This window comes from Streptomyces sp. Je 1-332 (assembly GCF_040730185.1).
In the GTDB taxonomy this organism is placed as follows: Bacteria; Actinomycetota; Actinomycetes; order Streptomycetales; family Streptomycetaceae; genus Streptomyces.
Map to the genome: position 1 here is coordinate 2,708,233 of NZ_CP160402.1, position 115,343 is coordinate 2,823,575.

The 115,343-nt window shown below is 70.7% G+C and carries 86 protein-coding genes, 3 tRNA genes and 2 pseudogenes (1 of these 91 running past the window's edge); 43 read left to right on the top strand and 48 right to left on the bottom strand.

Annotation, left to right across the window (positions count from 1 at the left end):
- Positions 1-107 precede the first annotated feature (107 nt).
- A pseudogene (locus tag ABXJ52_RS12520) lies at positions 108-1,033 on the top strand (rod shape-determining protein).
- A gap of 203 nt (positions 1,034-1,236) precedes the next feature.
- On the opposite strand, the gene ABXJ52_RS12525 reads toward ABXJ52_RS12520, so the two are convergent.
- On the bottom strand, positions 1,237-2,400 hold the full coding sequence (locus ABXJ52_RS12525; protein WP_367041872.1) for a histidine kinase: 1,164 nt from the start codon (positions 2,398-2,400) through the stop codon (positions 1,237-1,239).
- A 121-nt stretch (positions 2,401-2,521) separates the two neighbouring features.
- Here ABXJ52_RS12525 and ABXJ52_RS12530 point away from each other — a divergent pair, with 121 nt between their 5' ends.
- Positions 2,522-3,217, top strand: coding sequence for a hypothetical protein (locus ABXJ52_RS12530; RefSeq protein ID WP_367041874.1), 696 nt, complete (start codon positions 2,522-2,524; stop codon positions 3,215-3,217).
- A 15-nt stretch (positions 3,218-3,232) separates the two neighbouring features.
- On the opposite strand, the gene ABXJ52_RS12535 is transcribed toward ABXJ52_RS12530, so the two are convergent.
- Entirely contained in the window at positions 3,233-5,857 is a 2,625-nt protein-coding gene (locus tag ABXJ52_RS12535) for a valine--tRNA ligase (RefSeq protein ID WP_367041876.1), read from the bottom strand.
- A 138-nt stretch (positions 5,858-5,995) separates the two neighbouring features.
- On the opposite strand from ABXJ52_RS12535, the gene ABXJ52_RS12540 reads away from it, so the two are divergent.
- Positions 5,996-6,967: a hypothetical protein gene (locus ABXJ52_RS12540; protein WP_367041878.1), complete on the top strand. Its 972-nt coding sequence runs from the start codon at positions 5,996-5,998 to the stop codon at positions 6,965-6,967.
- 116 nt (positions 6,968-7,083) lie between these two features.
- On the top strand, positions 7,084-7,995 hold the full coding sequence (locus tag ABXJ52_RS12545) for a hypothetical protein (RefSeq protein WP_367041880.1): 912 nt from the start codon (positions 7,084-7,086) through the stop codon (positions 7,993-7,995).
- Positions 7,996-8,081: 86 nt separating this feature from the next.
- On the opposite strand, the gene clpX is transcribed toward ABXJ52_RS12545, so the two are convergent.
- The 5 genes from clpX to ABXJ52_RS12570 form a co-directional block, all read right to left on the bottom strand.
- Entirely contained in the window at positions 8,082-9,368 is a 1,287-nt protein-coding gene (gene clpX / locus ABXJ52_RS12550; protein WP_367041882.1) for an ATP-dependent Clp protease ATP-binding subunit ClpX, read from the bottom strand.
- Positions 9,369-9,523: 155 nt separating this feature from the next.
- Positions 9,524-10,204, bottom strand: coding sequence for an ATP-dependent Clp protease proteolytic subunit (locus tag ABXJ52_RS12555; protein WP_367041884.1), 681 nt, complete (start codon positions 10,202-10,204; stop codon positions 9,524-9,526).
- 61 nt (positions 10,205-10,265) lie between these two features.
- Positions 10,266-10,871, bottom strand: coding sequence for an ATP-dependent Clp protease proteolytic subunit (locus ABXJ52_RS12560; protein ID WP_367049010.1), 606 nt, complete (start codon positions 10,869-10,871; stop codon positions 10,266-10,268).
- Positions 10,872-11,280: 409 nt separating this feature from the next.
- Positions 11,281-12,654, bottom strand: coding sequence for a trigger factor (tig, locus tag ABXJ52_RS12565; RefSeq protein ID WP_367041886.1), 1,374 nt, complete (start codon positions 12,652-12,654; stop codon positions 11,281-11,283).
- 125 nt (positions 12,655-12,779) lie between these two features.
- A tRNA-Pro gene (locus ABXJ52_RS12570) sits at positions 12,780-12,856 on the bottom strand.
- 169 nt (positions 12,857-13,025) lie between these two features.
- On the opposite strand from ABXJ52_RS12570, the gene ABXJ52_RS12575 reads away from it, so the two are divergent.
- A tRNA-Gly gene (locus tag ABXJ52_RS12575) sits at positions 13,026-13,096 on the top strand.
- 90 nt (positions 13,097-13,186) lie between these two features.
- On the opposite strand, the gene ABXJ52_RS12580 is transcribed toward ABXJ52_RS12575, so the two are convergent.
- On the bottom strand, positions 13,187-13,381 hold the full coding sequence (locus ABXJ52_RS12580) for a hypothetical protein (protein ID WP_160505028.1): 195 nt from the start codon (positions 13,379-13,381) through the stop codon (positions 13,187-13,189).
- Positions 13,382-14,021: 640 nt separating this feature from the next.
- On the opposite strand from ABXJ52_RS12580, the gene ABXJ52_RS12585 reads away from it, so the two are divergent.
- A complete protein-coding gene (locus ABXJ52_RS12585) occupies positions 14,022-15,284 on the top strand; it encodes an acyltransferase family protein (protein ID WP_367041889.1) in 1,263 nt (420 codons plus the stop codon).
- Here the strand turns inward: ABXJ52_RS12585 and ABXJ52_RS12590 are convergent.
- From ABXJ52_RS12590 to ABXJ52_RS12600, 3 genes are all read right to left on the bottom strand, one after another.
- Positions 15,281-15,742 carry an HD domain-containing protein gene (locus ABXJ52_RS12590; RefSeq protein WP_367041890.1) on the bottom strand — a complete coding sequence of 154 codons (462 nt, stop codon included), beginning with the start codon at positions 15,740-15,742 and terminating at the stop codon, positions 15,281-15,283. The genes ABXJ52_RS12585 and ABXJ52_RS12590 overlap by 4 nt on opposite strands.
- A gap of 188 nt (positions 15,743-15,930) precedes the next feature.
- The gene (locus ABXJ52_RS12595) at positions 15,931-18,396 is read right to left on the bottom strand and encodes an FtsX-like permease family protein (protein WP_367041892.1); all 2,466 of its coding nucleotides are present in this window, start codon (positions 18,394-18,396) and stop codon (positions 15,931-15,933) included.
- Positions 18,397-18,476: 80 nt separating this feature from the next.
- Positions 18,477-19,271 carry an ABC transporter ATP-binding protein gene (locus ABXJ52_RS12600; RefSeq protein ID WP_367041894.1) on the bottom strand — a complete coding sequence of 265 codons (795 nt, stop codon included), beginning with the start codon at positions 19,269-19,271 and terminating at the stop codon, positions 18,477-18,479.
- 314 nt (positions 19,272-19,585) lie between these two features.
- Between ABXJ52_RS12600 and ABXJ52_RS12605 the strand changes: the two genes are divergently transcribed.
- Entirely contained in the window at positions 19,586-20,767 is a 1,182-nt protein-coding gene (locus tag ABXJ52_RS12605; protein WP_367041896.1) for a cation:proton antiporter, read from the top strand.
- On the opposite strand, the gene ABXJ52_RS12610 is transcribed toward ABXJ52_RS12605, so the two are convergent.
- The gene (locus ABXJ52_RS12610) at positions 20,753-21,913 is read right to left on the bottom strand and encodes a PP2C family protein-serine/threonine phosphatase (RefSeq protein WP_367041898.1); all 1,161 of its coding nucleotides are present in this window, start codon (positions 21,911-21,913) and stop codon (positions 20,753-20,755) included. The two genes, ABXJ52_RS12605 and ABXJ52_RS12610, sit on opposite strands and share 15 nt — an antisense overlap.
- Positions 21,914-22,042: 129 nt before the next feature.
- Here ABXJ52_RS12610 and ABXJ52_RS12615 point away from each other — a divergent pair, with 129 nt between their 5' ends.
- Positions 22,043-23,272, top strand: coding sequence for a GNAT family N-acetyltransferase (locus ABXJ52_RS12615; RefSeq protein ID WP_367041900.1), 1,230 nt, complete (start codon positions 22,043-22,045; stop codon positions 23,270-23,272).
- Here the strand turns inward: ABXJ52_RS12615 and ABXJ52_RS12620 are convergent.
- From ABXJ52_RS12620 to ABXJ52_RS12630, 3 genes are all read right to left on the bottom strand, one after another.
- Complete coding sequence (locus ABXJ52_RS12620; protein WP_367041902.1) at positions 23,269-23,499, bottom strand: superinfection immunity protein; 231 nt, start codon at positions 23,497-23,499, stop codon at positions 23,269-23,271. The genes ABXJ52_RS12615 and ABXJ52_RS12620 overlap by 4 nt on opposite strands.
- A gap of 2 nt (positions 23,500-23,501) precedes the next feature.
- Positions 23,502-24,347 carry a DNA-formamidopyrimidine glycosylase family protein gene (locus tag ABXJ52_RS12625; protein WP_367041904.1) on the bottom strand — a complete coding sequence of 282 codons (846 nt, stop codon included), beginning with the start codon at positions 24,345-24,347 and terminating at the stop codon, positions 23,502-23,504.
- Between the two features lie 219 nt (positions 24,348-24,566).
- The gene (locus ABXJ52_RS12630) at positions 24,567-25,052 is read right to left on the bottom strand and encodes a ribose-5-phosphate isomerase (protein WP_367041905.1); all 486 of its coding nucleotides are present in this window, start codon (positions 25,050-25,052) and stop codon (positions 24,567-24,569) included.
- Between the two features lie 174 nt (positions 25,053-25,226).
- Here ABXJ52_RS12630 and ABXJ52_RS12635 point away from each other — a divergent pair, with 174 nt between their 5' ends.
- Positions 25,227-26,699 (top strand): amino acid permease, encoded by a 1,473-nt coding sequence (locus ABXJ52_RS12635; RefSeq protein ID WP_367041907.1) that lies wholly within the window; start codon positions 25,227-25,229, stop codon positions 26,697-26,699.
- Between the two features lie 171 nt (positions 26,700-26,870).
- A complete protein-coding gene (locus tag ABXJ52_RS12640) occupies positions 26,871-28,208 on the top strand; it encodes an FAD-binding oxidoreductase (RefSeq protein ID WP_367041909.1) in 1,338 nt (445 codons plus the stop codon).
- A 7-nt stretch (positions 28,209-28,215) separates the two neighbouring features.
- Here the strand turns inward: ABXJ52_RS12640 and ABXJ52_RS12645 are convergent, their stop codons facing one another.
- Positions 28,216-28,794 (bottom strand): biotin transporter BioY, encoded by a 579-nt coding sequence (locus tag ABXJ52_RS12645; RefSeq protein ID WP_367041911.1) that lies wholly within the window; start codon positions 28,792-28,794, stop codon positions 28,216-28,218.
- Positions 28,795-29,061: 267 nt separating this feature from the next.
- Here ABXJ52_RS12645 and ABXJ52_RS12650 point away from each other — a divergent pair, with 267 nt between their 5' ends.
- From ABXJ52_RS12650 to ABXJ52_RS12660, 3 genes are all read left to right on the top strand, one after another.
- A complete protein-coding gene (locus ABXJ52_RS12650) occupies positions 29,062-30,456 on the top strand; it encodes an amino acid permease (RefSeq protein WP_367041913.1) in 1,395 nt (464 codons plus the stop codon).
- Positions 30,457-30,628: 172 nt separating this feature from the next.
- Complete coding sequence (locus ABXJ52_RS12655) at positions 30,629-32,065, top strand: amino acid permease (RefSeq protein WP_367041915.1); 1,437 nt, start codon at positions 30,629-30,631, stop codon at positions 32,063-32,065.
- Between the two features lie 194 nt (positions 32,066-32,259).
- Positions 32,260-32,910 carry a superoxide dismutase gene (locus ABXJ52_RS12660; protein WP_367041917.1) on the top strand — a complete coding sequence of 217 codons (651 nt, stop codon included), beginning with the start codon at positions 32,260-32,262 and terminating at the stop codon, positions 32,908-32,910.
- 162 nt (positions 32,911-33,072) lie between these two features.
- Here ABXJ52_RS12660 and ABXJ52_RS12665 read toward each other — a convergent pair whose 3' ends face one another.
- On the bottom strand, positions 33,073-33,738 hold the full coding sequence (locus ABXJ52_RS12665; protein ID WP_367041919.1) for a DsbA family protein: 666 nt from the start codon (positions 33,736-33,738) through the stop codon (positions 33,073-33,075).
- 163 nt (positions 33,739-33,901) lie between these two features.
- On the opposite strand from ABXJ52_RS12665, the gene pepN (ABXJ52_RS12670) reads away from it, so the two are divergent.
- A complete protein-coding gene (pepN, locus tag ABXJ52_RS12670) occupies positions 33,902-36,478 on the top strand; it encodes an aminopeptidase N (protein ID WP_367041921.1) in 2,577 nt (858 codons plus the stop codon).
- A 153-nt stretch (positions 36,479-36,631) separates the two neighbouring features.
- Positions 36,632-37,687 (top strand): hypothetical protein, encoded by a 1,056-nt coding sequence (locus tag ABXJ52_RS12675; protein ID WP_367041923.1) that lies wholly within the window; start codon positions 36,632-36,634, stop codon positions 37,685-37,687.
- A 42-nt stretch (positions 37,688-37,729) separates the two neighbouring features.
- Here the strand turns inward: ABXJ52_RS12675 and ABXJ52_RS12680 are convergent, their stop codons facing one another.
- The 4 genes from ABXJ52_RS12680 to ABXJ52_RS12695 all read right to left on the bottom strand — a co-directional run bounded on the left by ABXJ52_RS12680 (position 37,730) and on the right by ABXJ52_RS12695 (position 42,384).
- Positions 37,730-38,893, bottom strand: a complete 1,164-nt coding sequence (locus ABXJ52_RS12680) for a serine hydrolase domain-containing protein (protein WP_367041925.1) — start codon at positions 38,891-38,893, stop codon at positions 37,730-37,732.
- A 91-nt stretch (positions 38,894-38,984) separates the two neighbouring features.
- The gene (locus ABXJ52_RS12685; protein WP_367041927.1) at positions 38,985-40,769 is read right to left on the bottom strand and encodes a TIGR03767 family metallophosphoesterase; all 1,785 of its coding nucleotides are present in this window, start codon (positions 40,767-40,769) and stop codon (positions 38,985-38,987) included.
- Positions 40,770-41,016: 247 nt separating this feature from the next.
- Complete coding sequence (locus ABXJ52_RS12690; protein WP_367041929.1) at positions 41,017-41,472, bottom strand: NUDIX hydrolase; 456 nt, start codon at positions 41,470-41,472, stop codon at positions 41,017-41,019.
- 9 nt (positions 41,473-41,481) lie between these two features.
- Entirely contained in the window at positions 41,482-42,384 is a 903-nt protein-coding gene (locus ABXJ52_RS12695) for a pyridoxamine 5'-phosphate oxidase family protein (protein ID WP_367041930.1), read from the bottom strand.
- A gap of 126 nt (positions 42,385-42,510) precedes the next feature.
- Here ABXJ52_RS12695 and ABXJ52_RS12700 point away from each other — a divergent pair, with 126 nt between their 5' ends.
- Positions 42,511-43,068, top strand: a complete 558-nt coding sequence (locus ABXJ52_RS12700) for a CGNR zinc finger domain-containing protein (RefSeq protein WP_367041932.1) — start codon at positions 42,511-42,513, stop codon at positions 43,066-43,068.
- 156 nt (positions 43,069-43,224) lie between these two features.
- A complete protein-coding gene (locus tag ABXJ52_RS12705) occupies positions 43,225-46,518 on the top strand; it encodes a S8 family serine peptidase (RefSeq protein WP_367041934.1) in 3,294 nt (1,097 codons plus the stop codon).
- Positions 46,519-46,659: 141 nt separating this feature from the next.
- Here the strand turns inward: ABXJ52_RS12705 and ABXJ52_RS12710 are convergent, their stop codons facing one another.
- Genes ABXJ52_RS12710 through ABXJ52_RS12720 form a run of 3 tightly spaced genes read right to left on the bottom strand, consistent with a single transcriptional unit; the run spans position 46,660 to position 48,957 of the window.
- Positions 46,660-47,598, bottom strand: coding sequence for a molybdopterin-dependent oxidoreductase (locus tag ABXJ52_RS12710; RefSeq protein ID WP_367041935.1), 939 nt, complete (start codon positions 47,596-47,598; stop codon positions 46,660-46,662).
- Positions 47,599-47,650: 52 nt separating this feature from the next.
- Positions 47,651-48,409: a hypothetical protein gene (locus ABXJ52_RS12715; RefSeq protein ID WP_367041937.1), complete on the bottom strand. Its 759-nt coding sequence runs from the start codon at positions 48,407-48,409 to the stop codon at positions 47,651-47,653.
- Between the two features lie 2 nt (positions 48,410-48,411).
- Complete coding sequence (locus tag ABXJ52_RS12720) at positions 48,412-48,957, bottom strand: sigma-70 family RNA polymerase sigma factor (protein WP_367041938.1); 546 nt, start codon at positions 48,955-48,957, stop codon at positions 48,412-48,414.
- A gap of 183 nt (positions 48,958-49,140) precedes the next feature.
- Between ABXJ52_RS12720 and ABXJ52_RS12725 the strand changes: the two genes are divergently transcribed.
- Entirely contained in the window at positions 49,141-50,157 is a 1,017-nt protein-coding gene (locus tag ABXJ52_RS12725; protein WP_367041940.1) for an aspartate-semialdehyde dehydrogenase, read from the top strand.
- Positions 50,158-50,323: 166 nt separating this feature from the next.
- On the opposite strand, the gene ABXJ52_RS12730 is transcribed toward ABXJ52_RS12725, so the two are convergent.
- Positions 50,324-51,703 carry a flavin-dependent oxidoreductase gene (locus ABXJ52_RS12730; protein ID WP_367041941.1) on the bottom strand — a complete coding sequence of 460 codons (1,380 nt, stop codon included), beginning with the start codon at positions 51,701-51,703 and terminating at the stop codon, positions 50,324-50,326.
- Between the two features lie 167 nt (positions 51,704-51,870).
- Here ABXJ52_RS12730 and pepN (ABXJ52_RS12735) point away from each other — a divergent pair, with 167 nt between their 5' ends.
- A complete protein-coding gene (gene pepN / locus ABXJ52_RS12735; protein WP_367041943.1) occupies positions 51,871-54,438 on the top strand; it encodes an aminopeptidase N in 2,568 nt (855 codons plus the stop codon).
- A 580-nt stretch (positions 54,439-55,018) separates the two neighbouring features.
- Here the strand turns inward: pepN (ABXJ52_RS12735) and ABXJ52_RS12740 are convergent.
- The 3 genes from ABXJ52_RS12740 to ABXJ52_RS12750 all read right to left on the bottom strand — a co-directional run bounded on the left by ABXJ52_RS12740 (position 55,019) and on the right by ABXJ52_RS12750 (position 58,618).
- On the bottom strand, positions 55,019-55,918 hold the full coding sequence (locus tag ABXJ52_RS12740) for a LysR family transcriptional regulator (RefSeq protein ID WP_367041945.1): 900 nt from the start codon (positions 55,916-55,918) through the stop codon (positions 55,019-55,021).
- Positions 55,919-55,969: 51 nt separating this feature from the next.
- A complete protein-coding gene (locus tag ABXJ52_RS12745; protein WP_367041947.1) occupies positions 55,970-56,857 on the bottom strand; it encodes a DMT family transporter in 888 nt (295 codons plus the stop codon).
- A 291-nt stretch (positions 56,858-57,148) separates the two neighbouring features.
- Complete coding sequence (locus ABXJ52_RS12750) at positions 57,149-58,618, bottom strand: FAD-dependent monooxygenase (protein ID WP_367041949.1); 1,470 nt, start codon at positions 58,616-58,618, stop codon at positions 57,149-57,151.
- A 108-nt stretch (positions 58,619-58,726) separates the two neighbouring features.
- Between ABXJ52_RS12750 and ABXJ52_RS12755 the strand changes: the two genes are divergently transcribed.
- Positions 58,727-59,338, top strand: a complete 612-nt coding sequence (locus tag ABXJ52_RS12755) for a TetR family transcriptional regulator (protein WP_367041951.1) — start codon at positions 58,727-58,729, stop codon at positions 59,336-59,338.
- Between the two features lie 83 nt (positions 59,339-59,421).
- On the opposite strand, the gene ABXJ52_RS12760 is transcribed toward ABXJ52_RS12755, so the two are convergent.
- From ABXJ52_RS12760 to ABXJ52_RS12770, 3 genes are all read right to left on the bottom strand, one after another.
- Complete coding sequence (locus tag ABXJ52_RS12760) at positions 59,422-59,661, bottom strand: hypothetical protein (protein ID WP_363309541.1); 240 nt, start codon at positions 59,659-59,661, stop codon at positions 59,422-59,424.
- 20 nt (positions 59,662-59,681) lie between these two features.
- Positions 59,682-61,886, bottom strand: a complete 2,205-nt coding sequence (gene malQ / locus ABXJ52_RS12765) for a 4-alpha-glucanotransferase (protein WP_367049012.1) — start codon at positions 61,884-61,886, stop codon at positions 59,682-59,684.
- Between the two features lie 93 nt (positions 61,887-61,979).
- Positions 61,980-62,216, bottom strand: coding sequence for a hypothetical protein (locus ABXJ52_RS12770; protein ID WP_367041953.1), 237 nt, complete (start codon positions 62,214-62,216; stop codon positions 61,980-61,982).
- A gap of 397 nt (positions 62,217-62,613) precedes the next feature.
- On the opposite strand from ABXJ52_RS12770, the gene ABXJ52_RS12775 reads away from it, so the two are divergent.
- Positions 62,614-65,598, top strand: a complete 2,985-nt coding sequence (locus ABXJ52_RS12775; RefSeq protein WP_367049014.1) for a beta-N-acetylglucosaminidase domain-containing protein — start codon at positions 62,614-62,616, stop codon at positions 65,596-65,598.
- 68 nt (positions 65,599-65,666) lie between these two features.
- Here the strand turns inward: ABXJ52_RS12775 and ABXJ52_RS12780 are convergent, their stop codons facing one another.
- The gene (locus ABXJ52_RS12780; protein WP_190080400.1) at positions 65,667-66,203 is read right to left on the bottom strand and encodes an HNH endonuclease; all 537 of its coding nucleotides are present in this window, start codon (positions 66,201-66,203) and stop codon (positions 65,667-65,669) included.
- Between the two features lie 272 nt (positions 66,204-66,475).
- On the opposite strand from ABXJ52_RS12780, the gene ABXJ52_RS12785 reads away from it, so the two are divergent.
- The 14 genes from ABXJ52_RS12785 (at position 66,476) to ABXJ52_RS12850 (ending at position 85,434) form a co-directional block, all read left to right on the top strand.
- On the top strand, positions 66,476-67,549 hold the full coding sequence (locus ABXJ52_RS12785) for a mechanosensitive ion channel family protein (protein ID WP_367049016.1): 1,074 nt from the start codon (positions 66,476-66,478) through the stop codon (positions 67,547-67,549).
- A 186-nt stretch (positions 67,550-67,735) separates the two neighbouring features.
- The gene (locus ABXJ52_RS12790; protein WP_367041956.1) at positions 67,736-68,905 is read left to right on the top strand and encodes an ROK family transcriptional regulator; all 1,170 of its coding nucleotides are present in this window, start codon (positions 67,736-67,738) and stop codon (positions 68,903-68,905) included.
- 53 nt (positions 68,906-68,958) lie between these two features.
- Complete coding sequence (locus tag ABXJ52_RS12795; RefSeq protein ID WP_367041958.1) at positions 68,959-70,299, top strand: ABC transporter substrate-binding protein; 1,341 nt, start codon at positions 68,959-68,961, stop codon at positions 70,297-70,299.
- A gap of 15 nt (positions 70,300-70,314) precedes the next feature.
- Complete coding sequence (locus ABXJ52_RS12800; RefSeq protein WP_367041960.1) at positions 70,315-71,250, top strand: sugar ABC transporter permease; 936 nt, start codon at positions 70,315-70,317, stop codon at positions 71,248-71,250.
- 6 nt (positions 71,251-71,256) lie between these two features.
- Positions 71,257-72,165: a carbohydrate ABC transporter permease gene (locus ABXJ52_RS12805; RefSeq protein WP_367041962.1), complete on the top strand. Its 909-nt coding sequence runs from the start codon at positions 71,257-71,259 to the stop codon at positions 72,163-72,165.
- Between the two features lie 8 nt (positions 72,166-72,173).
- Positions 72,174-73,439, top strand: a complete 1,266-nt coding sequence (locus tag ABXJ52_RS12810; protein ID WP_367041963.1) for a 6-phospho-beta-glucosidase — start codon at positions 72,174-72,176, stop codon at positions 73,437-73,439.
- Entirely contained in the window at positions 73,430-74,422 is a 993-nt protein-coding gene (locus tag ABXJ52_RS12815; RefSeq protein ID WP_367041965.1) for a BadF/BadG/BcrA/BcrD ATPase family protein, read from the top strand. The genes ABXJ52_RS12810 and ABXJ52_RS12815 overlap by 10 nt, the downstream gene beginning before the upstream one ends.
- 288 nt (positions 74,423-74,710) lie before the next feature.
- Positions 74,711-76,174, top strand: coding sequence for a hypothetical protein (locus ABXJ52_RS12820; RefSeq protein WP_367049018.1), 1,464 nt, complete (start codon positions 74,711-74,713; stop codon positions 76,172-76,174).
- 17 nt (positions 76,175-76,191) lie between these two features.
- A complete protein-coding gene (locus ABXJ52_RS12825) occupies positions 76,192-77,202 on the top strand; it encodes a glutamate ABC transporter substrate-binding protein (RefSeq protein ID WP_367041967.1) in 1,011 nt (336 codons plus the stop codon).
- A 39-nt stretch (positions 77,203-77,241) separates the two neighbouring features.
- Positions 77,242-78,561, top strand: a complete 1,320-nt coding sequence (locus tag ABXJ52_RS12830; protein ID WP_367041971.1) for a hypothetical protein — start codon at positions 77,242-77,244, stop codon at positions 78,559-78,561.
- Positions 78,558-81,161, top strand: coding sequence for a tetratricopeptide repeat protein (locus ABXJ52_RS12835; RefSeq protein WP_367041974.1), 2,604 nt, complete (start codon positions 78,558-78,560; stop codon positions 81,159-81,161). Before ABXJ52_RS12830 ends, ABXJ52_RS12835 begins: the two co-directional genes overlap by 4 nt.
- A gap of 2 nt (positions 81,162-81,163) precedes the next feature.
- Complete coding sequence (locus tag ABXJ52_RS12840) at positions 81,164-82,594, top strand: protein phosphatase 2C domain-containing protein (RefSeq protein WP_367041977.1); 1,431 nt, start codon at positions 81,164-81,166, stop codon at positions 82,592-82,594.
- Between the two features lie 91 nt (positions 82,595-82,685).
- Complete coding sequence (locus tag ABXJ52_RS12845) at positions 82,686-84,029, top strand: VWA domain-containing protein (RefSeq protein ID WP_367041979.1); 1,344 nt, start codon at positions 82,686-82,688, stop codon at positions 84,027-84,029.
- Between the two features lie 109 nt (positions 84,030-84,138).
- Positions 84,139-85,434: an FHA domain-containing protein gene (locus ABXJ52_RS12850; RefSeq protein ID WP_367041982.1), complete on the top strand. Its 1,296-nt coding sequence runs from the start codon at positions 84,139-84,141 to the stop codon at positions 85,432-85,434.
- Between the two features lie 21 nt (positions 85,435-85,455).
- Here ABXJ52_RS12850 and ABXJ52_RS12855 read toward each other — a convergent pair whose 3' ends face one another.
- Positions 85,456-86,430 carry a methyltransferase domain-containing protein gene (locus ABXJ52_RS12855; protein WP_367041984.1) on the bottom strand — a complete coding sequence of 325 codons (975 nt, stop codon included), beginning with the start codon at positions 86,428-86,430 and terminating at the stop codon, positions 85,456-85,458.
- A 183-nt stretch (positions 86,431-86,613) separates the two neighbouring features.
- Here ABXJ52_RS12855 and ABXJ52_RS12860 point away from each other — a divergent pair, with 183 nt between their 5' ends.
- Positions 86,614-87,027, top strand: a complete 414-nt coding sequence (locus ABXJ52_RS12860) for a globin (protein ID WP_351164534.1) — start codon at positions 86,614-86,616, stop codon at positions 87,025-87,027.
- Between the two features lie 57 nt (positions 87,028-87,084).
- Here the strand turns inward: ABXJ52_RS12860 and ABXJ52_RS12865 are convergent, their stop codons facing one another.
- From ABXJ52_RS12865 to ABXJ52_RS12900, 8 genes are all read right to left on the bottom strand, one after another.
- Positions 87,085-87,771 (bottom strand): hypothetical protein, encoded by a 687-nt coding sequence (locus ABXJ52_RS12865; protein ID WP_367041987.1) that lies wholly within the window; start codon positions 87,769-87,771, stop codon positions 87,085-87,087.
- Positions 87,768-88,208 carry a thioesterase family protein gene (locus ABXJ52_RS12870; protein ID WP_367041989.1) on the bottom strand — a complete coding sequence of 147 codons (441 nt, stop codon included), beginning with the start codon at positions 88,206-88,208 and terminating at the stop codon, positions 87,768-87,770. Before ABXJ52_RS12870 ends, ABXJ52_RS12865 begins: the two co-directional genes overlap by 4 nt.
- 7 nt (positions 88,209-88,215) lie before the next feature.
- Positions 88,216-89,880, bottom strand: a complete 1,665-nt coding sequence (ettA, locus tag ABXJ52_RS12875) for an energy-dependent translational throttle protein EttA (protein WP_367041992.1) — start codon at positions 89,878-89,880, stop codon at positions 88,216-88,218.
- A 225-nt stretch (positions 89,881-90,105) separates the two neighbouring features.
- Positions 90,106-90,726, bottom strand: coding sequence for a hypothetical protein (locus ABXJ52_RS12880; protein ID WP_367041994.1), 621 nt, complete (start codon positions 90,724-90,726; stop codon positions 90,106-90,108).
- A gap of 47 nt (positions 90,727-90,773) precedes the next feature.
- Positions 90,774-92,132: a Cys-Gln thioester bond-forming surface protein gene (locus ABXJ52_RS12885; protein WP_367041996.1), complete on the bottom strand. Its 1,359-nt coding sequence runs from the start codon at positions 92,130-92,132 to the stop codon at positions 90,774-90,776.
- Between the two features lie 406 nt (positions 92,133-92,538).
- Entirely contained in the window at positions 92,539-92,976 is a 438-nt protein-coding gene (locus ABXJ52_RS12890; protein ID WP_367041999.1) for a single-stranded DNA-binding protein, read from the bottom strand.
- Positions 92,977-93,152: 176 nt separating this feature from the next.
- On the bottom strand, positions 93,153-95,213 hold the full coding sequence (locus ABXJ52_RS12895) for a YfjP family GTPase (protein WP_367042000.1): 2,061 nt from the start codon (positions 95,211-95,213) through the stop codon (positions 93,153-93,155).
- A 6-nt stretch (positions 95,214-95,219) separates the two neighbouring features.
- Complete coding sequence (locus tag ABXJ52_RS12900; protein WP_367042002.1) at positions 95,220-96,875, bottom strand: dynamin family protein; 1,656 nt, start codon at positions 96,873-96,875, stop codon at positions 95,220-95,222.
- Positions 96,876-97,182: 307 nt separating this feature from the next.
- Here ABXJ52_RS12900 and ABXJ52_RS12905 point away from each other — a divergent pair.
- A tRNA-Arg gene (locus tag ABXJ52_RS12905) sits at positions 97,183-97,255 on the top strand.
- A 15-nt stretch (positions 97,256-97,270) separates the two neighbouring features.
- On the opposite strand, the gene ABXJ52_RS12910 is transcribed toward ABXJ52_RS12905, so the two are convergent.
- Together ABXJ52_RS12910 and ABXJ52_RS12915 are read right to left on the bottom strand one after the other, a co-directional pair.
- On the bottom strand, positions 97,271-99,220 hold the full coding sequence (locus ABXJ52_RS12910) for an AMP-dependent synthetase/ligase (RefSeq protein WP_367042004.1): 1,950 nt from the start codon (positions 99,218-99,220) through the stop codon (positions 97,271-97,273).
- A gap of 209 nt (positions 99,221-99,429) precedes the next feature.
- Entirely contained in the window at positions 99,430-100,104 is a 675-nt protein-coding gene (locus tag ABXJ52_RS12915) for a TetR/AcrR family transcriptional regulator (RefSeq protein ID WP_367042005.1), read from the bottom strand.
- Positions 100,105-100,173: 69 nt separating this feature from the next.
- On the opposite strand from ABXJ52_RS12915, the gene ABXJ52_RS12920 reads away from it, so the two are divergent.
- The 3 genes from ABXJ52_RS12920 (at position 100,174) to ABXJ52_RS12930 (ending at position 103,862) form a co-directional block, all read left to right on the top strand.
- Positions 100,174-100,671, top strand: a complete 498-nt coding sequence (locus ABXJ52_RS12920; protein ID WP_367042007.1) for an SCP2 sterol-binding domain-containing protein — start codon at positions 100,174-100,176, stop codon at positions 100,669-100,671.
- A gap of 94 nt (positions 100,672-100,765) precedes the next feature.
- Positions 100,766-102,040 carry an acyl-CoA dehydrogenase family protein gene (locus ABXJ52_RS12925; protein ID WP_367042009.1) on the top strand — a complete coding sequence of 425 codons (1,275 nt, stop codon included), beginning with the start codon at positions 100,766-100,768 and terminating at the stop codon, positions 102,038-102,040.
- A gap of 127 nt (positions 102,041-102,167) precedes the next feature.
- Positions 102,168-103,862, top strand: a complete 1,695-nt coding sequence (locus ABXJ52_RS12930) for a hypothetical protein (protein ID WP_367042010.1) — start codon at positions 102,168-102,170, stop codon at positions 103,860-103,862.
- Between the two features lie 55 nt (positions 103,863-103,917).
- Here the strand turns inward: ABXJ52_RS12930 and ABXJ52_RS12935 are convergent, their stop codons facing one another.
- From ABXJ52_RS12935 to ABXJ52_RS12945, 3 genes are all read right to left on the bottom strand, one after another.
- Positions 103,918-105,645, bottom strand: coding sequence for a von Willebrand factor type A domain-containing protein (locus tag ABXJ52_RS12935; RefSeq protein ID WP_367042011.1), 1,728 nt, complete (start codon positions 105,643-105,645; stop codon positions 103,918-103,920).
- 357 nt (positions 105,646-106,002) lie between these two features.
- Positions 106,003-106,782 carry an NAD(P)-binding domain-containing protein gene (locus ABXJ52_RS12940; RefSeq protein WP_367042013.1) on the bottom strand — a complete coding sequence of 260 codons (780 nt, stop codon included), beginning with the start codon at positions 106,780-106,782 and terminating at the stop codon, positions 106,003-106,005.
- 74 nt (positions 106,783-106,856) lie between these two features.
- Entirely contained in the window at positions 106,857-107,873 is a 1,017-nt protein-coding gene (locus tag ABXJ52_RS12945; RefSeq protein ID WP_367042014.1) for an MFS transporter, read from the bottom strand.
- 487 nt (positions 107,874-108,360) lie between these two features.
- Here ABXJ52_RS12945 and ABXJ52_RS12950 point away from each other — a divergent pair.
- Positions 108,361-109,116, top strand: a pseudogene (locus tag ABXJ52_RS12950) (transposase); the annotation flags it as partial.
- A gap of 382 nt (positions 109,117-109,498) precedes the next feature.
- On the opposite strand, the gene ABXJ52_RS12955 reads toward ABXJ52_RS12950, so the two are convergent.
- Positions 109,499-111,427: a GAF domain-containing protein gene (locus tag ABXJ52_RS12955; RefSeq protein ID WP_367042015.1), complete on the bottom strand. Its 1,929-nt coding sequence runs from the start codon at positions 111,425-111,427 to the stop codon at positions 109,499-109,501.
- A gap of 370 nt (positions 111,428-111,797) precedes the next feature.
- Between ABXJ52_RS12955 and ABXJ52_RS12960 the strand changes: the two genes are divergently transcribed.
- Together ABXJ52_RS12960 and pabB are read left to right on the top strand one after the other, a co-directional pair.
- A complete protein-coding gene (locus ABXJ52_RS12960) occupies positions 111,798-112,436 on the top strand; it encodes a class I SAM-dependent methyltransferase (protein WP_367042017.1) in 639 nt (212 codons plus the stop codon).
- A 65-nt stretch (positions 112,437-112,501) separates the two neighbouring features.
- On the top strand, positions 112,502-114,619 hold the full coding sequence (gene pabB, locus ABXJ52_RS12965; protein WP_367042018.1) for an aminodeoxychorismate synthase component I: 2,118 nt from the start codon (positions 112,502-112,504) through the stop codon (positions 114,617-114,619).
- Positions 114,620-114,650: 31 nt separating this feature from the next.
- On the opposite strand, the gene ABXJ52_RS12970 is transcribed toward pabB, so the two are convergent.
- Positions 114,651-115,343 carry the 3' portion of a transaldolase family protein gene (locus tag ABXJ52_RS12970; RefSeq protein WP_367042020.1) on the bottom strand. 255 nt of this gene lie beyond the right edge of the window, so the window shows 693 of its 948 coding nt (coding positions 256-948); its start codon lies beyond the right edge, outside the window; the stop codon is at positions 114,651-114,653.

The following is a 115,343-nucleotide window of genomic DNA, read 5'->3' on the forward strand; positions in this document are numbered from 1 at the left end:
CGGGACCTTGCCCGGGCGCCGCTCGGGCGCTCTCGGGACTTTGGTCCTGCCCGATTCAGGACCTTGGTCCCGCCGATCCGGTCGACCGCCGGGCAAACTTGGCGATCATGGACATAGGTATCGACCTCGGCACAGCGAACACCCTTCTCTACGTCCGCGGCCAGGGGATCGTGCTCAACGAGCCGTCCGTGGTCGCCGTCAAGGAGGGCGCGCGGACCGCCCTCGCCGTCGGCACGGAGGCCAAGGAGACGATCGGCCGGACTCCGGGCTCCATCACCGCGATCCGCCCCCTGCGTGTACGCGGATGGTGCTGTGCGTGCCGAGCGGTGTCACGCCGGTCGAGCGCCGGGCCATCGTGCACGCGGCGCAGCGGGCGGGGGCGCGGGCGGTGCATCTGGTGGAGGAGCCGATGGCGGCGGCGATCGGTGCGGGGCTCCCGGTGTCGGAGCCGCAGGGCTCGATGGTCGTGGACATCGGCGGCGGCACGACGGAGGTCGCGGTGATCTCCCTGGGCGGGATCGTCACGGCGCAGTCGCTGCGGGTGGGCGGGGACCGCCTCGACGAGGCGATCACGAACTTCGTGCGCAAGGAACACGGCCTGCTGATCGGCGAGCGGACCGCCGAGCACATCAAGGTCGCGATCGGCTCGGCGTGGCCGGTGCCGGGTGACGACGCGTTGGAGTTCCGTACGTTCACGGTGCGGGGGCGGGAGAAGGTGCGGGGGCTGCCCAAGACGGTGGAGCTGACGGTGCGTGAGGTGCGGGCGGCGCTGGAGGAACCGGTGGAGGCGGTGATCGCCGCGGTGCGGACCACCCTGGAGGAGTGCCCGCCGGAGCTGTCCGGCGACGTGATGGAGCACGGCATCGTGCTGACGGGCGGGGGCGCGCTACTCCCCGGCCTCGACCTGCGCATGGCTTCGGCCACCGGGATCCCGGTGTTCGTGGCGGAGGATCCGCTGGACAGTGTGGCGATGGGGTGCGGGAAGTGCGTGGAGGACTTTGACGGGCTTGAGCGGGTGATGTCCGCGGCGTAGGCCTGCGGCCGGCGGGGCGGGGCGGTGCGGGTGCGTCTGTGAGTGCGGGGCCGTTCCCGACTGCAGCTAATCGATGGTCGCTGCGGGGTAATCGGGTGGGTGGGCGGGAAAGCTTGTTCGTTCCGGGTCGGATGCGGGGTGAACGGGTGGCGGGTGAGAAGGCCTGTTCGGGCGAGGGCGCTGCGGGGCAAGCGTCGCGGGCCTCAGGCCAAGTCCCCCGCCGGGAGCGTCGCCAGGACCGCGTAAAGCCCCCCGCAGGGGCCCGCCGAGAAGTCGCCGCCCACCGTGTGGACCCGCTCGGCCATCCCCGCCGTGCCGGTCCCGGCGGAGACGGGGGCCGCGGCGGGGCCGGCCGCGGGCAGGGCGTTGCGGACGTGCACGTGCAGGTGACCCCCGGTCACCCGCACCCGTACATCCACCCGCTCCCCCGGCGCATGCTTGGCCGCGTTCGTCAGACACTCCTGCACCACCCGATGCACGGCGGCCTGACGGATCGGCGAGAGGCGGTAGGCGGCGGCGTCGATCAGCATGTCTACCGGCGTACCCGCGCACTCACTGCGCTCGGCCAGCTCAGGAAGCGCGTCGAGACCGGGCGTCGGCGCCCCGTCCACACCCCGCCGCACGATGATCTCGTTCAGCATGCGATGCGCCGACCGCGCCGCCTCGGACAGCTCGTCGAAGCCGTCCGCGAAGGCCCCGCCCGCCGCACGACGGGCAAGCACCTGCGAGCGCACGCTCAGGAGCGTCAGCTCACGGCCGACGAAGTCGTGCACGTCCCGCGCGATACGGGACCGCTCCTGCTGGACCGCGTGCAACGCGTCCGTCTCGGCCCGCTGAGCCTGCAGCGCCCGCACCAGGTCCTGCCGGTTGGCCGCCACGCCGACCCCCGCGGCGAGCACACCGATCGGCACGACCAGGCTGAGGAAGGAGCTCAGGCTGTCCCCGCGGTGCACCGGCCAGCCGGGCAGAGTGAACATCACGTACGCGAAAGCCACGTAACCGAGCACGCCGAACGTACCGGCGAGACGGCCGCGGTATCTGCCGAGGGAGTACAGCGCGAACTGGGCGAGGGTCAGCTCGTGCAGCCAGCCGACGAACACGAGGGCCACCGCGTACGTCACCCAGGGCGCCCCGCGGCGCACCAGCAGGGACGCGGCGCCGAGGGTGAGGACCAGGGCCGCGAGCGGGCCGTTGAGGGAGTTGTCCGCCTCGGCGAGGCCGGGGATGTCCAGGCTCATCAGGGCCAGACAGCTCAGCGCGGTGAGAGCGTCCTGCACCCGGGGCGCACGCGCCCAGCCCCCGGCGAGGCGGCGGCCCGCGGCCGTCGCCTGGCGAATCGCCTGGGGGGCGGCGGGCAGGTCGAGCATGCCGTCCATCATCCAAGGTCTTTCTGCCCGAATCATCGGACTTTCGACCTTTATTTCGTGAAGTGTGACACGTCGGCGTGGCTGTCTCGGAAAGACCGCCTCGCAGGGGTCAAATCACACCATGTGGTATGCCCAGAACCCCGGCCGACGGACCCGCCAGCTCCTCGGCGACGGCGCGGTCCTGCTCTGGACCGCGCTGTGGAGCGCCGCCGCCGTCGTCGCCTACCAGCTGGCCTGTCTGCTCACCCGACCCGCCCCGGAGGCACCGCCCCCGCCCATCGGCGACCCCTCACGCCTGCCCCTGGTCGGTGATCGCGTCGACTCCGCGCTGCGGGCCGCCGCGGACGTCGCCGGAGCCGGGGACCCGGTGACCGTACGCGCCGCGGTGATCGTGGGCGCCGTCGTCGTCTTCCTTGTACCCGTCGGTCTCGTGCTCAGCAGCTGGCTCCCCCGCCGCCTGCGCTGGATCCGGCAGGCAGCCGCCGCCCACGAGCTCGCCGCCAGCGACGACGGCCGTGAACTGCTCGCCCTGCGCGCCCTGCTGCGGCCCCTGGACGAGGTCGCGCGGACCGCGTACGAACTCCCCGACGCCACCGCCGGCAGCCTCGCCGAGGGCTGGCGCGGCGGCGACCCCGTCATCATCGACGCGCTCGCCGAGGCGGAGCTCGTGCGCCTCGGGCTGCACATCCCCGAGCAGGTGTACATCCCCGTACAGGAGACAGGGCACGAACAAATGGGGCACGGACCGACAGGACACGAGAACGGGACAGGGCCCATGGAACCGTCCGGTTCCATGGGCCCTGTCACCACCGCCTGACCAGGCACCGCCTGACTAGGCCTGCGGCAGGCCGTCCAGCTGGGCCTGCAGCCGGCTGATGTCGGCGTCCGCCTTGGTGAGGCGGCCACGGATCTTGTCGACCACGTTGTCCGGCGCCTTCGCGAGGAACGCTTCGTTGCCGAGCTTCGCCGTGGCCTGCGCCTTCTCCTTCTCGGCCGCGGCGAGGTCCTTCGCGAGGCGCTTGCGCTCCGCAGCGACGTCGATCGTGCCCGACAGGTCGAGCGCGACCGTGGCGCCCGAGACCGGCAGCGTCGCGGTGGCCGCGAAGCCGTCGCCCTCCGGCAGGAGGCGCAGGAGCTGGCGGATGGCCGCCTCGTGCGGGGCGAGGGCCGTGCCGTCCAGGGTCAGGCGGGCCGGGACCTTCTGGCCCGGCTGGAGACCCTGGTCGGCGCGGAAGCGGCGGACCTCGGTGATGACCTGCTGAAGGGTTTCGATCTCCTGCTCGGCCCCGCGGTCACGGAAGCCGCTGTCGAACGGCCACTCGGCGATCACGAGGGACTCGCGGCCGGTGAGGGTCGTCCAGAGCGTCTCCGTCACGAACGGGACGATCGGGTGCAGGAGGCGCAGGGTGACGTCCAGGACCTCACCCAGGACCCGGCCAGAGACCTTGGCCGCTTCGCCGCCGCCCATGAACGTGGTCTTGGACAGCTCGACGTACCAGTCGAAGACCTCGTCCCACGCGAAGTGGAAGAGCGCGTCCGACAGCTTGGCGAACTGGTAGTCGTCGTAGAAGGCGTCGACCTCGGCGACCGTCGCGTTCAGCCGGGACAGGATCCAGCGGTCCGTCGCCGACAGCTGCTCGGCGGGCGGGAGTTCGCCCTCGATCGTGGCGCCGTTCATCAGCGCGAAGCGCGTGGCGTTCCAGATCTTGTTGGCGAAGTTCCGCGAGCCCTGGACCCAGTCCTCGCCGATCGGCACGTCGACGCCGGGGTTGGCGCCACGGGCCAGCGTGAAGCGGACGGCGTCCGAGCCGTACTTGTCCATCCAGTCCAGCGGGTTGACCGCGTTGCCGAAGGACTTCGACATCTTCTTGCCGAACTGGTCGCGGACCATGCCGTGCAGCACGATCGTGTGGAACGGCGGGGTGCCGTCCATCGCGTACAGGCCGAACATCATCATCCGGGCGACCCAGAAGAAGAGGATGTCGTAGCCGGTGACCAGAACGGAGTTCGGATAGAACTTCGCCAGGCTCTCGGTCTCCTCGGGCCAGCCGAGCGTGGAGAACGGCCACAGGCCGGACGAGAACCACGTGTCGAGGACGTCGGAGTCCTGCGTCCAGCCCTCGCCGGTGGGCGCCTCGTCGTCGGGTCCGACGCAGACGACCTCGCCGTTCGGCCCGTACCAGACGGGAATCCGGTGGCCCCACCACAGCTGGCGCGAGATGCACCAGTCGTGGAGGTTGTCGACCCAGTCGAAGTAGCGCTTCTCCATCTCCTGCGGGTGGATCTTGACCTTGCCGTCGCGGACCGCGTCGCCGGCGGCCTTCGCGAGCGGGCCGACCTTGACCCACCACTGCATCGACAGGCGCGGCTCGATGGTGGTCTTGCAGCGCGAGCAGTGGCCGACGGAGTGCGTGTACGGGCGCTTCTCGGCGACGATGCGGCCCTCGGCGCGCAGGGCGCCGACGATGGCGGAGCGGGCCTCCAGGCGGTCCAGGCCCTGGAAGGGGCCGGGGACCGTGATGACGGCGTGCTCGTCCATGACCGCGATGTTCGGCAGGTCGTGGCGCTGGCCGATCTCGAAGTCGTTCGGGTCGTGGGCCGGGGTCACCTTGACGCAGCCCGTGCCGAACTCGGGGTCGACGTGCTCGTCCGCGACGACCGGGATCGAGCGGTCGGTCAGCGGCAGCTTGATCAGCTTGCCGACGAGGTGCTTGTACCGCTCGTCGTCCGGGTGGACCGCGATGGCGGTGTCACCGAGCATCGTCTCGGCACGGGTGGTGGCGACGACGAGGGTGTCGTCCCCGTCGCCGTACTTCAGCGAGACGAGCTCGCCGTCGTCGTCCTGGTACTCGACCTCGATGTCGGAGATCGCGGTCAGACAGCGCGGGCACCAGTTGATGATGCGCTCGGCGCGGTAGATCAGCTCGTCGTCGTAGAGCTTCTTGAAGATGGTCTGGACGGACTGCGAGAGGCCCTCGTCCATCGTGAACCGCTCACGGTCCCAGTCGACGCCGTCGCCGAGGCGGCGCATCTGCCCGGAGATCTGGCCGCCGGACTCGCCCTTCCACTTCCAGACGCGCTCGATGAACTCCTCGCGCCCGAGGTCGTGGCGGGACTTGCCCTCCTTGGCGAGCTCGCGCTCCACGACGTTCTGCGTGGCGATGCCCGCGTGGTCCATGCCCGGCTGCCACAGCGTCTCGAAGCCCTGCATGCGCTTGCGGCGCGTGAGGGCGTCGATGAGCGTGTGCTCGAAGGCGTGCCCGAGGTGCAGGGAGCCGGTGACGTTCGGCGGCGGGATGACGACGGTGTACGGGGGCTTCTCGCTCGCCGCGTCGGCGGAGAAGTAGCCGCGTTCCACCCAGCGCTCGTACAGCGTCCCCTCTACCTCGGCCGGCGCGTACTGGGTCGGCAGTTCGGAGGTGGGCGCTGGATTCTGCTGCTGAGTGTTCTCGGTCACCGGGCCAGTTTAGAGGTGTCACGGGCCCGTCCCGAAACCGGATTCTTGAGTAACGGTTGCGGCCGGGAGTCACATGGGGGCTCTGCCTTCGTACAGGATGTCGGGAACACATAAGCATTCGGAGGGGGAACCCACGCGATGAGCTACAACCAGCCTGGCCCGTACGGCGGGCAGCAGCCCCAGCAGCCCGGTCCTTACGGGCAGCAGCCGGGCCAGCCTGGCCCCTACGGGCAGCAGCCGGGTCAGCCTGGCCCCTACGGCCAGCAGCCGCAGGCACCCCAGCCCGGTTACGGCTACCCCCAGCAGGCGCCGCAGGGAATCCCCCCGCAGCAGGGCGGCTACAGCCAGCCGCAGCAGCCGGGTCCGTACGACCACAACCAGCAGGGCCCCTACGGGCAGGTCCCGCCGCCTCCGCCCGCCGGTGGGGGCAGCGGCAAGAAGACCGGCATCATCATCGGCGCGATCGTCGCGCTCGTCGCGATCGGCGGCGGCGTCTGGTGGTTCACGGCGGGCAAGGACGACAGCTCGTCGTCGGCGGGCAACTCGGCGGTCACGGACGACGGTCCGCACAAGCTGGTGATGCCCGAGACGGTCATCTCCGACTACGAGAAGCAGGCCACCTCCGACGGCGGCTTCAACGACGACGACATGGAGCGGGCCGAGAAGGACGGCGTCAAGAACGGCAAGCCCGTCGACGCCGATTACTTGTCGGGCGACAAGAGCAACCCGCTGGCCCAGAAGATGATCAAGTTCATGGGCGTCTACGGCGAGATCAGCGACCCGTCCAAGGTCGTCGACGGCATGTTCGACAAGATGAAGAAGGAGTCGAACAAGGAGGGTGCCTCCACCTCCACCGGCAAGCTGATCGGCAGCCCGAAGAGCTTCGACGCGGACGGCGCGGTCGTCAAGTGCCAGGAGACGGAGGTCGAGGGTGGCGGCTCCGGACCCAAGACGATCCGCATGCCGGTCTGCATCTGGGGCGACAACAGCACGCTCGGCATCGTGATCCCGGTCGACATGGGGAGCGCCGCGACCGGAAAGAGTGCCTCTCTGGATGACGCCGCGGACACCACGACGAAGTTCCGCAAGGAAGTTCGCGTCAAGGCCTGATGTCCTGATGTCCTGACGGCGCACCTGTGCGCACAGCAGCCCCGGTCGCTTCGGCCGGGGCTGCTTCGGTCAGGATGTCGGCATCACATAAGCGCACTCACGGGGGAACCCACGTCATGAGCTACAACCAGCCGGGCCCGTACGGCCAACAGCCCCAGCATCCCGGCCCGTACGGCCAGCAGCCGCAGGCCCCGCAGCCCGGCTACGGCTACCCCCCGCAGGGCGTGCCGCCACAGCAGCCGGGCCCGTACGGCCAGCAGCCCCAAGCCCCGTACGGGCAGCAGCCGCAGGCCCCTTACGGCCAGCAGGGCCCCTACGGGCAGGTTCCGCCTCCCCCGCAGGGCGGCGGCAAGAAGGCCGGGCTCGTCATCGGTGCCGTTGTCGCGATCGCCGCGATAGGCGCCGGCGTGTGGTGGTTCACCGCGGGCAAGGACAGTGGTTCCGTCGCCGACGACGGCAAGACCTACAAGCTGACGGCGCCCGCGTCCGTGCTCGGCGGCGAGTACAAGAAGGACACCTCGGGCGGCAGCGGTGGCGGCATGTCCGCCAGCGACGTGGAGGAGCTGGAGCAGCAGGGCGTCAGCAACCCCAAGGACGTCTTCGCCGCGTACAACTACGGCGAGGGCTCGACCATGAAGTCCCTCAACTACTCCGGCGTGTACGGGGAGATCGACGACCCGGAGAAGGTCGTCGACGCCATGTTGGCCGAGATGGAGAGGAAGTCCACCGAGGAGCCCGGCAGCATCCAGCTCATCGGCGACCCCGAGGAGTTCACCCCGGACGGCTTCGAGAACGGCGTCATGAAGTGCCAGCAGGCCGAGTTCAAGATGGGTGAGACCGGAGCCGGCGACGAGGGCGTCCCGAACAGCTTCAAGACGCCGATGTGCGTCTGGGGCGACCACAGCACGGTGGCGTCCGCGGCCTACTCCGATGTCGCCGCGACCGCGAGCGGCGCGGACATCGAGCTGGAGGACGTCGCGAGCCTGGTGACCAACCTCCGCGACGACGTGCGCGTCGAGGTCAAGTAGGCGGCAGGGGAACGGAAAAGGGGCGCCCGGCGATCGAATCGCCCGGCGCCCCTTTCACGTATGCCCTGAAGCCGTATGCCCTGAAGCTACGCCGACTTCTGCTCGCCCGCGCCCGGGCCCCGCGCGTCGCGCGGCACCAGGGTCGGGTTCACGTTCGAGTGGACGACGTCCGCCGTGATGACCACGCGGGCCACGTCCTTGCGGGACGGGACCTCGTACATCACCGACTGGAGGACTTCCTCCATGATGGCGCGCAGACCACGCGCGCCGGTCTGGCGCAGGATCGCCTGGTCGGCGATGGCCTCGAGGGCCTCACGCTCGAAGTCCAGCTCCACGCCGTCGAGTTCGAACAGGCGTTGGTACTGCTTCACGAGTGCGTTGCGCGGCTCCACAAGGATCTGGAGCAGGGCCTCGCGGTCCAGGTTGTGGACCGAGGTGATCACGGGAAGGCGGCCGATGAACTCCGGGATCATCCCGAACTTCACCAGGTCCTCCGGCATGATGTCCTCGAACCGGTCCTTCTCCTGAAGCTCGCGCTTGGAGTGGATCGTGGCGCCGAAGCCGATGCCCTTGGCGCCCGCCCGCGACTCGATGATCTTCTCGAGGCCGGCGAACGCGCCGCCCACGATGAAGAGCACGTTCGTCGTGTCGATCTGGATGAACTCCTGGTGCGGGTGCTTGCGTCCGCCCTGCGGCGGGACGGAGGCCGTGGTGCCCTCCAGGATCTTGAGCAGGGCCTGCTGGACGCCTTCACCCGAGACATCGCGCGTGATCGAGGGGTTCTCGCTCTTGCGAGCCACCTTGTCGATCTCGTCGATGTAGATGATGCCCGTCTCGGCCTTCTTGACGTCGTAGTCAGCGGCCTGGATGAGCTTCAGGAGGATGTTCTCGACGTCCTCGCCGACATAACCGGCCTCCGTGAGCGCCGTCGCGTCCGCGATGGCGAACGGGACGTTCAGCATGCGCGCGAGCGTCTGCGCGAGCAGCGTCTTGCCGGAGCCGGTCGGGCCGAGCAGCAGGATGTTGGACTTGGCGAGTTCGATCGCGTCGTCACGGCCCTGCGCCCCGCCGGTCTCACCGGCCTGGACCCGCTTGTAGTGGTTGTAGACCGCCACCGAGAGGGCCTTCTTCGCGGGCTCCTGGCCCACGACGTACCCCTCGAGGAATTCGTAGATCTCGCGAGGCTTGGGGAGTTCCTCCCAGTGCACCTCGCTCGTCTCCGCGAGCTCTTCCTCGATGATCTCGTTGCAGAGGTCGATGCACTCATCGCAGATGTACACACCGGGACCTGCGATGAGCTTCTTGACCTGCTTCTGACTCTTCCCGCAGAACGAGCACTTGAGCAGATCGCCGCCGTCACCGATGCGTGCCACGAGGTGCTTCCCCTTCGCCTGGGAGACGCCACGTTCAGCGACTCCTGGTGCCTCTATCTGACGGTACCTTGCCCGGCCCCCCGTTCGGGCCCCCCTTGGCACGGTTCACTTCGAGGTGAACCGTGCCAAGGAACGGCAGATGCTACAGGCCTGCGTCAGACGACCGACGCGTTGTTCATCTTCCGAGTGGAGATGATCTGGTCGATCAGGCCGTACGACAGCGCGTCCTCGGCCGTGAGGATCTTGTCGCGCTCGATGTCGTCGCGGATCTTCTCGATCGGCGTCGTGGAGTGCTTGGCCAGCATCTCCTCGAGCTGCGAGCGCATTCGGAGGATCTCGTTCGCGGCGATCTCCAGGTCGGAGACCTGACCGCGGCCCGTCTCGCTGTAGGGCTGGTGGATCAGCACGCGCGCGTTCGGCAGCGCCATGCGCTTGCCCGGCGTACCGGCCGCGAGGAGCACGGCGGCGGCCGAGGCGGCCTGGCCCATGCAGACCGTCGAAACGTCCGGCTTCACGAACTGGATCGTGTCGTAGATCGCCGTGAGGGCCGTGAACGAGCCGCCGGGGCTGTTGATGTAGATCGAGATGTCACGGTCCGGGTCCATCGACTCCAGGCACAGGAGCTGCGCCATGACGTCGTTGGCGGACGCGTCGTCGATCTGCACGCCGAGGAAGATCACACGCTCCTCGAAGAGCTTCGCGTACGGGTCGTACTCGCGCACGCCCTGCGAGGTGCGCTCGACGAAGCGCGGGATGACGTAGCGGGACTCGGCGCTGGGGCCGGTGTACTCGGCCTGGGCGCCCTCGTAGAGGCCGCTGCCGGGGAAGTTCTTCATCTCTGTAGGTCTCCTGAGGAGCGTGGGCTTGGTCGGCTTCGGAAGGGCTGAGCGGTGAGGCTCAGGCTCCGGTGCCGCCGCCGCCCGGCATGCTGGCCGCGTTGGGCATGATGTCGTCGATGAGGCCGTACTCCTTGGCCTCCTGCGGGTCGAACCAGCGGTCGCGGTCCGAGTCGCGGGTGACCTGCTCGACGGTCTGGCCCGTGTGGAACGCGGTGAGATCAGCCATCTTCTTCTTCGTGAGAAGGAGGCGCTCGGCGTGGATCTTGATGTCCGACGCGGAGCCCGCGAGTCCGGCGGAGGGCTGGTGGATCAGGATCTCGGCGTTCGGCAGCGCGAAGCGCTTGCCGGGGGTGCCGGCGCTGAGCAGGAACTGGCCCATGGAGGCCGCCATGCCCATCGCGATCGTCACCACGTCGTTCTGGATGTACTGCATGGTGTCGTAGATCGCCATGCCGGCCGTGATGGATCCACCAGGGCTGTTGATGTAAAGGAAGATGTCCTTGTCCGGCTCAGCGGCAAGGAGCAGCAGCTGCGCCGTGATCTTGTTGGCGATGTCGTCGTCCACGGCCTGGCCGAGGAAGATGATCCGCTCGTTGAGCAGCCGGTTGTAGACCTGGTCGCCGAGGCCACCACCGATGGAGGGGTCGCCGGCGGCGGAGGGCATCAGATTCGTCACGTATCCACCTGCTCGTCTTACGACGGCGCCGGGCCGTCTCACGTCTTCTTCTGAGGCTTGGGACCCCGCGTGCTCGCCGCTCCGGGGCGGCTTCGGGGACTCCCCTGCCCTCGTATTCATGGACCCTAACGCTCAGCCCCGTCCGGGGAATCCCGCAGAGGCCACTGTTCGCTGTGAGCGCAGGTAGCACACCGCCGGGTGCGGGGCGCCCCGTCAGGGGCGCGGGGAACTGCGCGGCCCGCCCCCGCGCGGTCGCAGACGCGTCTGCCGCGTGCCGTTCGACGGCGAGTGCGGCTTGTGCGTGGTTGCTCGCGCAGTTCCCCGCGCCCCTAAGGGCGCGACAGGCCCCCGGGATCTCGACTCCCGGGGGCCTGTCGTACGTGCGTCAGAGCGAAGCTCAGGCTTCGGTCTTCTCCTCGGCGGCTTCGGAAGCCTGCTCACCCTCGGCGGGAGCCTCTTCCTCGTCGTCGAGGTCCACGACCTCGCCGTTCGTGTCCTTGACCGTCGCGGCCTCCACGACGACCGCGAGGGCCTTGCCGCGGGCGACCTCGCCGACCAGCATCGGGACCTGGCCGCCTTCGACGACGGCCTGGGCGAACTGGTCGGGGGACATGCCGGAGGACTGCGCGCGACGCATGAGGTGCTCGGTGAGCTCCTCCTGGCTGACGTTCAGCTTCTCCTTGTTGACGAGCTCGTCAAGGACGAACTGCGTCTTGATGCCCTTCTCGGCCTGCTCCTTGGTCTCGGCGTCGAACTCTTCCTCGGTCTTGCCCTGGATCTCCAGGTACTTCGCGAGGTCGAGGCCCATCTGGCCGAGCTGGTGGTTCACCAGGTTGTGCTTGCGGGTCTCGATCTCGTCCGCGAGGAGCTTCTCGGGGACGGGGACCTCGACCAGCTCGAGCAGCTTCTCCAGGACGCGCTCCTGGGCCTGCGTCGCCTGGTCGTACTGCTTCATGTTCTCGAGGCGCTTGCGGCTGTCCGCCTTGACCTCGTCCAGGGTGTCGAACTCCGACGCGAGCTGCGCGAAGTCGTCGTCCAGGGCGGGCAGTTCACGGGCGGCGACCTGAGTGACCTTGACGGTCACCTCGGACTCCTTGCCGGCCGCCGAGCCGCCCTTGAGCTCGGAGGTGAAGGTGGCCTCGCCACCGGCCTCCAGGCCCTTGACGGCGTCGTCGATGCCCTCGAGGAGCTCGCCGGAGCCGATCGTGTAGGAGACGCCGGACGCGACGCCGTCCTCCAGGACCTCGCCCTCGACCTTGGCCTCCAGGTCGATCGTCACGACGTCGCCGTCCTCGGCGGCACGCTCGACCGGCGAGGTGGACGCGAAGCGCTCACGGAGCTCCTCGACGGCCTTCTCGACGTCCTCGTCGCTGACCTCGACGGCGTCGACCTCGACCTCGATGCCGGAGTAGTCCGGGATCTCGATCGCGGGACGGATGTCGACCTCAGCGGTGAAGTTGAGGGTCTCGTTGTCCTTCAGCTCGGTGATGTCCACCTCGGGCTGGCCCAGGACGTTGAGCTCGGCCTCGTTCACGGCCTCGGTGTAGAACTTCGGGAGCGCGTCGTTGACGGCCTCTTCGAGGACTGCGCCGCGCCCGAACCGCTGGTCGATGACTCGGGCCGGGATCTTGCCCTTGCGGAAGCCCTTCACCGTGACCTGCTGGTTGATCTTCTTGTAGGCCGCGTCGAGGCTGTCCTTGAGCTCCTCGAAGGGCACCTCAACAGTGAGCCGAACCCGGGTCGGGTTCAGGGTCTCCACGGCGCTCTTCACGGTTCGGTCTCCTTGGGGCTGACTTCTTGGGATTGAGCCCGGCTAGAGACACACGGGCACACAGCTTGCATAGTAACGGCAAGCGGGAGCCGACCCACAATGCGATCTTGTGAGGGAGTTCTTGCTGGTCGGGGTGGCGGGATTTGAACCCACGGCCTTCCGCTCCCAAAGCGGACGCGCTACCAAGCTGCGCCACACCCCGTCGGTGCGACACGTAGGGTACATGCCCGCAGGCAGTGCGGCGCCCGCTTAATCGCGAGTACGTACGGGGTGTGCGGACAGGGCGTCCGACCCGCTACGATGCTTGCCGTGCCGCGGTCGCTGACCAGCAGTGTCCTCGATGCCCTCGATGGCCTGGCGGTGCGAGCTGTGCGGGTGTAGCTCAATGGTAGAGCCCTAGTCTTCCAAACTAGCTACGCGGGTTCGATTCCCGTCACCCGCTCTGTGGCCTCCGGCCCGGTTCCTCGGAACCGGGCCGGAGGCTTTTCTGCGTCCCCGCGAGGCCGCGCCGGCCCCGGCCCGCCCACGCCGGTCAGAAGCTGATCGAGTTGATGGTCTCGGCCACCTCATTGAGGAAGCGATTTATGGAGGGGGCCATTCCGGTTGAGGCGAGGAAGAACCCGAAGAGCACCGCGACGATGGCGGGCCCCGCTTTGATCGATCCCCCACGGATCAGCACGATGAGGATGATCGCCAACAGCAACACCACTGACAGCGAAATGGCCACACTGATCACACCCTAGGTCGGTCTCTCCCCGGCCCGGGGGGTACGACCCCGCACACCCCCGCCAGGACCATCGTGCCACCAACGCGGCTTCCCTATGCGGCCGGTGACACATCGTCGGCCAACGCGACACGCACCCGGCGTGGACGCGGCGCGCGGAGGCGCCCTTGGGGCACATGAACACCGCGCCCCCGCACGGGAATTCGAAGCCCGCGCGTGGTCGCTAATTCGGCTTGATCGTTTCCATTGCCACACAACTCGTTCGCCAGAAATTCGAATTGTTGCGGGCCGCACAGCGGCGGCCCCACAAAGACCCGATCAATCGGACATTCCACCAGAGTCGCCTGCGGGCGTTATGCGGCGTTTAAGGGGGATGAGTTGTGACGTACTGGACATCCGGCTTGATGTATCGAGGGTGCCAGGAGGTCAATCTCTGTGCATCTCCGTGTCAACTTCGATGATTTCCGGGGTACCCGGACCGTATTAGCCCTGATCCGTCTGTGATTGAGCTGACAGCCGAGTTGGGGGTTTTACGAATACACGGGAGCGACGCTAGGGTGCCTCAGATGTTCCACGCTGCCACCATCCCCGCAAGCGCAGTGCGGTCCAGGATCGTCTCACCGAGCTCTTGGTGGGAGGGCCTGTGACGAACTCGGTTCAACCGCACGGCCGCCACCGGGCGCCGCTCCCCCCGGCACATGTGCCGGCGGACGGAGTACCAGGCCCCCGCGCCCCCCAGTCCACCATGGCCGCGACCGTTCCCCACGCCCCGGCCGGCACCACCGCTCGCCCCGCCTCGACGGGCCACTCCGGCTCCACGGGCCACCCCGGTTCCACGGGCAGATCCGCATCCACGGGTCAACCCGCCAAGCAGCGCGACTCGTTCTTCGACAACGCCAAGTACCTGGCGATCGTCCTGGTCGCGATGGCGCACGCCTGGGAGCCGCTGACCGACGGCAGCCGCGCCGCAGAGGCGCTGTACATGACCGTCTACACCTTCCACATGCCGGCGTTCATCCTCATCTCCGGCTACTTCTCGCGCAGCTTCGACATGCGGTCCGACCGCCTCAAGCGCCTGGTGACCGGCATCGCTGTGCCGTACGTCATCTTCGAAGTCGCGTACACCTTCTTCAAGCGCTACGCGGACAACGATCCGACGCAGCCGATCAGTCTGCTCGACCCCTGGTACCTCACCTGGTTCCTGGTCGCGCTCTTCGTCTGGCGTCTGACGACCCCGCTGTGGAAGCTGGTCCGCTGGCCCATTCCGCTCGCGCTCGCCATCGCGGTGCTCGCCACGATCTCCCCGGACATCGGCGACGACCTCGACCTGCAGCGCGTGCTGCAGTTCCTGCCCTTCTTCGTTCTCGGCCTCTTCATGAAGCCCGAGTACTTCCAGCTGGTGCGGCGCCGCGAGGTGCGGCTGCTCTCCATCCCGATCTTCGCGAGCGCGCTGCTCCTCGCGTACTGGGCAGGCCCGCGGATGACGTCGGCCTGGTTCTACCGCCGGGACAGCGCACAGGAGTTGGGTGGGCCGTGGTGGGCCGGTGTCGTGATGACGCTGGCGCTCTTCGGCTGCTCCGCCATCCTGACCGCGTGCTTCTTCGCGTGGGTTCCGCGTCGGAAGATGTGGTTCACGGTGCTCGGCGCGGGGACGCTGTACGGCTACCTGCTGCACGGCTTCCTGGCCAAGGGCTCGCGCTTCTGGGGCTGGTTCGACGACTACGACTGGATGCACACGCCTGCCGGGCAGGTGCTCGTGTCGTTGATCGCCGCGGCTGTGGTGACGCTTCTCTGTACGCCTCCGGTGCAGCGGATGTTCCGCTTCGCCATGGAGCCGAAGATGGAGTGGGCGTTCAAGCGGGATGCCGCGGCGTTGGCCCGGGAGCGGGCCAAGGCTTCCTCCTAGCCCTGCGTCCGGGCGCCCAGTAGGGCGCGCATGTTCGCGTATTTCTCCGTGAGGCGATCACGGGTCGGCCCGTCTAGCTCTGCTAGGCGGGCCGGATCTGCGTTGTGGGCCAGGTCCGCCTCCTTGACGAGGCGGGCGCCGGGGGTTGCGAGGATGCGGGTGGCGTAGGCCTCGGGGGGTTCGTCCGCCCTCTTGGTGAGGGCTCGCACGATGTCCTTCGTACGCTGCGTGAGGGGTGCGTCCCGTAGCCACTCCTCGGTGAGGGCGTTGTCCTCGATGGCGTCGTGCAGCCACGCCGCGGCGATCTGTTCCTGGGATCCGCCTCGGGCCGCGACTCCCTCTGCCACGGCTTGCAGGTGCTCCGTGTAGGGGCGGCCCGCCTTGTCCTTCTGGGTGGCGTGGGCCTGGCGGGCGATTGCTTCTACCTCGGGGAGGGTGAGGTGGGGGCTGGGGTTCATACGGGGATTCTTTCCCCAACCCCGCCCCTTCCCGAAAACTCGCTCGGCGCGAGGGCCCGCTCCTCAAACGCCGGAGGGGCTGAAAGATTCAGCCCCTCCGGCGTTTGAGGAGCGGGGTCTGGGGCGGAGCCCCAGGTAGGTCCGGGGCGCAGGCACGGTTTTCGGGAAGGGGCGGGGTTGGGGAAAATTCAGGCCCTTGACTTCAGCGCCGCCCTCGCAGGCAAGGCCGTCGCCATCAGGCCCAAGGCCAGGGTCGCCGCCACGAAGGAGCCGTAGACCAGCGGTGGGATGTACGGGGACTCGCCCGTCAGGCCGTTCATCATGGGGATCAGTGTCGCCAGCGCGATGGCCGAGCCGATCGCGATGCCCGCGGTCGCGACCAGAAGTGCCTCCCAGCGCACCATCCGCATGACCTGGCGCCGGGTGGAGCCGATGAGGCGCAGCGTGCCCAGCTCGCGGCGGCGGTCGAGGACCGTCATCACCAGGGTGTTCACCGCGGCGATCGCCGCGAAACCGCCGAGTACGGCCGCCATCACCGTGTTCGCCCAGGCGTTGACCGCCCGGTCCGTGGACTGCGCGGTGGCGTAGTCGTCGCGGTCCTGGAGGGTGCCGAAGGCGGTGAGGGCAGTGAGGGTGGACTGCGAGGACTTGCCCCTGGTCCAGATCTCCGCGGAGAAGGGCGAGGTCAGGTGCTCTTTCAGGTCCGGCGCCGGGAGCGTCACCTGGGAGAGGCCCATGCCTCGGTCGTACATGGCGACCACCTTCCGCGTCGCCTTCGTGCCGTCCGGCATGCGCAGGGCCAGGCGCTCGCCCGTCCTCACCTTCGCGGAGTCCGCGAGCTTCGCGTCGATGGCGATCTCGCCCCTGCCGAGCGTCGCCATCGTGCCCGTCCTGACGCCCAGGTCCTGCACCCTGGCCAGGTCGCGGGGGGAGCCGGTGACGCCCTGGGCCGACGCGCTCTCCAACCAGCGGTCGCCGCCCGAGCCCACCGGCACCAGGACGGAGGTCTTGAGCAGGCCCACGGCTGAGGTGACTCCGGGGGCCTGCCCGGCCTTCGCCACACCGGCCGGGCTCGCTCCCGCCCCCGCGGCCGTCACGATGTGGTCCGCGGTGATGCCCTCGCGCTGCTGGTCGGCGGCGACGCGGTCCTCGCTGGTGTGCATGAAGACGAGCGTGGAGGAGAATGCCATCGCCAGGACGATCGGGGTGATCGCCGAGGCCAGCCGCCGGGCGTTCGTACGGGAGTTGGCCGCCGCGAGCGAGGCGGACGCGCCCGCTCCGCGCAGCGGAAGTCCGAACAGGGCCGCGCAGCCCCGGGCGACCAGCGGGCCGAGCAGGGCCACGGCGAGCATGAACAGCATGACGATGCCGAGCGCCACGTTGGCCGCGTCGTCCCCCGTCAGGGATGAGGCGATCCCGGCGAGGACGCAGCCGCCGACGGCCGCCGCGATCCCCAGTGGCGTACGGATCCAGCCGAAGCGCAGGCGTTCCACGGAGGACTCGCTCAGGGCCTGGCCCGGCCTGATGCGGGAGGGACGGCGGGCCGCCAAGTAGCCGGAGACCAGGGCCGTGAGCACGGCGACACCGACCGCCGAGACCAGCGGGATGAACGAGATGGACAGGTCCAGGGCCTCGGGGACCGCTCCCCTGTCCTTGAGCTGGCCGAACCACCAGCGGGCCAGGGCGATGCCGGGCAGCACCCCCACCGCTCCCGCGAGGGGTGCGACGAGCAGGGCCTCCGTGGCAATGGTGCGGCGGATCTGGCGGGGCGTCGTACCGATGGCCCGCAACAGCGCGTACTCCCGGGCGCGTTGGCCGACGGAGAGCGCCACGGTGCCGGCCGCGGTGAACATCGCGACCATGGTGGCGATGCCGCCGAAGGAGCCGCCGAGGCCGGTGAGCATCTCCTGGGCGTAGGCGAGTTCGGAGCCCTCGGCCTCGCTGCGGTCGTCGCCGGTGTGGACGTCCGCCTTGCCGCCGACGGCGTGCGCCACCTGGGACTTGAGGGCGGCGTCCGTGACGCCGTCCTTGGGCAGGACGGCCACGGCGTCGATACGGCCGGGGTGGCCGGAGATCCGTACGGCGTCGGAGTCGGTGAACCAGGCGGTGAGTGCGCCCTGCCCGGCCTTTACGGTGCCGGAGATCCGGAAGGCGCGCGGCCCGTCCGCCGTGGTGAGCGTGGTGCGCTCGCCGACGGACGCGCCGGGCGCGGCGATGACGACCTCGCCGGGGTGCGGGGCGCGGCCCGCGGTCAGTTTCTCGCCGGTGAAGGCGGTCGAGCCCCAGCCGTGCGCGGTGACCTCCTTGCCGTCGGACTGCACCGGGAAGGTGACGTCCGGGACCGCGACGCGCGCTCCGGGGGCCGAACCTGCCTTCGCCACCAGGGAGTTGTCGATCCGGGCGCGGTCGGGCAGCGGCGTGGCCGTGTCGGAGCGGCTCTCACCGCTGCCCGTGACGAAGTGGGCGCGCTGGTCGGCGGCGGCCACCACGGGGGCGCCCGCGTACCGGGCGGGAGGCACCGACGCGCGTGCTCCCGTCTCCAGGAGGATGCCGCAGGCGGACACGATCAGCGCGGCCATCATCAGCGCGACGAACGTACCCACGAAGGCGGCGGGTTTGAAGCGGATGGCGGCACGGGCGAGGCCGTTGGGCATCGGGTTCTCCGGGGTTTGTGGGCGCCCCGAAAGGGGCGCGGGGAACTGCGCGACCAGCCACATCCGGCCGGCGGGTGTACTCAGGCCGCGGCAGCTGCGTGCACCGGAGCCGTCAGGGTCGTCATACGCCCGGCGATCTCGGCCGCGGATGCCCGCTCAAGGCGGTCCACGATCGCGCCGTCGGCGAGGAACAACACCCGGTCCGCGTACGCCGCCGCTGCCGGGTCGTGGGTGACCATGACGACCGTGGCGCCCATGCCGTCGACGGCCGAGCGGAGCAGGGTGAGGATCTCGGCGGCCGTGGTGGTGTCCAGGGCGCCGGTCGGCTCGTCGGCGAAGATCACGTCCGGGTTCGTGACCAGGGCGCGGGCGATGGCGACGCGCTGCTGCTGGCCGCCGGAGAGTTCTCCGGGGCGGCGCTTGTGCTTGTCGGGGCCGAGGCCGACGCGGGCCAGGACATCGGCGGCCCTGCGGCGGTCGGGGCGGTGGCCCGCGAGGCGCATCGGCAGGACGACGTTCTGCTCGACGGTGAGCGAGGGCAGCAGGTTGAAGGCCTGGAAGACGAAGCCGAGGCGGGTGCGGCGCAGCGCGGTCAGCTTGTTCTCGCTCATGGACGTGATCTCCGTGCCGCCCAGGCGCACCGTGCCCTCGCTGGGCCGGTCGAGTCCGGCCGCGCACTGCAGGAAGGTGGACTTGCCGGAGCCCGAAGGGCCCATGACGGCGGTGAAGCTGCCGCGCTCCAGGGCGAGATCGATGCCGCCGAGGGCGTGCACGGCGCCGGATCCCCTGCCGTACCTGCGGCGCACGCCGTGCAGTTCGACGGCCCAGTCGGCGCCGCGGGGTGCCTCGCCGGAGATCGGGGGCGTCGGGGGCATCGGTGGCACCGCCGAACTTCCCTCGCCGGTTCGCCTCTTGCGCCGCAGCCCCATGGCTTCGTCCACCTTCCGTCCGTACGCCCTCATCGATACCTCGAACGTACGGACAGCGGGTGCTGTGGACCATGAGGGTCCCCGGCGGACCAGTGGTGGGGAGAACCCCACCCCCGGTCGCCAAAGGTTGCTCCGTCAATCGTTTGGTAAGCTAACTATTGACGCGTTCTTGACGCGCCCTTTGCCATTCGTATGCGGTGGGTGCGTCGCCGACTACCAGGAGGAACGGGCCCATCGGACACGCAGACACCCTGATAGCCATGGGCGGCGCCTTTCTCGCCGCCGCCGTGCTCGCCCGTCTGGGCGGCCGCATCGGACTCCCCACCATTCCGCTCTTCATCCTGGCCGGGATCCTCCTCGGCCCGCACACTCCCGGCGTGGTCCTGCTCTCCGACCCCCACGACCTGGAGATGCTCTCGGCGCTCGGCCTGGTACTGCTGCTCTTCTACCTGGGCCTCGAGTTCCACATGGACGACCTCAAGACGGGCGGCCGCAAGATGGCCCTCGCCGGAGGGACGTATCTCGCGCTGAACGTCGGCGCGGGCCTCGGCTTCGGATTCGCCCTCGGCTGGGGCACCTCCGAGGCTCTGGTCCTCGCCGGGGTGCTCGGCATCTCGTCGTCGGCGATCGTCACCAAGGTGCTCGTCGACACCGGACGGCTCGGCAATCCGGAGACGAAGCCGATCCTCGGCATCATCGTCGTCGAGGACATCTTCCTGGCGCTCTACCTGGCGGCCCTTCAGCCCGTCCTGTCCGGCGCCGACAGTCTCGCCGCGGCCGTGATGGACGGCGGCAAGGCGTTCGGCTTCCTGCTCCTTCTCGCCCTCGTGGCGCGCTTCGGCACGAAGGTGGTCGGGCGGCTCATGGACACCCGGGACGACGAGCTGCTCGTCATCTCCTTCCTCGGCGCCGCGGTCTTCGTCGCCGGGGTCTCGGAGTGGTTCGGGGTCGCGGACGCGATCGGCGCGTTCATGGTCGGTCTGATGGTGGGCAGTACGGCGTCCGGCGAGCGCGTCCGCAAGCTGGTGCACCCCTTGCGGGACGCCTTCGGGGCGATCTTCTTCTTCGCGTTCGGGCTCTCGATCGACCCCGGCGACCTGCCCGTGGTGCTCTGGCCCGTGCTCGCCGCCGTGGCGCTGACGCTGCTCATGAACGTCCTCGCGGGACTCGGTGCGGCGCGCATCTACGGCTTCGGGTCAGGGCCCGCGGCGAACATCTCCACCACCCTGCTAGCCCGCGGTGAGTTCGCCCTGATCCTGGCGACCATGGCGGCCACCGCGGGCCTGGACGAGCGGCTCTCGCCGTTCATCGCGGGGTACGTGCTGCTGCTCGCGGTGCTGGGGCCGCTGGCGGCGGGACGCGCACAGTGGCTGGCCCGGATCCTGCCGGGCGGGCGCGATCCCGTACGGGAGTCGGAGCCCGAGCTGTCAGGCGCCCGCTGACGGCTCCCGGCAGATCAGGAGCAGCGCCCGGTCGTCGTTGACGTCCTTCGCGACCGCCTCGATCAGATGCCACGCGGCGCCGTGGAAGCCGCCCGCCACATAGCGGTCGGCTTCTCCGGTGAGGCGGTCGATGCCCTCGCTGATGTCGCGGTCGGAGGTCTCGACGAGGCCGTCCGTGAACAGCATCAGGACGTCGCCGGGGCGCAGGGAGCCCTTCACCGGGTCGAACTGCGCCCCGTCGTACACCCCGAGGAGCGGCCCCTCGGCGGCCATCTGCTCCCAGCGGCCGTTGCCCGCGCTGAGCTGGAGGCCCGGCGGGTGGCCCGCGGTGAAGAGTTCGTAGTCGCCGCTCTCCAGGTCCAGGACCAGGTGGATGGAGGTCGCGAAACCCTCGTCCCAGTCCTGGCGCAGGAGGTAGCCGTTGGCGGCGGTCAGGAACGCGTGCGGCGGGAGCGAGCCGAGCAGGCCGCCGAAGGCTCCCGACAGGAGCAGGGCACGGGAGCCCGCGTCCATGCCCTTGCCGGAGACGTCCGTGAGGACGACCTCCAGGGTGCGGCCGCCGTTCGTGCGGGCCGCGACCACGAAGTCGCCGGAGAAGGACTGACCGCCCGCGGGCCGCAGGGCCATCTCGCGGTGCCAGCCGCGGGGCAGCTTCGGCAGTTTGCTCTGTACGCGGATCCGTTCACGCAGGTCGAACAGCATCGTTCCGCCGCCGCGCCACGGCACGCCGACCCGGCTGCGGAACTGCGCGATGATCAGCCCGAAGAATCCGCAGGCCGCGACCACCAGGACCACTCCGGGCGTGACCCGGGACGGCCCTTCCGTGTACGGGCCCAGCTGGATGGACTCCACGATGAGCGCGGCGGCGGCCGTCGCGTACAGGCCGAGCAGGCTGGAGGGCCGGAGCAGCAGACCGCCCGCCACGATGGGCAGGACGAGGGCTGAGGGCGCGAACCAGACGTTGTTGACGATGGTGAAGAACGTGATCACCGGGATCGTGACGAGCAGGCCCGCGAGCGCGATCCAGTCCGAGCCGTCGCCTCTGAAGTAGTCCACCCCGGATTTGCGCAGCCCTATGCGAGCCCGGTGGATCCGCTTCTTCATCCGGGCTGTGAACGTCTCGGCTTCCGCTCGCCTGCCTGCCATTGCTCCCGGACCCTATCCACCGGGCCAGGCACTTCGCACGGGAGGTGCCGGTTGTCCCCCGTCAGGGGCATGCTGTCGGCCCGCGTAAATCCTGTCGCTCCGTCCGCTTCACCCTGGTAGGCATGGCATATGACGACGGAACTGCGGGAGTTGCGCCAGGAAGACTGGGACGAGTACTACGCCGCCTTGGAGCTCGCCTTCGGTGGCGTCGCCGAGGCGAGGGAGGAGAGTGAGCTCTGGAACGCGCTGGTCGAGTTCCACCGCTGCTTCGGCGCCTGGGAGGGCGGGACCTGCGTCGGCACGACGGGAGCGTTCAGCTTCCGCCTCTGCGTGCCGGGCGGCTCCCTGGTGGACGCGGCCGGTGTGACGATGGTCAGCGTCGCGGCGACGCACCGGCGGCGCGGAATCCTGACGTCGATGATGCGGCGCCAGCTCGACGACGTCCGCGCGAAGGGTGAGTTCCTGGCCGTGCTCACGGCCTCCGAACCCGCCATCTACGGCCGGTTCGGGTACGGCACGGCGACGTTCGCCACGAAGGCCGAGATCGACACGTCACGCGTGAGCCTGTCGGTGCCGGCCGGTACGGATGACGTAGGGCTGCGCTACACCAAGCCCGCCGACGTCCACGAGGCGTGCGAGGAGCTGTACGCGCGCCGGGTGAGCGAGCGGCCGGGAATGCTGGCCAGGCAGCCGGGCTGGGAGCGGCTCGGCCTGCTCGACCCGGAGAGCGAGCGGCACGGCGCATCCCCGCTGCAGTGCGTGGTCGCCGAGCGCGACGGGGAGCTCGTGGGGTACGCGCGCTTCCAGGTGAAGCCCGACTGGGACATGGCGGGCCCCAAGGGCACGGTGCGGCTGCGCGATCTGGAGGCCGCCGACCCGGTGGCGTACGCGGCGCTGTGGCGGTTCCTCTTCGGCATCGACCTGACGTCGACGGTCGAGGCGCACAGCCGCCCGACGGACGACGCGGTGTTCCACCTCGTCTCGGACGTGCGGCGTTGCCGGATCCAGGTGCGGGACTCGCTCCACGTACGCCTGGTGGAGGTGGCAGCGGCGCTGGAGGCGCGCGCCTACCGGACGCCGGTGAACCTGGTCCTCGACGTCGAGGACGCCTTCTGCCCCTGGAACGCGGGCCGTTGGCGGCTCACAGGCGACCTGAAGGGCGCGACCTGCGAGCGCACCGAGGACGACGCCGATCTCGCCCTGTCCGTACGGGACTTGGGCTCGGCCTACCTGGGCGGCGTGTCCCTGACGTCACTGGCGGCCGCGGGCCGGGTACGGGAACTGCGGCCGGGCGCCCTGGCCGAGGCGGCAACGGCCTTCGGCTCGGACGTGGCGCCGTGGCTGCCGCACGGGTTCTAGCCGGGGGCTCCGGGCGGGCCCGGCAGCGCTGCCTTGGCCTTGCGGGTGGCCAGATACAGGGCGAGCAGCCAGCCGATGACGGAGACGCCGAGCACGAGGTTGACGACCAGGACGAGCCAGCGGTTGTCGATGCCCCGGTTGAAGGCGATGAGGGACGGCAGGAGGAAGAGCGCCAGGCTGACCAGCGCGAACAGGGTGGCGCCCAGTAGGCCGATGCCGGTGAACATGGTCAGCCGCTCTTTCGTCGGGGCCGGCGTGGCCGGCGGGGCCGCTGGCACTTGGGGCACCAGAAGAGATTGCGGGCGGCGAGATCGGCGGTGCGGATCTCGCCGCCACAGATGTGGCAGGGCATCGTGGCCCTGCGGTACACGTACACCTCGCCGCCGTGGTCGTCCACGCGCGGCGGGCGGCCCATCGCCTCCGGCGTGTGTTCGGGCCTGACGGTGTCGATGCGGTTGAGGCGTACGCCCTCGCGCATCAGGGCGACCAGGTCCTCCCAGATCGCCGTCCACAGGGCTGGGTCGATGTCCTTGCCCGGGGTGTACGGGTCGATGCCGTGCCGGAAGAGGACCTCGGCGCGGTAGACGTTGCCGACGCCCGCGATGACCTTCTGGTCCATGAGGAGGGCGGCGATGGTGGTGCGGCTGCGGGCGATGCGGTGGTAGGCCTTCTCCGGATCGTCCGCCTCCCGGAGGGGGTCGGGGCCGAGGCGGGCGTGTATCGCCTGCTTCTCCTCGTCCGTGATCAGGGCGCAGGTCGTGGGGCCACGGAGGTCGGAGTGGTACGCGTCGTTCAGGAGCCGCAGGCGGACGGTGTCCGTGGGGGGCGGGGCCGGGGACTCGCCGAGGGCGTACTTGCCGAAGAGGCCGAGGTGGATGTGGATCCAGCCGGTGTCCGCGAAGCCGAGGAAGAGGTGCTTGCCGTGGGCTTCGGCGGTGTCCATCTCCTGACCGTCGAGCAGGGCCGCGCTGTCGGAGAACTTGCCCTGGGGGCTGGTGATCTTCAGGGGGCCGCGGCCTTCGAAGCGGGCGCGGTGGTCCTCCGCGAGGCGGTGAATCGTGTGCCCCTCCGGCACGGGGTCCTCCTGGGGTCGGTCAGGGGAGGGATTCTTCCCCAACCCCGCCCCTTCCCGAAAACCGTGCCTGCGCCCCGGGCCTACCTGGGGCTCCGCCCCAGACCCCGTACAAGATGTCCTCAAACGCCGGACGGGCTGGATTTCCAGCCCGTCCGGCGTTTGAGGACGCCCCGGCGCAGCCGGTTCTCGGGAAGGGGCGGGGTGGGGGAGAGAACAGCCCTACTGCTGCGGGTGGCCGGCCGGGATGGCGGGCAGCTCGCCCGTGGTCTCGTACGCCGACAGCATGTCAATGCGACGCGTGTGGCGCTCCTCACCCGAGTACGGCGTCGCCAGGAAGATCTCGACGAACTTCGTCGCCTCTTCCCGCGTGTGCATCCGGCCGCCGATCGACACCACGTTCGCGTCGTTGTGCTCACGCCCGAGCGCGGCCGTCTGCTCGCTCCAGGCGAGGGCGGCCCGCACCCCCTTCACCTTGTTCGCGGCGATCTGCTCGCCGTTGCCGGAGCCCCCGATCACGATGCCGAGGGACTCGGGGTCCGCCGCCGTCTTCTCCGCGGCGCGGAGGCAGAAGGGGGGGTAGTCGTCCTGGGCGTCATAGATGTGGGGCCCGCAGTCGACGGGCTCATGGCCGTGGCTCTTGAGCCACTCGACCAGGTGGTTCTTCAGTTCGTAGCCGGCATGATCCGAGCCGAGGTACACGCGCATGCGACTGAGTGTGGCACGTCACGGGGCGGGTAGCGGCGTCCGGGGGCAGGACCTTGGTCACCAAGGTCTGGGCCATCGGGCCGGAATATCACGATCCGGAGTCAGGACTTCCGTCACGTACACCCCTGAGTTTGAATGCGGGGGCTCGTGACCCGAGAACTTAAGGATTCGTCCATGACCTCGCAACCCTCCCTTGCGAAGGCAGACCGCAACCCCGCCGATCCTGGGGATTCGCAGTCTGGAGACACCGGTGACGGCCTGCAGGCCGGGCTGAAGAACCGCCACCTCTCCATGATCGCCATCGGTGGCGTCATCGGAGCGGGACTCTTCGTCGGCTCCAGCTCCGGCATCGCCGCCGCCGGGCCCGCCATCCTCGTGTCGTACGCCCTCGTCGGCACGATGGTCGTCCTCGTGATGCGGATGCTCGGCGAGATGGCCGCCGCACGGCCCACCTCCGGCTCCTTCTCCACCTACGCGGACCAGGCGCTCGGCCGCTGGGCCGGTTTCTCCATCGGCTGGCTCTACTGGTTCTTCTGGGTCGTCGTGCTCGCGGTGGAGGCCACCGCCGGCGCCGTCATCCTCAACGGATGGATACCGGCCGTCCCGCAGTGGGGCTGGGCGCTGATCGTGATGGTGGTGCTCACCGCGACGAACCTCGTCTCGGTCGGCTCCTACGGTGAGTTCGAGTTCTGGTTCGCCGGGATCAAGGTCGTCGCCATCGGCGGCTTCGTGATCATCGGCCTGCTCGCCGTCTTCGGCGTGCTGCCCGGCTCCGACAACCCCGGCGCCGGATTCACGCACCTCACCGACGCGGGCGGATTCATGCCGCAGGGCGCGGGCGCGATCCTCACGGGTGTGCTGATGGTCGTCTTCTCGTTCATGGGCTCCGAGATCGTCACGCTGGCCGCCGGCGAGTCCGAGGACCCGCAGCGCGCCGTCACGAAGGCCACGAACAGCGTCATCTGGCGTATCGGCGTCTTCTACCTGGGCTCGATCTTCGTCGTCATCACACTCCTTCCGTGGAACGACAAGTCGATCGTCAAGGACGGTTCGTACGTCGCCGCGCTGAACTCGATCGGCATCCCGCACGCCGGCCAGGTCATGAACGTCATCGTCCTGACGGCCGTGCTCTCCTGCCTCAACTCCGGCCTCTACACCGCTTCCCGCATGGCCTTCTCGCTCGGCCAGCGCGGTGACGCGCCGAAGTCCTTCGCGCGCACCAACAAGCGCGGTGTGCCGCAGACCGCGATCCTCGGGTCCGTCGTCTTCGGCTTCGTCGCCGTCTGGTTCAACTACCAGTGGAAGGACACCGTCTTCGACTTCCTGCTGAACTCCTCGGGCGCGGTGGCCCTGTTCGTCTGGCTGATGATCGCGTTCACGCAGCTGCGGATGCGCGGGATCATCCTGCGCGAGCAGCCGGAGAAGCTCGTCGTGAAGATGTGGCTCTTCCCGTACCTGACCTGGGTCACGATCGCGATGATCTCGTTCGTGCTGGTCTACATGCTGACCGACGAGACCGGACGCAAGCAGGTCCTTCTCTCGCTGCTCGCGGCGGCGTTCGTGGTCGTCTTCTCCCTGGTACGCGAGAAGGTGCGGCCCCGCGACGCGGCGGAGTCCGCTGCCGCCACCGACTCGGTGGACGCCTAGCACCTTCCCTCCACCCCCCGACGGTGGCGCGGCCGACGTGCCCGCCACCGTCGGGGGGTGCGCGCGTTCCGGGCGGCCCGTTCGCGAAGGCGGCTGCGAAAACTTGACGGCGGGTGTCAGGTTTTGCCGGGAAGCTCTGGTACGTCAGCAGCACTTCTCGGAGGGATCACCGTGGACTTCACCGCTCAGCGACTCGTGTTCCGGCCCGGCGATGACGGGTACGGCGAGGAGATCGCCGGATTCCAGACCGGTTTCACGCAGCGGCCCGCGATCGTGTTCGGGGCCGTCGGCGCCGACGACGTCGTCGCCGCCGTGTCGTACGCCGCGCAGGCGGTTCTGCCCGTCGGCGTCCAGGCCACCGGGCACGGGCTTCCGGGCTCGTCGGACGGTGGCGTGCTGATCAGCACCCGGCGGATGGACTCCGTCCGGGTCGATGCCGACGCGCGCACGGTCACCGTCGGTGCGGGCGTCCGCTGGGGTCAGGTCATCGAGGCCGCGGCGGCGCACGGGCTCGCCCCGCTGAACGGTTCGGCGCCCGGTGTGGGCGCCGTCTCGTACACGCTGGGGGGCGGACTCGGCATCCTGGCACGGGAGTTCGGGTACGCGGCCGACCACGTCCGGTGGCTCGACGTCGTCACGGCGGACGGCACCCTGCGGCATGTCACGGCTCAGAGCGAGCCCGAGCTCTTCTGGGGGCTGCTGGGCGGCGGCTCGAACCTCGGGGTGGTGACAGCCTTGGAGATCGGTCTCGTGCCGGTGGCGCGGGTCTACGGCGGGGCGATCGACTTCGACGGGCGTGAGGTCGATCCCGGCCGCGTCCTGCGGGCGTACGAGGCGTGGACGCGGACGGTGCCGGAGGGGCTGACCTCGTCGGTGGCGGCCCTCGTCTATCCGGACCTGCCACAGCTGCCGCCCCCTCTGCGGGGCCGCTACCTCGTCACGGTCCGGGTCGCCTGGACGGGCTCCGCGGCGGAGGGCGAACGGCTGGTGGCGCCGCTGCGGGAGATCGGGCCCGCCGTGTCGGACTCGATGCGGGAGATGCCGTACACCGAGAGCCACACGATCCACAGCGACCCCGACTTCCCGCACTCCTACTACGGGGACAGCGTGGTCGTGCAGGAGCTTGACCTGGCGGCGGCGGAAGAACTGTTCGCGCTGACCGGTCCGGCCGCCGAGAAGATGCACGTCGTGCAGATCAACCAGCTGGGCGGGGCCCTCGCGAAGCCCGCGGGCAACGCCGTGCCCCACCGGGGCGCGGGGTGGCTGGTGCGGGTGCTCTCACCCTTTGACGCCACCGAAGCCACGGACCTCGACGCGGTGCGGGCCGTGCAGGCGCGGGCGTTCGGGCTCTTCGCGCCGGACAGCGTCGGGCGGCTGCTCAACTTCGCCTTTGCCGCGGGGGATCGGCCCGACGGTCTGTACGACGCCGGTACGCGGAAGAGGCTCGCCGAGCTGAAGGCCACGTACGACCCGGCGAACCTCTTCAGGCGGAACTACAACGTCAGTTGACGACCGCTCAGCGGTCGAGCAGCTTCCACGCCGTCGGCAGCGCGCCCATCGCGAGCGCGGCCTTGAGGGCGTCGCCGATCAGGAAGGGCGTGAGCCCGGCGGCGACGGCCTGGGTCAGCGACATGCCGGTCGCGGCGGCGAGGTACGGGACGCCGACCGCGTAGATGATCGCCGAGCCGAGCACCATCGTGCCCGCGGTGCGCAGGACCGAGCGGTCGCCGCCGCGGCGGGCGAGGGCGCCGGCCACGGTCGCGGCGAGCAGCATGCCGAGGACGTAGCCCAGGGACGGCGCGGCGACGCCGGAGCCCGCCTCCGCGAACCACGGCATGCCGGCCATGCCCACGAGGGCGTACACCGCGAGGGAGAGGAAGCCGCGGCGGGCGCCGAGGGCGGTGCCGACGAGGAGGGCGGCGAAGGTCTGCCCGGTCACCGGCACGGGGGAGCCGGGGACGGGCACGGCGATCTGAGCCGCTATGCCGGTGAGGGCGGCGCCGCCGATGACGAACGCCGCGTCCTTCGCGCGGGACGCGGGCAGCAGGTCCGCGAGGACCTGGCCGGGACGGGAAGAGACGGCGGCGATGCTCATCGGGACTCCGCGGGTTCTGGGACGGGCAGATGGGACCCCGCGACGCTATCTCAGGCGGGGGCGCGTGGCACCGGCGGTGAGCGACAAGGCACCGGGTGCCCCGGTGGTGGGCTTTGCACAAAGCGATCGGCATACCTCAGCGGAGGGCGTGATGCGCGTCACTGAGGTGGAGGCCGCAGGGGGCCGTTTTGCGCGGGGGGCTCCTGCCCAGGGAGACTGTAGGTTCCCGCCAATTCACTCGTGAGCCCGAGAGCAGCGCTGAGCACCATGCACGACGCACCCCTGCCCATGACGGGCACGGAACCCGGACCGCTCGGCGGCGGGCTGAAGCAGCGCCACCTCACCATGCTCGGGCTCGGCGGCGTCATCGGAGCCGGGCTCTTCGTCGGCTCCGGGGCCGGGATCGCCGTCGCCGGGCCCGGCATCGTCGTCTCGTACCTCATCGCCGGCGCGCTCGCGATGTGCGTGATGCGGATGCTCGGCGAGATGTCGGCCGCGATGCCCGCCTCCGGGTCGTTCTCCGTGCACGCCGAGCGTGCGCTCGGCCGCTGGGCGGGGTTCAGCGTCGGGTGGCTGTACTGGTTCCTGCTGGTCGTCGTGCTCGCCGTGGAGGCGACGGGCGCCGCGCAGATCGCCAACGGCTGGGCGCCGGGCGTGCCGCAGTGGGCCTGGGTGCTCATCTTCATGCTGGTGTTCACCGCGGCCAACCTCGCCGCGGTGAAGAACTTCGGCGAGTTCGAGTTCTGGTTCGCCGCCCTGAAGGTCTTCGCGATCGTCGCGTTCCTGGTCCTCGGGCTGCTCGCGGTCTTCGGCGTGCTGCCGGACACCGACCCCGTGGGCCTCACGAACCTCACCGGGCACGGCGGTTTCCTGCCCAACGGCTGGGAGGGCGTGACGTCCGGGGTGCTCGCCGTCGTCTTCGCCTTCGGCGGCCTCGAGGTCGTGACGATCGCCGCGGCCGAGTCCGACGACCCGGTGCGCTCGGTCTCCCGCGCCGTGCGCAGCGCCGTCTACCGCATCCTCTTCTTCTACGTCGGCTCGATGCTGGTCATCGTGACGGTGCTGCCCTGGACGGCGGAGCAGGCGGGCGTCAGTCCGTATGTGACGGTCCTCGACTCGATCGGCGTGCCGTCCGCGGGCACGATCATGAACATCGTGGTGTTCGTGGCGCTGCTCTCGGCGCTGAACGCCAACCTGTACGGCTCGTCCCGGATGGTCTTCTCGCTGGCCGAGCGCGGCGAGGCCCCGAAGGCGCTCCTGAAGGTGTCGGGCGGCGGGGTGCCGCGCCGTGCCGTCCTCGCGTCGGTGGCCTTCGGCTTCGTCTCCGTCGTACTGAATCTGAAGTGGCCCGACTCGGTCTTCCTCTACATGCTCAACTCGGTCGGCGCGGTGCTCCTCTTCGTGTGGGCGCTGATCGCGGTCTCGCAGCTGCGGCTGCGGCGGCGCATCGAGCGTGAGGCGCCGGAGCGTCTCGTCCTGCGGATGTGGGCGTTCCCGTATCTGACGTGGGCGGCGCTCGCGGCGATGGCGGCCGTGCTCGGTCTGATGCTGACCGACGACGCGGCGCGGCCCCAGCTGCTGTGGTCGGCGGGTGCGACGGGCCTGGTTCTCGTGGTCGCGGGGCTGCGGGAGTGGCGCGGGGCGCGCGGGAACCAAGTGTGAACATCCAGTGCCGACACCTTCACAAAGTGTGAGCGTCGTGTCCGTATAGCGGTCAGGTGTTCCCTGTCAGCGGTGCCGGACTTCAGACTGTGGGCCGCTCGCTCACCCCGCTGTGAGCCGCTCGATCACCCCGCTCAGCTCCCCCGTCTCAGCTACTGAACAGGGCACGCCCATGTCTCGGACGTCCACCCCCAAGGACGCATCACCCGACGAGGCCCCCGAGGCCCCCACGGTCGATTCACCGCTCGTCCACGGCCTGAAGCAGCGGCACCTCTCCATGATCGCCCTCGGTGGCGTCATCGGCGCCGGGCTCTTCGTGGGCTCCGGAGCGGGCATCGCCGCGGCCGGTCCGTCGATCGTCCTCGCCTACGCGATATCCGGCGCGCTCGTCATGCTCGTGATGCGCATGCTGGGCGAGATGTCGGCGGCGAACCCGGCGTCCGGTTCCTTCTCGGTGCACGCCGAGCGGGCGATCGGCCCGTGGGCGGGCTTCACCGCGGGCTGGGGCTTCTGGTTCCTGCTCTGCGTGGCCGTCGGGCTCGAAGGCATCGGCGCCGCGAAGATCATGGTGGGGTGGTTCCCCGAGAGCCCCGAATGGGTCTGGGTCGCGCTCTTCATGCTGGTGTTCTGCGGGGCCAACCTGACGGCCGTGAAGAACTTCGGCGAGTTCGAGTTCTGGTTCGCCGCACTCAAGGTCGGCGCGATCGCGCTCTTCCTCGGCATCGGCGTCCTCGCCATCCTCGGCATCCTGCCCGGCTCGGACGTCTCCGCCCCCGGCACGGCCAACCTCACCGGCGAGGGCGGATTCATGCCGAACGGCACGGACGGCCTGATCATCGGCCTCCTCGCGTCCGTCTTCGCGTACGGCGGTCTGGAGACCGTCACGATCGCGGCGGCGGAGTCCGAGAACCCGGTCCGAAGCGTCGCCAAGGCCGTGCGCACGGCGATGTGGCGCATCGCCCTCTTCTACGTCGGCTCGATGCTCGTCGTCGTCACGCTGCTCCCCTGGGACAACAAGGAAGTCGTCGCGAAGGGCCCGTACGTCGCCACGCTCGACCACCTGGGCATCCCCGGCGCCGGCCAGATCATGAACGTCATCGTCCTGATCGCCCTGCTCTCCGCGATGAACGCCAACATCTACGGCGCGTCGCGCATGTCGTACTCCCTGATCGCGCGCGGCCAGGGCCCCAAGGTGCTCGGCCGCGTCGACAGCGGAGTTCCGCGCCTCGCGGTCCTCGCCTCCTCGGTCTTCGGCTTCGTCTGCGTCCTGCTCAGCTACTGGCGCCCCGACGACGTCTTCCCGTGGCTCCTGAACATGATCGGCGCGATGATCCTGGTCGTCTGGATCTTCATCGCAGTCTCGCAGCTGATCCTGCGCCGCAGGACGGAGCGCGAGGAGCCGCAGAAGCTGGTCGTGAAGATGTGGGCGTACCCGTTCCTGACGTGGATCGCCCTGGCCGCGATGGCGTACATCTTCTACCTGATGACGGAACAGCCCGACACGCGCAAGCAGCTCCTGGCCACGGGCACGCTGACGCTGGTGCTCGCGGTGATCGGATTCGTCCGGCAGAAGACGGCGGAGAAGCGGGCGGCTGTCGCCGCCGAGTAGCAGCAAGCAACGCGAAGAGGGCCCCGAGTCGACCGACTCGGGGCCCTCTCCGCGTTCCCCCTCCCTCTCCCCGCCTCCGGTCCTAGGACGAAGGGCTGATCAACTCCGAGGGGCTCCTGCTGCTAGCCTGCACTTGCATATAGATTGCAATAAGCGTTGCACCACAGCAGAGCAGCAGTCGGAGGGCTCGGATCATGGCCATTTACACGCTTCCAGAACTTCCGTACGACTACGCGGCGCTCGAGCCGGTCATCAATCCCCAGATCGTCGAGCTGCACCACGACAAGCACCACGCGGCGTACGTGAAGGGCGCGAACGACACCCTTGAGCAGCTGGAGGAGGCGCGCGACAAGGAGTCCTGGGGCGCCATCAACGGCCTGGAGAAGAACCTGGCCTTCCACCTCTCCGGCCACATCCTGCACAGCATCTACTGGCACAACATGAACAGCCCGAAGGACGGTGGCGGCGGCGAGCCGCTGGCCGCGGACGGGGTAGGCGACCTCGCGGACGCGATCACCGAGTCCTTCGGCTCCTTCGCCAAGTTCAAGGCCCAGCTGACCAAGGCCTCGGCGACCACGCAGGGTTCGGGCTGGGGTGTGCTCGCCTACGAGCCGCTCAGCAACCGCCTCATCGTCGAGCAGGTCTACGACCACCAGGGCAACGTCGGCCAGGGCTCGACGCCGATCCTGGTCTTCGACGCCTGGGAGCACGCCTTCTACCTGCAGTACAAGAACCAGAAGGTCGACTTCATCGACGCCATGTGGGCCGTCGTCAACTGGCAGGACGTGGCCAAGCGTTACGCGGCCGCGAAGCAGCGCGTGAACAGCCTGCTGCTCGCTCCCTGAGCCTGCCCCCGGAAACGCCCCGCCTCGTGATCGTCTTCTCAACCTTCACCGAGGCAGGCGGATAGACGAAAGCCCCCGTGAGGACATGACTCACGGGGGCCTTTCGGTGTGCGGGGTCCCGGAGGAGGGCGGAGCCCGGGTGTCCCCCGTCCTTCGCCTGGCTCAGTCGAAGATCGGCCCCTGCTTGCGCGTCCGCTTGAGCTCGTAGAAGCCGGGCGTGGACGCGACCAGGAGCGTGCCGTCCCAGAGCCTGGCCGCGGCCTCGCCCTTGGGGGCGGGCGTCACGACCGGGCCGAAGAAGGCGACCTGCTCGCCGTCCGCGCCGGGGACCGCGATGACGGGCGTGCCCACGTCCTGGCCGACCATGTCGATGCCCTCCTTGTGGGAGGCGCGCAGCTGGGTGTCGTACGTGTCCGAGTCCGCGTACTCCGCGAGCTCCTCGGGCAGGCCGACGTCCTTGAGGGCGGAGACGATCGCCTCGCGGGTCGGGCCCTCGCCCTGGTTGTGGAAGCGGGTGCCGAGGGCGGTGTAGAGCTTGCCGGTGTAGTCGTCGCCGTGCTTCTGCTGGGCGGCGATGACCACACGGACCGGGCCCCAGGCCTTCGTCTCCATCATGTCGCGGTACTCCTCGGGCAGCTCGTCGAGCCGGTCCTCGTTCAGTACGGCAAGGCTCATGACATGCCAGCGGACCTCGACATCGCGGACCTTCTCCACCTCGAGCATCCAGCGCGAGGTCATCCAGGCCCAGGGGCACAGCGGGTCGAACCAGAAGTCGACGGGGGTCTTGCCGGGCTTGCCTTGCTTGCCGGACTTGCCGTTCTCGGACATGTCTCTCCCTAGGGAATGCGTGCGCGCTTGGCCAGGGGAACGTCCAAGATCTGTCCGGGCATTCCCCGATACCGCGCGCTGGGGGCACATGCGAGGATCGTAGACATTCGTACAGGTCGTGCGATCCACGACTTACACCTGCGAGTACAAGGGAGTACCGCCCGTGCCCGGTGAGAATCTTTCCCGCGACGAGGCCCAGGAAAGGGCCGCGCTGTTGTCCGTCGACGGGTACGAGGTCTTTCTCGACCTGCGCTCCGCGATCGGCGAGAGCGACCAGGAGCCGCGCACGTTCCGCTCCGTCACCACCCTGCGCTTCCGCTCCGCCGAACCCGGCGCCACGAGCTTCGCCGACCTGATCGCGCCGAGCGTCACCGCGCTCTCCCTCAACGGCAAGGACCTGGACCCCGCCGAGGTCTTCGACGGCACCCGGATCACGCTGGAGGACCTGGCCGCGGAGAACGAGCTGGTGGTGGACGCCCAGTGTGCCTACAGCCGCACCGGCGAGGGCATGCACCGCTTCGTCGACCCGGAGGACGGCGAGGTCTACCTCTACACGCAGTACGAGCCCGCGGACTCCCGGCGTGTCTTCGCCAACTTCGAGCAGCCCGACCTGAAGGCGCCTTTCCGTTTCGAGGTGCGGACCCCGGAGGGGTGGACCGCCTGGTCGAACGGCGCCGGTGAACTGGCCGACGGCGTCTGGAGGTTCGCCGAGACGAAGCCGATCTCGACGTACATCACGGCGGTCGTCGCGGGCCCTTACCACTACGTGACGGACTCCTACAGCCGCACCTTCGACGACGGCACGACGCTGGAGATCCCGCTCGGCGCGATGTGCAGGAAGGGGCTCGCGAAGCACTTCGACGCGGACGACGTCTTCCTGGTCACGAAGCAGGGGCTCGACTTCTTCCACGACAACTTCGACTACCCCTACCCCTTCGGGAAGTACGACCAGGCCTTCGTCCCGGAGTACAACCTGGGCGCGATGGAGAACCCCGGCCTCGTGACCTTCCGGGAGGAGTTCATCTTCCGCGGCAAGGTGACCCAGGCGTCGTACGAGCGCCGGGCCAACGTCATCCTGCACGAGATGGCGCACATGTGGTTCGGCGACCTCGTCACCATGCGCTGGTGGGACGACCTGTGGCTCAAGGAGTCCTTCGCCGACTTCATGGGCGCCTTCTCGATGGTCGAGGCGACGCGCTTCACCAACGGCTGGATCACCTTCGCCAACAACCGCAAGGCGTGGGCCTACCGCGCCGACCAGCTGCCCTCCACGCACCCGGTCACGGCCGACATCCGCGACCTGGAGGACGCCAAGCTCAACTTCGACGGGATCACGTACGCGAAGGGTGCGAGCGTCCTGAAACAGCTCGTCGCCTACGCCGGGCGTGACGCGTTCCTGGAGGGCGCCCGCCGCTACTTCAAGCGGCACGCGTACGGGAACACCCGGCTCGGTGACCTTCTCTCGGTCCTGGAGGAGACCTCGGGGCGCGACATGACCACCTGGTCGCAGGCGTGGCTGCAGACGGCGGGCGTCAACTCCCTGACGCCTCAGGTCCTGCTGAACGCGGAGGGGCGGATCACCGAGCTCTCCGTGATCCAGGAGGCCGCCGAGTCACACCCCGAACTGCGCCCGCACCGGGCGGCGGTGGGACTGTACCGCCGCACGCCCGAAGGCGAGCTGACGCGGTACGCGCGTGCGGAGCTGGACGTCGAGGGGCCGCGCACGGTCGTGACCGAGCTGACCGGCGAGGAGGCTCCCGATCTCGTCCTGGTCAACGACGACGACCTGACGTACTGCAAGATCCGCTTCGACGAGAACTCCCTGGCCACGCTTCGCGCGCACCTCGGTGACATCACCGACCCGCTCGCTCGCGCGCTGTGCTGGACCGCACTGTGGAACCTCACCCGGGACGGGGTCATGCCCGCGCGGGACTTCATCGCTCTCGTGCTGCGCTTCGCGGGGCGTGAGAGCGACATCGGCGTCCTGCAGATGCTGCACACCTGGGCGGACTCGGCCCTCACCTTCTACGCGGCCCCCGAGTGGCGCGACGAGGGCGGGCGCGCGCTCGCCGAGGGCGCGCTGCGGGAGCTGCGGATCGCGGAGCCCGGCAGCCAGAACCAGCTGACGTGGGCGCGGTTCTTCGCCGCGGTGGCGTCGTCGGACGCCGATCTCCAGCTGCTGCAGGGGCTCCTCGAAGGCACCGCGAAGATCGACGGCCTGGACGTCGACCAGGAGCTGCGCTGGTCCTTCCTCGGTCCGCTGGCGGCGCACGGTCTCGCCGACGAGGGGGTGCTCGCCGCCGAGCTGGTCCGTGACGACACCGCTTCGGGCAAGCGGCACCAGGTGCGGTGCCTCGCCGCGCGGCCGTCCGAGGCGGTCAAGGCGCAGGCGTGGGCCTCCGTGGTCGAGTCGGACTCCCTGTCCAACGCGCTGGTGGGGGCGACGATCGCGGGGTTCGCGCAGCCGTCGCAGCGGGAGCTGACCGCTCCGTACGCGCCCCGGTACTTCGCCGCCATCGAGCGGGTGTGGGCCGAGCGGTCCATCCAGATCGGGATGGACGTGGTGAGGGGTCTCTTCCCCATCCTCCAGGGCGACCAGGAGACGCTGGACGCGGCGGACCTGTGGCTCGACTCGCACGCGTCGGCCGCGCCCGCCCTGCGGCGGCTCGTGCTGGAGGCCCGGGACGACCTCGCCCGGTCGCTCCGGGCGCAGGTCTGCGACGCGGCGGCCGCTTCCTAGGCCAAGGGGGGAGAGCGACTGCCGGAACGTAACGAGCACAAACGGACCTTTTCGGCAGTCGAACGTCTGCACTTTAGTGCGGGGTTGTCCGGTTATGTCGACGGGCGTGTAACAGCGGTTAGGGGGCGGAGCGGCAGCGGGAATGGCCCGGTCATGAACCACAACACCCCGCTCTCCCCCCGCCCCCTCCGCCACCTCGCCGCCGTCCAGCGCCGCGTCATGAGCACCGCCCAGCTCCGCGCTCACGGCATCTCCCCCGCCGACATCGCCGCCCACTGCCGCCCGGAAGGGCCCTGGCAGCAGCTGCTCCCCGGAGTCTGTCTGCTGCATCCGGGCCCGCCGACCAGTGAAGAGCGCCTGCACGGCGCGCTGTTGTTCGCGGGGCGGCCGCCGGCCAAGGTGGCGAAGACCGTGCCCGCACAGCCCGGCGCGGGCGAACCCCACGCCCCGTACGCCGACGCCCTGGTCACGGGACTCGCGGCGCTCGCCCTGCACCGCTTCTCGTCGGCCCCCCCACTGCTCTCCCTCGACCGCATCGACGTCCTGGTCCCGCGCACCCGGCGGCTGCGCTCCACCGGGTTCGTCCGGCTCGTGCGTGCCCCGGCGATGCCGACCGCCGTACAGATCGGCGGAGTTCCGGTGGCCCCGGTGCCGCGCGCGCTCGCCGACGCCGTGGCGGGGCTCACCGAGGCGGGCGCGGTGCGCAGGCTGCTCACCGAGGCGGTGCGCGCCGGGCACTGCGAACCGGCCGCCATCGTGCGGGAGTTGAACCAGGCGAAGCTGCTCACCCGCCCGCATGTCGTGGACGCGGTGGACTCGCTGCTCGCCGAGGGCCGGGCCATCGCCGAGGACCGGCTGTACCGCATGGTCACCGAGCACGGCCTGCCCGATCCGCTGTGGAACGTCGACCTGCGATTGCCCGGCGGGCCGCACCTGGGGGGCGTCGACGCCTACTGGCCCGATCTGGCTGTCGCGGTCGAACTGGACACACGGGCGCCCCGGCAGGGATTGCGGCAGGACGACGACGCACTGTGGTCCGAATACGCCCGCAAGCGCGAGCACTTGGAGCGGCTCGGCATCACCGTCGTCCACCTGACGCCCAAGAAGCTGCGCGAGTCGCTCGAACAGCAGGCGACCGTCGTACGGACCGCCCTGATGGCGTCCGGCGACCGCGATCCGGCGGCGTACGTGGTCGTGCTCCCCAGGTAGGGCCCTGGGGCGGGGCGCACGACGGGCCCCGCCCCAGGTGCGTCACTTGCCGCAGAACTCGGCGTTCAGGATCGCGTACAAGTCACCTTCCATGCTGTTGAAGTTGGCGGCGAGCGCGTGGCGGCCGTTCTCGGACGCCAGCATCATCGTCGTCGAGCCGTGCACATCGCCGCCGTTGCCCCAGACGACCTCGCCGCACTTGGTCGTGCGGCTCACCAGGCCGAGCCCGTACCCCTCGTCGTCGTTGCCCTCCTCCTGCGGGACCGTCTTCTTCATCTCGGCGAGCTGCTTCTTCGGCAGGAGCTTGCCGCGCAGCAGGGCGGTGTTGAAGACGTTCAGATCGGCGGAGTTGGAGATCATCCCGCCCGACGCGCCCATCATGGACGGATTCAGCTCCGTCACGTCGTGGGCCCTGGCGTCCGGGGCCTTGGACAGTTTCATGTACGCGCGTGAACTCGGCTCCGGCAGACCGAACTCCGTGCTCGGGGGCACACTGGTGCCGCTCAGCTCCAGCGGTTCGATGATGCGCCGCCGGATCTCGTCCGCGTACGTCTCGCCCGTCACCTTCTCGATGATCATGCCGGCGAGGATGTAGTTGGTGTTGGAGTAGTTCCAGTCTTTACCGGGCTTGAAGTCCGGCTTGTGGCTCATGGCGATGGCGACGTGCTGTTCGGGGGTCCAGGTGTCGTAGCGGTGGGCGAGGAACTTCTCGGTGAACACCGTGTCCTGGGCCCCGGGGTCGGTCAGTACGTCGTAGATCCCGCTGGTGTGGTTGAGGAGCCGGCGCACCGTGATGCGGTCGCCGTCGTGGCCGTTGCCCTCGACCACGCCCGGCAGCCACCGCCCCACCGTGTCGTCGAGGCTGAGCTCCCCCTCGGCCACCAGCTGGAGCAGCACCGTCGACAGGAACGTCTTGCTGATGCTGCCGATGCGGTAGTGGTCGTGGGCGCCGCGCGGGGTCTGCCGCTGGACGTCCCCGATGCCCGCTGCCGAGTCCCAGGCTCCACGCCTGTCCTTCACCTGGACCGTCACGCCCGGGGCTTCGTCGTTGACCGCGGCTTCCATCGCCCGCTGCGTCGCCCGGTGCCGGTCGCCGTTGCCCCCGCCGGACTCCCCCGCGAACGCGGGACCCGCGAACACACCCGCCGTCACCGCCATGGCCACCCCCGCGGCCACGCCCGTCAGGCCTCTCCTGCGTACTGCCATGTCTCCCCCTCTTGTTCACACCGTTCGGACGGCGGGAGTGACTCGGCTGACGGGTGAGGAGGTTGAGCGCCTCGCGCGGGTTGAGCGTTTTTCAGCCTTTCTTGAGGATGAGCTCCGTGTTCCGGTCGTCCGGCTCGCCGCCCGACGCGGGCTTCGCGCCGGGGGCGTTGAAGGACAGTTCGCGGTAGAGCGCGGCGAGGCCGGTCTGGGAGAGGTCGGCGTAGTCCGTGCGGTGCGGGGCCGACGACTCGATGAGGGTGGTGAACAGCGAGATCGTGCCGTCGTGGTTGTCACTCAGCTCCACGACGCGGGCCAGCTGGGGGAAGTCGATGTGCGAGGCCGTGGAGATCTCCCAGAAGGCGCCGCCCGGGGTCTGATGCGCGGTGATCTTGTTCTTGTGGCTGTGGCCGTTGACCCATGCCAGGACGGAACGGTGGCGGCCGAGCAGCGTGACGATCTCGTCGCCGCCGTGCCTGCCCTCGCGCGGGCGGTCCGGGTCCCGGCGCAGATTGCGCATGGTGCGGCTGGTGTGGTGACTGAAGACGATGACGTACGAACCTCCGCCGTCCTGCTGCTCGTTCGCCTTCAACTCCCTTTCCAGCCACTCCATTTGGGCCGTACCAAGCGAGCCTTCGTAGTGGCCGCCGGGGTCCGTCGAGTCCAGGCTGATGCCGAGGACGTCGTCGCTGACGCGGAAGGAGTAGTACTGGGTTCCCGCGTCGAGGTTCTCCTGCGTGTAGCCGTGGCCCGCGGGGCCGTGGCCCTTGTACGCCGGGTCGAGATGGGCCTGAACGTACTCGGCGGGGGTGAAGGGCGCGCGGGTCTCGTCCGGGGTGACCGAGCGCATCCTCCGGGCCTCGCTCTTCAACAGCTCCTTGAACTGTGCACCCTTGGGGTCGCGCCCCTTCTTGACGGCCTTCCACAGAGCGGCGCCGCGCGATTCGTCCAGGGACATCAACTTCCGCCCGCCGACGGCGAACTCGGAGAAGTACGAGTCGCCGGGGCCCCAGCAGCCGCCGGGCAGCGCGTCGTGGTTGCCGACGGTCGAGTACCAGGGAAGGCCGAGGCCGGGGCTGTTGACCTCGCGGAGCGCGGCCTCCAGGAAGCCGTCGACCTGCGGGAAGCCGAGGGCCTTGTCGGAGTCGCGGAGATCGCCGTCCGGGTGCCAGTACAGCTTCAGGCCGCTGTCCTGAACACCCTCGTAGCGGCGCGGGTCACCGGTGTTGGGCGTGATGCGCCCGCCGCTCATGGTCTTGAGGAACCAGTCGAGCTCGGAGCGGGAGTTGTTGTCGGTGTTGTCGCCCGTCGTGACCACGCAGTGCAGCGGCGATCCGGTGGCGGGCGCGCCGCGCAGCCCGTTGACCCGCTCGACGAGCGCGACCGCGCCGGCCACCGAGAGGGCCTCCTGCGGGCGCCAGGCGCTCGCCGTCTGGGCACGCAGATACTCGTACCGCAGCGGGTGCTGTACGTCGACCAGGTGCAGGTCGGTGAACTGGACGAACGCGGCGAGCGGGGTGCGCCGTCCCTCGCGGCCGTTCTTGGCCGCGGCGAGATCACCGCGGACCACACGCTCCCAGGCGGGACCGTCGCCGAGCCGCCGGTAGCCGGAGGCGCCGCGCGGGGTGGCGACGGCGCCCAGCGTGGTGCCGCCGCGATAGGGCGCGAGCGGCGCGGCGGGCGCCTGCCGGGAGAGCGCGACGGGGGCGGGTCCGCGCGCGGCGGCGGCGTGGCTGGGGGCGGGTCTCAGCGCGTAGCCGATGCCCGCGGAGAGGGAGACGGCTCCGGTGGCCGCGAGGAAGGCCCGGCGGTCCACGGCGGACAGGGCGGTATGGGCGGCGGACTGGGCGGCGGTGGCGACAGAGCGTGTGCGCGACATGCGCGGTCTCCCCGATTGCGAACGCGTCGGCAGTGGTCGCGGGCAGCTCCGCACCAGGCGAAATTCCCGCTCGTACTGGATCGTTGGCATCCGGGATGACCTGCACGTTAACGAGACCGCAACGGGCAGCGCCGATCACCGTACGTGGATCAGCCGGCACCCTGCGCGGTCACACACCCCTCTCCAGGCGGAGAGGAAGCAGTCACTCCACGTTCATCTTCCGGGGAAGGGAAGGCCCGGCGGAGCCTCAGGAAGGTGCCGTCAGGTGTCCGTCGTCGGGCCGGGTCCGCCACAGGGCGAGCCCGACATCGACGAGGCCGACCCGGTCGAGCCCAGGGACATCACCCAGGGCGTGCCAGGCCGCGAGATCGGTGGAACCGTCCCGCTCGTGGCGCAGCTCGCCGCCGGCGATCCGCGCCTCGTAGACGATCCGCAGGCCGTGGAAGTCGGCGACGGCTCCGAGCTTGCGCGGGTAGCGGCGGCGCAGCGAGTCGATGCCGAGGAGCGCGCGGGGCTCGATGACGTACCCCGTCTCCTCGTCGGCCTCGCGGATCACCGTGTCGTACGGGTCCTCGCCGTGGTCCATTCCGCCGCCGGGCAGCGTCCAGCGTTTGCTGCCGTCGCCCGCCACCCAGCGGGCGAGCAGCAACTGCCCGTCCCGCACGCATACGGCGTAGGCCGCCACCCGGAGCTCTTTGTTCACAGAGTGACGCTAGTCCTCTTGGGTGGGATTGGCAGGAGAGTACTCCGGTGCGGACCAGCCCAAGGGGTTCGCGCAGAGGGTCTCCACCGCCTCGGTGAGGGTGAAGCGGACCGTGCGGGAGCCGTCGTCGGCGTGGTCCGTGCGAGCGGTGCCGGTGAGCTGGAGGGTCGTGCCGGTCGCCCAGTCGAGGAAGAGGAGGCCGGCGCGGGAGTCGGCGGCGAGGTTGCCGAGGGTCAGGAACATGGAGTTGCCGGGGTAGTCCCGCCAGGTGAGTTCATAGGGGGAAGGGACCTGGACGAAGCCGGGATTGCCGCCCCGGTGGCTGACGTCGGCGCCCTTCGCGTGGACGGTGGCGAGGAAGAAGGTGTCCGCATCCGCCAGGAACGCGCGCTGATCGCCGGTGAGCTTCACTCCGTGGCGAGGCGCCTTCGGGCGAGCCGCCATGGCGCCCTGCGAAAGCTGCCGCTTCTGGATGTACTTCGGGCAGTTCGCGAAGACCTGATCGGCCTCGATCGCCAGGCCTCGGGGGGTCGGCCGCGCCCGTCCGTTCAGCCGCAGGCGCCGCCGGGTGCGGGGGTCCAGGGCGATGGTGCCGACGGGAGTGCCCTCCTGGGCGAGGGCCCGCGCGAGGGGGTCGGTCTCGCGCGGGCGGCCCGCGACCGACATCTGACGCGGCCCCGTGGCCCGCACGAACCCCGGTTCTCCGGTGAGCAGCGAGGCCCAGACGGCGCCCGCCGGGTCCGCGCCGCCGATCACGAGCATGGGCTGCAGTTCGAGAAAGGCGGCGGCGACGGGACGGATCCCGTCTCCGATGGACCGGCCCACGTGGTCGGCCAGTTCCCGCACGCCGACGCGGTCCTGAACGGCGCGGGAGCCGTGGTGGTACGGGTCGTACGGGTCGTACGGGGTCATGACACTCCCCTTGCCGGCGGCGTCCCACCCTGCGCGGGTAACCTTTGACAGTAACTTTAGTGGTTAGACTCAGATCGAGTCAACCAGTCACGTACCCTTTGCTGGTTAGCTTCGAAGGGAGCCCCCATGACTGCCGCACCCCGCACCCCCCACGACCCCCGCCCCCTCGTCGGCGAGCCGCTCTCCCTCGATCTGCTCAACACCCGGTGGACGGCGGACGGCGTGCGCCAGGATCTCCTGGACGGCACCGAAGGGCTGGCCCTCTGGCTCGCGGCCAACCGGCTCGACGACCGCTTCGGCGCGGACGAGGCGACGCTGGAGCATGTGCTGCGGGCGCGCGACGCCATCTCCACCGTCGTGGACGGCCCGGACACGGCGGCGGGGACCGCCCGCGTCAACAAGATCCTCGGGCACGGACGGATCCGGGCGACCCTGACCGCCGAAGGCCCCGGCGAGGAAACCGAGTTCGAGGACGCGACGTGGGGCGCGGCCTGGCTGGCGGCGCGGGACTACCTGACGCTGCTCGCCACCGCGCCCGACCGCATCCGCCCCTGCGCGCACGAGGCCTGCGTCCTGCACTTCTTCGACACCTCGCGGAACGGCACGCGCCGCTGGTGCTCCATGGCCGCCTGCGGAAACCGGGCGAAGGCCTCCCGGCACTACGCCCGCGCCCGCGAGGCCTGAATCTCCCGCTATGTCACCGATGGCGCATGGCGGAATTACGCCACGCCCTGATCCTCTCCGGACAACTCTCCCCAAACAGCAGTCACTTACGTAAGGCTGAGCGGTCATCCGGTTCCGGATTCCGGACCTTTTCGACCTTTACGTACAGGGATGCTGATGCACAGATCCAGTGCTAGACGCACGACCCGTCTCGCGATAGCCGTCGGTCTGACCGCCGCGCTCTCCGCCGCCGGGCCCATACCCATGGCCTTCGCGGCCGACGGGAGCCCCGGCGATCCTGGGGGCCAGGCCACCCCCAAGTCCGCCGCGAAGAAGCTGGGTTCGGCCGACGCCGACCTCCTCGCCGACGCGCAGGCGGACGGCGAGAAGACCGTCACGATGATGGTCGCCACCGCTCCCGGCGCCACCGAGCAGGTCGCCGACCAGCTCGACGCCGTCAAGGGCGGCTCCGTCGGCCGGACGTACGACAAGCTCGGCTACGTACGCGCCACCGTGCCCACCGGCAAGGCCGAGGCCGCCATCGAGGCGGCGGGCAAGCTGTCGTCCGTGCACGGCATCGACCTGCGGCACGAGATCGAGCTGGACGACCCGACGCCCGCCGCCGACCGCGCCAAGGGCGCGAAGAAGGCGGCCGAGGGGACATACGCCGGACCCGGCAAGGACACCCCGGCGAAGAACCCGTACAACCCGTCCTTCGAGACGGGCGCCGTCGACTTCGTGAAGAAGCACCCGAAGGCGGACGGCCGCGGCACCACCATCGGCATCCTGGACTCCGGCGTCGACCTGGGTCACCCCGCGCTCCAGAAGACCACCACGGGCGAGCGGAAGATCACCGACTGGGTGACCGCGACCGACCCGATCGTGGACGCGGACGGCACCTGGCGGCGCATGACCAACCCCGTCACGGGCCCCGTCTTCACCTGGGACAGCGAGACGTGGAAGGCCCCCGCGGGCACCTTCCAGGTCAACCGCTTCCGCGAGTCGGCCACCGTCGGCGGCGACGCCAACGGCGACATCAACCGCGACGGCGACACCACCGACAGCTGGGGCGTGCTCTACGACCCGGCCGCCGGCACCGTCCGCGTCGACCTGAACGACAACAACGACTTCACCGACGACGAGACGATGAAGCCGTACAAGGACGGCCACCAGGTCGCCTACTTCGGCAAGGACGACCCGGCGACCGACGTCGTCGAGCGCGTCCCGTTCGTCGTCGAGATCCGCAAGGACGTGCCGACCGACCCGTACGGCGGCGACTGGGTCGGCAGACAGGCCGACTTCGTCAACATCGGCGTCATCGAGTCCGAGCACGGCACGCACGTCGCCGGCATCACCGCGGCCAACGGCCTGTTCGGCGGCAAGATGAACGGCGCCGCCCCCGGCGCCAAGCTGGTCTCGTCGCGCGCCTGCACCTGGTCCGGCGGCTGCACGAACGTCGCGCTCACCGAGGGCATGATCGACCTCGTGACCAAGCGCGGCGTCGACATCGTGAACATGTCGATCGGCGGCCTCCCGGCGCTCAACGACGGCAACAACGCGCGCGCCGAGCTCTACAAGCGCCTCATCGACGAGTACGGCGTCCAGCTGGTGATCTCCGCGGGCAACTCGGGCCCCGGCGCGAACACCATCGGCGACCCGAGCCTCGCCGACAAGGTCATCTCGGTCGGCGCCTCCATCTCCAAGGAGACCTGGGCGGCCAACTACGGCTCCGCCGTGGAGAAGTCGTACGCGATGATGCCGTTCTCCTCGCGCGGCCCGCGTGAGGACGGCGGCTTCGCGCCGATCATCTCCGCGCCCGGCTCGGCCATCAACACCACGCAGACCTGGCTGCCGGGCTCCCCCGTCGCCGAGGCGGGCTACCAACTGCCCGCCGGATACTCGATGTTGCAGGGTACGTCGATGGCGTCCCCGCAGGCCGCGGGCGCCTCTGCGCTGCTGCTCTCCGCCGCGAAGCGGGAGAAGGTCGACCTGACCCCGGCGAAGCTGCGCACCGCGCTCACCTCGACCGCGGACCGCATCCGGGGCGAGCAGGCGTACGCGCAGGGCACCGGCCTGATCAACGTGGTCGACGCCTGGAACGCCATCGAGGACGACGCGAAGGCGCACACGTACACGGTGAAGGCCCCGGTCGACACCGCTCTGGAGCAGGAGCTGAAGAAGCCCGGCACCGGCATCTACGACCGTGAGGGCGGCCTGAAGACCGGCCAGAAGCGGACGTACGACGTCACGATCACCCGCACATCGGGCCCGGACCGCGGCATCCGCCACGAGCTGGACCTGGTCAACAACCACGAGGGCACCTTCGACCTGCCCGGCAAGGGCGCGGTGACGCTGCCGCTGAACAAGCCGGTCACCGTCAAGGTGCAGGCGAAGGCCAAGTCGGCCGGTCTGCACAGCGCGATCCTGACGGTCGACGACGAGCGCTCCGAGGGCATCGACCAGCAGATCATGTCGACGGTCGTCGTCTCGAAGCCGCTCGCCGAGCCCGGGTTCACGTTCTCGGCGTCCGACGCGGTACAGCGCAACAGCACCGAGTCGTACTTCGTCACCGTCCCCAAGGGCGCCAAGTCCCTCGAGGTGGCGCTCGGTGGCCTGAAGGGCAAGAGCCAGACGCGGTTCATCGCGGTGCACCCGTACGGCGTTCCGGTCGACTCGACGTCGTCGCTGACCTGCTACGCGAACTACGAGAACCCGGCCAACACCTGCCGCCCCGACCTGCGTTCGTACCCCGAGCCGCAGCCGGGCGTGTGGGAGATCGAGGTCGAGTCGCGCAGGACGTCGCCGCTCCTGGACAACCCCTACAAGCTGGACGTCTCCGCGCTGGGTGTCGCCTTCGACCCCGCCGTGCAGACGGTTCCGGAGGCGAAGGTCGGTACTCCGGCGCCCGTCTCCTGGAAGGTCACCAACAACTTCGCCGCGGTGGACGGCAAGTTGAAGGGCGGCCCGCTCGGCTCCGCGAAGGCGGCGAAGCCGTCGATCAAGCAGGGCGAGACGCAGACGACCACGGTGGTCGTACCGGAGGGTGCGGAGCGGCTCGACGTGGCCATCGGCTCGACGGCGGACACCGCGGCCGACCTCGACCTGTCGGTCTCGAAGGACGGGGCGGTCGTGGGTTCGTCGGCGGACGGTGACTCGGAGGAGTCGGTCAGCGTCACCAAGCCGGCGGCGGGTACGTACGAGATCGAGGTGGCGGGCTACTCGATCCCGTCCGGCACGACCGCGTACGACTACCGGGATGTCTTCTTCTCGGGCGCGCTGGGCTCGGTGAAGGTGGACGAGGCGGCGCCGGTGAAGCTGGCGAACGGGGCTTCCGCCCAGGTGACCGCGGAGGTCGCGGCGGACGCGCCTGCCGCCGAGGGGCGTCAGCTGTTCGGTGAGGTGTCGCTCTTGAACGGGCGGGGGACGGTTGCCGGCACTGGCAGTGTCCTGATCGAGAAGGTGACTCCCTAGGTTGCGGATCCCGGCCGGGCTGAGCGCTTCAGCCCGGCCGGCGTTTGAGGCCATCTTTTCGGGGGTCCAGGGGGCGGAGCCCCTTGCCGCCCGGCGGAGCCGCACATCAGATACAGCGGGAAGGGGCGGGGTTGGGGAGAATCACTCCCTGACCTCAACCCCCACCTCGTGCACCGCATTACGCGCCCCCGCGAGAGGCTGCACGCGCCCGGCCCGATCAGCGGCCCGGCAGCGGATCGAATGCCGCCCAGCCGCCAACTCCCGCGCGAGGGCGAACCGTTGCCACGTCGGCCCGGAGCCCGGCGGGTCCACCGCGGCCGCCTCCCAAGGCCCTCCGTCGACCGATACCTCGACGCTCACAACCTCCGTCGTGCTCCACGCCCGACCGCTCAACTCATGCTCACCGGAGCAGAGTTGCGCCCCCTCCCCCGGCACGAACAACTTGCTGCTCACGTCGACCTCCCGCACCGGGCCCGGGGACGACTCCCCCGGCAGGACACGGTTGTAGAGCCGGGTGGTGAACAGCCCCTCCGGCCTGCGGTCCGCCAGGACGACACGGGTCAGCCACTTCACCGAGTTCGTGCCGAACATCCGCGGCACCACCGCCCGCAGGGGAAACCCGTGCTCGGGACGGAGCGGCTCGCCGTTCATCCGGTGTGCGAGGAAGACATCACCGCGGGCCACCGACAGGGGTAGGTCCTTGACGTACGTGACGCCGTCCTCCCCCTGGAAGGACCCCGTGTCCGCGCCCTCGAACCAGACGTGCCGCGCGGCCGCGCCCGGCACCGCACGGTCCAGGAGAGTGGCGAGCGGCACCCCGGCCCACTCCACCTGTGCCACCGCCCGCGTCGGCACGTCCGGCGCGAAGGGGCTCCCGAAGCACTCGTGGAAGGCGGCGAGCCGCCGCGTCCCAAGGGAGAGAAGGGCGGCCATGTCGAGACGCAGCGGATGCTCGACGAGCCCCTCCACCACCAGCGTCCAGTCGGCGACGTCGATGTCCGGCACGCCCAGGTGCTTGCGCACGAAGACGTCCTCGGTCGGCGTGAAGTCGGGCTCGGGCGCGGACATTTGGGGCTTCACGTAGTAACCATAGGCACACTGAAACCCTTGCATCCAGCACATCCGGGCGCATTCAGCACCGCATCCCCTCCGCTCGCGGCAGTGCCCGCTCGATCCACGCCCGGTCCTTGGCGATGTCCGCCGCCCGCGTGGCCCAGATGTCCGGTGACGCCTCGTCCTTCGGGATGCCGATCAGGGCCCGGTCGCCCGGGCGGAGCCGCGGGTCCACGTCCACGTCCATCACGAACGTGATCTGTTTCTTGCCGCTGACCGGCTTGTAGTAGCGGGAGACGTCCAGGACGATCCGCTCCTGCTCCGCTCCGGGGACCGGCTCGACCCGCCTCACCGTGCCCTCGACGATGAGCCGCGCACAGGCCACGTAGCCCTCGCGCGTCTGGTCCGCCGAGCCCCCGGCCTTCTCGTCACCCGCATCGGGCGCCGCCCCCTGCGCCGCGCCCGCGTCGGAGTCGGACTTCTCGCCGAGCCCGCCCCCGCTGCCCATCGCGAGCCAGGCGAGCCCGCCCACCAGCGAGGCGGCGGCGGTGACGGCGGCCACCCCGAGCGCCTTCGTCAGGTACCGCCGCCGGACGTCGGCCGGGCGTACGGCGACAGCCGGCTTCGACGCGGGCTCCCGCTCCGTCGCCGCCGCCAGCGCACGGCCGGCCACCCCGATGTGCTCGCGGAGCAGTGCGACATCCGCCACAGCCGCCGCGTGCTCCGCCGCGAGCTCCGGGTCCTGGTCCTGTCCGGCGGCGACGGCGGGCAGGGGCTCGGCCATGAGGGCGAGCATCAGCGCGTCGTATTCGTTCCCGGCCACGTCGTCCTCGGCCACCGTCACACCACCTCGCCCTCGTGCAGCCGAGTCCGCAGGACCCGTACCGCCGTATGCAGCCTGCTCTTGACCGTGCCCTCCGGAATGCCCAGTTCGTCCGCTATCGCCCGTACCGACAGATCGGCGTAGAAGCGCAGGACGACGACCTGCCGCTGCGGGTCGGGCAGCGCGTCCAGGCCCTGGGTCACGGCCATCGACAGGGCCCGGGACTCCGCCCCGTCCTCGTCGGTCGCCTCCCGCCACAGCACGGCGAGCCGCTCCCCGAGCCGTTCCTGGCGCCGACGCGCCCGATGCCAGTCCATGGCGAGATTGGAGGCGACGACCGCCGCCCACGCCGACACGTCACGCGGCGCCTCGCGCCCGTCCGCCGCGCGCTCCAGGAGCTTGAGCCTGACCTGCTGGACGCCGTCGGGCAGATCGGCGTGCGGCACTCCACCGAGCGCGAGCACCGCCCGCACCCGGTCCTCCTGGACAGCGTCAAGCGGATCGGCCCCCTCGTGCCGGTTCCGCCGGCTCCGCCGGTCCCGTCGCGTTTTTCCGCGCAGCAAGACACCCTCCCGTCCCCACGTTTCCCCTAGGACGCCGGGGGCGCCGGAAACGTTCGGCCCACGTCCACGGGAATGTGACATCCCGAACTTCGGACAATGGATTGGACAAGGCGGCCGTGGACAGACGCATGATGGAACGCACAGGCCAACGCCTATGCCCATGCACATACGGAGGACATCCCTGTGAAGGTCGGAATCGTCGGAGCCACCGGTCAGGTCGGCACGGTCATGCGCAAGATCCTTGTCGAGCGGGACTTCCCGGTGGACGAGCTGCGCCTGTTCGCATCGGCCCGCTCGGCCGGCTCGACCCTCGACGGTGTGACGGTCGAGGACGCCTCCACGGCCGACTACAGCGGCCTTGACATCGTCCTGTTCTCGGCGGGCGGCGCCACCTCGAAGGCGCTGGCCGAGAAGGTCGCGTCGCAGGGTCCCGTCGTGATCGACAACTCCTCCGCCTGGCGGATGGACCCCGAGGTCCCCCTCGTCGTCTCCGAGGTCAACCCGCACGCGATCGCGAACCGCCCCAAGGGCATCATCGCCAACCCGAACTGCACGACGATGGCCGCGATGCCGGTCCTGAAGCCGCTGCACAAGGAGGCCGGGCTCGCCGCGCTCGTCGTGGCGACGTACCAGGCCGTGTCCGGCTCGGGTCTCGCCGGTGTCGACGAGCTGTTCGAGCAGGTCAAGAAGGTCGGCGACGACGCGCCGAAGCTGACGCACGACGGCTCGGCCACGGAGTTCCCCGCGCCGAACAAGTACGTGGCGCCGATCGCGTACAACGTCCTGCCGATGGCCGGCTCCATCGTCGACGACGGTCTGAACGAGACCGACGAGGAGCAGAAGCTCCGCAACGAATCCCGCAAGATCCTGGAGATCCCGGCCCTCAAGGTCTCCGGCACCTGCGTCCGCGTGCCGGTCTTCACCGGTCACTCGCTCCAGGTCAACGCCCGCTTCGAGCGTCCGCTGAGCGCCGAGCGCGCCACCGAGATCCTCGCGGAGGCCGAGGGTGTCGTCCTCACCGACGTCCCGACCCCGCTGGTCGCCGCGGGCAAGGACGACTCCTTCGTGGGCCGCATCCGTAACGACGAGACGGTGGAGAACGGCCTGGCCTTCTTCATCTCCGACGACAACCTCCGCAAGGGCGCCGCGCTGAACGCGGTGCAGATCGCGGAGCTGGTGGCGGCCGAGCTCAAGGGCTGACGCCTTCGCCCTGCGTACGCCGAAGGGGGCGGGCACCGACATCTAGTCGGCGCCCGCCCCCATCGCGTGCGCCACGACGACCAGGGCAAGTCCCGCGAGCCCGCCCCCACGCCAGGGGTGTCGGTACGGTTTTCGGGGAGGGGCGGGGTTGGGGATGAAGAAACTGCTACCAACAGCCCCGCATCCGCCGATACCCCTCCCCCAGCCCCGCCAGCTCCTCCCCCGTCAGCACGTCCTCCACCCGTGCGAACCCCTCCGGAGCCCGCTCGGCCACCGTCCGGAGGATCTCGTCCACCGGCATCGCACGATTGGCCAGGGCCACGGCATTGGCGGGGCCCCACCGTTCCGCCTCGTAGGCCCGCAGGCCGCTGACCCGGTCCGTCCCGGCGAGGGCCACGCACCGGGCCAGGACCCGCGCGTCGAGCACCGCTTCCGAGCCGCCGCTCGACCCGACGGGGTACATCGGATGCGCCGCGTCGCCCAGCAGGGTCACGGGGCCGCGCCCCCAGTACGGCAGCGGGTCCCGGTCCACCATCGGGTACTCCAGGATCCGCCCCGTCGACCCGGTCGCGGCGAGGAGCGCGGGCACGTCCAGGTCCCCGATCCGCCACCCGGAGAAGTGCGGCAGGACGTCGGAGAGGCGTCCCGAGCGGTTCCAGTCCACCGGCCCCGGCGACCCGTGGTGATGGACCGGATACCGCACCTCCGCCACCCAGTTGAGCAGCGCCCGCCCCCGCACCTCCGCCTCCCACGAGATCGGGTAGACGACGAGCTTCGCGGCCGCGTTGCTGCCCGCGAACGCCATGGACCGGCCGCCGAGCACCGGGTGCCACTCGGTGACGCCCCGCCACATCCGGATGCCGTTCCACAGCGGCGGCCCCTCCCCGGGGTGCAGCCGGGCCCTGACCGCCGAGTAGAGGCCGTCGGCCCCGATCAGGGCGCGCACCGGTACCGCGAACTCCCGCCCCCGCCGCACGTCCCGCAGGGTCACCCGCAGCGCCCCGGACCCCTCGGGCTCGGCGTACCGCACGAACGCCGTACCGGTCTGGACGGCGTTCTCTCCGATGCGGTCGCGGACGGCGTCGAGGAGGATCAGCTGCAGGGCGCCGCGGTGCAGGGAGTACTGCGGCCAGTGGTGACCGCGGGCGAGACCGAGCGGTTCGCCCCAGATGTGGTTGCCGTGCCGGTCGAAGTGGATCGTCTCGGCGGTCGGCACGGCCGTGGCGGCCAGCTCGGCGCCGAGGCCCAGCTCCGTCAACTCCCGTACCGCGTGCGGGAGGAGGTTGATGCCGACCCCGACGGGCCGCAGCGCGTCCACCGCGTCGATGACCCGCACCCCGATGCCCGCCGCGTGCAGACTGAGCGCGGCGGTGAGCCCGCCGATCCCGGCTCCGGCGACGAGTACGTCGATCACGGGGCGCACCTCGCGCTGGGCGAGCCCGGTGAGCGCGGTGATCGCGGTGATCGCGGTGATCGGGGCGACCCCGGTAATCGCGGTGATCGACGTAATCCGCGTAATCGACGTGGCGGTCTCGGTCCCATGCACGCTCCCCCCGGGGCGTCGGTCGACGCGCGGATGTTAGCGGCACGGCAGCCCGCGAACAATGCCGCGCGGCGGCCCATGGCCGATGCCCGGACACGTGCGCGGACCCACGTGGAAGGATGGCTGGAAACGCCACAAGTCGTACCTGACGTTCCTGAGGAGATGACCGCGTGCCCGGCACCAATCTGACCCGCGAAGAGGCGCAGCAGCGGGCGAAGCTGCTCACCGTTGACTCGTACGAGATCGATCTCGACCTCTCCGGCGCGCAAGAGGGCGGCACCTACCGGTCGGTGACGACCGTGCGCTTCGACTCCGCGGAGGCGGGCGCCGAGACGTTCATCGACCTGGTGGCCCCCGCGGTCCACGAGGTCGTCCTGAACGGCCACGCGCTGGAGGTGGCCGCCGTCTTCCGTGACTCGCGCATCGCGCTGAGGCACCTGGAGGCGGGCCCGAACGAGCTGCGGGTGGTCGCCGACTGCGACTACACCAACACGGGCGAGGGCCTGCACCGATTCGTCGACCCCGTCGACGAACAGGCCTACCTCTACACGCAGTTCGAGGTCCCGGACGCACGCCGCGTCTTCGCCTCCTTCGAGCAGCCCGATCTCAAGGCGACGTTCCAGTTCACCGTGAAGGCGCCGGCCGGCTGGACGGTCATCTCGAATGCGCCGACCCCCGAGCCCAGCGGTGACGTCTGGGTCTTCGAGCCCACGCCGCGCATGTCGACGTACATCACGGCGCTCATCGTCGGTCCCTATCACTCGGTCCACAGTTCGTACGAGGGTCCTGGCGGCCAGTCGGTTCCGCTCGGCATCTACTGCCGCCCCTCGCTGGCCGAATACCTCGACTCCGACGCGATCTTCGAGGTCACGCGGCAGGGCTTCGACTGGTTCCAGGAGAAGTTCGACTACGCGTACCCCTTCGCCAAGTACGACCAGCTCTTCGTGCCGGAGTTCAACGCGGGCGCGATGGAGAACGCGGGCGCGGTGACCATCCGCGACCAGTACGTGTTCCGTTCGAAGGTGACGGACGCGGCGTACGAGACGCGCGCGGAGACCATCCTCCACGAGCTGGCCCACATGTGGTTCGGCGACCTGGTGACGATGGAGTGGTGGAACGACCTGTGGCTGAACGAGTCGTTCGCCACGTACACGTCCATCGCCTGCCAGGCGTACGCGGAGAACTCGCGCTGGCCGCACTCCTGGACGACGTTCGCCAACTCCATGAAGACGTGGGCGTACCGCCAGGACCAGCTGCCGTCGACGCACCCGATCATGGCGGACATCCGCGACCTCGACGACGTCCTGGTCAACTTCGACGGCATCACGTACGCGAAGGGCGCGAGCGTCCTGAAGCAGCTCGTGGCGTATGTCGGGGATGACGAGTTCTTCCGGGGCGTGCAGGCGTACTTCAAGGCGCACGCGTTCGGCAACACGCGCCTGTCCGATCTGCTCGGCGCCCTTGAGGAGACCAGCGGGCGCGACCTGAAGACCTGGTCGAAGAAGTGGCTGGAGACGGCGGGCATCAACGTCCTGCGTCCGGTGGTGGACGTCGACACGTCCGGCAGGATCACGTCGTTCGCGGTGAAGCAGGAGGCTCCGGCGCTCCCCGCCGGCGCGAAGGGCGAGCCCACGCTCCGCCCCCACCGGATCGCGATCGGCCTGTACGACCTCGACGACGAGAGCGGCAAGCTGCTGCGCACGGACCGCGTCGAGCTGGACGTGGACGGCGAACTGACGGCGGTGGACGCGCTGGTGGGCCGCACGCGCCCCGCGGTGATCCTCCTGAACGACGACGACCTCTCGTACGCGAAGGTGCGCATGGACGCGGAGTCGCTCGCGTTCGTGACGGAGCACATCGGCGACTTCGAGGCGTCGCTGCCGCGTGCCCTTTCGTGGGCGTCGGCGTGGGACATGACGCGGGACGCCGAACTCCCCACCCGGGAGTACCTCTCCCTCGTCCTGTCCGGCATCGGCAAGGAGTCGGACATCGGGGTCGTGCAGTCCCTGCACCGCCAGGTGAAGCTGGCCCTCGAGCTGTACGCGGCGCCGTCCGGGCGCGAGGAGGCGCTGGCCCGCTGGACGGACGCGACGCTCTCGCACCTCCGGGCGGCGGCGCCGGGCAGCGACCACCAGCTGGCGTGGGCGCGGGCGTTCGCGGCGACGGCCCGTACGGGGGAGCAGCTGACGCTGCTCGAGGAGCTGGTCTCGGGCAAGCAGGCCATCGAGGGTCTGGCGGTGGACACGGAGCTGCGCTGGGCCTTCGTGCACCGGCTCGCGGCGACGGGCCGTCTCGACGAGGCGGGGATCACGGCGGAGCTCGACCGTGACAAGACGGCCGCGGGCGAGCGGCACGCGGCTTCGGCGCGGGCGGCGCGGCCCACGCCGGAGGCGAAGGCGGAGGCGTGGGCCTCCGTGGTGGAGTCCGACAAGCTCCCGAACGCGATCCAGGAGGCCGTGATCGGCGGCTTCGTCCAGACGGAGCAGCGCGAACTCCTCGCCCCGTACGCGGAGAAGTTCTTCGCGGCGGTCAAGGGTGCGTGGGACTCTCGCTCGCACGAGATGGCGCAGCAGATCGCGGTGGGCCTGTACCCGTCGCTCCAGATCTCCCAGGCCACCCTGGACGCCACGGACGCGTGGCTCTCCACGGCGACCCCGTCACCGGCCCTCCACCGCCTGATCACGGAGTCCAGGGCGGGGGTGGAGCGGGCGCTGCGGGCGCAGTCGGCGGACGTCTGACGCCATGGCCTCCGGCCGGGGTCGCGGACGTCTGATCCCGCAGCCCCCGGCCGGGGTTATCCCTGCCCCCGGCCAGGGCTGCGCGCCGGGGGCCCTGCTCCCGCCAGGGCTGCCCCAGGGGCCCCCGCCCCTAACCAGGGCTAACCCCGCCCGGCTCCCGCACCAGCCCGCGCTTCGCGCGGATCTCTCCCGCCCACCCACCCGATCACCCCGCAGCCGCGAGCTGGCCGGCCGGCACCGCCCGCACCCCGGGCGCGGGCTCGCCCGGCCGCTCCCGCACACCACCCGACCCGCGCTCCGCGCGAACTTCCCCCACCCACCCACCCGATCACCCCGGGGCAATCGGGCGGGTGGGCGGAAGCACCCGCGCGAAGCGCTGCAAGACAGGGCCGCCCCGCGGACAAAAAAGACCCGGCAATCCCCTGCACTACGGGGCAATCGGGCGGGTGGGCGGGAAACATCCGCGCGAAGCGCGGGAAGGCTGCGCTGCGGGGGAATCGGGTGGGTGGGCGGGAAACATCCGCGCGGAGCGCGGGAAGGCCTGCGTCGGCCCGCAGACAAAAGACCCGGCCCCCCGCGGCTACCGGGCCACCCCCCGCAGCGCCGACAAGACCCTGCTGACCCCCGCACCCCCGGCCGCCCCCCGCCGCACCGCCGCCACCACGTGGCGGCGAGGGCGGTCGGCGGACAGGGAGCGCATTACCACCCCGTCACGGCGGACCGCCGCCATCCGCGGGACGAGGGCGACCCCCATCCCCGCCTCCACCATCGCCAGGATCGCCGTCCAGCCGGAGGCGGAATGCGCCTGCTCGGGCGTGAACCCGGCCCCCTCGCACGCCGCCCGCGTGATCTCCGACCAGGGACCACTGCCCCCGAAGATCCACGGCTCCCCGGCCAGATCCGCGAGCCGCAGCCCTTCCACCGCTGCCAGCGGATGCTCCCCAGGCAACGCCACGTCCAGCGGGTCCGCCAGGAGCGACTCCCGGGTGAAGCGCGTGTCCGCGTCGCCCGCGGCCGGCGCCGTCACCGCCAGGGAGAGGGCCACGTCCACCTCCCCCGCGGCCAGCAACTCGTACGCCTCCGCCGCCTCCACCTCACGTACCCGCACCGAGATCCCCGGCGCCGCCGCCCGCAGCTCCCGCACGGCGGGGACCACGAGCGCGGGCACCGCCGTCGAGAAGGCGCCGACCCGCACCTCCCCCGCCTCGCCCTGCGCATAGGCCGCCAACTCCGCGTCCGCCAGCTCCAGTTGCGCGAAGACCGCCTCCGCGTGCCGCAGGACGAGGTGCGCCGCGTCCGTGAGGCGCACCCGCCGCCCGTGCGCCTCGAGCAGCGGCACCCCCAGCTGCTTGGCGAGGTTGGACAGCTGCTGCGACACCGCCGACGGCGTCATCCGCAGCGTCCGCGCCGTCTCCGTGACCGTGCCCCGCTCGCTCAACGTACGCAGGATCTGCAGCTTCTTGATGTCCCACTCGCTCATGGAGTCAACGTACCGACTGGTCAGGAGAGGTGATCCCACGGGACGCGCCCCCTACTTCTTCGCGCGCGCCGCGCCGAGGACGACCCCGCCCAGGATCAGCCCCATGCACATGACCTGGAGCCACCCCATCGCCTCGCCGAGCACCGCGAAGGAGAGCAGGGCGACGCAGACCGGCTGGAGGTAGTAGATGACCCCGGCGCGGGCGGCGCCGATGATCGAGATCGCCTTGTTCCAGGCGAAGAAGGCGATCGCGGATGACACGACACCGACGTACAGGAGCGGGGAGACCGTGCCGACCGTCGGCTCGAAGCCGCCCTGGAGCACGAAGCTGACCACGAACACCGGAAGCAGCATCAGCGCGCCGAGCACGAACGTCGCGAAGAGGAACGGCAGTCCACCGATCTCCGTCGGCTTGCGCTTGAGCAGCGCGCTGTACGAGCCGAAGGAGACGGCCCCCGCGATGATCCACAGGTCGCCCACGGCGAAGTCCATGGAGAGCGATCCCCCGGAGACCAGGACCAGGACGCCCGCGCAGGCGACCAGCATGCCGGTCACCCGGCGCGCCCCGAGCCTGGCCCCGCCGAGGCGCTCGTACACCGCCATCAGGACCGGTGACGCCGCCATGATCATGCCCATGTTGCCCGCGGTGGTGGTGACGCCCGCCTGGTTGACCAGGGTGTTGTAGATCGTGACGCCGAGCAGCGAGGCGAGCAGCAGGAAGCGGATGTGCTTGCGCAGCAGGGCCCGCTGCCGCCAGGTCTGGCGTACGGCGAAGGGCGCCACCGCCGCGATCGCGATGATCCACCGCCAGAAGGCGTGCTGGATGGGCGGCACGCTGTCGGCCAGGGCCCGCGAGGTGACGAAGCTGCCCGACCAGACGACCGTGGCCAGCGCCGCGAGGGCGAGTCCGACGCCGACGGGGCCCGCGGCCCGCCGCACCCCTTGTTCACCGCCGTCGCGGTAGTCGGCGTGGCCGCCGGAGGGGCCGTGGCCGCCGGAGCTGCCGTAGCCGCCGTGCGAGTGGAGGTCGTCCGGTCCAGGACAGTCACTGATATCCCTTGTCTCTCTCCCGGTTGGCCCGGGTGTATCTCTCCCGGTCCGCCCGGGAAAACACGAACCCCGCCGAGGTGGTAACCACCCGGCGGGGATCTCTTCGCTGATCACTTGGTTGGTTGCGGGACTACCGTCGCACCCCCACACCCATCAGGTCCAGCGAATCTTTTCGAGGTATTAGTGAAGCTGAACTGAATGGTTGACCAGTGCGGCCCGCACCTGCCCCGCGTCCGCGTCGTCCGCCGCCCACGCCACGTACCCGTCGGGGCGCACCAGGACGGTCGTACGCCGGTCGCTCGCCCACTGCGCCGCGACCGCGCGCCCCGCATCGCGACCCGCATCGCGCTCCTCGCCCCGCGGAGTGATCAGCACGAACCTGCCCTCGCGCAGGGCCTCGTACAGCCGCCCCTCCTTGAGCGCGACGTCCGGAGCGCGGCGACCGGTCAGGCGGTGGGCGCCCTTGGGGGCCGGGTAGCGGTAGCCGATGCCGGTGATCTGGCCGATCGCCTTGTTCCGGACCGGGGACAGGGCGCCGATGACGGACGCGAGCACCGCGCGGCCCGCCCGTGACCACGGTCGCTTGACCATCGCGAGCCGCACGATCCCTCCACTGCTGCGCAGGACCGCCTTGCCGATGGGATGCCGCTCGGACTGGTAGGTGTCCAACAGGCCCTGCGGCGCACGGCCGTTGACCGCGTCCACCAGCTTCCAGCTCAGGTTCGCCGCGTCCTGGAGCCCGGTGTTCATGCCCTGTGCGCCCGCCGGGGTGTGCACATGCGCGGCGTCGCCGGCGAGGAAGACGCGGCCGACGCGGTAGGCGGGCGCCTGGCGCTCGTCGCTGTGGAAGCGGGACATCCAGCGGGCGTCGTGCATGCCGTAGTCGCGGCCGAGCGCGAGGCGGGTGATCTCCTTGACCTCTTCGAGGTCGAGGGGCTCGCTGTCGGGGACGTTGTGTGCGCGGTTCCAGCCGATCACGCGGTAGTAGCCGTCGGCGAAGGGCGCGATGAAGGCGAAGGCGTCACCGGCGGCGTTCACCGTGAGGACCGACGCGGGCTTCTCGGCGAGCTTCACGTCCGCGAGCACGAGCGAGCGGATGGCGGACTTCCCGGGGAAGGGCAGGCCGATGGCCTTGCGGACCGGGCTGTGCAGTCCGTCCGCGCCGACGACGTACGCGGCCCGGCACTGGCTCGACTCCCCGCCCGGACCCCTGACTTCGAGAGTCACGCCGTCCGCGTCCTGGGTGAGCCCGGTGACCTCGCTCTCGTACCGGAAGTCGACCCCGGCCGCGACCGCCCGGCGCTCCAGGACCCGCTCCACCTCGTACTGCGGCAGGACCAGGAGGTGGTTGTAGCGCGAGGGCAGCTTGTCGAGGCCCACTTCGAGGCGGCCGAAGAGGCGCAGTCGGTCCAGCGTCCTGCCCTTGGCCTCCAGTTCGTCGGCGAGGCCGCGCGCGTCGAGCTGTTCGAGGGTGCGGGCGTGCAGGACGAGGGCGCGCGAGAGGTTGCTGATCCCGTGCGGCCGCTTCTCGAGGAGGGTGACGGGGACGCCCGCGGCGGCCAGGTCCCCGGCGAGCAGCAGTCCGGTGGGCCCGGAGCCGACGACGATCACAGCGGGGTCGGTGCCGGTCGTGTCCTGGGTTCCGTTCATGACGGCCTCCTCGGCTTCCTTGTGCCAACAACTGTTGGTCAACGCTTGTTGGCTAACGTAGGACCGCTGTCATGGACTGTCAACAGATGTTGGCCTACGCTTGTTGGCATGACGGAAAGCGCACCCGATCCAGCGACCCGGACAACCGCCGAGGAACCCCCGGCGCCGCCCCGCCGCTCCGACGCGACCCGTGGCGCGATCCTCGCCGCCGCCCGTGAGCGGTTCGCCGCCGACGGCTATGAACGGGCCACCATCCGCGCCATCGCCAAGGACGCGCGGATCGATCCGTCCATGGTGATGCGCTACTACGGCAACAAGGAGGGCCTGTTCGCCGCGGCCTGCGCCATCGACCTGCGGCTGCCCGATCTCGCCGCGGTGCCGCGCGAGGCCGTCGGGCGCGCCCTGGTGGCCCACTTCCTGGACGTCTGGGAGACGGACGAGGTGCTGACGGCGATGCTCCGGGTCGGCATCACGAACACGGCGGGCGCCGAGCGCATGCAGGGCATCTTCCGGGACCAGCTCCTGCCGGTCGCACGCCGCGTCTGCCCCGATCCGGCCGACGCCCCGACGCGGGCCGGGCTCTGCGCCTCGCAGATCCTCGGCATGGCGCTGACCCGCTACGTACTGCGGTTCCCGCCCACCGTCGCCCTGTCCGGCGAGGAGATGGCGGACTGGTTGGGGCCGACGGTGCAGCGGTACCTCACGGCCGAGCGGCCGTGACACACGTAGGGGCTCCTTGCCGACGTACGCACTGCACGCGTCGGCAAAGAGCCCCTACGGAGAACTCAGGAAACGAAGTGGCGTCAGCCCTTCTTCACCGGCTTGCGGGACTTGTCACCGACCATGACGAGGCCCGCGATCACCAGGAACAGCACGATGGGCGCCACGACATAGAGGCCGAGCGTGTCGATCACGCTCAGGCCGGGACCCGGGTCGTCACCGTCGTCGCGCGTGAGCGCGAGCGCGGGGGACGACATGAGCAGCATCATCAGCGTCGTACCGGAAGCCAGGGCGCCGGCGCGCAGGGCGTTCTTCTTGTCCACGGTGCCAACGTAGCGAACTGTTAAACGGGCCGCGCGCCCGGGGGTGCCGTTCGGACCCTTTCGCGGGTACGGAACACATCCATGCGTGTACGGAACACATCCATGAACGCGTGGAGCCGCGGTGAGGCGGCGAGTTCCTCCAGGGTGACGGGGCGTCCGGCGGCGTCGGCGATCGGCAGCCGCCAGTTCGGGTACTGGTCCCAGGTGCCGGGGAGGTTCTGCGGGCGGCGGTCACCGACCGCGTCCGGCAGCCATACGCCGATCATGCGGGCCGGGGTGGCGAGCAGGAAGCGGTGGACTGCGCGGATCTCCTCCTGCTCGTGTCCGCCGCCGCCCGGCAGCATCCCGAGGCGCGAGAGCAGCGCGAGCCACTCCGACACGTCCGCCGCCGCCTCGGCCTGCTCGATGGCCGCGGGGCGGGTCAACAGGCCGAGCCGGTCCCGTAGTTGAACGTGCTCACCGGTGATGCGGGCCGCCGTGGACGGCAGGTCGTGGGTGGTGGCGGTGGCCAGGCAGTCCGCTCGCCAGCTCTCGGGGGGCAACGGCCGCCCCGTGCCGGCCCAGTCCCGCTCGAACCAGAGCACGGAGGTGCCGAGCACGCCGTGTCGCTGCAGGGTCTCGCGGACGCCGGGCTCGACGGTGCCGAGGTCCTCGCCGATGACGAGGGCGCCCGCGCGGTGCGCCTCCAGGGCGAGGACGGCGAGCATCGCCTCCGCGTCGTACTGGACATACGTTCCCTCGGTGGGCGCGCGGCCCTCCGGGACCCACCAGAGCCGGAAGAGCCCCATGACGTGGTCGATGCGGATCGCGCCCGCGCGACGGAGCAGGGCGCGCAGCAAGGCGCGGTACGGGGCGTATCCGGACTCGGCGAGACGGTCCGGGCGCCAGGGCGGCAGACCCCAGTCCTGGCCGAGCGCGTTGAACGCGTCGGGCGGGGCGCCGGTCGACATGCCCGCGGCGAAGTGCCGCCGCTGCGCCCACGCGTCGGCGCCGGACGGGTGCACCCCGACCGCGAGGTCGTGCACGAGGCCGATGTCCATGCCCGCGTCCCGCGCGGCACGCTGCGCGGCGGCGAGCTGGGCGTCGGTGAGCCAGGCGAGCCGGCAGTGGAAGTCCACGCGGTCCATCAACTCGCGGCGGGCGCGGGCGGATTCGGGTGACGAGGGGTCACGCAGCGGGGCAGGCCAGGTGTGCCAGTCGGGGCCGTGCCGCTCGGCGAGCGCACACCAGGTGGCGTGGTCCTCCAGGTCCTCGCCGTGCTCGGCGAGGAAGTCGTGGTAGGCGGCGCGCCGTCCGGGGCCGAGCGGGACCTCACGGATCAGCTCCAGGGCTCGGACCTTGAGGGCCCAGACGGCGTCACGGTCGATCAACTGGCCCTGTTGGAGCACGGATTCGCGGAGCGCGGCGGCCTGGCGCGTGAGGTCGGCGGCCAGTTCGCGGGCCTCGCCGTCCAGGTGGGCGTACTCGGGAATGTCCTCGACGCGGAGGTGGACCGGGTCGGGGAAGCGGCGCGACGAAGGGCGGTACGGGGACGGGTCGGACGGCCCGTCCGACGGCTTCGGCACGGCCGCGTGCAAGGGGTTGACCTGCACGAACCCCGCACGCAAGGACCGTCCGGACCACGCCGCGAGCTCGGCGAGGTCACCGAGGTCGCCCATACCCCAGGAGCGGCGGGAGAGAAGGGAGTAGAGCTGGACGAGAATTCCGTACGTTTTCTCGCGCGGGGGCGGTAGGCGGTGCGGGGCGGTGATCAGGTGGGCGGTGGCTGTTCGGTTGTCCGGGGTCGTGGCTCGGAGCGTGTGGACGCCCAGTGGCAGGGCGGGCGCCACGCGTGGCTCGCTCTTCCCGCCGCTTCGCGGCGATGTCTCCCGCCCACCCACCTGACTGCCCCGCGGCGCGTCGGCGAGGTCGGAGCGGTCCGCATCCGGCAGCGGCACATCCCACTCCAGCCGCTCCCCCTCCTCCGTCTCCACGCACACCCGCGTACCCGGCGGCAGCCCGGCCCAGGGTGGCGGGGGCTCGGGGTCGCCGCCCTGCCACGCCACCACCGTCGGCGGCAGCAGGCGGGCGCTCAGCTCCGTCTCGCGGGCCGCGAGGGCGCGGCGCACCGCATCGGGGGTGCTCGCGTCCACGTCGAGGGCGGCCAGGGCGGCGATCACCGCGGCGTCGCTGGCCGGAACTGTGCGGTCCGGAGACGGGGAGTAAGAAGTCGCCACGCCGTGCAGGGCGGCAAGGCGCGGAAGTCCGGTGAGGCCGGTGGGGCCGGAGGGCCCGTCGGCAGGCCCGCTGTCGGGGCCGGTCGCTCCGGGTGGGGCCACCTAGACCCCCATGTAGTCCAGGTGCGACGCGGTGCCGATGGAGGTCGGCTCGCTGGTCAGCGGGGCGGCGTCGGCGAGCGGAGGCTCGCTGGTCAGGGGTGCTGCGTCGGCCAGCGGGGGCTCGCTGGTCAGGGGCGGCTCCAGGAAGCCGCAGGAGCAGGATCCGTCGAGACCCGAGTCGGGGTCGGACACCTGTTTGGAAAGAGCGGAGAGAAGGAGGTTCGCGGAAGCGGGCACGTAAGGCTCCATGGTCAGGGGACAGGACGGGTCTTCGGCAGCAGCCCTACCCAATGCGGGGGCTCGCAGTCATATCCGTTGTATGAACGTGCGCGTGCTCACATTCGTTTCCCTGAGTGGGGGTTCAGACGCAAGATCTTCCTTCTCCTTACGCGCTTCCTCCACTGCCCGTCCCTTCGTGGATCCGGGGGCAAGCATTCCAGTCCCCGCGGTGTTCGACGGCGAACTCGCCGGGATCACACGGAAGAAAACCCCCACAACACCCACGCCCGTTGACACCCCCACCACGCGAGTGGTGGGCTCAGTGACACCCTGAGACAACTGACGCACCACACGTGATCAACAGCCGTGATCAACAGCCGTGATCATCAGTACGAAGGACAACGAGGAGAGGGCCGTGCAACTGCGGCGCAGGAAGGGCGCGGCGGCCATCGCCGTCGCCGTCATCGCAGGCGCACTCGGCGGCGCCCCCGGCGCCGTAGCCGCCCCCGGTCTCCCCGGAAAGCCCGGCGCCCCCGCCACCTCCCCGGACGACGACCGCGAGAGCGACGGCTCCCTCCCCCCGGTCTGGCCGCGCCCCCAGTCGATGACCACGGCCGGCACCCCGGTCACCGTCACCGACGAGGTCGTCCTGGCCACCGGCAAGGACCCCGATCCGTACGCCATGGAGGCCCTGCGCACCCTCCTGCACGACGCTGGGGCCAGCAGGATCACCGAGGTCGCGGAGGGCGAGCAGTTCCCGGCGGCCGGTGGGAAGCTCGTCGTCCGCGCCGATGGCACCGGTGCCGAGCAGGCTCTGCGTACGCTCGGCGCCCGCGCCCGGGGTGATCTGCCGTCCGGCGGCTATCGGCTCGCGGTGGGGCGGATCGGCGGCCAGGACACCATCGCTCTCGCGGGCGCGGGCGAGGACGGCCTCTTCCACGGCGTACAGACCCTGCGCCAGCTGATCACCACAAGCACCACCGGCACCAACACCACCGGCGGCACCGGCGGCACCACGAACTCCACCGTCCCCGGCGTCCAGATCCGTGACTGGCCCGGCACCGCGGTCCGCGGCATGACCGAGGGCTTCTACGGCACTCCGTGGACCCGCGAACAGCGCCTGGACCAGCTGGACTTCATGGGCCGCACGAAGCAGAACCGCTACCTCTACGCCCCCGGCGACGACCTCTACCGCCAGGCACGCTGGCGCGAGCCCTACCCCGCGGAGCAGCGCGCCGACTTCCGCGCCCTCGCCGAGCGGGCCAAGCGCAATCACGTGACGCTCGCCTGGGCCGTGGCACCGGGCCAGGCCATGTGCATGTCGTCCGACAAGGACGTCAAGGCCCTGAACCGCAAGATCGACGCGATGTGGGCCCTGGGCGTACGCGCGTTCCAGCTGCAGTTCCAGGACGTCAGCTACAGCGAGTGGCACTGCGACGCGGACGCCGACGCCTTCGGTTCGGGACCCGAGGCCGCCGCGAAGGCCCAGTCGCGCGTCGCCAACGCCGTCTCCGCGCACCTGGCCGAGCGCCACCCGGGGGCGAAGCCGCTCTCGCTGATGCCCACGGAGTACTTCCAGAACGGCTCCACGGAGTACCGCGACGCCATCGCCGCCGAGCTCGACGAGCGCGTCGAGGTGGCGTGGACCGGCGTCGGCGTGGTCCCCAAGACCATCACTGGGCGTGAACTCGCGGGCGCGCGCAAGGCGTTCGGCTCGCATCCGCTCGTGACGATGGACAACTACCCCGTCAACGACTTCGCGCAGGACCGTATCTTCCTCGGCCCCTACACCGGCCGCGAGCCCGCCGTGGCCACCGGCTCGGCGGCGCTGCTCGGCAACGCCATGGAGCAGCCCTCCGCCTCCCGCATCCCCCTCTTCACGGCTGCCGACTACGCCTGGAACCCGCGCGCCTACCGCCCGCACGAGTCCTGGCTCGCCGCGATCGACGACCTCTCGGGCGGCGACAGGAAGGCGCGGGGCGCCCTGCGGGCCCTCGCGGGCAATGACGCCTCGTCCGTACTCGGCGCCGACGAATCGGCGTACCTGCGTCCGCTCATGGACGACTTCTGGCGCGCGCGCACGACGACGGACACCGGCCGCGTCGACAAGTCCGCACGGGCCCTGCGGGACGCCTTCACCGTCATGAAGCAGGCGCCGCGGCGGCTCGCCGACACCGACCTCGGCACCGAAGTACGGCCCTGGGTGGAGCAGTTGGCGCGCTATGGGGAGGCCGGGGAGACCGCGGTCGACATGCTGCGCGCGCAGACCGCCGGCGACGGCGCCGCCGCCTGGCGCGCCTCCCGCACCCTGGCCGGGCTCCAGAAGGACCTGAAGGCGGCCCGGGTGACCGTCGGCAAGGGCGTCCTCGCCCCGTTCCTGACGCGGTCGCAGAAGGCGTACGAGACGTGGGCGGGGCTCGACAGCGAGCAGGCGTCGGACCGCGCGACGGTGCGCGTCCCCCGCGCCCGCCCCCTCACCGCGGTGACGGCCCTCACCGACCCCGGCACCAAGGGCAGCGTCGAGGCCCACGTCCCGGGCCAGGGCTGGCGCCGCATCGGGGCGCTGTCCGGCTCGGGCTTCACGGAGGCCAGGCCCAAGGACACCGAAGCCCCCCGCGCCGACGCCGTGCGCGTCACGGTCTCCGAGGGCACGGTCCGCCACGTCGTCCCCTGGTACGCCGACGCCCCCGCCGCCCGGTTCTCGCTGGCCCGCGCCGAGGCCGACGCGGAGATCGGCGGTGGCCCGCAGCGGGTCACGGCGCGGCTGACGTCCCTGCGCCCCGGTGAGGTGCGGGGCAAGGTCACCGCGAAGGCCCCCAAGGGCATCGAGGTGCGCACCCCGGAGAGCTCGACGCTGCCGCGCGGCACGCGGGTGGACGTCCCGGTCGACGTGAGCGTCCCGGCCGGCACGCGCGCCGGAACGTACGAGATCCCGGTCACCTTCGACGGCCAGACCCGCACCGTCTCGATCCGCGCCTACCCGCGCACCGCGGGACCCGACCTGGCGCGCGGCGCGAAGGCGTCGTCATCGGGCGACGAGACGAAGGACTTCCGCGCGTCCGGCGCGAACGACGGCGACCCGGAGACCCGCTGGTCATCGCCGGCCGAGGACGGCGCCTGGTGGCAGCTGGAGCTCGCGAAGCCGGTCAGGCTCGGCCAGGTCGTCCTGCGCTGGCAGGACGCGTACGCGGCGGGCTACCGCGTGCAGACCTCCGCCGACGGCAGGACCTGGCGCACGGCGGCCACCGTGAAGGACGGCAAGGGCGGCCGCGAGGCGGTCCGCATGGACGCCCGCGACACCCGCTTCATCCGCGTCCAGGGCGACAAGCGGGCCACCCGCTTCGGCTACTCGCTCTGGTCGGTGGAGGCGTACGCCGTGGCCCCGGCCGCCGCTGACTGACGACGGCCGAGAGCCACGTACAGGCCCCGTGCGGGCGGGGCCGCGTACAACAGGGCCCGGATCGATTCCTAGGCGGAAATGCCGTCGATCCGGGCCATCGCGTCGTCCGCGCCGAACGGCTGCAAGTACGGCAGCCAGCGCGGATCCCTGTGCCCGGTCCCGATGATGCGCCACGCGAGCCCCGAGGGCGGCGCGGGCTTGTGACGCAGGCGCCACCCCAGCTCCAGGAGATGACGGTCCGCCTTGGTGTGGTTGCAGCGGCGGCAGGACGCCACCACGTTCTCCCAGGCGTGCTGACCGCCACGGCTCTTCGGAATGACGTGGTCGACGCTGGTTGCGACGCCACCGCAGTACATGCACCGACCGCCGTCGCGGGCGAAGAGCGCCCGCCTGGTCAGAGGAACGGGCCCCCGGTAGGGGACCCGGACGAACCGCTTGAGGCGGACCACGCTGGGTGCGGGGACAGTGCGCGTTGCGCTGTGCATGAAGGCGCCGGATTCCTCGAGGCAGAGAGCCTTGTTCTCCAGGACGAGGACGAGCGCGCGGCGGAGCGGTACGACGCCCAGAGGCTCGTACGACGCGTTGAGGACCAGGACGTGCGGCACGGATGCCTCCTTGTACGCCGGCGGCGCGTGGCTCGCGCCGGGACGATCTGTAGCCAGTCTCCCCTCATGCCTGGTCCAAGCGCCAGCATGTGCTGGTAACGGGCTCGGAGTGTTTTCGACCACACATGTGCGACACCCTGTTCTTCCCCAGGTGAGCACCGTCTCTCCCTCGAACATCACAACGATCCACACACAATGCCCCGTTAGTGTGGTGTCTCTGCCCGGCGCATCTCCTGGGCAGGCCGCTATGCCTGGAGGTACCTGCCGTGTTCCTGTCCGTCCTGTCAGCAGCCGGAACGGACCCGGACGACAAGAAGACACCGAAGTCCCCGACCCTCGAAGACGCCCAGGAGAGCGCGACGAACGCCGCGAGCTGGGTCGAGCAGAACTGGTCGGCGTGGCTGGGCATCGGGCTTCGCATCCTGCTGATCGTCGCCGTCGCCGTCGTCCTGCGCGTGGTCATCCGGCGCTCGATCACCAAGCTCATCGAGCGCATGAACCGCACGGCGCAGTCCGTGAACGGTACGGCGCTCGGCGGTCTCCTCGTGAACGTGGAGCGCCGCCGCCAGCGCTCGCAGGCCATCGGTTCGGTGCTGCGCTCGGTGGCGTCGTTCCTGATCCTCGGCACCGCCGCGCTCATGATTCTGGGCACATTCCAGATCAACCTCGCCCCGCTGCTCGCCTCGGCGGGTGTCGCGGGCGTGGCGATCGGCTTCGGCGCCCGCAACCTCGTCACGGACTTCCTCTCCGGCGTCTTCATGATCCTGGAGGACCAGTACGGCGTGGGCGACTCGATCGACGCGGGCGTGGCATCGGGCGAGGTCATCGAGGTCGGCCTGCGCGTGACCAAGCTGCGCGGCGACAACGGCGAGATCTGGTACGTCCGCAACGGCGAGGTCAAGCGCATCGGCAACCTCAGCCAGGGCTGGTCCACGGCGGGCGTGGACGTCACCGTCCGCCCGGACGAGGACCTGGAGAAGGTCAAGGCGAAGCTGGTCGAGGTCGGCGAGTCCATGGCCAAGGACGAGCCGTGGAACGAGCGCCTGTGGGGCCCGGTGGAGGTCCTCGGCCTGGACAGCGTGCTGCTCGACTCGATGGTCGTCCGGGTCTCCGCGAAGACGATGCCGGGCAACGCCCTCGGCGTGGAGCGCGAGCTGCGCTGGCGCATCAAGCAGGCGTTCGACGAGGTCGGCATCCGCATCGTGGGCGGCCTCCCGCTCCAGGCCATGGAGGAGGCGGCGGACCCGTCGGCAGCCGTGGCGGCCCCGTCGGCGTACGCGTCCGCGACCTCCCCGCAGTCCCTGGCGGCCTCCCCGATCACCCCGCCGCCGAACCTGGCGAAGTAGCTCCCGCCGAGGAGATCCCCCCTCGGACGCACCCCGTGCAACAGCACGCCCCCGCAGGTAACGAGTTGGTTGCCGCGGGGGCGTTCGCTATTGACGGCCTGTTCAGGCCGGCCGTACGGTCCTCACCAATTGGAAAGTTTCCTAACAGTTAGCGACCGGCCAAGCCGACCAAAGTAAGGTGACGTCATGGCAGCAGCGGGCAGCACTCCGGGCACCCCGAGCGTCCTGCGTGCCATGAACGACCGGGCCGTGCTGGATCTTCTCGTCGCGCACGGGCCCCTCACCCGCACCCGCATCGGCGAGCTGACCGGGCTCTCCAAGCCCACCACCTCACAGCTTCTCGGGCGGCTCGAAGCGGCCGGGCTCGTGCACACCACCGGCAGCCTCAGCGGCCGCCCTGGACCCAACGCGCTGCTGTACGAGATCGATCCGGGCGCCGGACATGTCGCCGCGCTGTCCGCCGATCCCACCGGGATCACCGCTCTCGTCGCCGACATCACCGGCACCGTCATCGGCCAGGCCCGCGTCGAGGCGGACGCCGTGGCCGAGGATGTGCGCCACCGCACCGCCCAGCTGGTCGCGGAGGCCGTCGACGAGGCACTGCGCCAGGCTGGGCTCGGCCACGACGACCTGCGGGCCGCCGTCATCGGCACCCCCGGAGCCATCGACCCGCACACGGGTCAGCTGCGCTACGCCCCGCACCTGCCGGGCTGGCACTCGCGGACGCTGCGCGACGATCTCGCCGCCGTCCTCGGCACGCCCGTCGTCATCGAGAACGACGTGAACCTCGCCGCCGTCGCCGAGCAGTACGAGGGCGCCGCCCAGGACCACGACAACTACGTGCTCACCTGGGTCGACGACGGGGTCGGAGCCGCCATCGTGCTCGGCGGCACCCTGCTGCGCGGCGCGACCGGCGGCGCCGGCGAGATCGGCTACATGCCGCTGCCGGGCGCCCCGTTGGCGCACGGCGGCCCCGAGGCGACGCGTGGCCCGGACGGGGGCGGCGGCTTCCAGAGCCTGGTCTGCGCCCCGGTCGTACGCCAACTCGCGGGCGGCGCCGCTACGTTGGCGGACGCCTTCGCCGATGACTCCGTGCTCGACGAGGTGGCTCGGCGCCTCGCCACCGGCATCGCCGCGGTCGTCGCCGTCGTCGACCCCGAACTCGTCGTGCTCTCCGGCTCGGTGGCCCAGGCCGGCGGCGACAAGCTGCGCGTACGGGTCGAGGAGGAGCTGACCGGGTTGGCGCTGCCCCGCCCCAATGTCCGTATCAGCGAACTCGACGGCGACCCGATCCTCACCGGCGCCCTGCGCTCGGCCCTCACGCAGGCGCGCGACCAGGTCTTCGACACGGCCTGAGCCGTCTTTCGCGCACCACCGAAACCGCCCCTCCCCCGTAAAGGAAGTCCGCCATGCCGCGATGGCGCATGCCCATCTGCGCGTCCGCGGCGCTCGCCGCAGCCGGTCTCCTGCTCTCCGGCTGCGCCAACCCGAGCGTCGGCAGCGCGAACGACGACCCGACCGCGCCGGTCACCCTGAAGTTCTGGCACGGCTGGTCGACCCCCGGCGAGGTCAAGGCCGTCGACGACAGCATCGCCCGCTTCGAGAAGCTGCACCCGAACATCGACGTGCAGGCCACCGGGAACGTCTCCGACGCGACCGTCAACCAGGCCCTGCGCGCGGGCGGCGACAAGGCCCCGGACGTGGTGTCGTCCTTCACCACCAACAACGTCGGCCAGTACTGCGACTCCGGGATGTGGGCGGACCTCGACCCGTTCATGAAGAAGACCGGGCTCGACAAGCGCAAGACGTTCCCCAAGACGCTGCTCGACTACACGAGTTACCAAGGCAACCAGTGCGCTCTGCCGCTACTCGCGGACGCCTTCGGGATGTACTACAACAAGGACGCCTACAAGAAGGCGGGCATCGAACGGCCGCCCCGCACGATGTCCGAGTTCGAAGAGGTCTCCAAGAAGCTGACCATCCGCGACGGCAAGGACTCGTACAAGCAGGTCGGGTACATGCCCAACTTCCGCTTCTACCAGAACAGTCCGGACCGGCTCTTCGCGCAGTGGGGCCCCCAGTACTTCGACGCCGACGGTGACGCGCGGCTCGCCGACGAGCCGTCGTCGTACAAGTTCTTCAAGACCACGCGGCAACTGGCCGACGCGCAGGGCGGGTTCAGCGACCTGGAGAAGTTCCGGATGTCGTTCGGCGACGAGATGTCCAGCCAGAACGCCTTCCTCACCGGCAAGGTGGCCATGCATCTCGACGGTGAGTGGCGCGGCCTGATGCTGGACGAGGCGAAGGCCAAGTTCGACTGGGGCGTGGCCCCGCTGCCCGTCCCGGACGACCAGGCCGACACCTACGGGCGTGGCTTCATCACCGGCACCGTCGCCGGGATCGCGCACAGCAGCAAGCACCAGAACGCCGCGTGGGAGCTGGTGCGGTTCCTGACCGCGGACACCAAGCAGGTCGTGAACTTCGCGAACGCCATCCACAACGTGCCCTCCACGTTCGCGGCGCTCAAGTCCCCCGACCTGGACGCCGATCCGACCTTCCGGACCTTCTTCGACATCCTGGAGAACAAGCACAGCAAGGCCCTGCCGCCCTCCGTCAACGGCGGCGCCTACGTCGTCTCCCTGATGGACTTCGCGTACTCCGTGGAGGCCGGGCGCGTCCCCGACCTGCGCAAGGGCCTGAAGAAGCTCGACGATCAGATCGACGCCGACACCCTCCAGTCGAAGAGCTGAGCTGAGGACCCCGCCATGGCAATGACCCTCTCCAACCCCGCGCGCCGCAGACTGCGCACGCTCGGTTTCCTCTCCCCCTGGCTGGTCGGCTTCAGCGTCTTCTTCGCGTACCCGCTGATCGCCACCGTCTACTTCTCGTTCATGCACTACAACCAGATCAAGGAGCCCACCTTCGTGGGCCTCCGCAACTGGACGTACGTGTTCGAGCAGATGCCCCTGTTCGGCCCCGCCCTGTGGAACACCCTCTGGCTCGTCGTGATCATGGTGGCCCTGCGGGTGGTCTTCGGGCTCTCGCTCGGGCTGCTCATCACGAAGATCAAGACGGGGGCCGGCTTCTTCCGCACCGCCTTCTACATCCCCTACCTCGCGCCGCCGGTGGCCGCCACCGTGGCCTTCGTCTTCCTGCTCAATCCGGGCTCCGGGCCGGTGAACGAGATCCTCGGCGCGGTCGGGATCTCCGGGCCCAACTGGTTCAACGACCCCGACACCGCCAAGCCCTCGCTGGTGCTGCTCTCCCTGTGGGGCATCGGCGACCTGATGGTGATCTTCATGGCCGCGCTGCTCGACGTGCCGAAGGAGCAGTACGAGGCCGCGGAGCTCGACGGCGCGGGCGCGTTCGCCAAGTTCCGTTACGTCACCTGGCCCGCGATCACGCCGATCGTAATGTTCGCGGTGGTCACGGGCGTCGTGCAGACCATGCAGTACTACACGCAGGCCCTGGTCGCGGGGAAGGTCGCATCCGGCGTCAACATCGGCCCCGGGTCGGTCATCCAGCCCGGCTACCCGGAGCACTCGACCCTCACGGTCCCCCAGCTCGTCTACCAGATGGGCTTCCAGAACTTCAACACCGGCGCCGCGTGCGTGCTCTCGCTCGTGCTCTTCGCCATCGCCATGGCCGTGACGATGCTCCTGATGCGCAAGCGCTCCGGGCTGCTCTCGGCGGAGGACTGAGGACTCATGACGACCACGACTCTCGGCGCGCCGACCGCGCCCGCCCCCGTCCCGCACAAGCAGCGCGGCCCCGCCGCCGCCCGCGCCCGCCGCAAGCGGGTCCTGCACTGGATCGCCGTGCACAGCGTGGCGATAGCCGTCGCGCTGCTCTTCGTCCTGCCCTTCGTCTTCGTCTTCCTTACGTCGGTGATGAGCGACTCGCAGGCGATGAGCGGCGACCTGTGGCCCGACTCCTGGCACTGGTCCAACTACAAGGCCGTGTTCGAGACGCCGGGCTTCCTGGACTGGTGGCGCAACTCGCTCATGTACGCGGGCCTCGGCACCCTCTTCACCGTCTGCTCGGCGATCCCCGTGGCGTACGCGCTCGCCAAGTTCCGCTTCCGCGGCCGGCGCACCGCGATGCTGCTTGTCATCTCCACGATGATGCTGCCGCCGCAGGTCATCGTGATCCCGATGTACCTGGTGTGGGCCCAGCAGTTCCACCTGTCGGGCACGTTGTGGCCGCTGATCATCCCGATGGCGTTCGGCGACGCGTACTCGATCTTCCTGCTGAGGCAGTTCCTCCTGACCATCCCCAAGGAGTACATCGAGTCGGCGAAGGTCGACGGCTGCGGCGAGTTCCGCACGATGATCAAGATCGTCGTCCCGATGGCCAAGCCCGGTATCGCCGCCATCGCGCTCTTCCAGTTCTTCTACTGCTGGAACGACTACTTCGGACCGCAGATCTACGCGGCCCAGAACCCCGGCGCCTGGACGCTCAGTTACGGCCTGGAATCGTTCAAGAGCGCCCACAGCGTCAACTGGAACATGACCATGGCGGCGACCCTGCTCGTCATGGCGCCGGTCATCATCATCTTCTTCTTCGCACAAAAGGCCTTCGTCGAAGGCGTCACCCTCACCGGAGTAAAGGGCTGAGAACCGATATGAAGCTCGCAGTGGTCGGCGGAGGGTCGACCTACACACCCGAACTCATCGACGGATTCGCGCGGTTGAGGGACACCCTGCCGATCGAGGAGCTCGTCCTCGTCGACCCCGCCGCCGACCGTCTCGACCTCGTCGGGGGCCTGGCACGGCGCATCTTCGCCAAGCAGGGGCACCCCGGCCGCATCGTCACCACCTCCGACGTGGACGCGGGCGTCGCGGACGCCGACGCGGTCCTGCTCCAGCTCCGTGTCGGCGGGCAGGCGGCCCGCCAACAGGACGAGACGTGGCCCCTGGAGTGCGGCTGCGTCGGCCAGGAGACCACCGGCGCGGGCGGCCTGGCGAAGGCCCTGCGCACCGTGCCGGTCGTCCTGGACATCGCCGAGCGCGTACGCCGTACGAATCCGAACGCGTGGATCATCGACTTCACCAACCCGGTGGGCATCGTCACCCGGGCACTGCTCCAGGCCGGGCACAAGGCCGTCGGCCTGTGCAACGTGGCGATCGGCTTCCAGCGGAAGTTCGCCAAGCTGCTCGACGTCGCGCCGGGCGAGGTCCATCTGGACCACGTCGGCCTCAACCACCTCACCTGGGAGACGGGCGTACGTCTGGGGGGTCCGGGCGGCGAGGACATCCTGCCCAAGCTGCTCGCCGAGCACGGGGACGCGGTCGCCGCCGACCTGCGCATGCCGCGCGAGATCGTCGACCGGCTCGGCGTCGTGCCCTCGTACTACCTGCGGTACTTCTACCAGCATGACGCGGTGGTCGAGGAGCTGCGGACCAAGCCGTCGCGCGCCGCCGAAGTGGCAGCGATGGAGCGCGAGTTGCTGGAGATGTACGGCGACCCGACGCTCGACGAGAAGCCGGAGCTGCTCGCCAAGCGCGGCGGCGCCTTCTACTCGGAGGCGGCCGTGGACCTCGCGGCCTCGCTGCTCGGCAACGGGGGCAGCCCGCACCAGGTGGTGAACACCGTCAACAACGGCACGCTGCCGTTCCTGCCGGACGACGCCGTGATCGAGGTGCAGGCCACGGTCGACGGCACGGGTGCCAAGCCCCTGGCGGTGCCGAAGCTCGACCCGCTGTACGCGGGGCTCATCGCCAACGTCACCGGCTACGAGGACCTGGCACTCCAGGCCGCCCTGCACGGCGGCCGCGACCGCGTCTTCAGGGCGCTGCTCGCCCACCCGCTGGTCGGCCAGTACGCGTACGCGGAAGCGCTCACCGACCGGCTCATCGCGCACAACCGGGAGCACCTGGCGTGGGCGTAGGCATGAGCGTGCTCGCGATCGACGCGGGCAACAGCAAGACCGACGTCGCGGTGGTCGCGGCCGATGGCACCGTCGTCGGCGCGGCCCGCGGCGGCGGGTTCCAGCCGCCCCAGGTCGGCGTCGAGACCGCGGTGGACATTCTGGAGGAGGCGGTGACGCGGGCCCTGGCCGAGGCGGGCACCGACGCCGTCGGGCATGTGTCCGCCTGTCTCGCCAACGCCGATCTCCCGGTCGAGGAGCGGGAGTTGGGCCTTGCGCTGCGCCGCCGCGCGTGGGGCCCTTCCGTCGACGTACGCAACGACACCTTCGCCATCCTGCGGGCCGGGCTCCTGGAGGACGCCGAGCCGCGGGGCGTCGCCGTGGTGTGCGGGGCCGGCATCAACTGCGTGGGCATGCTGCCCGACGGGCGCACCGCGCGCTTCCCCGCCATCGGCCGGATCTCCGGCGACTGGGGCGGCGGTGGCGGCCTCGCCGAGGAGGCGCTCTGGTACGCGGCGCGGGCGGAGGACGGCCGCGGCGATGCGACCGCGCTGCGGGAGACCTTGCCCGCGCACTTCGGCCTGCCCTCCATGTACGCGCTGATCGAGGCCCTGCACCTGGGCTCCATCGCCCCCGTACGGCGGCACGAGCTGACGCCGGTGCTCTTCGCGACGGCGGCGGCGGGTGACGCGGTGGCGCGCGCCCTGGTGGACCGGATGGCCGACGAGGTCGTCGCCATGTCGACCGTGGCCCTGGACCGCCTCGGCCTGCTCGGCGAGGAGACTCCGGTGCTGCTCGGCGGCAGCGTCCTCGCCGCCCGGCATCCGCAACTGGACGACCGCGTACGGGCTTTGCTGGCCGAGCGGGCGCCCAAGGCGGTGGCCAGGGTGGTCGTCGCCCGTCCGGTGCTCGGCGCGGCGCTGCTCGGCCTTGACCAGGTGGGGGCGCCGACCGAGGTGCACGCGCGCGTGCGGGGGCACTACGAGAGTGGCGTGGGAGCCTGAGGCGGCCGAGTTCGTCGGCCGGGCAGGGAACCGATTCGCACTGGATCGCGTATTCAAGGGCAGGGGTGGTGCGCGATCTTCGCGTGATCCGGGCAGGCATTCGCTGATCCGGGCAGGCTTCGCATGATCCGTACAGGTCTCCAGGCGCAGTGATCAGAACAAGATCCAGTCAAGACCTGTGCGGATGTCGGTCCCTACGGCGATACTTGCCGCCGTGCACTTCTTCCCGCACCGCGCACGCCGGGCGGAAGTGAACGTCCGATGACCAAGGGGGAGGTCGAGGTCGAGGTGACATACCCGCCGAACGGCAGCGCCGCGCCGCCGGGACAGGCCGCGCCGACGATTCCTGCCGTTCCGCCGCAGGCAAGCCCGGGCTCAGCGGTATCCGCACCGGCCGTGCCGGGCGCGCCGCCCCGCCGCCCCGCGTGGATCGAGGGCCGGGACCGGCTGCGCGCGGCGGCGACGACGGAGCCGGGCAGGCTGCGGATCATCGGAGCCGTCCTCGCGCTGCTCGTCGTGGCGTTCGGCGCCGTCACCACCTGGCAGATGTCCGACCGTTCGGCCGCCGCCGACAGCGTCCTGAACCGCAGCCAGCCGCTGAGCGACGACGCGGCGGCCATCTACCGCTCCCTCGCGGACGCCAACACCGCCGCGTCCAGCGGCTTCCTCGCGGGCGGCCAGGAACCGGCCGCCGTACGCGACCGGTACAAGGCTGACATCGAGCGGGCCTCCGAGAAGCTGGCGAACGCCGCGTCGAACGCGGGCTCGGGATCGTCGGCCGCCGCGTCGGTGACCAAGCTGAACAAGCTCCTGCCGGAGTACACGGGCCTGATCGAGCGCGCCCGCGCGAGCAACCGCCAGGGCCTGCCCCTGGGCGGCGCCTATCTGCGGTACGCGAACGACAAGATGCAGACGCAGATGCTCCCGGCCGCCGAGCAGCTCTACACCGCGGAGAAGCAGCGGCTGAACAGGGACTACGACGACGCGAAGCCGTATCCGTGGCTGGCCATCGCCCTCGGTCTGCTCGCGCTCGGCGCCCTGTTCTGGGCCCAGCGCCGCAACTACCGCCGTACGAACCGGGTGTTCAACCACGGCCTGGTCGCCGCGACCGCCGCGTCCACGGTCGTCCTGCTCTGGCTGGTCGCCGGGCACTCCTTCGCGCGGTCGGGGCTCAACGACTCGTACGACCACGGCGTGAAGTCCCTGAACGTCCTGAACGACGCCCGCATCAGCTCCCTCAAGGCCCGCAGCAACGAGAACCTCACGCTGGTCAGCCGCGGCGCCGAGACCGTCGAGGTGGGCGCGGCGAAGACGGTCAAGGACAAGTTCGACGTCGCCTACCAGTCGCAGATGAAGCAACTCGGCAGCGCCGACAGCGGGCTGCTCGGCAAGGCCGTGGCCGTGGCCGACAACGCCGCGGGCAAGAACCCCGTCAAGGAGGCCGCGAAGAACGTGTCGGTCTGGAAGGACCGGCACAAGACAGCGCGGGACAGCGACGACGCGGGTGACTACAACGGCGCGCTCGCCAAGGTCGTCGGCGACAAGGACGACGAGCCCACCGGCGAGTGCTTCGACAACGTCGACGAAGCACTCGACGACGCGCTGAAGCACGAGCGGAACGAATTCGAGCTGGCGGCCAAGGACGGCAAGGGAGCGATGAGCGGGCTCCCGGTGGGTGCCGCCGTGCTCGCCGTGCTCGCCGCCGTCGGCGCCGTGCTCGGCGTCGGGCGCAGGCTGTCGGAGTACAGGTGAGAGGGGGCGAGCGGACGATGCGTACGCGAGGACTGGCGAGGATGCGCGGCTGGGGCGGAGCTGCCGCCATGGCGGTGGCCTGCGCGCTCACGGGCTCCCTCGTGCTCGTGCTCCCGGAGGCAGGCAGCGCGGTCAAGTCCGGCCAGGGAGAGAGCCGCGCCTCCCAGGGCTCCGCGGTTGCCGCACCCGCGCGCGCCGAGGAGTGCGAGACCCCGGAGGAGAGCCTCTCGCCGGACGACAAGGACGGCCCGACGATCGATGCCATCCGCGAACGCCCGGTGAAGAAGCTCATCGTCGGCGTCGACCAGAACAGCTTCCGCTGGGGCTACCGCGACCCGAACAAGAAGACGGCGACGCTCGAAGGCTTCGACATCGACCTCGCGCACAAGATTGCCGAGGAGATCCTCGGCGACCGCGACGCCGTGCTCTTCCGGGCCATCCCCACCAACCAGCGCGTCAAGGCGATACAGAGCGGCCAGGTCGACATGGTGGTGCGGACCATGACGATCACCTGCGACCGCGAGAAGGAAGTCTCCTTCTCCACCGCCTACTTCAAGACCGGGCAGCAGGTGCTCGCCCCCAAGTCCTCGGACATCACCGGGTTCGACGACTCCCTGGACGGCAAGAAGGTCTGCTCCGCGAAGGGTTCCACGGCCCTCACCAAGCTGGAGGAGCTCAAGAAGGAGGGCCTCGATGCCGACATCGGTACTACGGTCCCGAACCAACTCGACTGTCTGGTAAGGCTTCAGCTCGGTGAGGTGGACGCCGTCGTGACCGACAGCGCGCTCGCCGCGAGCCAGGCCGCGCAGGACCCGACGGTCGAGCTCAAGGGCGACGCACCGCTCAACACGGAGTACTACGGCGTGGCGATGAAGAAGCCGGAGAAGGGCGAGGACGACCTGGTGCGGCGGGTCAACCAAGTCCTTGAGGACTACCGCAAGAGCGGCTGGCAGAAGAGTTATGACCACTGGCTGAAGCCGGCCCTCGGTGAATCGGCGGGACCGCCCGCGCCGAAGTACAGCGACTGAGCCCGACGTGCACAGCAACGCAGAGCGGAGAGGTGATCGATGAGCGTCGCGGGACCCCCCGGTCCTGTGATGGACCGGGACGAGGTGGACCGTGCGCTGGCGCGCCTCGACGCAGAGCACGAGGCGATCGAGACCTCGCTCCTCGCCCTTCAGGATCACGCGGGCCGCCGGCTCCTCGAAGGCGCCGGTCTCACCGGCACCACACAGGAGCGCTGGCAGTCCACCGAGCAGCAGATCACCCTGCTGTGGGCGTACTTCGACGCGTACGCCGCCGCCCTGCGCTCGGCGCACGAGGTGCGGGCCCGCAGACGCTGGCCCAGCAGGGACGACCTGGTGGAGCTGACCGAGCTGCTGCGCGGTGAGAGTGTCACCGTCGCCGGCGGCGCCGCCCCCGCGCCGTCGGCCTCGATCACCGGACCCGCCAAGCTCACCGAACGCTTCACGCTCATCGAACTCGTCTCGCGGATGAACGACCTGTACGCGCACTCGCTCGACATGGTCGTCGCCGCCGACGCGGTCTGGTCCGCGCTGCCCGCCCGCATCGACCTCCTCGCGGCCGAGCTGCAGCGCACCCGCCAGCTCGCCCACTCCGTGGGAGTACGCCCCGGTGAGCACCCCGCGGGCGACGACCTGGAGCGGATCACGGCCGAGCTGACGCTCCTGCGCGAGCAGGTGATCTCCGACCCGCTGGCCTTCTGGCAACCCACGCGGGGCAGTTCGGCCCCCGGCGGCGGCCGCCCGCACACCGATCGGTACGACCGCGAAGCCCGCGCCCTGGAGGACGTACGCCGGGAGATCGACGCGGTGCTCACCGTCCGGCAGGACGCCGAGCTGCGCCTTGGCAGACTCCGTGACGTGCTCTCGCGCGCGGACCGCACGCTGGCCGAGGCGCGCTCCGCGCGCGGCGAGGTCCTCGCCAAGATCGCCGCGTCCGAGGTGCCCGCCGTCAGCGGCCCTTCCACCGCGCTGCAGGAGCAGCTCGCGATGGCGTCCGACTACCGCAGGCACGCCCAGTGGCACCGCCTGTCCCCGCTCCTGGAGTCCCTGGAGGAGAAGGCCGAGGACGAACTCATGCGCGCCCGTGAGTCGTTGACGGCCGTCACCCAGCCCCTCGCGGTCCGCGCGGAGCTGCGCGGCCGGCTCGACGCGTACAAGGCCAAGGTCGCCCGTCTCGGCCACGCGGAGGACCCGTTCCTGATCGAGCGGTACGACGCGGCGCGCCGGATGCTGTGGAGCGCGCCCTGCGATCTGCGCGTCGCCGAACAGGCGGTGCTTCGTTATCAGCAGGCAGCCGCCGAAGTCCTTGCATCGAGGGTCCCGCAACAGGGCGGTCCCACCGACCGGAGGGGGGAAGCATGAGTGAGCAGCAGAAATGCCAGCGACCCGGATGCACGGGGTCGTACGAGGACGTGGGCGGCGGCGAGCTGTACTGCGACACCTGCGGTCTGGCCCCGGTCGTCTCGCCGACGGGCCTGGTGTCCTCTCCCCCGACCGGCATCACCGGCGGCGGCAAGGGCTCGGGCAGCAGCAGCTCCCGGTCCAGCTCGCGGTCCTCGTCACGCTCCGCGCGCTCCCAGTCGTCCCGCAGATCGGTCTCGGGCCGCCTCTCGCGCTCGCTGTCCGGCAGCTCGACGTCCCGTTCGGTCTCGGTACGCAGCTCAGGACCCTCCGCGGGCACGTCCGGCCGCAGCAGGCTCGGCGTGGGCCTGGTGCTCGTGCCCGAGGTGCCGCGCCCCGATCCGCGCCAGGCGGTGCAGGAGAACCCCGAGGTTCCCGAGCGCAAGCGGTTCTGCTCGCGCTCCGACTGCGGGGCGCCGGTCGGCCGTGCGCGCGGCGACCGGCCCGGCCGCACCGAGGGGTTCTGCACCAAGTGCGGCCACCCGTACTCGTTCGTGCCGAAGCTGAACGCCGGAGACATCGTGCACGGCCAGTACGAGGTCGTGGGCTGTCTGGCGCACGGCGGGCTCGGCTGGGTGTATCTCGCCGTCGACCGCGCGGTGTCCGACCGCTGGGTGGTCCTCAAGGGCCTGCTCGACACGGGTGACCAGGACGCGATGGCCGCCGCGATCTCCGAGCGCCGCTTCCTCGCCGAGATCGAGCACAGCAACATCGTGCGCATCTACAACTTCGTCGAGCACCTCGACCAGCGCACGGGCTCCATGGACGGCTACATCGTCATGGAGTACGTCGGCGGCAAGTCCCTGAAGGAGATCGCCAACGAACGCCGCACGGCGCAGGGCAAGCGCGACCCGCTGCCCGTCGAGCAGGCGTGCGCGTTCGGCATCGAGGCCCTGGAGGCCCTCGGCCATCTGCACAGCCGCAATCTCCTGTACTGCGACTTCAAGGTCGACAACGCCATCCAGACCGAGGACCAGCTCAAGCTGATCGACATGGGCGCGGTCCGCCGCATGGACGACGACGAGTCGGCGATCTACGGCACGGTCGGCTATCAAGGCCCCGAAGTCGCCGAGCTGGGCCCGTCGGTGGCCTCCGACCTGTACACGGTGGCGCGCACCCTGGCCGTGCTCACCTTCGACTTCCAGGGCTACACGAACGTCTTCGTGGACTCCCTGCCGGACCCCGACAACATCGAGGTCTTCCGTACGTACGAGTCGTTCTACCGCCTCCTCGTGCGCGCCACCGACCCGGACCCGGCCCGCAGGTTCGCCTCCGCGCAGGAGATGGCCGAGCAGCTCACAGGCGTCCTGAGAGAGGTCGTGGCCCTCCAGACGGGCCGGCCGCGGCCCGCGCTCTCGACGCTGTTCGGGCCCGAGGTGAAGGTCACGGACACGGAGCTGTTCGCGGAACTGACCGGGGACGTCTCCCAGTTCGGGGTACGGGTGCTGCCCGCGGGGCGGCGCACACGGCGCCCCGAACTGACGGCCGGCCAGGGGGCGGGCGCGGGTGGCAACGGCTCGTCCGCGATCGCGCCTCCGGTGCCGCCGGCCGCGCCGCCCGCCCGGATCGTCCGGCCGCTCGACGCCCCCGCGACGGCCCTCGCGCTGCCGGTCCCGCGCGTCGACCCGAACGACCCGAACGCCGGGTTCCTTGCCGGGCTCATGGCCTCCGCGCCCGCCGAGCTGATCACCGCGCTGCGGGCCGCGCCCAGCGACTCCGTGGAGCTGCGGCTGCGCGGACTGCGCGCCCGCCTCGCCATGGGTGAACTGGAGGGCGCTGCACAGGCGTTGACGGAGCTTGAGATACAGCACCCGGACGACTGGCGGGTGGTCTGGTACCGCGGGGTCGCCTCGCTCGCGACCGGCGACCACGAGAACGCGGCGCTGTCCTTCGACGCCGTGTACGACGCGTTCCCCGGCGAGCCCGCCCCCAAGCTGGCCCTCGGCGTCTGCGCGGAGGTCCTGGAGCAGCTGGACAACGCGGCCGAGTACTACCGCCTGGTGTGGGCCACCGACCCGAGCTTCGTCAGCGCGGCGTTCGGCCTGGCCCGCGTGCAGCTCGCGTCGGACGACCGGCGCGGTGCCGTGCGGACCCTGGAGTCGGTGCCCGAGGCCTCGATCCACTACACGGCGGCCCGGGTGGCCGCCGTGCGGGCGAGGCTGCGGCACCGAATGACGCCGGGCACCGCGCCGTCGCCCGGTGGCCGTCTCGGCGACTTCCTCGACGACCTGACGGCCTCTGCGGGCCAGGTGGAGGCCCTCGCGGGCTTCGGCCTGGACGCGGTGCGTCGCGAGCGACTGTCCACCGAGGTCCTTGGTACCGCGTTGGACTGGGTACTCTCCGGTAGGCACCCTGGTCACGCCTCCGCCCCGCCGGCAGCACCCGCTGCACCGGCAGGCGGTTCGCGGACCGTGCTGCTCGGCAGCGACCTCGACGAGCGGGGCCTCCGGTTCGGCCTGGAGCGCTCGTACCGAACGCTTGCCCGGCTCGCACAGGGTGGCGAGGAAAGGATCGAACTGGTGGAGCGGGCCAACCGTTTCCGCCCTCGGACGTGGGTGTGAAGATGTCGCAGATGCACCAGCAGACTGCCGGGGCAGGTTCCACGTGCCCCGGCTGCGAAGAGCCGCTGGAATCGGGTGACCTGTTCTGCGGGGCGTGCGGGTACGACCTGTCGGCGCAGCCGGCCGGGTCCAACGACCGTCCCACCGTCGCGATGAACGGCTCGTCGGCCGCGCCACCGCCGGACGCGTCGTCGCAGTGGCCCATCGCCCCGGACGTGGACAGCTCCGACATGCCGGTGCCCGCGCACCTGCCCACCGACCTGCCGGTCACGGAGTCGTCGGGCGGCGAGCGCTCCCCGAACGCGGGGGACGCACGGGCCGCGCAGGGCCCTCGGGGCGCTCAGGCCGCTCAGGGCGCTCAGGGCGCGAGGGAGGTGCGCACCGACGCCCCCGCCGCGCGCCCCGCCGAGCCGGACGAGTACCCCCTGCCGGCTCCCGGCGCCCCCGCTCCCGGCGCCCCGGCCCCGGAGCTCGCCGACCCGCGTACGGCCCTGCCCGACCCCACGCCGCCCGCGGGCACCAAGCTCTGCGTGGCGTGCCGTTCGGGCCGTGTGGACCCGGACGGCTACTGCGAGAACTGCGGGCACGCGCAGCCGCGCGAGCGCGACCACATGGAGCAGGAGCTCGACGCGGTCGCGGCGGTCAGCGACCGGGGCCTTCGCCACCACCGCAACGAGGACGCGTTCGCCATCTCGTCGACCGCGCTGCCGGACGGGTCCCCCGCCGTCGTCGCGATCGTCTGCGACGGTGTCTCGTCCGCGACCCGCCCCGACGAGGCCTCGCTCGCCGCCTCACGCGCGGCCAACGAATCGCTGCTCGCCGCCCTGCCGCGCGGCACGCACCCGCAGCAGGCCATGCACGACGCGATCCTCGCGGCCTCCGACGCCGTCAACGCCCTTGCCGCGGAGCCCACTCGGGCCAGGGAGCACTCCCCGCACCAGAACGCCCCCGCGTGCACCATCGTCGGCTCGATCGTCGCCGGCGATCTGCTGGTCGTCGGCTGGGTCGGCGACAGCCGCGCCTACTGGGTCCCCGACGACCGCAGCGGTCCGACGGCCCGCCTCACCGAGGACGACTCGTGGGCGGCGCAGATGGTGGCCGCGGGTCTGATGAACGAGGCGGAGGCGTACGCCGACGAGCGCGCGCACGCCATCACGGGCTGGCTCGGCGCCGACGCGTACGAACTGGAGCCGCACACCGCTTCCTTCAAGCCGGACCGTGCGGGTGTAGTGGTGGTGTGCACGGACGGGCTGTGGAACTACGCGGAAGCGGTGGACGAGATGGCACGCGCCGTACCCGCCGATTCCGCCGAGCGCCCGCTGCACAGCGCCCAGGTCCTGGTCGGCCACGCGCTGGACGGCGGGGGCCACGACAACGTAACAGTGGCGATTCTGCCGTTCCGTGTCGTGCCGCAAGGGGCAGGATCCGCCTAGTGAAGGCCCCCGCAACGGGGGCCGGCCACGCGCACTTGTCACCCACCGGCTTGGGGAAGCCGGTGGGAACGTCTAGGGGGAGCAGGGAACCATGGCCAATTTCTCGAAGTCGAACGTGCCGCAGTTCTCGGTCGACGTCTACCAGAACGAGTACCTCCCGGAGGGCGGCCGCGAGGTCAACGCGATCGCCACGGTGACCTCGACGGGCGGCGGCACGGTGGGGGCCGCGGTGAGCGCCCCGCACCTCTACTCGGCGGGGCAGACCCCGGACGCGGCCGTGGCGATCATGGTCGACTGTTCCGGCTCGATGGACTACCCGCCCACGAAGATGCGCGGCGCCCGTGACGCCACGGCCGCCGCCATCGACGCCGTACGTGACGGAGTCCACTTCGCGGTGATCGGCGGCACCCATGTCGCCAAGGAGGTCTATCCGGGAGACGGCCGCCTCGCGGTCGCCGACTCACGGACCCGGGACCAGGCCAAGCAGGCGCTGCGCAAGCTCAGCGCGGGCGGCGGCACGGCCATCGGCACGTGGCTGCGGCTTGCCGACCGGCTCCTGTCCTCGGCCGACGTCTCCATACGGCACGGAATCGTGCTCACGGACGGCCGCAATGAACACGAGTCACCTGAGGATCTGCAGGCCTCACTCGACGCCTGCGCGGGCCGCTTCACCTGCGACGCGCGTGGCGTGGGCACCGACTGGGAGGTCAAGGAGGTCACCGGCATCGCATCGGCGCTGCTCGGCACCGCGGACATCGTCGCCGACCCCTCGGGGCTCTCCGCCGACTTCACGCAGATGATGGAGGCGGCGATGGGCAAGGAGGTCGCCGACGTCAGCCTGCGGCTGTGGACACCGCTGGGCGCGGAGATCAAGTTCGTCAAGCAAGTGGCGCCCACGGTCGAGGAGTTGACCGAGCGTCGTACGGAGGCGGGACCGCGCGCCGGCGACTATCCCACCGGGTCCTGGGGCGACGAGTCCCGCGATTACCACATCTGCGTCGAGGTGCCGAACGCCGAGCTCGGCCAGGAGATGCTCGCGGCCCGCGTCTCGCTGATCGTGCCGCAGCCGGACGGCAGCGCCCAGACGCTCTCCCAGGGGCTCGTGCGGGCCGTGTGGACGGATGACATGTCCGCTTCGACGTCGATCAACCCGCAGGTGGCGCACTACACGGGCCAGGCGGAACTGGCCCAGGTGATCCAGCAGGGCCTCGACGCACGCAAGTCGGGAGATATGGACGGAGCGACGGCCAAGCTGGGCCGCGCCGTTCAGCTCGCCAGCGCCTCGGGCAACGAGGACACCGCGAAGCTGCTTTCGAAGGTGGTGGACGTGGTCGACGCCGTGGCAGGTACTGTTCGATTGAAGGCGAGGGTCGCCGAGGCCGACGAGATGACTCTCGAGACGCGGTCCACGAAGACCGTTCGCGTGAAGAAGTAGCACCGCTCAAAACAGCACCGCTCAAAACAGCACCGCCCGAAATCATCACTAGCCCCACAGCAGCACGTACGGCCCTCAGGGCCGGAGAAGGAGAGGGGGAAGCGCCGACATGCCGACCTGCCCGAACGGACACCAGTCGGGTTCCGACGACTGGTGCGAGGTCTGCGGTCACCGCATGGCCGGTGCCGTACCGCCGCCTCCCCCGCCGCCCCCGGGCGCGCCCGGTTACGGCTATCCGCCGCCGCCCGGCCCCGGCCAGGACGCCGGGTACGGATATCCCCAGCAGAACCAGGGACGCCCGCACCTGTCGTCCGTGCCGGACCAGGCCGCCGAGGCCGAGCTCTGCCCGCAGTGCCGCACGCCCCGCGAGGCGAACGCGCCGTTCTGCGAGGAGTGCCGCTGGAACTTCCTGACGAACACGGCGACCTCGTACACCCCGGCCGCCCCGCACCCGCCGAACCCGGCGCAGCAGTTCCAGCAGCCGCCCGGCCAGCCCCACGGCACCCAGCCGGGCCAGCAGCCCCACGGCACCCAGCCCGGCCAGGACCCGTTCGGCTACCAGGGCTCGCGGCCCTCGCAGATGAACAGGCCCGCCGAGCCGATCCCGCCGTTCGGCAACGGCAACCCGTCCGGTCAGGTGCCTCCGCCGTACGGCGGCGAAGCACCCCCGCCGCCCTACAGCGGTGACCCGTCGGGTCCGCCCCCGCAGGCGTTCCAGCAGCAGGGTCCGCCGGCTCCGCCCGCGTTCCCGCAGGAGACGGGGACTCCGCCGCCTCCCGGCCCGGGTCCCTCGGGTCCCGGCGGTCCGTCCTTCGGCGGCGGTGGCGACGACTGGGTGCTCCCGCCGCCCTCGACGTCCGCTCCGGGTCCCGGCGCACCGCAGGCTCCCGAGCAGGGCGAGTGGGGCCAGCAGCAGCCGGGCCAGCAGCAGCCTCAGCAGACACAGGCGCCGCAGGGCCCTCCCGGCTATCAGGCGGTACCGGGGCCGAGCACCGGCACGGTCTCCTGGTCGGCGACGATCGGTCCCGACCGCGAGTACTTCATGGCGATGATGCACCGTAGCGGTCCCGAGGCGTCGGGCCTGAACCTGCCCGCGTACTCGCCCGAGCAGCAGCGCCCGCTGGCCGGCAACCAGATCACCATCGGCCGCCGCCGGCACTCCACCGGCGACACCCCGGACATCGACCTGTCGGTGCCGCCGGAGGACCCGGGCGTCTCGCACCAGCACGCGGTCCTGGTCCAGCAGCCGGACGGCAGCTGGGCGGTCGTCGACCAGAACTCGACCAACGGCACCACGGTCAACAACGGCGAGGAGCCCATCCAGCCGTTCGTCCCGGTGCCGCTCCAGGACGGCGACCGGGTGCATGTGGGCGCCTGGACGACGATCACGATCCGGCACAGCTGAGCCGGACCCGTCAGTGCTTCGTCACGCGAGTGGCCAGGCGTACGGCCCTTCGGGGTCGTCAAGCCAGGCCCACTCGTGCGGCCCGCTGACGGAGACCCCGAACCGCTCGCGCACCGGCCGGTCCTCGCGCTGCCACAGGGCGAGGGCCTCGTAAGGGTCGAGGCTGCCCGCGGTCAGCTCGAGCAGGAAGCGGAACCGCTCGTCCTGCAGGGCCCTGCGCGGCAGCCCCCCGAGGTGCTGCTCGTGCGGGGCCCTTCTGCCGCCCCCGCGCAACGGCACGAAGTACGCGGGGGTGTGCAGGAAGCGGCCCTCGGCATGCTGGGCGTCCCGCGCCGTCAGCGCGATCAGGCCGGTGGCCAGCGGGGCCAGGATGCGGGCGCCGGGGCGGCACTGGGTAAGCCAGGGGCGCGGCACGGAGGTCAGGGTGCAGGTCGCGATGATCCGGTCGTAGGGAGCGCGCTCGGGGCAGCCCACGCTGCCGTCGCCGGTGACGACGGCGGGGTGGTACCCTGCGGCCGTCAGATGCCGCCGGGCGGACTCGGTGATCTCCGGGTCGAGATCGACGGTGGTGACGTGCTCCTCGCCGACCCGGTGGGACAGGAGGGCCGCGTTGTAGCCAGTGCCCGCGCCGATCTCCAGGACGTCGCAGTCACCGTCGCGCAGGTCGAGCTCCTCCAGCATCTTCGCCATCAGGGAGGGCTGGCTGCTGGACGAGAGCAGGTCTCCGTCGCGTACGCGGGTGGCGAGCGGGGCGTCCGCGTAGGCACCGCGCAGCCAGCGCGCCCGGCGTGCGGGGTCGGGGTCCTCGCCCCAGAGGCGTTCGTGGCCGCCTCCCGATGACGCGACGTAGTAGTACGGCACGAAGAGGTGCCGCGGGACGTGCTCGAACGCCGCACGAAGGCCGGGGTCCCGCGTCCAGGCACCGCTCGCCTCGATCTCGCGCACCAGGGCGGATGCGGCCTCCGCGGCGAGGAGTGGGTCGACTGTGGGTCCCATATAGCCACTGTGCTGCGGTATGGCCCGCGATGCGAGCGGTGAAACGTACCGATCCGGAGGAGATCGGTCTCACCTTGTTCCAGAGGAGATCGGTCTCACCTTGTTCCGGAGGAGATCGGTCTCACTTGCATCCAACCCGGATCGGTCCTAAGTCTTCCGTCCTCGGTCGGCACGTCTGAGACCATGGACGGTGTGAAAGAGATCCCGCGCGGCACGCTTCAGGAGCAGACCTTCTACGAACAGGTCGGCGGCGAGGAGACCTTCCGGCGCCTGGTGCACTTCTTCTACCAGGGGGTCGCGGAGGACCCGCTGCTGCGACCGATGTATCCCGAGGAGGACCTGGGCCCGGCCGAGGAGCGCCTGGCGCTGTTCCTGATGCAGTACTGGGGCGGCCCTCGCACGTACAGCGACAACCGCGGCCACCCCCGGCTTCGGATGCGGCACGCCCCGTTCACCGTCGACAGGGCCGCGCACGACGCGTGGTTGAAGCACATGCGGACCGCCGTCGACGAGCTGAAGCTCTCCGAGGAGCACGAGCGGACCCTGTGGAACTACCTGACGTACGCGGCGGCGTCCATGGTGAACTCCGAGGGCTGACGGCTCTTCGCCCTCTGCGGCTCTCTGCGGCTCTTCCGGTGGCGGTGGCCCGGCCCGTCAGGCCGGCGTCACCGAGAGGCCGCCGACTCCCGCGCGGCGCACGGCGATCGAGCCGTAGTTCGTGCGCAGCCGCAGCCACGGTCCGGACGACAGCAGGGTGAGTGACTCCCCCCGCAGGAAACCCAGGGCCTGCGCGGCATGCGCGGCCCGCACGGGCAGGCCCGTGTCCCCGATGGTCCGTGACCAGATCTCCCGGCCCAGCTGATCGAGTTCCGCCCGGACCCGCCGCTCCTGCGGCAACTCCTCGACCCGGGACTTGAATTCGGCGACCGCGGCCGCGACGAGCCCGCGCACCGCGTCCGCCGGCGGGAGCCCGCGCTCCGGCTGCCAGCCGCCGCGCGGGGGAAGAACTCCGGCCCACGGCGGCCCGGTGACGGCCTGCGGCACGAGAGTCGTTCCCGCCGTCTCGGCGGACTCCGCCGACTCCCCCACGGATTCCAGGAGTTCACCGGCGGAGACGGTGACGTCGAGCGAGGAGTCGAGCCCGTGCTCGTACGGCTTCGCGAGCCGCGCCGTACGGATGGCGAGGACTTCGAACGACGGCGGCCTGCCGAACACGGCGAGCGTGTCGCCCGCCGCCTGCAGCCGTACCGCCGCCGCCTTGTCGTAGTGGATGAGCCGGGCCAGGAAGGCGGCGAGATCCCCCGCCTCCCCGGCGTCGGCGAAGTGCAGCTGCGCCGTCATGCGACGAGCGCCTCCGGACCGTCATCGGCGGCGTCGTCCATGAAGGTCAGGAGCACGGCCTTCTCCTCGGCGGTGATCCGCCGCGGGCGCTGCGCCTCCAGGTTGAAGGGCACGACGATCGTCGTCGCCCGCACGTACACCTGCTCGGGGTCCTTGACCTCGTACGAGATGGTGAGCGAGGCAGCGCCTATCTTCGTCACCCACGACTCGATGGTCACCGGCGCGTGCCGGTGGACCAACGGCCGTACGTAGTCGATCTCATGGCGGGCCACGACGGACCCGCCCGAGAACGACGGGCTGCCGTCCCCCGGCGCGAGCCGGAACATGAAGTCGATCCGCGCTTCTTCCAAGTACCGCAGGAAGACGGCGTTGTTGACGTGCCCGAAGGCATCCATGTCCGACCACCGGAGGGGGCAGCTGTAGATATGCCGACTCATGTCAGTCTCAGCCTCGGGTGAGCTTCTTGTAGGTGGCACGGTGCGGACGGGTCGCGTCCGCACCGAGGCGCTCGACCTTGTTCTTCTCGTACGACTCGAAGTTGCCCTCGAACCAGTACCACTTGGAGTCACCCTCGTAGGCGAGGATGTGTGTGGCGACCCGGTCGAGGAACCACCGGTCGTGGGAGATGACCACGGCCGCACCGGGGAACTCGAGCAGCGCGTTCTCGAGCGAGGAGAGAGTCTCGACGTCGAGGTCGTTGGTCGGTTCGTCGAGGAGGAGGAGGTTGCCGCCCTCCTTGAGGGTCAGCGCCAGGTTGAGGCGGTTGCGCTCACCACCGGAGAGCACACCGGCCGGCTTCTGCTGGTCCGGACCCTTGAACCCGAAGGCGGAGACGTACGCCCGCGAGGGCATTTCGACCTGCCCGACATTGATGTAGTCGAGCTCGTCGCTCACGACGGCCCAGAGGGTCTTCTTCGGGTCGATGTTGGCGCGGCCCTGGTCGACGTAGCTGACCTTGACCGTGTCACCGACCTTGATGCTGCCGGAGTCCGGCTCCTCAAGGCCCTGGATCATCTTGAACAGCGTGGTCTTGCCGGCGCCGTTGGGACCGATGATGCCGACGATGCCGTTGCGAGGCAGCGAGAAGCTCAGATCATCAACAAGAACCTTGTCGCCGAAGGCCTTGGAGAGATTCTCGACCTCGACGACGATCGAGCCGAGCCGCGGGCCCGGCGGAATCTGGATCTCCTCGAAGTCCAGCTTCCGCATCTTGTCGGCCTCGGCGGCCATTTCCTCGTAACGGGCAAGACGGGCCTTGGACTTGGCCTGCCGCCCCTTGGCGTTGGACCGCACCCACTCGAGCTCGTCCTTGAGCCGCTTGGCCCGCTTCTCGTCCTTGCGGCCCTCGACCTTGAGGCGGGTCTGCTTCTTCTCCAGGTAGGTGGAGTAGTTGCCTTCGTAGGCGATGGCGCGACCACGGTCGAGCTCAAGGATCCACTCGGCGACGTTGTCGAGGAAGTACCGGTCGTGGGTGACGGCGATGACGCAACCCGCGTACTTCGCGAGGTGCTGCTCCAGCCAGTTCACCGACTCGGCGTCGAGGTGGTTGGTGGGCTCGTCGAGGAGGAGCAGGTCGGGCGCCTCGATGAGGAGCTTGCAGAGCGCGACGCGGCGCTTCTCACCACCGGAGAGGGTGGTGACGGGCCAGTCACCGGGCGGGCAGCCGAGCGCGTCCATGGCCTGCTCGAGCTGGGCGTCGAGGTCCCACGCGTTGGCGTGGTCCAGGTCCTCCTGGAGCTTGCCCATCTCTTCCATGAGCGCGTCGGAGTAGTCGGTCGCCATGAGCTCGGCGACCTCGTTGAAGCGCTTGAGCTTGCCCATGGTCTCGGCGGCGCCGTCCTGGACGTTCTCCAGCACGGTCTTGCTCTCGTCGAGCTTCGGCTCCTGCATGAGGATGCCGACGCTGTAACCGGGCGAGAGGAAGGCGTCACCGTTGGACGGCTGCTCAAGACCGGCCATGATCTTCAGCACCGTGGACTTACCGGCGCCGTTGGGGCCCACGACACCGATCTTGGCGCCAGGCAGGAAGCTCAGGGTGACGTCATCAAGAATCACCTTGTCGCCGTGCGCCTTGCGCGTCTTGCGCATGGTGTAGATGTACTCAGCCAAGAGAAACCGTCCGGCAATCAGTGAGTGGGCAGATACACCCCATCTTGCCTGACGGCCACCTACCGGGGGAAACCAGTATGGCTGGGGGGCCATGACCTGGACGTTCTTCGACCGCTTGGGTAATGGATCCGTCACTGCTTGTCGATGCCGGTCGCCCACAACGCTGGCCTCGTACGGCCCCCGATGATCGAACCCGCCGCGCTGAGCGGGGTCTGGCGGAGGCTGCTACTCGGCTCGGTCCGAGAAGTGGTGCAGCAGGGCGAACGGCGACGACAACGCGGTGCCGCCCAGGGTCAGGACATCGGTGTCCACCGCCTCCAGCACGATGGCGATCGCCAGATCCACGGCGTCGGCCGGGCCGGTGGCCGTGCCCGCGGTGACGGTCCCGGTCGCCGGTACGTACTGCCCCGGTTCCATCGTGACCCGGACGCCCGCCCTCTCCAGAACCTTCGCCCTGCCCAGACCCTCAGCGGAGTAGACGTACTCCCGGCTCTCATACGAGATGCGCAGCGCTCGGTCCTCCTTCCGCAGGGCCCGGGCGTTGAACCGCAGCTCTGCGGGCCGGCCGGCGAGGGTGAGCTCCGCCCTGGACAGCGAAGGCTGCCCCGACCTGCGCTTGCCGCGGAAGGTCGTGTCCGGGAAAGCGGGACCGCTCAACCGAACGGTGTCCATTCCCTTTCCCTTCTCGAGCGGCCTGTACAGCGGGCAGCGCTCCACGGTGACGGATCCGAAGCGCCCCACATCCGCCTTGAACCCGGCCTTGGGCATCGCCTTCTTGCTGCCGGTGCTGGTGCTGGTGCTGTACGGCATCAGCTCGAACTGCAGGGACTCACTGCTCGTTTCCATGCTGACAGCCGGGCCCGCCTCATATCGGGAGTCGATCGCTCCGTCGTTCAGTCCTCCGACGGCTCCGTCGGGTCCTTCTTCTTGCGGAGGAGGAACATCGCTGTCGCGCCGAGGACGACCATGACCACCGCTATTCCGGCGATCATCGGGGTCGCGTTGGAGCCGCCCGTTTCCGCGAGGTCGCCACCGCCCGTGCTCGTGCCGCCTGCCGATGCCGGGCTCGGGTCGGAGACCGGCTCGGCCTTGTTGCCGATCGCCTTGCTCTCGGTCTGGCAGTCGAGCACGCCCTTGAACCGCTTCTCGAAGCCGTTCGGGCCCTTGATCGTGAAGTCGTAGGCCTGGTCCTCCTGCAGCGGGATCGTCACCGTTCGCGACGTACCGGCCTCGATCGTGTGCTTGAGGCCCATGAGGCGGAATGTGAACGGCCGGTCGCCCTTGTTGCTCGCCGTGATGTCCACGCCGTTCTTGGCGCACTTCTTCTCCGCCGACAGCGCCGGTATCGCACCGTCCTTGGCCCATGTCGCGCTGGCCGTCGCGGAGACCATGGACTCGCTGGAGCCCGCGAGGATCTGTGTCTGGCTCCGGGTCTCGGAGGCGAAGGCCCGGCCGACGGGAACCGTGGTCGACGCCTGGAGAGTGAGCGCCGCCGAGCCGTCCGGTGCGTCCTCGGGGACGTCGAAGAACAGCTGGCTGCCATCAGTCGCCGACGTGACGGGCTTGCCGTCCTTGCCGACGACCTTCACTCCGCTCGCCAGCGCGTCCGCGGGCGGGGTCACGGATACGGCGTCCGCGTCCGTCCGCACGGTGACGGGACCCACCCGCTCCCCGGCGCGTCCGGAGACCGCGGGCGGGTCGAGGGTCAGCGACGCCTTGGGCTCCGCCGCGCCGCGGGCGCTCTTGTAGAGGTAGTCCGCGAGCTTCTCGGCCTGCGGGTCGACGGCCTCCACCTCGGCGCTGTCCGAGTACCGCCAGATCGCGACCTGGGTGCCGGCCGCAGCCGCCTGCTCGGTGAGCGCACGTGCGCCCGCCTTGTGGGCCAGCGCGGCGAGGTCGTTCACCTGGGGGTAGGAGTTCTGCAGGATCCAGCGGATCCTGCCCGCGTCCTTGTTGCCGTTCAGCGAAGTGCCGCTCCAGGGGGTCTCCTGGTACTCCGCGTCCTTCTGCGTGGGGTTGTGGATGTCGACGCAGTACGTCTGCAGGGTGCCCCCGCCGTCCACGGACATCTCGAAGAGTCCGGCGGGCACCTGCTGGCTGGCCCCGGCGTCACGGACGACGGCCTGGCCGTACGTCTGGAGCCCGCCCAGCGTCGCGAGGGCTCCCCCCTTGTGCTGCGGAGTCTCTTCCGCCGCGGCGGAACCCGCGCCGGCTATCGCGCCCGCCGCGAGCGCCCCGGTCGCCAGCGTCACCGCGGCGAGGCGCGCGGCGCCTCGTCTCCCCCGGGACTGCGCAGAGCATGCGCGGCCCCCGGAGAGGGCAGAGAACGCCGACAACACTGATCGCGCAAAAGACACAGAATTCCCCTCCGGACGGGACCCGTTCACTTCGAGGGGGGTGATCCCGCCAGCAGATCGAAAGGGGCAGAAACACCTGCCACCTGCGTGGCATCCGCTACCAACTGCCCCGTTAGCTACCTTCGGCATCCTAGGGACGCGGCACACCACGACCCCCCGTCCTACCGTTCGATAACCGATCCGACTCGGAATCGTTATCGCCAACAACCTTTCAGAACCGGTCTTATCGACAAATCCACGGCACTCATTCGCCGATAAGCCGCACATCGGTCGCCCGCCCCCTGACTGCCCTGACGGTCCTTCACCCCACCGGCTCCGGCTCGGGTTCGGGCTCAAGTACCGGCTCGCGCGCCGCCGCTGGGTCCGTCAGCGCCGCGTTCGCCTTGAGCACGCGCCGGAACGCCGCCGTCCCGCGCGAGAGATCGTGACCGATGGTCATCGCGTCGATGTCCGCCGACGTCCAGTGCTGGCCGCCCCGCTCCTCGTCGCGCACCTTCAACTTGCCCTGCACGATCACGGGTTCACCGATCGTCAGTGACCCCTGCACGTTCGAACCGAGCGCTCGCCTCGCCCACACCGTGAAGAAGTTGGTGTGCCCGTCCGCCCAGACGTTCTGCACCGCGTCGTAGTACCGCGCCGTCACCGCGAGCCGGAACCGCGCCACCGGCCCGGAGGGCAGTTCCCGGAACACCGGCGTCGTCGCCACGTTCCCCACCACCGTCACCAAGGTCTCGTTCATGCCGAACCCCTCCCTCGTCCACTCCGCTACCGCCGCCGCGGTGGTCGGTCCCGCGGCTTCGATCTCAGAGTGAACCGGTCGGCACGATCTCGCTGAGCCCTGTGGTCTACCGGGCAGTTGTGGAAAACTCCCTCACCCGAACGGGGCGCCCGGCCACCCTTCACCACGTACCACCCTCACCCCACCACCGCCCCCGTCACCCGCACGTACTGCTCCCGCACCTCCAGATACCGCAGCAGCTCAGCCGCCAGCGGATCCAGGACCCTCGCCCGCCCGCACCCGGCGGCCGCCTCCCGCAGCCGCCCTTCAGCGTCCTGGCCGTAGCGGCGCGCAGGACCCCGCGCCGCCATCCGGCTCCCCCACTCCACGCAGGGCCCGCCGACGATGCCGACCAGCATCAACAGCACCGGTACGCCCAGATTCGGCTCCGCGATCCCGATGATCTGCGCCACCAGCCAGAGCCCGCCCACGACTTGGAGCAACGTCATCGCCGCCTGGGCGAGAACAGCGACCGGCCACCAGCCGGGCCGCGGAGGCCTCCCCTCCGGCACCCCGGCCGACACCGTCAGCTCGTCGAGCGCCTCGGGCAGCCCCTCCGAGCCACGCACGGCCGCCTCCCGCACGGCCTGACCCCAGGGCTGGGGCAACCCGTAAGCGGCCTCGTCGGCGACCGTGCGCACCGCGTTCTCGACGCGCTGCCGGGCCGTGGCCTCCTCGTCCGGCGGCGTCTGTGCCACGGGCCAGCCGATGCCCCGCGGCGCGCGCTGGGCCTCGTACCAACGCCACAGCCTCAGCCATGGCGTGCCGCACGCCTTGCCCGCGTTGCGCTGCCAGGCCCGTTCCGCGGCCTGCCCCGCGGCCGCCGCGCCCACCGCGTCCGCGAGCCGGTCGGTGAACTCCTCGCGCGCTTCTTCACTGAGCCCGATCCACGACCTGCCCCGGCCTCCGTGCCACCCGGCCCCGGCCGCGTACACCGGCCACAGCTCGTCGGCGGTGGCGTCCAGGTCGGCCGCGATCCGCCGGGCGGCGGCGCCTCGCTCCTTGGTGAACTGGCCAAGGGTCTCCCGGAGTTCACCGATCCCGTCACCGGTCAGCGCGGACAGGGCGAGCACGGTGGCGCCGGGCTCGCCGTGCTCGCCGAGGGCGATGCCGTCCTCGTCGAGCAGCCTTCGTAGATCGTCGAGCACCTGGTCGGCGGCGTCGCCGGGCAGCCGGTCCACCTGGTTGAGCACGACGAACATGACCTCGGCGTGACCCGCCATGGGCCGCAAGTAGCGCTCGTGGAGCATGGCGTCGGCGTACTTCTCGGGGTCGACGACCCAGATGACCGCGTCGACGAGGGCGAGGATCCGGTCCACGTGCGCGCGGTGCTCCCCGACCGCCGAGTCGTGGTCGGGCAGGTCGATCAGGACCAGCCCCTCCAGCGTGTCCGTGTCCGGGCCCTGGAGCGGGCGTCTGCGCAGCCGTCCCGGGATGCCGAGCCGGTCGAGCAGCGCCGCGGCGCCGTCGGTCCAGCTGCAGCCGATGGGGGCCGCCGTGGTCGGCCTGCGGACGCCGGTCTCCGAGATCGTCACCCCGGCCAGGGCGTTGAACAGCGTCGACTTGCCGCTCCCCGTGGCGCCCGCGATGGCGACGACCGTGTGCCTCCCGGAGAGTCTGCGCCGGGCGGCTGCCTCGTCGAGGACGCGGCCCGCCTCGGCGAGCGTGGCGCTGTCCAGCCGGGTGCGCGAGAGTCCCACGAGTTCACGCAGGGCGTCGAGCCGGGCGCGCAGGGGCCCTTCGTAGGCGGTCGAAATGCCGGACGGGGCTTCGGTCGAAGTGCTGGATGTGCTGGATGACATGCTGGATGCCGTACTGGAGAGAGCACCGGATGGCGTAGCGGACGGTGCTCCGGACGGGGTCTCCGACGAGGCACTCGAGGCATACGGGTCGAAGCCACCTCCGGGCCGCCCGCCTCCCGAACGGCCCCCCGAGCCGCCGCCCACCTCTCCGTTCGCCCCGGCTCCCGCTCCCTCGACGGAGCCCTCGCGCGTGGCGCCGCCGCGTCGCGCGATCAGCCCGTCGTCCCAGACGCCCTCGGAGTCGCCACGGGCCTCCCCGGCAGCGTCCTCGGAATTCTTCCGACCCTTGCGAGGCTGATCACGCTCACGCTCGCGCTCGCGATCAGCCTCCCGCTCGCGTTCGGGCTCGTGCTCACGCTCGGGCTCGCGCTCGGTGTGATCAGTGACAGCAGTCACCGCGGGTCACCTCTCCTTCTGCAGTACGGACAGCGCGGCGATCAGGTCGGCCTGGGGTTCGGGGTTCACGTCGAGGGCGTCGAGAGGTGCGAGGCGACGCTCGCGCTCCGCGCCCAGGACGTTGTCGATGTACGTGGAGAGCAGGCGTCCGCCCCGGTCCCGCAGCCGGAGCGCTCCGTGGGCGCCGATCCGCTCGGCGAGCGTCTCGCCGGCCGAGCGGCCGCGGTCCCCGCCGAGCAGAGCCGTGGCGAGCAGGGCGGCGACCATCTCGGGGTCCGGGAGGAAGTTCTTCTCGACCCGGTCGAGCCCGCGGACCTCGTCCTCCGCGTACTCCTCCAGGACGCGTCGCCAGCGGCGTACCGCCATCCCGATGCGGTGTTCGGCGCTCTCGGCGCTCTCGATGGACCGGTCACGGTCGCCGAGCCCGGGGGCGGCGGCGGCCGGTTCGCGCCGCCACACCTCGTCGATGCGCTCGTCGGCGGCCGTCACCGCGCACAGCAGGAGCGCCTCCAGGCTCTCGGAGACGGCGTCGAGGAGCTCACCGGCGCCGCAGTCCAGGGGGTAGCTGCGCCAGCGCTTCAGCGCGTCGCCCGCGAGGACGGCACCGGCCTGCAAACGCTCCCGCACGCGCGCGTGCTCGCGTCCGTACGCCTCGTCGACGGCGGAGGTGAGCCGCAGAGCGGCCGCGTACTGGCTGGCGACGGCGCCCGCGAGCTCCGGGACCCGCACGTTCAGGGACTGGATGACGCCGTGGGCCGTGCGGGCGATGGCTTCTCCGCGGGCCGCGGGCTCCTGGGACCGGTGAGTGAGCCAGGCCCGCAGCGGCGCCACGGCGGTGGCGGGAAGCAGCCCGCCGCCACGGGTGGACTCGGGCAGCTCGGGCACGGTGAAGCGCGGGACGTCGCCCAGGCCGGCCTTGACGAGCAGCGCCCCGTACTGCCGCGACACCTCGGCCACCAGCTGGTGCGGCACCCGGTCGAGGACGGTGACGAGGGTGGCGTCGTGCTCCTTGGCGGTACGCAGCAGGTGCCAGGGCACGGCGTCCGCGTACCGGGACGCGGTGGTCACCATGACCCAGACGTCGGCCGCCGAGATCAGCTCGGCGGCGAGGGTCCGGTTGTCGGCGACGAGGGAGTCCACGTCGGGGGCGTCCAGGAGCGCGAGCCCCTGGGGCAGGGTCTCCGAGGTCTCGATGCGCAGCGCGCGCTCGCCGTCGGGGGTCAGTGGGAGCAGCTCGTCGCTCCCGTCGTCGTCCTCGTCGTCCGCGGCCGAAGGCTCCGGACGGGGCACCCACACGCGCGTGAGGTCGGGCAGTACGCGCATGCCGGCGAACCAGTGATGATCCTCCGGATGGCATACGAGGACCGGGGTCCGCGTCGTCGGGCGCAGCACCCCCGCCTCACTGACCTGCCGGCCGACGAGGGAGTTCATGAGGGTCGACTTGCCCGCCCCGGTGGAACCCCCGATCACGGCGAGCAGCGGTGCTTCGGGGGCCCGCAAGCGGGGCACCAAGTAGTCGTCGAGCTGGGCAAGGAGCTCGTCCCGGTTGGCACGCGCGCGTGGCGCCCCCGGCAAGGGGAGCGGAAAGCGTGCGGCGGCGACACGCTCGCGCAGGGCGGAGAGTGCGTCGAGCAGTTGAGGCCGTACGTCCAAGGTCACCACATGCGAAGAATGCCCAATTTTGGCGGCTTTCTGAAGCATATGGACACCCCTGCGCGCCGATCGGACACACGGGATGGAAGGGGCGACTGGGGCACAGGCATAACGAGTGCACAACACCCGGGGCGCGAGACGCCAAAAGCGATGCGAGATTCGCACCTGCCTGCGATTATCAGGACCGCTTCACTGAACCTCCACATAGTGCCGCGGAGGCGAAGCACCAGGGACAAGGACCCGGGAGCCCTATCCTTGTCCCCGGCATGGTCACGGCTCGTCCCCACCCGGGCTCCAGGCCACCGGCCACCGTCCGGCCCCCGTAGCTCAGTGGATAGAGCAGGCGCCTTCTAAGCGCTTGGCCGCAGGTTCGAGTCCTGCCGGGGGCGCTTCAGTCCATCCGTTCAGTGTGTGGGGGCGGCGTACAGTGTTTCGATCTCCGTCGCGTATGCCGTTGTCACCGCGTGGCGTTTGATCTTCAGGGACGGGGTGAGCAGGCCGTTCTCCTCGGTGAACTCGCCCTCGACCAGGGTGAACCTGCGGATGGACTCGGCCTGTGAGACCGCCGCGTTGGCGTAGTCCACGGCCTTCTGGATCTCCGCGATCATCTTCGGGTCCCGGCACAGCTCGGCGAGCGGGGTGTCCTTGGGGCGCTTGCGCACGGCGAGCCAGTGCTCGACGGCCTCCGGGTCCAGCGTGACGAGCGCCGCGACGTACGAGCGGTTGTCGCCGACGACGATGCACTGTCCGACCGGTGCCCGGCTGCGCAGCCGGTCCTCCAGGATCGCCGGGGAGACGTTCTTGCCCCCGGACGTGACGATGATGTCCTTCTTGCGCCCGGTGATCGTGAGGTAGCCGTCCTCGTCGAGCGCCCCCAGATCGCCGGTCGCGAACCACTCGTCCCGCAGCACGGCGTCCGTCGCCGCCGGGTTGTTCCAGTACGACCCGAAGACGATGCCGCCCTTGACGAGCACCTCGCCGTCGTCCGCGATGCGTATGGACGTGCCCGGCACCGGCGTCCCCACCGTGCCGGGGCGGGGCTTCAGCGGTGGTGTGATGGTCGCGGCGGCCGTGGTCTCCGTCAGGCCGTACCCCTCGTAGATGATGATCCCGGCGGCGTAGAAGAAGAGGTTGAGGCGACGGTCGAGGGGGGAGCCGCCGCTGATCGCGTACCGCAGCCTGCCGCCGACCTCCTTGCGGATGCGGCGGTAGACCAGCAGTTCGTACAGCGCCCAGCCGAGGTAGAGACCGAGGGAGGGTCCTGAGCCGCGCGTGCCCTTGTCCTTTCCCGCATCGAGGAACTTGTTCAGGTACGCATCGCCGAACCGCACCGCGATCCCCTCGGCCCGGTCGAAGGACGCGGCCCGTCCGATCTTCTCCGCTGTCGCACGGCCTGTGTCGTGGATCTTCTCGAAGAGGTACGGGACACCGACGACGAACGTCGGCCTGAACGAGCGCAGTTCGGGGCGCAGTTCGTCCGGCTTGATGCTCGGGCAGTGGCCCAGTTCGATGCGGGCGAGCATGCAGGCGATCTGGATGGTGCGGCCCAGGATGTGGGCGAGGGGAAGGAAGAGCAGCGTGGAGGCGACCTGGCCGGTGATCTCCTTGAAGATGGGGTGCAGCAGGTCGACCGTGTTCGCGGCCTCCGCGAGCAGATTGCCGTGGGTGAGGACGCAGCCCTTCGGCTTGCCCATCGTGCCCGACGTGTAGCAGATGGTGGCGATGGATTCCGGGGTGAGGGCGGCCCTCCTCTTGGCCACCTCCTCGTCGGGCAACTCTCCGCCCTGATTCGCAAGTTCGGCCAAGGCCCCGTTGTCGACGCTGAGGATGCGCGGCGGCTCTGCGAGGCCCGCGACCGCCGTCTGGGCCGTCGCGACGTTCTCCTCCGTCTCCACGATCAGCAGCGTCGCACCGGAGTCCCGTACGATCCACTCGATCTGTTCCGCCGCCGATGTCGCGTACACGGGCACGGCCTGCCCGCCCGCCGCCCAGATCGCGAAGTCCAGTACGGCCCACTCGTACCGCGTACGGGACATCAGCGCGACCCGGCCGCCTGGCTGAAGCCCGGCGGCTATCAACCCCTTCGCCGTGGCGGTGACTTCGTGCGCGAAGGCCGCCGCGGTGATCGGGCGCCACTGGCCGGCCTGCTTGCGGCGCAGGACGATCGCGCCGGGCGCCTCTGCGGCGTTCGTGAAGGGGATGTCGGCGGTGCTGCCCGCGGTGGCCTTCGGCGCGAGCGCGGCGGTGCGTGCCTCGCGCACGGTTCCGTGCTCGTCCCTGACGATCTCCACCGGGGCGCGATCGGCCAGCTCGCTGTGGCGTTGCGCCCGTTTCAGGTCCTTGCGTACGCCCATGACGGCTCCCGGCTCCCGGCTCACGGCTACCTGTCAGATGCTGACGTGCTGAGGTCTCGCAGAGGTCGTGCTCAGGTCGTGCTGAGGTCGTTCAGAGGTGTTGCGGTGCGTTCTTACTGAGGGGTCAACTTACCTGCGCGTAGGGAAAGTTCAATGGGGCGGGCGTCGAAGAAATCGGGGTGTGAGTACCGGGTCGGCGGCTAGAGCGCTCACTCCGGTGAGCGCGGGGCCTGCGGCACCCACACCTCCCCCTCGAGCACCCGCCCCATCCCCACCCACACCATGTTCATCAACCGCAGCGTGACCCCCTCCGGCGACTGGCCCGGGTGGCCGCCCATCCAGTCGGTGAGCGAGTCCGCCGCGCCGACCAGCGCGTACGCGACGAAGTCGGCGTCTTCCTCGTCCAGTTGGGAGCCGCCGGGGTTCTCCGCGATGCCGTCCCGCACCAGGCCCGCCACCTGCGCCATCACCGCCCGCCGCGCGTCGGCGACGGCAGTCGCGATCGCCTCGCTCAGCTCCGATGCCTGGCGGTGCAGCACGATCCAGCTGTCGCGGTGCTCGGCCACGAAGGCGAAGAACGCCGAAAGGCCCGCGTGCAGGCGTAGTTCGGGCGCGTCGCCACCCGCGCGCGCCGCGCCTTGGAAGGCGGCGACCAGGCGGTCCGCCTCCCGCCGCAGGCAAGCGAGGAAGAGCCCCTCCTTGGAGTCGAGATAGAGATAGACCATCGGCTTGGAGATCCCGGCCAGTTCGGCGATCTCGTCCACGGACGCGGCGTGGTAGCCGCGCTTGGCGAAGACCGTCACCGCCACGTCGATGATCTGCTGCTCGCGCTCCTGGCGCGGAACGCGCCGACGCCTTCCCTCAGTTCTCCCGTTGACCGTCACCCTTGCAGCCTCCCAGACTCAGGGCTACCTTACCCCTTAGTAAGTTTACTTTTGAGTAAGGAGATTGCCATGGCGGACGGCATCGGCGGCGCTGACGGCCAGGCCGGACTGACCGGATTGGCGGGATTGTCCGGTCTGGACTTCGCGAGCGTCACCCCCGAGGAGTTCGCGAAGATCGTGAAGGGGCTCTCCGGCAAGGAGATCACCGCGATCGCCCAGGACGCCGAGCTGCGCGCCCGCGTCCTCGCGGAGGTCTTCGGGCGGATGGGCCGGCAGTTCAAGCCGGAGGCCGCGGGCAGCGTCGAGGCGTTGATCCGCTGGAAGATCACGGGGGTCGACGAGGCGGTCTACGAGACGGAGATCTCGGAGGGCACCTGCACCGTCCGCGAGGGCCGCTCGGACGCCGAGCCGCGCGTCACGCTCGTCATGGCCGACCCCGAGTTCCTGAAGCTGGTCTCCGGCAACGCGAGCCCCGTGACGATGTTCATGATGCGCAAGATCAAGATCGCGGGCGACGTGGCGTTCGCCGCCGGTCTGACGCGCTACTTCGACATCCCGAAGGCCTGACCCCGAAGGCCTCACTCCGAAGGCCCGCCCCGCGTGCCCGACCCCTCACGCCCGTCACGTACGCCCGCGCCAACTTCCGTAAGGGAACACCCCCATGGCCTTCTCGCTCGAACTGACCGAAGAACAACGGGACCTGCGCGGCTGGGTGCACGGCTTCGCCGCCGATGTCGTGCGGCCGGCCGCCGCCGAGTGGGACGAGCGCGAGGAGACTCCCTGGCCCGTCATCCAGGAGGCCGCCAAGATCGGCCTGTACGGGTTCGAGTCCCTGGCCGATCTGTTCGGCGACCCCAGCGGGCTCTCGCTGCAGATCGCCAACGAGGAGCTCTTCTGGGGCGACGCGGGCATCGGCATGGCCCTGTTCGGCACATCGCTCGCGGTGGCCGGGATCTTCTCCGCGGGCACGCCCGACCAGCTCGCCGAGTGGGTGCCGCAGTGTTTCGGTGACGAGGACGACCCCAAGGTCGCGGCGTTCTGCGTGTCCGAGCCGGACGCGGGCTCCGACGTGTCGGCGATGCGGACGCGAGCGACGTACGACGAGGCACGCGACGAGTGGACCCTGTCGGGCCAGAAGGCGTGGATCACGAACGGCGGCATCGCCAACGTCCATGTGGTGGTCGCGTCCGTCGATCCTTCGCTGGGCTCGCGCGGACAGGCGGCGTTCATCGTGCCGCCCGGCACGCGGGGCCTCGAAGGGGCCAAGAAGATAAAGAAGTTGGGGCTGCGAGCCTCGCACACCGCGGATGTGTTCCTGGACGACGTACGCGTGCCGGGGCACTGTCTGCTCGGCGGCAAGGAGCGTCTCGACGGCCGGCTCGCCCGCGCACGCGAGGGGGCCAAGGCTTCCGCGGGCGGCACGAAGACCGGCGGTGCGAAGGCCAGCGGCTCGAAGACCGGCGCCGGAGGCCGCGGCCAGGCCGCCATGGCGACCTTCGAGGTGAGCCGCCCGACGGTGGGGGCGCAGGCGCTCGGCATCGCGCGGGCCGCGTACGAGTACGCGCTCGACTACGCGGGCTCCCGGGTCGCCTTCGGCCGCCCCATCATCGAGAACCAGTCCATCGCCTTCGCGCTCGCCGACCTGCGGACCGAGATCGAAGCCGTGCGGCTGCTGATCTGGCAGGCGTCGTGGATGGCGCGCAACGACAAGGCGTTCGACGCGGGGCAGGGCTCGATGGCCAAGCTACGCGCCGGCGAGCTGGCCGTTTCGGCGACCGAGAAGGCGGTGCAGGTGCTGGGGGGCGCGGGGTACAGCCGGGAGCATCCGGTGGAGCGGATGTACCGGGACGCGAAGATCTACACGATCTTCGAGGGGACGAGTGAGATCCAGCGCCTGGTGATCGCCCGGGCGATTTCGGGGCGGCAGATCCGGTAGACGTCGGCTTCGGGCGGGGCGGGCGGGGCGGGCGGGGCGGGCGGCAGAACCGCCTGGGCTCGACCCGGGGGACGATTGCTGCTAAAGCAGCCTAAAGCCACCACAGAGCCGCGCCGATGAAAAGATCATGACACCGACGCAACTCTTCTTCCGCGAGCCCGACGCCGTGCTCGGGCTGATCAACAGCCGAAGCGACACCAGGGGCAGGCTCCGGCGCGGCGTCCTCTGTCTGCTGCCGGCCTGCGTCATCGTGTTCGCCGGGTTCCAGCGGCGCTGGATGTCCGACGATGGCCACATCTACGTCCGTACGGTCCGGCAGATCCTCGCGGGCAACGGCCCCGTCTTCAACGCGGGCGAACGCGCCGAGGCGTCCACCGGCACCCTGTGGCAGTGGTTGCTCGTGCTCGCGGGGCTGCCGGGCATCGACATCGCCAGGGCCGCGATGTACGGCGGGCTGCTGCTGACCGCGGCCGGGTTCGCGTTCGCCTCGCTCGGGGCGATGCGGCTGTACGCGGACAAGGCGGTGCTCCCCCTCGGCTGCCTCGTCCTGCTCGCGCTGCCGCCCGTCTGGGACTTCGCCACCTCCGGCCTGGAGACCGGGCTCGCCACCTGCTGGATCGCGGGGGCCTGGCTGCTGCTCGTCACACGGCCCGACTCGCTCTCCACGTGCGTGGTCCTCGGCCTCGGCCCCCTCGTACGGCCCGACCTGGCGCTCGTGACCGCCGTCTTCCTCGTCGCGCAGTGGCTGCTCGCGCAGCCCTCGCGGCGTGCCACGTTCGGCGGGCTAGGAGCCGCCCTCGCGCTGCCGGCCGCGTACGAGATCTTCCGGATCGGGTACTACGGGCAGCTGATGCCGCTGCCCGGTGTCACCAAGGAGGCCTCACACAGCCTGTGGGGGCGCGGGTTCGGCTACCTCGCGGACTTCACCGAGCCCTATCTCCTGTGGGTGCCCGCGCTGTTCCTGCTCGCGGCGCTCCTGCCGACGGCGGCCACGCGGCGGGATGTTGCCTCCCTCGTCCCCGCGCTCGCCCCCATCGTCGCGGGCCTCCTGTGCTGGGTCTACGTCATCAAGGTGGGCGGCGACTTCATGCACGGCCGGATGTTCCTGCCGGGGCTGCTCCTCATGGTCCTGCCGGTCTTCCTGGTGCCCGTCACGCGCGCGTGGACCATCGCGGTCACGGGCGTCGGCATCTGGGCCGTGGCCTGCGCGAGCCTGCTGCGGATCCCCTACGAGGGGCACATCGGGCCGGACGGTGTGGCGGACGAGCGCGGGGTGTACGTCCGGCAGAACGCGACCCCCCACCCCCTCCACCACGGCTTCGCCAACTACCCGAGCTACCTCGCGTACGAACGCCTCGTACGCGACGCCGATCACGCGGAGACCCCCACGCTCCTGCTCGCCAAGACCTCCGTCACCGCCAACTCCCCCGGCGTCACCGGCGTCTGGAACACGCTCGGGTTCAGCGGCACGGTGGTCCCACTGGACGGTGCCGCCCTCGACCCGATCGGGCTCGCCTACCCGCTGGCCGCGCACTCCGAGCGCCTCGACGCCCGGGTGGGCCACGACAAGCGGCTCCCGGACGCGTGGATCTTCGCCGACCGCGGCCGCGGGCCCCTTCCCGCCGGCCTCGACCCGGCAGGTGTCGCCGCGGCCCGGCGTGCGCTCGACTGCGGAGCGTTGGCCGAGCTGCGGGCTGCGACGCGGGATCCGATGACGCCGGGCCGTTTTCTGCGCAACGCCGCCGGGGTGTGGGAGCGAACGTCGTTCCGCTTCCCGAACGACCCGGTACGAGCCGAGCGGCAGCTCTGCGGGGGGCGTTAGCGGCAGCTCCACGCAGGCGCCAGCTTCCCCGTGGGCGCCAGCTTCCCCGCGGGCGTTAGCGACCCCCGGTGAGCTCGCCCTCGTCCTCCGTGCCGCCTCCCCCGTACCCGTTGCCGCCGGTGAGGCGGTCCGCCTGGCGTGTGGCGGTCGCGAGGTCGCGCAATGCCTTGTCGGCGCCCGGTGCCTTGTCCTCGCCCGTTGCCGCCTCGGACAACTCCTCGGCGCTCCGCGCCAGTTCCGCCAGCGAGGGGGCCCCGGGCAAGGGCTGCTGGGCGGAGGGCACCGTGGAGGTGGACATCGGCTCGGGGGCGTTGGCTGTCGTGCCGGTGTCGGGGCGCGTGGCGGGGTCGCCGGGCTCGGTCCGGGCGGAGGATCCGTACCGGAGCGCGTCCGCGAAGTACGCGGCTACCGCCGTGGTGCGCAGACCGTGGTCGGCGGTCCGCAGACCGCCCTCCATGTCCGCCGTCTCGATCTCGTTGGACTCCTCGTGCGGGTCACGGTTGTCGGGGTCGAGCCAGCGGACACTGGCCGTCGCCACGTGCCCGCTCGCGCCGGGCCTCGTCCGTACGGCGTACAGCGCGGTCACGGTGTGTCCGGGGCCGACCTCGCCGCCGTCCACGCTGTCGTCGCGGAAGTCGTCGTCGGCCACGGCGCGGTTCTCGTAGCCGATGAGCCGGAACTGCTTGACGGTCTGCGGGTCGAAGGCGACCTGTGCCTTCGCGTCCCGGGCGCGCAGCTCGATGTTGGCCGGGAGCTGCTCGCAGAAGACCTTGCGGGCCTCCTCGCTGTCCGACACGTAGGTGGTGTGGCCGTCGCCCTTGTCGGCGAGGCGTTCCATCAGGGCGTCCCCGTAGTCGCTGCCGACGCCGACCCCGAAGAGGGTGATGCCGTGTTCGCTGCGGGCGTCGGAGATGCGTTCAAGGATTCCGTCGGCGCTGGTCTCACCGGTGTTGGCGAGGGCGTCGGACAGGAGGACGACACGGTTGGTCGCGCCGTCGCGCCGGGCGCCCACTGCGGTGTCGTACCCCGTGCGGATGCCCGCTTCGAGGTTGGTGGACTGCGTGGGCTCCATGGCGCTGATGGCCGAGTGCACCTTGTCGCGGTGGTCGCCGAGGCGGGTCATGGGCAGCACCTTCTTCGCGCTGTCGCTGAAGGTGACGAGCGCGACGGAGTCGTCGTCGCGCAGCTCGTCGGTCATGGTCGCGAGCGACTCCTTGACCAGGTCGAGGCGGCCGGGCTCCGCCATCGATCCGGAGACGTCGATCACGAAGGTGAGGGCGGCGGGCGGGCGTTCGGCGTCCGAGCCGTCGCCTCGGGTCGCGAGGCCCACCCGCATCAGGGACCAGCCGTCCTCGTCGGTGCGGGCGCCGTCCACGTTCACCGAGAAGCCGTCGCCCTCGGGGCGCGGATAGTCCTGCCGGAAGCTGTTGATGAACTCTTCGGGGCGTACGGTCGCCGGGTCCGGGAGGCTGCCCGCGGCGAGGGTGCGGCGGGCGTAGCCGTACGAGGCGGTGTCCACGTCCAGGGCGAAGGTGGAGAGGTAGTCCGGGCGCGGGGTGAAACCGCGCCCCTTGTCGTCCTGTTGCTCACCGGGGGTGGCAGCGTCGCCGGTGCCGGGTGAGGCGGGGCCCGGCGCGGGCAGCGGGGCGGTGCCGCTCCGGTCCCGCTTGCCGCTTCCCGTGGCCCGGTCCGCGTTCTCTCCCCCGGTAGTGCACCCGCTGAGCAGCAACCCACCGGCCACCGCCGCGGCGAGCATCCCCCGCCGTACTTTCCAGGTCCGCATCCTGGCCCCCTCGCGTCGTCGGTTCACATGACTGTGACGCGGGGGGCATCATGAACGGTCGCTCGGAACTGTTGCGGAAGCGTCTCAATGCGGGAACGGGCCCCTGGGCCTTGAGCGGCGTTCATCACCGGCTCCGCCGAGTTCGTCCTCAAGCGCCGGACGGGCTGAAATACCCCCAGCCGGACGTCCAGGAAGCGCCCCCCGCGGCACCGACCTTGCGGAGGCTGCGCTCCCGACGCCCCGCCACGCCACGTCCCACCACGCCCCACCACGCCCCACCACGCCCCCGAGAACTGCCCGCGCTATGTAGGTGAGGTGTCGAAGAGGGCGTCGGGGCGGGTTCTTGCGGGTAATGGCTCATCCCTGAGCCCGGTCGAGATCGGCGAGGAGCGCGCCGAGCGCTGTGGTCAGCGCATCGGAGTTCGCCGAATCGAACCACGTCGTACGGATACGCTCGTTGATGCCGTTCGGCGTCTCATGATCCTGGGCGAGCTCGGGCAGGGATCGCGATCCGTCGCCCAATGCGCGCCCGACGCCCTGGAAGAGACCGCGAACGTACCGGTCTGCGTCCTCGGCCGGTACGCCGTGCTCCGCCGCCCAGGCCGTGATCGTGGCCAGATACCAGTAGTGGGAGGTCAGTGTCGACGTCAGCGCGGAGAAGACGTTCAGGGTGGGCTCGTCCGGGACCGGAAGCGCCTCACCGAGGCGGTCGAACAGGGCATCCACGAGCGGATGCGGGGGATGAGTGACGGTGACGGACCGCCGCTCACGGATGGCAGGGAGCGGGATGGCCCGCACCACGACGGCAGCGGTGTTCAGCCGGGCGCGCACCTCGCTGATGCCGACCCCCGCGACGAGGCTCACCATGGTCCGGTCCCTCTCGACCCGGAGCCCGTTGAGCACCTCGGCGTAGTCATCCGGGCGCACCGCGATGACCAACAACTCGGCTTGCCGCACGACGTCCTGGTTATCGGCACAGACCTGGACGCTGGGATACCGCCGGGCCAACTCGGCGGCGGTGCGGGCGCCCCGAGGGGAGAGGAAGATCTCCGGCGGATCCGGGACTCCGCCGTCGCACAGCCCCTCCACCATGGCCCGTGCGATCTCACCGACGCCGATGACCCCGATGCGCTCCACTGCTTCTCCTTGTCTCCTCGATGGCGGCGGTCGGCCCTCGACCAGGCGGGCCGCCGTCGGATTTCCCCTGCTCGTCAGACGGCGGCCGATTCCTTGTCTGCCGCCGCGGGAGCGGTGGCCCGCTGGTGTTCCTCGCCCCAGAGCCGCGGTGAGGAACTGATCGCCGCGGTGCCGAGCAGGCCGGCCAGGAGCACACCGCCGACCAGCGACCATGACACGACCGGCCCCAAGCCCTGCACCAACGGCAGGAAGATCAGCGGTGCGAGCACCACCCCGAGGTTGAAGTGGGCCGTGTAGAGGCCCATGTTGCGGGCCCTGCGGCGGTCGGGGGTGATCGCGCTGACGTGGTCCGGCATCACGGGGTAGACGATCATCTCGCCCAGCGTCCACACCGCCGTCGCGACAAGCAGCAGCCATGTCTGGTAGATGCCGAAGCCCATGAGGACGAAGCCGACCACCGCGCAGGCGTAGCCGATGAGCAGGCTGGCCCGGCGGCTGAGCCCCAGCATCGCGTGGTTGAGGCCGATCTCGCAGGTGATCACCATGAAGGCGTTCACCGCGAAGATCGCGCTCGCCCAGCCGGGCGGCTCGTCGAGCGTGTGGATCACGTAGACGCTCGCCACCGTAGACGGCAGGGCGTAGGCGAGATGGATGGGGGTCGTGGCGGCGAGGAAGCTCCAGAAGCGCGGTCCGCTCCGGTCCGGGCCCCCGGCCTGCCCGTCGACGGCCGCCTGGTCCGCCGCGTCGTCCACGGCCGAACCCGCGGTGATCCGCGCGCGGGCCAGGATGAACGCCGAGGCGACGTAGCCGACCGCGGTGCCCCAGGGGAGCAGCCCGGGGCTGACGCTGAACAGGATTCCGGCCAGTACGGGACCGATGCCCATGCCCGCGTTGATGGCGAGGCGGACCGCGGAGAACGCGAACCGCCGCTGCCATGACCTTGCGCCGAATGTCCACGGCGAGGCGTTCGGCCACCTTCTGCGGTGGCGCCTGGGTGAGCATGCTGAATCCTTCCGAAGTCGTCCGCGGTGATCTCCCCGCCGGTTCGGTTGCGGGCAAAGATCTACCGGTGCCGGTCCGGCAGGGGCCACGGGCCGTTCTGGCCTGTGTCACCTGGGGCGCCCGAACCCCGGAACCTGATCCGGCCGGGCGCCCGACCTGACGAAGTCACCGAGAGCGTCGCGAGGGTGACCCGGCGGACTCCTACCGTCGGGCGCACGGCAACCGAAAGCGCTGAGAAGAGCCGTGCGAAGCCCGCCGACACGGGCGTCGCACACCGGAGTTCACGCTCGGCGGCCGGGAGACGCGGGCCGCGCAGGTCTGAGCCGTGTCCCCACCGGTGCCGCGGCCACTCTCCCTCCGGATCCGTGCGGCCATCGCGACCCCCCGGCCTGTGCGGCCGATGGTGGACCGGCCCTCACACCGTGGCTCAGGTGGGTGCCGGGAGCACCTCGTACGCGGTGCCTCGGCGGACCACTGTGGTTCTCGGTCAAGAGACATCGAGCCACGCACAAGGGGGACGTCGTGACCGAAACCGAGATGGGGAGTTCAGTCCGCACCGCGGTAGCCACGCACCTGATGGACCGTGTCCTGCCACTCTCCCTGCAGCGCAGGGACCAGCGAGCCAAGGGCGAGCAGTATGTGCGGGGCCTGCTGACCGTCGAGGGCCGCAAGACCATGCGCGGCATCGCCGCTCTGCTCGGCACCAGCGCCGCCGAGCAGAGCCTGCACCATTTCATCAGCTCCTCGACCTGGGACTGGAAGCCCGCACGCGAGGCGCTGGCGCGGCAGCTGTCCGAGCGTGCGGCACCGCGCGCCAGTGTGGTCCAGTCCCTCACCATCCCCAAGCTGGGCGACCGCACGGTGGGGGTGGAACCGTCCGTCGCCGCCGCGCGGGGTGGCGGCGCGCCGGCGGGGCAGCACGCCTTCGGGGTGTGGTTCGCCAACGAGGAGCTGAGTGCCCCCGTCACCTGGCGGCTCTTCCTGTCGGAACGGTGGACCGAGGACGCGGCCCGCCGCCGCGACGCGGGCATCCCCAAGGAGGTGATCAGCGAGACTCCCGAGGAGTGCGCGGCGGCGTCCGTCCTGGAGGCCACGCGGACCTGGCAGGGGCCCGGCCGGCCGGTGGTCTTCGATGTCGACGGTGCCGATGTCCGCCGCCTGATCACTGACTTCGATGTGGCCGGAGTGCCGCTCATCGCCAGGGCCGGCGCCCTCACGACGCTGGAGGTGGCCGAGCCCGCGCTGCCCGGCCACGGCGCGGGACCCCTTCCCGTACGGCAGGTTCTGGAGTCGGTCAAGGGACTGCGGCGGCCCGTCGAGTGGACCGATGCGGCGACCGGGCGGCGGCAGACATCATTGGTCGCCGCGGTTACGGTGACCCTGCCGGGACACGGGGCCCATGGACAGCACGGGCGGCGGCCCCTGCTCGTGCTCGGGGAATGGACGGACGCCGCCCTGCCCCCGGACCGCATCTGGCTGACCGGGATGACCCGCGTCCCCCCGCCCGAACTGCTGCGCCTGACCAAGCTGGCCGGACGCGTCGCGCACGACGTCGAGACGGTGGGCGGACGGATCGGGCTGCGGGACTTCGAGGGCCGCTCGTTCGGCGGCTGGCACCGTCACATGACGCTGGCCTCGGTGGCCCACACCGTGGCCGTACTCTCGCGTGGGGAACGGGCCATGGCTCCGGTGCGCGCGCTCACCGCCCAGCGGTTCAGCGGCGTACGGCCTGGTCGGCGCCCCGTGCGGTCACGGTGTGCCGGATCCGGTGCAGCCGCAGCGCCAGCTGGACCTCAAGGAGCTGCCTGGATTCCTGCCAGCCCTCACCGAGCAGCTCGGTGATGCGCTCCAGCCTGCGGGCCACGGTGTTGGGGTGCACGTGCAGGGTGTCCGCGGCCCGGGTGGGGCTCGAACCGTGGGCGAAGTACGCCTCCAGGGTGCGGGTCAGTTCGGTGCCCTGCTGCGCGTCGTAGTCGAGGACCAGGCCGATGGCATCGGCGATGAACACGGCCGCGTCAGGCTGGTCCGACAACAGCAGGCCCAGGAAGCCCAGTTCACGGGCCGAGGCGCTGCCGCCCGCCGAGCCGAGCGCGATCAGCGAGTCCACGCACCGCTGCGCCTCCTGGAAGGCGTCGGTCAGGTCCTCGGCGCGGGCGACGGGCCCCGCCGAGCCGACCGTGGCCGGTCGTCCGAGGGCAGCGGACAGCTCCCCGCTCACGGCGCGCCCGACCGCGGCGGGGTCGGCGCCGGGCAGCAGCAGGACGATCTCGTCGCCCTCCACGCTCTTGGCGCCGCCTCGCTGCTGGGCGTAGGAGGAGGCCCAGAACGCGCCGCGGTCCGGTGAGTCGCTCTGGGGCCGCGCGACCACCAGGACGTGGGGCCGGGTGAGGTCGACCGACAGCCTGCGCGCCCGGTCCTCCAGCTGCTTGGCCGACAGCCGCCCCGCGTTGAGCAGGTCGTGGAACACGTCGCTGCGGGCCTGGCCCTCGGCGAGGCTGGTGCCGCGCTGCAGCAGGATGGACACGGCGGTGACCTGGGAGACCAGGGGCAGCAGCTGGGTGCGTCGCTCGTCCATCGGAGTGTCGCGCGATACGACCAGGGTGCCCAGGAGCTCGTCCCCGGCCATCACGGGGCACACCCAGGTGCCCTGGGGCGTCTGGACCGGCCGCTGCTCGGCGTGCGCCGCCACGGCCGCCGAGTGGAGCGCGGTCGCGTCATGTTCCGCAAGCGTGTCGGCGGTGAGGTCGGTGCCGCTCGGGTCGCGCACCAGGACCGTGCCGTCGAGCAGCTCGCCGAACGCCTCGACCAGGGTGTGCAGGTCCCCGCCGCGCAGCACCACGTCGATGAGCTCGGTGTGCGCCGAGGCCAGCCGTCTCGCCAGCGTGGAGGAGTCCTCGGCGCGCGAGGCGTGCAGCCCGAGTCGGGTCAGTTCGTGCTGCGTGCGGTCGAGCAGCCGGGCCTTCTCGATCGCCACCGCGGCCAAGTCGCCCAGGGAGGACATCAGGGTGATCTCGTCCGGCGTGAACCGACGCACTCGGCGCTGGGCCGCGTAGAGCACCCCGAGGATCGAGCCCTCCTTGCGCAGCGGCACGGCGACCAGTGCGCGCAGACCCTCCGCCCGTACGGCGTTCTCGGTGACCTCCGCCTGCGGGATCCGTTGGTCGTTGAGGTAGTCCGCGGTCCAGACCGGGGCCGCCCGGTCGGTCACCATGTTCCCGAGCCCGCCCGCCGTGGGGACCCGCATGCCCACGCTGAGCATGCTGACGTGCCCCTCCGCGGCCCGCACCACCGAGTGGCCGCCGTCGAGGTCGTGGATCGACACCCAGGACATGTCGAGGTTGAGCAGGAAGCGTGCCCGGCGCGCGATGACGTTGAGCAGGCCGTCGAGATCGAAGGGAAGGGTCAGCTCGCGTGCCGTGTCGACGAGCGTCGACAGGCCGATCTGCCGTCGGTGGTGCGTGGCCATCGCGTCGTGCACCTGCAGCGCCAGGCCGTGGGCCCGTTCCAGCGCCGCCAACCGTACCGGGTCGGGGTCCGCGGCACGGACGCGGCGCACGAGGTCCTCGAACTGGTCGGTCGGGGCGTTCTCGGCCAACAGTCGCAGAAGTTCGACGAGGTCGTGCGGCTCGCTGGACTCGCGCACGTCGTCATTCCTCCTGGCTCCATTGGCTTTCCGCTGGCCGCGCGCAGTCATGGGCTGCCCGCTCCGGTGAAAAGTAGATGAACCCCGTACCGGGCGTCAACAGTTTGTTGAACGTAAAACCCCAGCTCAACGTGAGTGTGAGGTGGCCGGAGCACCGCAGCGCGCGCACAGGTCGGTTGCGGGACCACCTTCCTCCACCCGGCCTCGAGGGACATCGTTCTGCTCTACACCTGATGTTGAGTGATTACGACCAAGGGTCGACAAAAATCCTGCGGGGGGAAATGTAATGGCGTACATCCAGAGTTACGAGCGGTCCGTCGAGCGGAGCCGGATCTCTCTGACCAGGGATGACAGACCGGATGTCTTTCGCATGTGCGACCGGGAATGGGACCTCCTCGAGGAGGTGTTCGCGCCCGTCTACTCACCGTCCACCGGTGTGGGTGCCGACTTCCTCGGCCTGTCCGGCGATGCACCCACGGTGGCCGGACCATCCTTCCTGGAGGTCGGCACTGGAAGCGGCGTGATCGCGGTCCTCGCGGCGCTGGCGGGCTCGGAGAGGGTGGTCGCCCTCGACATCAGCCCGAGCGCGGTACGCAACGCCGAGCTCAACGCCGCCCGCCACCACGTGGCCGGCCGGGTGCGCGCCCTGCACAGTGACCTCTTCGACGGGCTGGGCACCCACGAGCGCTTCGACACCATCTTCTGGAGCTCGAACTACGTGCTGGCGCCCGCGGGTTACGAGTACGGCTCGCTGCACGAGCGCGGCTATGTCGACGCCGGATACCGCACCCACCGGCGATTCCTGGCCCAGGCGCCGGGGCACCTCACCCCGGGTGGCCGGGCCCTGCTCCACTTCAGCAGCCGTGGGGATCTGGCGGCCCTGCACGCCATCGCCGCCGAGTGCGGACGCGCGCTGCGCACGGTGCGCAGCGTCGAGGTGCTCGAGGGCGAGTACGGCAACGACCTCGTCGAGCACATGCTCTTCGAGGTCCTGCCCGCGCCCCCCTGATCCCCGCGGCCCACCCTCGCGCGACGTCACCTCACTCCGAGCCGATCCGGAAAAGACCAGTCCCCGTGCGTATCCTGCTCGTCGACAATTACGACTCGTTCACCTACAACCTCTTCCACTACGTCGTGGAAGCCACCGGCACCGAGCCCTGCGTCGTCCGCAACGACGACCCCGACTGGCGGCCCGCCTCGCTGGCCCGGTTCGACGCCGTCATCCTCTCGCCGGGCCCCGGACACCCCGCCCGCGACGGCGACTTCGGGATCTGCCGGGAGATCATCGCGGAGGCGGGCCGCAGGGGGCTGCCATTGCTCGGCATCTGCCTGGGCCACCAGGGCATCGCCCTCGCCCACGGCGCCACGATCAGCAGGGCGCCCGAGCCCTGGCACGGCCGGGTCTCACCCGTGCTGCACGACGGAGACGAGCTGTTCCGGGGGATGCCCTCACCACTCGAAGCGGTGCGCTACCACTCGCTGGCGGTCACCGGGCTGCCATCTGAACTGGAGGCCACCTGCGCCACCCCGGACGGCGTCCTGATGGGTCTGCGGCACCGGACCCGGCCGATGTGGGGAGTGCAGTTCCACCCCGAGTCGATCCTCACCGAGTACGGCAAGCTCCTCATCCGGAACCTCGCCGACCTCGCGGCGCGCTACCTTCCCGAACAACGGCATGATTCGCCGGAGTTGACCGCCGCGAGCGCGGATGACACCCCCGAGATCCGACGCGAGCTGCGGGTGCTCACCCGGCAACTGCCCACGCTGTGGGGCGAGGAGGTGACGTACGACCGGCTCTTTCGCGGGCAGCCGCACGCCTTCTGGCTCGACAGCAGCGACTACGACCCACGGCGCGGCCGCTTCTCGGTGCTGGGTGACGCCGCCGGGCCCCTTGCCCGGGTGGCGACCGCCGATGTGTGGAGCGGCACGGTCACCGTGACCACGGCCGCCGGTACCGAGGTGGTCGGCGGCCCGTTCCTGGACTGGCTCGACCGCGACCTGCGCGAACAGCGCACCCACGTACCCGAGTTGCCGTGTTCGTTCGCACTCGGCTGGGTCGGCTACCTCGGCTACGAGCTCAAGGCCGAGTGCGGCGGCCAGGCCGTGCACCGGTCCACGGAGCCGGACGCCGTCATGATGTTCACCGACCGTGCCCTGGTTCTCGACCACCTCACCGGCCGCACTCATCTGCTCGCGCTGATCGACGAGAAAGGGCCGCCCGAGGAGCAGCAGGAGGCCCGCGACTGGCTCGACGCCACCGCCCGGCTCCTGGCGGGGCCGGCCCCCGCGCCTCTGCGGCCCCCGCCCCCGCCCCCGCCCGGCGACCGGGCACATGCGCTGCCGCGCCACGAACGCGCCGCCTACCTCGAGCTGATCAACGCCTGCCAGGCGGAACTCGCGGCCGGTGAGACCTACGAGGTGTGCCTCACCAACCGGGTCGAGGTGCCCGGCCGCGTCGACCCCTGGGAGGGCTACCGGCGGCTGCGCCGCGCCAGTCCCACCTCGTTCGCGGCGCTGCTGACCTGCGGCGGGTTCTCGGTGCTCTCCAGCTCACCCGAGCGTTTCCTGACCGTCGGCGGCGACGGCCTGATCGAGTCGAAGCCCATCAAGGGCACCAGGCCGCGCGGCGCCACCGCGGCGCAGGACGCCGAGCTCGTCGCCGACCTGCAAGGCAGCGAGAAGGACCGCGCCGAGAACCTGATGATCGTCGACCTGGTGCGCAACGACATCGGGCGCTGCGCACGGCCCGGCACCGTCGAGGTCACCGGCCTGTTCGAGATCGAGAGCTATGCGACGGCGCATCAGCTGGTGAGCACCGTGCAGGGGCGTCTGGCGGCCGGGCTCGGCGCGGTGGACTGCGTACGCTCCGCCTTCCCGGCCGGATCCATGACCGGTGCTCCGAAGGCGCGCACCATGCGCATCATCGACCGCCTCGAGGACGGCCCGCGCGGCGTCTACTCCGGCGCCCTCGGCTACTTCTCGCTGTCCGGTGCGGCCGACCTCAGCGTGGTCATCCGTACCGCCGTCGTCACCGAGCAGAGCGTGACGTACGGGGTGGGCGGCGCAATCGTCACGCTGTCCGACGCGGAGCGGGAATACGAGGAGACCGTGGTGAAGTCCGCTCCGCTGCGGTTCGTCACCGGGGCGGACCTCGACCACCCCCGGACCAGGGAGCCCGCCTCCCGAACGTGATCGGCCGGGGCCGTCGTCAGGGCCGCCGGGGTCAGGCGCCCCACGCCTGACGTCTGCGGCCGAGCTCCGCCTCGACCACGGCGCCGGCGGCGCTCCGGGCGGATTCGGCGGTGGCGAGGGCGGCCAGCTCGCGCGCCGCCTCGAGGTGTCTGTTCAGCAGCGTATCCCCGGTCAACTCCGCCTGGCAGGCGGCTTGTTCGAGTGCGGCGGGGGCAAAAGTCATCCCGGTGTTCCAGCCGACGAGGCGGGCTGTGTGGTGCGGCCGTACGCCCGTCCACAGGAACGTCGGCTGCTGTGCCCGAGCCGCCCGCAGGATCCGCCACCAACTGCCCCCGAGGAGCTGTTCGCGCAGACGGTACAGCAGGCGCGCCACCGAGACACCGGCCGTCGCGGCCCCGTCCTGCGGGAGCGTGGCCACCGTGTCGATCAGGTCCACCGGGCACGACAGGACGGCTCTGATACGCCGCAGGTCATGCCCGGCGATCATGGCCTGCTCCATCCCGGCCACGAAGGCGCCGAGGGCCCGCTCGCACTGCTGGGTCCCGCAGATCAGCGTCACGTCCACGGGCAGCCCTTCGGCCAGGCAGTCCGTGACGGCCTCGATGCCCGAGTCGGTGGCGGGAATCTGGACCAGGAGGTTGTCCCGACCCACGGCGGCGCGCAGCTCCAGGGCCGCCGACACCAACCCCGCGCGATCGTGGGCGAGTTCCGGGTCCAGCGGTGC

Bases quoted from the DNA above. Each gene is read 5' to 3' on its own strand.
- ABXJ52_RS12525 (WP_367041872.1), bottom strand. From the start codon at position 2,400: ATGCTCGACCTGCCCGCCGCCCCCCAGGCGATTCGCCAGGCGACGGCC.
- ABXJ52_RS12530 (WP_367041874.1), top strand. From the start codon at position 2,522: ATGTGGTATGCCCAGAACCCCGGCCGACGGACCCGCCAGCTCCTCGGC.
- ABXJ52_RS12540 (WP_367041878.1), top strand. From the start codon at position 5,996: ATGAGCTACAACCAGCCTGGCCCGTACGGCGGGCAGCAGCCCCAGCAG.
- ABXJ52_RS12545 (WP_367041880.1), top strand. From the start codon at position 7,084: ATGAGCTACAACCAGCCGGGCCCGTACGGCCAACAGCCCCAGCATCCC.
- ABXJ52_RS12555 (WP_367041884.1), bottom strand. From the start codon at position 10,204: ATGAAGAACTTCCCCGGCAGCGGCCTCTACGAGGGCGCCCAGGCCGAG.
- ABXJ52_RS12560 (WP_367049010.1), bottom strand. From the start codon at position 10,871: ATGCCCTCCGCCGCCGGCGACCCCTCCATCGGTGGTGGCCTCGGCGAC.
- ABXJ52_RS12590 (WP_367041890.1), bottom strand. From the start codon at position 15,742: ATGAACCCCAGCCCCCACCTCACCCTCCCCGAGGTAGAAGCAATCGCC.
- ABXJ52_RS12595 (WP_367041892.1), bottom strand. From the start codon at position 18,396: ATGCCCAACGGCCTCGCCCGTGCCGCCATCCGCTTCAAACCCGCCGCC.
- ABXJ52_RS12600 (WP_367041894.1), bottom strand. From the start codon at position 19,271: ATGCCCCCGACGCCCCCGATCTCCGGCGAGGCACCCCGCGGCGCCGAC.
- ABXJ52_RS12605 (WP_367041896.1), top strand. From the start codon at position 19,586: ATGGGCGGCGCCTTTCTCGCCGCCGCCGTGCTCGCCCGTCTGGGCGGC.
- ABXJ52_RS12610 (WP_367041898.1), bottom strand. From the start codon at position 21,913: ATGGCAGGCAGGCGAGCGGAAGCCGAGACGTTCACAGCCCGGATGAAG.
- ABXJ52_RS12615 (WP_367041900.1), top strand. From the start codon at position 22,043: ATGACGACGGAACTGCGGGAGTTGCGCCAGGAAGACTGGGACGAGTAC.
- ABXJ52_RS12620 (WP_367041902.1), bottom strand. From the start codon at position 23,499: ATGTTCACCGGCATCGGCCTACTGGGCGCCACCCTGTTCGCGCTGGTC.
- ABXJ52_RS12630 (WP_367041905.1), bottom strand. From the start codon at position 25,052: ATGCGCGTGTACCTCGGCTCGGATCATGCCGGCTACGAACTGAAGAAC.
- ABXJ52_RS12635 (WP_367041907.1), top strand. From the start codon at position 25,227: ATGACCTCGCAACCCTCCCTTGCGAAGGCAGACCGCAACCCCGCCGAT.
- ABXJ52_RS12645 (WP_367041911.1), bottom strand. From the start codon at position 28,794: ATGAGCATCGCCGCCGTCTCTTCCCGTCCCGGCCAGGTCCTCGCGGAC.
- ABXJ52_RS12650 (WP_367041913.1), top strand. From the start codon at position 29,062: ATGCACGACGCACCCCTGCCCATGACGGGCACGGAACCCGGACCGCTC.
- ABXJ52_RS12655 (WP_367041915.1), top strand. From the start codon at position 30,629: ATGTCTCGGACGTCCACCCCCAAGGACGCATCACCCGACGAGGCCCCC.
- ABXJ52_RS12660 (WP_367041917.1), top strand. From the start codon at position 32,260: ATGGCCATTTACACGCTTCCAGAACTTCCGTACGACTACGCGGCGCTC.
- ABXJ52_RS12665 (WP_367041919.1), bottom strand. From the start codon at position 33,738: ATGTCCGAGAACGGCAAGTCCGGCAAGCAAGGCAAGCCCGGCAAGACC.
- ABXJ52_RS12675 (WP_367041923.1), top strand. From the start codon at position 36,632: ATGAACCACAACACCCCGCTCTCCCCCCGCCCCCTCCGCCACCTCGCC.
- ABXJ52_RS12680 (WP_367041925.1), bottom strand. From the start codon at position 38,893: ATGGCAGTACGCAGGAGAGGCCTGACGGGCGTGGCCGCGGGGGTGGCC.
- ABXJ52_RS12685 (WP_367041927.1), bottom strand. From the start codon at position 40,769: ATGTCGCGCACACGCTCTGTCGCCACCGCCGCCCAGTCCGCCGCCCAT.
- ABXJ52_RS12695 (WP_367041930.1), bottom strand. From the start codon at position 42,384: ATGACCCCGTACGACCCGTACGACCCGTACCACCACGGCTCCCGCGCC.
- ABXJ52_RS12700 (WP_367041932.1), top strand. From the start codon at position 42,511: ATGACTGCCGCACCCCGCACCCCCCACGACCCCCGCCCCCTCGTCGGC.
- ABXJ52_RS12705 (WP_367041934.1), top strand. From the start codon at position 43,225: ATGCACAGATCCAGTGCTAGACGCACGACCCGTCTCGCGATAGCCGTC.
- ABXJ52_RS12740 (WP_367041945.1), bottom strand. From the start codon at position 55,918: ATGAGCGAGTGGGACATCAAGAAGCTGCAGATCCTGCGTACGTTGAGC.
- ABXJ52_RS12750 (WP_367041949.1), bottom strand. From the start codon at position 58,618: ATGAACGGAACCCAGGACACGACCGGCACCGACCCCGCTGTGATCGTC.
- ABXJ52_RS12755 (WP_367041951.1), top strand. From the start codon at position 58,727: ATGACGGAAAGCGCACCCGATCCAGCGACCCGGACAACCGCCGAGGAA.
- ABXJ52_RS12790 (WP_367041956.1), top strand. From the start codon at position 67,736: ATGGCAGCAGCGGGCAGCACTCCGGGCACCCCGAGCGTCCTGCGTGCC.
- ABXJ52_RS12795 (WP_367041958.1), top strand. From the start codon at position 68,959: ATGCCGCGATGGCGCATGCCCATCTGCGCGTCCGCGGCGCTCGCCGCA.
- ABXJ52_RS12800 (WP_367041960.1), top strand. From the start codon at position 70,315: ATGGCAATGACCCTCTCCAACCCCGCGCGCCGCAGACTGCGCACGCTC.
- ABXJ52_RS12805 (WP_367041962.1), top strand. From the start codon at position 71,257: ATGACGACCACGACTCTCGGCGCGCCGACCGCGCCCGCCCCCGTCCCG.
- ABXJ52_RS12810 (WP_367041963.1), top strand. From the start codon at position 72,174: ATGAAGCTCGCAGTGGTCGGCGGAGGGTCGACCTACACACCCGAACTC.
- ABXJ52_RS12825 (WP_367041967.1), top strand. From the start codon at position 76,192: ATGCGTACGCGAGGACTGGCGAGGATGCGCGGCTGGGGCGGAGCTGCC.
- ABXJ52_RS12830 (WP_367041971.1), top strand. From the start codon at position 77,242: ATGAGCGTCGCGGGACCCCCCGGTCCTGTGATGGACCGGGACGAGGTG.
- ABXJ52_RS12835 (WP_367041974.1), top strand. From the start codon at position 78,558: ATGAGTGAGCAGCAGAAATGCCAGCGACCCGGATGCACGGGGTCGTAC.
- ABXJ52_RS12840 (WP_367041977.1), top strand. From the start codon at position 81,164: ATGTCGCAGATGCACCAGCAGACTGCCGGGGCAGGTTCCACGTGCCCC.
- ABXJ52_RS12845 (WP_367041979.1), top strand. From the start codon at position 82,686: ATGGCCAATTTCTCGAAGTCGAACGTGCCGCAGTTCTCGGTCGACGTC.
- ABXJ52_RS12850 (WP_367041982.1), top strand. From the start codon at position 84,139: ATGCCGACCTGCCCGAACGGACACCAGTCGGGTTCCGACGACTGGTGC.
- ABXJ52_RS12855 (WP_367041984.1), bottom strand. From the start codon at position 86,430: ATGGGACCCACAGTCGACCCACTCCTCGCCGCGGAGGCCGCATCCGCC.
- ABXJ52_RS12860 (WP_351164534.1), top strand. From the start codon at position 86,614: ATGGACGGTGTGAAAGAGATCCCGCGCGGCACGCTTCAGGAGCAGACC.
- ABXJ52_RS12865 (WP_367041987.1), bottom strand. From the start codon at position 87,771: ATGACGGCGCAGCTGCACTTCGCCGACGCCGGGGAGGCGGGGGATCTC.
- ABXJ52_RS12870 (WP_367041989.1), bottom strand. From the start codon at position 88,208: ATGAGTCGGCATATCTACAGCTGCCCCCTCCGGTGGTCGGACATGGAT.
- ABXJ52_RS12880 (WP_367041994.1), bottom strand. From the start codon at position 90,726: ATGGAAACGAGCAGTGAGTCCCTGCAGTTCGAGCTGATGCCGTACAGC.
- ABXJ52_RS12890 (WP_367041999.1), bottom strand. From the start codon at position 92,976: ATGAACGAGACCTTGGTGACGGTGGTGGGGAACGTGGCGACGACGCCG.
- ABXJ52_RS12910 (WP_367042004.1), bottom strand. From the start codon at position 99,220: ATGGGCGTACGCAAGGACCTGAAACGGGCGCAACGCCACAGCGAGCTG.
- ABXJ52_RS12920 (WP_367042007.1), top strand. From the start codon at position 100,174: ATGGCGGACGGCATCGGCGGCGCTGACGGCCAGGCCGGACTGACCGGA.
- ABXJ52_RS12925 (WP_367042009.1), top strand. From the start codon at position 100,766: ATGGCCTTCTCGCTCGAACTGACCGAAGAACAACGGGACCTGCGCGGC.
- ABXJ52_RS12930 (WP_367042010.1), top strand. From the start codon at position 102,168: ATGACACCGACGCAACTCTTCTTCCGCGAGCCCGACGCCGTGCTCGGG.
- ABXJ52_RS12935 (WP_367042011.1), bottom strand. From the start codon at position 105,645: ATGCGGACCTGGAAAGTACGGCGGGGGATGCTCGCCGCGGCGGTGGCC.
- ABXJ52_RS12960 (WP_367042017.1), top strand. From the start codon at position 111,798: ATGTGCGACCGGGAATGGGACCTCCTCGAGGAGGTGTTCGCGCCCGTC.